The 110239-nt window shown below is 71.8% G+C and carries 111 protein-coding genes and 4 tRNA genes (2 of these 115 running past the window's edge); 63 read left to right on the top strand and 52 right to left on the bottom strand.

The genetic code is table 11. From position 1 onward, the window contains the following. Positions 1-1184, bottom strand: the 5' portion of a protein-coding gene (locus ACH4TP_RS19895) for a helicase HerA-like domain-containing protein (protein ID WP_398438655.1). The gene continues 412 nt to the left of window position 1, outside the view; the window shows 1184 of its 1596 coding nt (coding positions 1-1184); it begins with the start codon at positions 1182-1184; the stop codon falls past the left edge of the window. 97 nt (positions 1185-1281) lie between these two features. Here ACH4TP_RS19895 and ACH4TP_RS19890 point away from each other — a divergent pair, with 97 nt between their 5' ends. Together ACH4TP_RS19890 and ACH4TP_RS19885 are read left to right on the top strand one after the other, a co-directional pair. Beyond that, on the top strand, positions 1282-1578 hold the full coding sequence (locus ACH4TP_RS19890; RefSeq protein ID WP_030209440.1) for a type II toxin-antitoxin system VapB family antitoxin: 297 nt from the start codon (positions 1282-1284) through the stop codon (positions 1576-1578). Positions 1579-1691: 113 nt separating this feature from the next. After that, positions 1692-2321 (top strand): LytR C-terminal domain-containing protein, encoded by a 630-nt coding sequence (locus tag ACH4TP_RS19885; RefSeq protein WP_398191593.1) that lies wholly within the window; start codon positions 1692-1694, stop codon positions 2319-2321. A 3-nt stretch (positions 2322-2324) separates the two neighbouring features. On the opposite strand, the gene upp is transcribed toward ACH4TP_RS19885, so the two are convergent. Beyond that, complete coding sequence (gene upp / locus ACH4TP_RS19880; RefSeq protein ID WP_017240523.1) at positions 2325-2960, bottom strand: uracil phosphoribosyltransferase; 636 nt, start codon at positions 2958-2960, stop codon at positions 2325-2327. A 91-nt stretch (positions 2961-3051) separates the two neighbouring features. Here upp and ACH4TP_RS19875 point away from each other — a divergent pair, with 91 nt between their 5' ends. The 9 genes from ACH4TP_RS19875 (at position 3052) to ACH4TP_RS19835 (ending at position 8795) form a co-directional block, all read left to right on the top strand. Then, complete coding sequence (locus tag ACH4TP_RS19875) at positions 3052-3261, top strand: hypothetical protein (protein ID WP_398438654.1); 210 nt, start codon at positions 3052-3054, stop codon at positions 3259-3261. A gap of 204 nt (positions 3262-3465) precedes the next feature. Further along, positions 3466-4002, top strand: coding sequence for a hypothetical protein (locus ACH4TP_RS19870; RefSeq protein WP_389237983.1), 537 nt, complete (start codon positions 3466-3468; stop codon positions 4000-4002). Positions 4003-4229: 227 nt separating this feature from the next. After that, positions 4230-4658 carry a tRNA adenosine(34) deaminase TadA gene (tadA, locus tag ACH4TP_RS19865; protein WP_388851795.1) on the top strand — a complete coding sequence of 143 codons (429 nt, stop codon included), beginning with the start codon at positions 4230-4232 and terminating at the stop codon, positions 4656-4658. 67 nt (positions 4659-4725) lie between these two features. Continuing rightward, positions 4726-4810: transfer RNA gene (locus ACH4TP_RS19860), tRNA-Ser, on the top strand. Positions 4811-5221: 411 nt separating this feature from the next. Next, the gene (locus ACH4TP_RS19855) at positions 5222-5386 is read left to right on the top strand and encodes a hypothetical protein (protein WP_389237985.1); all 165 of its coding nucleotides are present in this window, start codon (positions 5222-5224) and stop codon (positions 5384-5386) included. Positions 5387-5395: 9 nt separating this feature from the next. Further along, the gene (locus ACH4TP_RS19850; RefSeq protein ID WP_398438653.1) at positions 5396-5689 is read left to right on the top strand and encodes a Dabb family protein; all 294 of its coding nucleotides are present in this window, start codon (positions 5396-5398) and stop codon (positions 5687-5689) included. Between the two features lie 221 nt (positions 5690-5910). After that, positions 5911-6759, top strand: a complete 849-nt coding sequence (locus ACH4TP_RS19845) for an RNA polymerase sigma factor SigF (RefSeq protein ID WP_389237987.1) — start codon at positions 5911-5913, stop codon at positions 6757-6759. 234 nt (positions 6760-6993) lie between these two features. Continuing rightward, entirely contained in the window at positions 6994-7926 is a 933-nt protein-coding gene (locus tag ACH4TP_RS19840) for an RNA polymerase sigma factor SigF (RefSeq protein ID WP_389237989.1), read from the top strand. A gap of 569 nt (positions 7927-8495) precedes the next feature. Beyond that, positions 8496-8795, top strand: a complete 300-nt coding sequence (locus tag ACH4TP_RS19835; RefSeq protein ID WP_398438652.1) for a hypothetical protein — start codon at positions 8496-8498, stop codon at positions 8793-8795. Here ACH4TP_RS19835 and ACH4TP_RS19830 read toward each other — a convergent pair. From ACH4TP_RS19830 to ACH4TP_RS19820, 3 genes are read right to left on the bottom strand one after another with little or no spacing between them, the layout of a single operon-like run. After that, a complete protein-coding gene (locus ACH4TP_RS19830) occupies positions 8776-9609 on the bottom strand; it encodes an alpha/beta fold hydrolase (protein WP_398438651.1) in 834 nt (277 codons plus the stop codon). The two genes, ACH4TP_RS19835 and ACH4TP_RS19830, sit on opposite strands and share 20 nt — an antisense overlap. Further along, complete coding sequence (locus ACH4TP_RS19825) at positions 9606-10178, bottom strand: TetR/AcrR family transcriptional regulator (protein WP_389238019.1); 573 nt, start codon at positions 10176-10178, stop codon at positions 9606-9608. The genes ACH4TP_RS19830 and ACH4TP_RS19825 overlap by 4 nt, the downstream gene beginning before the upstream one ends. Before the next feature lie 56 nt (positions 10179-10234). Next, the gene (locus tag ACH4TP_RS19820; protein WP_389237994.1) at positions 10235-11158 is read right to left on the bottom strand and encodes an oxidoreductase; all 924 of its coding nucleotides are present in this window, start codon (positions 11156-11158) and stop codon (positions 10235-10237) included. Between the two features lie 81 nt (positions 11159-11239). Between ACH4TP_RS19820 and ACH4TP_RS19815 the strand changes: the two genes are divergently transcribed. After that, positions 11240-11836 (top strand): TetR family transcriptional regulator, encoded by a 597-nt coding sequence (locus tag ACH4TP_RS19815; protein ID WP_389237996.1) that lies wholly within the window; start codon positions 11240-11242, stop codon positions 11834-11836. A gap of 59 nt (positions 11837-11895) precedes the next feature. Here the strand turns inward: ACH4TP_RS19815 and ACH4TP_RS19810 are convergent, their stop codons facing one another. Continuing rightward, positions 11896-12129, bottom strand: a complete 234-nt coding sequence (locus tag ACH4TP_RS19810; RefSeq protein WP_398191613.1) for a hypothetical protein — start codon at positions 12127-12129, stop codon at positions 11896-11898. A gap of 157 nt (positions 12130-12286) precedes the next feature. On the opposite strand from ACH4TP_RS19810, the gene ACH4TP_RS19805 reads away from it, so the two are divergent. After that, a complete protein-coding gene (locus ACH4TP_RS19805; RefSeq protein WP_389239006.1) occupies positions 12287-12736 on the top strand; it encodes a MarR family winged helix-turn-helix transcriptional regulator in 450 nt (149 codons plus the stop codon). Between the two features lie 25 nt (positions 12737-12761). Continuing rightward, positions 12762-14357 carry an MDR family MFS transporter gene (locus tag ACH4TP_RS19800; RefSeq protein ID WP_398438650.1) on the top strand — a complete coding sequence of 532 codons (1596 nt, stop codon included), beginning with the start codon at positions 12762-12764 and terminating at the stop codon, positions 14355-14357. Positions 14358-14438: 81 nt separating this feature from the next. Here ACH4TP_RS19800 and ACH4TP_RS19795 read toward each other — a convergent pair whose 3' ends face one another. From ACH4TP_RS19795 to ACH4TP_RS19755, 9 genes are all read right to left on the bottom strand, one after another. Beyond that, on the bottom strand, positions 14439-15221 hold the full coding sequence (locus ACH4TP_RS19795; RefSeq protein WP_389239002.1) for a TetR/AcrR family transcriptional regulator: 783 nt from the start codon (positions 15219-15221) through the stop codon (positions 14439-14441). A gap of 35 nt (positions 15222-15256) precedes the next feature. Further along, positions 15257-16756 (bottom strand): MFS transporter, encoded by a 1500-nt coding sequence (locus tag ACH4TP_RS19790; protein WP_398438649.1) that lies wholly within the window; start codon positions 16754-16756, stop codon positions 15257-15259. A gap of 83 nt (positions 16757-16839) precedes the next feature. Continuing rightward, positions 16840-18957: an ArnT family glycosyltransferase gene (locus ACH4TP_RS19785; RefSeq protein ID WP_398438648.1), complete on the bottom strand. Its 2118-nt coding sequence runs from the start codon at positions 18955-18957 to the stop codon at positions 16840-16842. Next, a complete protein-coding gene (locus tag ACH4TP_RS19780; RefSeq protein WP_398438647.1) occupies positions 18954-20234 on the bottom strand; it encodes a glycosyltransferase in 1281 nt (426 codons plus the stop codon). The genes ACH4TP_RS19785 and ACH4TP_RS19780 overlap by 4 nt, the downstream gene beginning before the upstream one ends. A gap of 26 nt (positions 20235-20260) precedes the next feature. Further along, positions 20261-21781, bottom strand: a complete 1521-nt coding sequence (locus ACH4TP_RS19775; protein WP_398438646.1) for an ATP-binding protein — start codon at positions 21779-21781, stop codon at positions 20261-20263. Positions 21782-21786: 5 nt separating this feature from the next. Continuing rightward, a complete protein-coding gene (locus ACH4TP_RS19770) occupies positions 21787-22530 on the bottom strand; it encodes a response regulator transcription factor (protein WP_388851484.1) in 744 nt (247 codons plus the stop codon). 112 nt (positions 22531-22642) lie between these two features. Next, on the bottom strand, positions 22643-23521 hold the full coding sequence (locus ACH4TP_RS19765) for an amidohydrolase family protein (protein ID WP_398438724.1): 879 nt from the start codon (positions 23519-23521) through the stop codon (positions 22643-22645). A 19-nt stretch (positions 23522-23540) separates the two neighbouring features. Further along, positions 23541-23876: an antibiotic biosynthesis monooxygenase family protein gene (locus tag ACH4TP_RS19760; protein WP_398191630.1), complete on the bottom strand. Its 336-nt coding sequence runs from the start codon at positions 23874-23876 to the stop codon at positions 23541-23543. An 84-nt stretch (positions 23877-23960) separates the two neighbouring features. After that, a complete protein-coding gene (locus tag ACH4TP_RS19755) occupies positions 23961-24830 on the bottom strand; it encodes a DUF2797 domain-containing protein (RefSeq protein WP_398438645.1) in 870 nt (289 codons plus the stop codon). A 26-nt stretch (positions 24831-24856) separates the two neighbouring features. On the opposite strand from ACH4TP_RS19755, the gene ACH4TP_RS19750 reads away from it, so the two are divergent. Then, on the top strand, positions 24857-25258 hold the full coding sequence (locus tag ACH4TP_RS19750; protein WP_398191636.1) for a hypothetical protein: 402 nt from the start codon (positions 24857-24859) through the stop codon (positions 25256-25258). Here ACH4TP_RS19750 and ACH4TP_RS19745 read toward each other — a convergent pair. Beyond that, on the bottom strand, positions 25243-26049 hold the full coding sequence (locus ACH4TP_RS19745; RefSeq protein WP_398438644.1) for a Bro-N domain-containing protein: 807 nt from the start codon (positions 26047-26049) through the stop codon (positions 25243-25245). The genes ACH4TP_RS19750 and ACH4TP_RS19745 overlap by 16 nt on opposite strands. A gap of 156 nt (positions 26050-26205) precedes the next feature. Between ACH4TP_RS19745 and ACH4TP_RS19740 the strand changes: the two genes are divergently transcribed. Continuing rightward, the gene (locus ACH4TP_RS19740) at positions 26206-27153 is read left to right on the top strand and encodes an RNA polymerase sigma-70 factor (protein WP_389238985.1); all 948 of its coding nucleotides are present in this window, start codon (positions 26206-26208) and stop codon (positions 27151-27153) included. Between the two features lie 118 nt (positions 27154-27271). Beyond that, positions 27272-28468 carry an NAD(P)/FAD-dependent oxidoreductase gene (locus ACH4TP_RS19735; protein WP_398191644.1) on the top strand — a complete coding sequence of 399 codons (1197 nt, stop codon included), beginning with the start codon at positions 27272-27274 and terminating at the stop codon, positions 28466-28468. A 220-nt stretch (positions 28469-28688) separates the two neighbouring features. On the opposite strand, the gene ACH4TP_RS19730 is transcribed toward ACH4TP_RS19735, so the two are convergent. Next, complete coding sequence (locus ACH4TP_RS19730; protein ID WP_398438642.1) at positions 28689-28889, bottom strand: hypothetical protein; 201 nt, start codon at positions 28887-28889, stop codon at positions 28689-28691. A gap of 563 nt (positions 28890-29452) precedes the next feature. Beyond that, positions 29453-30208, bottom strand: coding sequence for a GntR family transcriptional regulator (locus ACH4TP_RS19725; protein WP_398438641.1), 756 nt, complete (start codon positions 30206-30208; stop codon positions 29453-29455). 126 nt (positions 30209-30334) lie between these two features. Here ACH4TP_RS19725 and ACH4TP_RS19720 point away from each other — a divergent pair, with 126 nt between their 5' ends. From ACH4TP_RS19720 to ACH4TP_RS19695, 6 genes are all read left to right on the top strand, one after another. Beyond that, positions 30335-30586 (top strand): hypothetical protein, encoded by a 252-nt coding sequence (locus tag ACH4TP_RS19720; protein WP_398438640.1) that lies wholly within the window; start codon positions 30335-30337, stop codon positions 30584-30586. 13 nt (positions 30587-30599) lie between these two features. Beyond that, the gene (locus ACH4TP_RS19715; protein WP_398438639.1) at positions 30600-30887 is read left to right on the top strand and encodes a hypothetical protein; all 288 of its coding nucleotides are present in this window, start codon (positions 30600-30602) and stop codon (positions 30885-30887) included. A gap of 187 nt (positions 30888-31074) precedes the next feature. Next, positions 31075-31338: a hypothetical protein gene (locus ACH4TP_RS19710; RefSeq protein ID WP_398438638.1), complete on the top strand. Its 264-nt coding sequence runs from the start codon at positions 31075-31077 to the stop codon at positions 31336-31338. Continuing rightward, on the top strand, positions 31307-32023 hold the full coding sequence (locus ACH4TP_RS19705; protein WP_398438723.1) for a GntR family transcriptional regulator: 717 nt from the start codon (positions 31307-31309) through the stop codon (positions 32021-32023). Before ACH4TP_RS19710 ends, ACH4TP_RS19705 begins: the two co-directional genes overlap by 32 nt. After that, complete coding sequence (locus ACH4TP_RS19700; protein WP_398438637.1) at positions 32020-32367, top strand: hypothetical protein; 348 nt, start codon at positions 32020-32022, stop codon at positions 32365-32367. Before ACH4TP_RS19705 ends, ACH4TP_RS19700 begins: the two co-directional genes overlap by 4 nt. Positions 32368-32613: 246 nt before the next feature. Beyond that, positions 32614-35031 (top strand): hypothetical protein, encoded by a 2418-nt coding sequence (locus tag ACH4TP_RS19695; protein ID WP_398438636.1) that lies wholly within the window; start codon positions 32614-32616, stop codon positions 35029-35031. A 459-nt stretch (positions 35032-35490) separates the two neighbouring features. Here ACH4TP_RS19695 and ACH4TP_RS19690 read toward each other — a convergent pair whose 3' ends face one another. Then, a complete protein-coding gene (locus tag ACH4TP_RS19690; RefSeq protein ID WP_398438635.1) occupies positions 35491-35697 on the bottom strand; it encodes an e9imm peptide in 207 nt (68 codons plus the stop codon). A 20-nt stretch (positions 35698-35717) separates the two neighbouring features. Further along, positions 35718-36185, bottom strand: coding sequence for an NUDIX hydrolase (locus ACH4TP_RS19685; RefSeq protein WP_190041463.1), 468 nt, complete (start codon positions 36183-36185; stop codon positions 35718-35720). Between ACH4TP_RS19685 and ACH4TP_RS19680 the strand changes: the two genes are divergently transcribed. The 10 genes from ACH4TP_RS19680 to xerC all read left to right on the top strand — a co-directional run bounded on the left by ACH4TP_RS19680 (position 36186) and on the right by xerC (position 43239). Next, entirely contained in the window at positions 36186-36983 is a 798-nt protein-coding gene (locus tag ACH4TP_RS19680) for a GntR family transcriptional regulator (protein WP_398438634.1), read from the top strand. A gap of 138 nt (positions 36984-37121) precedes the next feature. Then, on the top strand, positions 37122-37466 hold the full coding sequence (locus ACH4TP_RS19675) for a hypothetical protein (protein WP_030688073.1): 345 nt from the start codon (positions 37122-37124) through the stop codon (positions 37464-37466). A gap of 3 nt (positions 37467-37469) precedes the next feature. Further along, complete coding sequence (locus ACH4TP_RS19670) at positions 37470-38825, top strand: FtsK/SpoIIIE domain-containing protein (protein WP_398438633.1); 1356 nt, start codon at positions 37470-37472, stop codon at positions 38823-38825. Between the two features lie 81 nt (positions 38826-38906). Beyond that, complete coding sequence (locus ACH4TP_RS19665; protein WP_398438631.1) at positions 38907-39596, top strand: DUF2637 domain-containing protein; 690 nt, start codon at positions 38907-38909, stop codon at positions 39594-39596. Positions 39597-39608: 12 nt separating this feature from the next. Next, on the top strand, positions 39609-39800 hold the full coding sequence (locus ACH4TP_RS19660) for a mobile element transfer protein (RefSeq protein WP_190041467.1): 192 nt from the start codon (positions 39609-39611) through the stop codon (positions 39798-39800). Positions 39801-39818: 18 nt separating this feature from the next. Beyond that, positions 39819-39977, top strand: coding sequence for a hypothetical protein (locus tag ACH4TP_RS19655; protein WP_398438630.1), 159 nt, complete (start codon positions 39819-39821; stop codon positions 39975-39977). Between the two features lie 11 nt (positions 39978-39988). Next, on the top strand, positions 39989-40321 hold the full coding sequence (locus tag ACH4TP_RS19650; RefSeq protein ID WP_398438629.1) for a SpdD-like protein: 333 nt from the start codon (positions 39989-39991) through the stop codon (positions 40319-40321). 88 nt (positions 40322-40409) lie between these two features. Further along, positions 40410-41807: a replication initiator protein RepSA gene (gene repSA, locus ACH4TP_RS19645; RefSeq protein WP_398438628.1), complete on the top strand. Its 1398-nt coding sequence runs from the start codon at positions 40410-40412 to the stop codon at positions 41805-41807. Continuing rightward, positions 41804-42010 carry an excisionase family DNA-binding protein gene (locus ACH4TP_RS19640; RefSeq protein ID WP_398438626.1) on the top strand — a complete coding sequence of 69 codons (207 nt, stop codon included), beginning with the start codon at positions 41804-41806 and terminating at the stop codon, positions 42008-42010. The genes repSA and ACH4TP_RS19640 overlap by 4 nt, the downstream gene beginning before the upstream one ends. Further along, positions 41998-43239: a tyrosine recombinase XerC gene (gene xerC / locus ACH4TP_RS19635; protein WP_398438625.1), complete on the top strand. Its 1242-nt coding sequence runs from the start codon at positions 41998-42000 to the stop codon at positions 43237-43239. The genes ACH4TP_RS19640 and xerC overlap by 13 nt, the downstream gene beginning before the upstream one ends. A 98-nt stretch (positions 43240-43337) precedes the next feature. Here the strand turns inward: xerC and ACH4TP_RS19630 are convergent. Next, positions 43338-43410 (bottom strand) — tRNA-Arg (locus ACH4TP_RS19630). A 468-nt stretch (positions 43411-43878) separates the two neighbouring features. Beyond that, a tRNA-Ser gene (locus ACH4TP_RS19625) sits at positions 43879-43969 on the bottom strand. Positions 43970-44192: 223 nt separating this feature from the next. On the opposite strand from ACH4TP_RS19625, the gene ACH4TP_RS19620 reads away from it, so the two are divergent. Together ACH4TP_RS19620 and ACH4TP_RS19615 are read left to right on the top strand one after the other, a co-directional pair. Next, on the top strand, positions 44193-44621 hold the full coding sequence (locus tag ACH4TP_RS19620; protein WP_389238981.1) for an SSI family serine proteinase inhibitor: 429 nt from the start codon (positions 44193-44195) through the stop codon (positions 44619-44621). A 126-nt stretch (positions 44622-44747) separates the two neighbouring features. Next, positions 44748-48605, top strand: a complete 3858-nt coding sequence (locus tag ACH4TP_RS19615; RefSeq protein WP_398438624.1) for a PAS domain-containing protein — start codon at positions 44748-44750, stop codon at positions 48603-48605. A 34-nt stretch (positions 48606-48639) separates the two neighbouring features. Here the strand turns inward: ACH4TP_RS19615 and ACH4TP_RS19610 are convergent, their stop codons facing one another. The 10 genes from ACH4TP_RS19610 to ACH4TP_RS19565 form a co-directional block, all read right to left on the bottom strand. After that, positions 48640-50292 (bottom strand): long-chain fatty acid--CoA ligase, encoded by a 1653-nt coding sequence (locus ACH4TP_RS19610; RefSeq protein ID WP_389238977.1) that lies wholly within the window; start codon positions 50290-50292, stop codon positions 48640-48642. Between the two features lie 172 nt (positions 50293-50464). Next, on the bottom strand, positions 50465-51010 hold the full coding sequence (locus ACH4TP_RS19605) for a SigE family RNA polymerase sigma factor (RefSeq protein ID WP_389238975.1): 546 nt from the start codon (positions 51008-51010) through the stop codon (positions 50465-50467). 187 nt (positions 51011-51197) lie between these two features. Continuing rightward, positions 51198-52391, bottom strand: a complete 1194-nt coding sequence (locus ACH4TP_RS19600; protein WP_398438623.1) for a DUF1906 domain-containing protein — start codon at positions 52389-52391, stop codon at positions 51198-51200. Positions 52392-52443: 52 nt separating this feature from the next. Next, positions 52444-53610 carry a lipid-transfer protein gene (locus tag ACH4TP_RS19595; protein ID WP_398438622.1) on the bottom strand — a complete coding sequence of 389 codons (1167 nt, stop codon included), beginning with the start codon at positions 53608-53610 and terminating at the stop codon, positions 52444-52446. After that, entirely contained in the window at positions 53607-53990 is a 384-nt protein-coding gene (locus ACH4TP_RS19590; RefSeq protein ID WP_389223199.1) for a MaoC/PaaZ C-terminal domain-containing protein, read from the bottom strand. Before ACH4TP_RS19590 ends, ACH4TP_RS19595 begins: the two co-directional genes overlap by 4 nt. 77 nt (positions 53991-54067) lie before the next feature. Then, the gene (locus ACH4TP_RS19585; protein WP_389222409.1) at positions 54068-55087 is read right to left on the bottom strand and encodes an acyl-CoA dehydrogenase family protein; all 1020 of its coding nucleotides are present in this window, start codon (positions 55085-55087) and stop codon (positions 54068-54070) included. A gap of 1 nt (position 55088) precedes the next feature. Continuing rightward, positions 55089-56015 carry a bifunctional MaoC family dehydratase N-terminal/OB-fold nucleic acid binding domain-containing protein gene (locus ACH4TP_RS19580; RefSeq protein WP_398438621.1) on the bottom strand — a complete coding sequence of 309 codons (927 nt, stop codon included), beginning with the start codon at positions 56013-56015 and terminating at the stop codon, positions 55089-55091. Next, positions 56012-57214 (bottom strand): acyl-CoA dehydrogenase family protein, encoded by a 1203-nt coding sequence (locus tag ACH4TP_RS19575; protein WP_398438620.1) that lies wholly within the window; start codon positions 57212-57214, stop codon positions 56012-56014. The genes ACH4TP_RS19580 and ACH4TP_RS19575 overlap by 4 nt, the downstream gene beginning before the upstream one ends. Positions 57215-57387: 173 nt before the next feature. After that, positions 57388-57693 (bottom strand): hypothetical protein, encoded by a 306-nt coding sequence (locus ACH4TP_RS19570; protein WP_398438619.1) that lies wholly within the window; start codon positions 57691-57693, stop codon positions 57388-57390. 471 nt (positions 57694-58164) lie between these two features. Continuing rightward, positions 58165-58680 (bottom strand): O-acetyl-ADP-ribose deacetylase, encoded by a 516-nt coding sequence (locus ACH4TP_RS19565; RefSeq protein WP_398181674.1) that lies wholly within the window; start codon positions 58678-58680, stop codon positions 58165-58167. 402 nt (positions 58681-59082) lie between these two features. On the opposite strand from ACH4TP_RS19565, the gene ACH4TP_RS19560 reads away from it, so the two are divergent. After that, on the top strand, positions 59083-60477 hold the full coding sequence (locus ACH4TP_RS19560; protein ID WP_398438618.1) for a hypothetical protein: 1395 nt from the start codon (positions 59083-59085) through the stop codon (positions 60475-60477). A 67-nt stretch (positions 60478-60544) separates the two neighbouring features. Here the strand turns inward: ACH4TP_RS19560 and ACH4TP_RS19555 are convergent. Then, positions 60545-60629, bottom strand: a tRNA-Ser gene (locus tag ACH4TP_RS19555). Between the two features lie 158 nt (positions 60630-60787). Here ACH4TP_RS19555 and ACH4TP_RS19550 point away from each other — a divergent pair. After that, entirely contained in the window at positions 60788-61699 is a 912-nt protein-coding gene (locus tag ACH4TP_RS19550) for an MHYT domain-containing protein (RefSeq protein WP_398438617.1), read from the top strand. Positions 61700-61767: 68 nt separating this feature from the next. On the opposite strand, the gene ACH4TP_RS19545 is transcribed toward ACH4TP_RS19550, so the two are convergent. Next, complete coding sequence (locus tag ACH4TP_RS19545) at positions 61768-63213, bottom strand: S1C family serine protease (RefSeq protein ID WP_398438616.1); 1446 nt, start codon at positions 63211-63213, stop codon at positions 61768-61770. A 210-nt stretch (positions 63214-63423) separates the two neighbouring features. On the opposite strand from ACH4TP_RS19545, the gene ACH4TP_RS19540 reads away from it, so the two are divergent. From ACH4TP_RS19540 to ACH4TP_RS19530, 3 genes are all read left to right on the top strand, one after another. Continuing rightward, entirely contained in the window at positions 63424-64245 is an 822-nt protein-coding gene (locus tag ACH4TP_RS19540) for a glycerophosphodiester phosphodiesterase (protein WP_389222423.1), read from the top strand. A 190-nt stretch (positions 64246-64435) separates the two neighbouring features. Further along, a complete protein-coding gene (locus ACH4TP_RS19535; RefSeq protein ID WP_398180911.1) occupies positions 64436-65038 on the top strand; it encodes an ATP-binding protein in 603 nt (200 codons plus the stop codon). 157 nt (positions 65039-65195) lie between these two features. Beyond that, entirely contained in the window at positions 65196-66173 is a 978-nt protein-coding gene (locus ACH4TP_RS19530; RefSeq protein ID WP_389222427.1) for a DUF5926 family protein, read from the top strand. A 220-nt stretch (positions 66174-66393) separates the two neighbouring features. On the opposite strand, the gene ACH4TP_RS19525 is transcribed toward ACH4TP_RS19530, so the two are convergent. Both ACH4TP_RS19525 and ACH4TP_RS19520 read right to left on the bottom strand, forming a co-directional pair. Next, positions 66394-66996: a hypothetical protein gene (locus tag ACH4TP_RS19525; RefSeq protein WP_398180915.1), complete on the bottom strand. Its 603-nt coding sequence runs from the start codon at positions 66994-66996 to the stop codon at positions 66394-66396. Between the two features lie 145 nt (positions 66997-67141). After that, positions 67142-67858 carry a bifunctional DNA primase/polymerase gene (locus tag ACH4TP_RS19520; RefSeq protein WP_398180918.1) on the bottom strand — a complete coding sequence of 239 codons (717 nt, stop codon included), beginning with the start codon at positions 67856-67858 and terminating at the stop codon, positions 67142-67144. A gap of 522 nt (positions 67859-68380) precedes the next feature. Here ACH4TP_RS19520 and ACH4TP_RS19515 point away from each other — a divergent pair. After that, positions 68381-69832 carry a PP2C family protein-serine/threonine phosphatase gene (locus ACH4TP_RS19515; protein WP_389222433.1) on the top strand — a complete coding sequence of 484 codons (1452 nt, stop codon included), beginning with the start codon at positions 68381-68383 and terminating at the stop codon, positions 69830-69832. A 103-nt stretch (positions 69833-69935) separates the two neighbouring features. Beyond that, positions 69936-71399, top strand: coding sequence for an aminopeptidase P family protein (locus ACH4TP_RS19510; protein WP_398180921.1), 1464 nt, complete (start codon positions 69936-69938; stop codon positions 71397-71399). A gap of 74 nt (positions 71400-71473) precedes the next feature. Here the strand turns inward: ACH4TP_RS19510 and ACH4TP_RS19505 are convergent, their stop codons facing one another. Then, entirely contained in the window at positions 71474-71920 is a 447-nt protein-coding gene (locus ACH4TP_RS19505; protein WP_389222438.1) for an ATP-binding protein, read from the bottom strand. Between the two features lie 226 nt (positions 71921-72146). Between ACH4TP_RS19505 and ACH4TP_RS19500 the strand changes: the two genes are divergently transcribed. From ACH4TP_RS19500 to ACH4TP_RS19460, 9 genes are all read left to right on the top strand, one after another. Continuing rightward, complete coding sequence (locus ACH4TP_RS19500) at positions 72147-72944, top strand: hypothetical protein (RefSeq protein ID WP_389222440.1); 798 nt, start codon at positions 72147-72149, stop codon at positions 72942-72944. Positions 72945-73098: 154 nt separating this feature from the next. Further along, positions 73099-73851, top strand: a complete 753-nt coding sequence (locus ACH4TP_RS19495) for a YcnI family protein (RefSeq protein ID WP_398180928.1) — start codon at positions 73099-73101, stop codon at positions 73849-73851. 39 nt (positions 73852-73890) lie between these two features. Then, entirely contained in the window at positions 73891-74610 is a 720-nt protein-coding gene (locus ACH4TP_RS19490) for an SCO family protein (RefSeq protein ID WP_398180931.1), read from the top strand. Then, positions 74607-75059 (top strand): copper chaperone PCu(A)C, encoded by a 453-nt coding sequence (locus ACH4TP_RS19485; protein WP_389222445.1) that lies wholly within the window; start codon positions 74607-74609, stop codon positions 75057-75059. The genes ACH4TP_RS19490 and ACH4TP_RS19485 overlap by 4 nt, the downstream gene beginning before the upstream one ends. A 24-nt stretch (positions 75060-75083) precedes the next feature. Then, positions 75084-77117, top strand: coding sequence for a copper resistance protein CopC (locus ACH4TP_RS19480; protein ID WP_398438615.1), 2034 nt, complete (start codon positions 75084-75086; stop codon positions 77115-77117). A gap of 5 nt (positions 77118-77122) precedes the next feature. Further along, positions 77123-78391, top strand: coding sequence for an iron uptake transporter deferrochelatase/peroxidase subunit (efeB, locus tag ACH4TP_RS19475; RefSeq protein ID WP_398438614.1), 1269 nt, complete (start codon positions 77123-77125; stop codon positions 78389-78391). 111 nt (positions 78392-78502) lie between these two features. Further along, the gene (gene pheA, locus ACH4TP_RS19470; RefSeq protein ID WP_389222451.1) at positions 78503-79438 is read left to right on the top strand and encodes a prephenate dehydratase; all 936 of its coding nucleotides are present in this window, start codon (positions 78503-78505) and stop codon (positions 79436-79438) included. Between the two features lie 509 nt (positions 79439-79947). Further along, positions 79948-81237 (top strand): serine--tRNA ligase, encoded by a 1290-nt coding sequence (serS, locus tag ACH4TP_RS19465; protein WP_389222453.1) that lies wholly within the window; start codon positions 79948-79950, stop codon positions 81235-81237. Continuing rightward, positions 81234-82040: an HAD family hydrolase gene (locus ACH4TP_RS19460; RefSeq protein WP_398438613.1), complete on the top strand. Its 807-nt coding sequence runs from the start codon at positions 81234-81236 to the stop codon at positions 82038-82040. The genes serS and ACH4TP_RS19460 overlap by 4 nt, the downstream gene beginning before the upstream one ends. Positions 82041-82186: 146 nt before the next feature. Here the strand turns inward: ACH4TP_RS19460 and ACH4TP_RS19455 are convergent, their stop codons facing one another. After that, the gene (locus ACH4TP_RS19455; RefSeq protein ID WP_389223205.1) at positions 82187-82804 is read right to left on the bottom strand and encodes a rhomboid-like protein; all 618 of its coding nucleotides are present in this window, start codon (positions 82802-82804) and stop codon (positions 82187-82189) included. 121 nt (positions 82805-82925) lie between these two features. After that, positions 82926-84329, bottom strand: a complete 1404-nt coding sequence (lpdA, locus tag ACH4TP_RS19450; protein WP_365225593.1) for a dihydrolipoyl dehydrogenase — start codon at positions 84327-84329, stop codon at positions 82926-82928. A 124-nt stretch (positions 84330-84453) separates the two neighbouring features. On the opposite strand from lpdA, the gene ACH4TP_RS19445 reads away from it, so the two are divergent. Then, the gene (locus ACH4TP_RS19445) at positions 84454-85137 is read left to right on the top strand and encodes a FadR/GntR family transcriptional regulator (RefSeq protein WP_389222458.1); all 684 of its coding nucleotides are present in this window, start codon (positions 84454-84456) and stop codon (positions 85135-85137) included. Next, positions 85134-86399: an MFS transporter gene (locus ACH4TP_RS19440; protein ID WP_398438612.1), complete on the top strand. Its 1266-nt coding sequence runs from the start codon at positions 85134-85136 to the stop codon at positions 86397-86399. The genes ACH4TP_RS19445 and ACH4TP_RS19440 overlap by 4 nt, the downstream gene beginning before the upstream one ends. A gap of 90 nt (positions 86400-86489) precedes the next feature. Here ACH4TP_RS19440 and ACH4TP_RS19435 read toward each other — a convergent pair whose 3' ends face one another. Genes ACH4TP_RS19435 through ACH4TP_RS19420 form a run of 4 tightly spaced genes read right to left on the bottom strand, consistent with a single transcriptional unit; the run spans position 86490 to position 90013 of the window. Next, positions 86490-87209: an ABC transporter permease gene (locus ACH4TP_RS19435; protein WP_389222462.1), complete on the bottom strand. Its 720-nt coding sequence runs from the start codon at positions 87207-87209 to the stop codon at positions 86490-86492. Positions 87210-87225: 16 nt separating this feature from the next. Then, positions 87226-88137, bottom strand: a complete 912-nt coding sequence (locus ACH4TP_RS19430; RefSeq protein WP_389222464.1) for an ABC transporter ATP-binding protein — start codon at positions 88135-88137, stop codon at positions 87226-87228. After that, positions 88134-89060 (bottom strand): ABC transporter permease, encoded by a 927-nt coding sequence (locus tag ACH4TP_RS19425; RefSeq protein ID WP_398438611.1) that lies wholly within the window; start codon positions 89058-89060, stop codon positions 88134-88136. The genes ACH4TP_RS19430 and ACH4TP_RS19425 overlap by 4 nt, the downstream gene beginning before the upstream one ends. Continuing rightward, positions 89057-90013 (bottom strand): ABC transporter ATP-binding protein, encoded by a 957-nt coding sequence (locus tag ACH4TP_RS19420; RefSeq protein ID WP_398181679.1) that lies wholly within the window; start codon positions 90011-90013, stop codon positions 89057-89059. Before ACH4TP_RS19420 ends, ACH4TP_RS19425 begins: the two co-directional genes overlap by 4 nt. Positions 90014-90297: 284 nt before the next feature. On the opposite strand from ACH4TP_RS19420, the gene ACH4TP_RS19415 reads away from it, so the two are divergent. The 5 genes from ACH4TP_RS19415 to ACH4TP_RS19395 all read left to right on the top strand — a co-directional run bounded on the left by ACH4TP_RS19415 (position 90298) and on the right by ACH4TP_RS19395 (position 95107). Then, on the top strand, positions 90298-91143 hold the full coding sequence (locus ACH4TP_RS19415) for a M24 family metallopeptidase (protein WP_398438610.1): 846 nt from the start codon (positions 90298-90300) through the stop codon (positions 91141-91143). After that, entirely contained in the window at positions 91143-92945 is a 1803-nt protein-coding gene (locus ACH4TP_RS19410) for an SDR family oxidoreductase (protein WP_398438609.1), read from the top strand. Before ACH4TP_RS19415 ends, ACH4TP_RS19410 begins: the two co-directional genes overlap by 1 nt. Before the next feature lie 80 nt (positions 92946-93025). Continuing rightward, positions 93026-93973, top strand: coding sequence for a MerR family transcriptional regulator (locus ACH4TP_RS19405; RefSeq protein ID WP_389222472.1), 948 nt, complete (start codon positions 93026-93028; stop codon positions 93971-93973). Positions 93974-94096: 123 nt separating this feature from the next. After that, entirely contained in the window at positions 94097-94639 is a 543-nt protein-coding gene (locus tag ACH4TP_RS19400; protein WP_389222474.1) for an RNA 2'-phosphotransferase, read from the top strand. Positions 94640-94654: 15 nt separating this feature from the next. Then, the gene (locus tag ACH4TP_RS19395) at positions 94655-95107 is read left to right on the top strand and encodes a hypothetical protein (protein ID WP_398438608.1); all 453 of its coding nucleotides are present in this window, start codon (positions 94655-94657) and stop codon (positions 95105-95107) included. A gap of 67 nt (positions 95108-95174) precedes the next feature. Here ACH4TP_RS19395 and ACH4TP_RS19390 read toward each other — a convergent pair whose 3' ends face one another. From ACH4TP_RS19390 to ACH4TP_RS19380, 3 genes are all read right to left on the bottom strand, one after another. Then, positions 95175-95858, bottom strand: coding sequence for a hypothetical protein (locus ACH4TP_RS19390; RefSeq protein ID WP_398438607.1), 684 nt, complete (start codon positions 95856-95858; stop codon positions 95175-95177). A 94-nt stretch (positions 95859-95952) separates the two neighbouring features. After that, positions 95953-96825: a hypothetical protein gene (locus tag ACH4TP_RS19385; RefSeq protein ID WP_398438606.1), complete on the bottom strand. Its 873-nt coding sequence runs from the start codon at positions 96823-96825 to the stop codon at positions 95953-95955. Beyond that, entirely contained in the window at positions 96822-97367 is a 546-nt protein-coding gene (locus tag ACH4TP_RS19380; RefSeq protein ID WP_389222482.1) for an RNA polymerase sigma factor, read from the bottom strand. Before ACH4TP_RS19380 ends, ACH4TP_RS19385 begins: the two co-directional genes overlap by 4 nt. An 87-nt stretch (positions 97368-97454) precedes the next feature. On the opposite strand from ACH4TP_RS19380, the gene ACH4TP_RS19375 reads away from it, so the two are divergent. Next, positions 97455-98366 (top strand): serine/threonine-protein kinase, encoded by a 912-nt coding sequence (locus ACH4TP_RS19375; RefSeq protein ID WP_389222484.1) that lies wholly within the window; start codon positions 97455-97457, stop codon positions 98364-98366. Between the two features lie 75 nt (positions 98367-98441). Beyond that, positions 98442-99335 (top strand): LLM class flavin-dependent oxidoreductase, encoded by an 894-nt coding sequence (locus ACH4TP_RS19370; RefSeq protein WP_398438604.1) that lies wholly within the window; start codon positions 98442-98444, stop codon positions 99333-99335. Positions 99336-99370: 35 nt separating this feature from the next. Here ACH4TP_RS19370 and ACH4TP_RS19365 read toward each other — a convergent pair whose 3' ends face one another. Both ACH4TP_RS19365 and ACH4TP_RS19360 read right to left on the bottom strand, forming a co-directional pair. Then, a complete protein-coding gene (locus ACH4TP_RS19365; RefSeq protein WP_398438603.1) occupies positions 99371-99958 on the bottom strand; it encodes a DUF6083 domain-containing protein in 588 nt (195 codons plus the stop codon). A gap of 102 nt (positions 99959-100060) precedes the next feature. After that, positions 100061-100576, bottom strand: coding sequence for a MarR family winged helix-turn-helix transcriptional regulator (locus tag ACH4TP_RS19360; RefSeq protein WP_389222490.1), 516 nt, complete (start codon positions 100574-100576; stop codon positions 100061-100063). A 141-nt stretch (positions 100577-100717) separates the two neighbouring features. Here ACH4TP_RS19360 and ACH4TP_RS19355 point away from each other — a divergent pair, with 141 nt between their 5' ends. From ACH4TP_RS19355 to ACH4TP_RS19345, 3 genes are all read left to right on the top strand, one after another. After that, entirely contained in the window at positions 100718-101353 is a 636-nt protein-coding gene (locus ACH4TP_RS19355) for a hypothetical protein (RefSeq protein ID WP_398438602.1), read from the top strand. A gap of 11 nt (positions 101354-101364) precedes the next feature. Continuing rightward, positions 101365-102195, top strand: coding sequence for an SGNH/GDSL hydrolase family protein (locus ACH4TP_RS19350; protein ID WP_398438601.1), 831 nt, complete (start codon positions 101365-101367; stop codon positions 102193-102195). Positions 102196-102320: 125 nt separating this feature from the next. After that, positions 102321-103184, top strand: a complete 864-nt coding sequence (locus tag ACH4TP_RS19345) for a Cof-type HAD-IIB family hydrolase (RefSeq protein ID WP_398180982.1) — start codon at positions 102321-102323, stop codon at positions 103182-103184. 3 nt (positions 103185-103187) lie between these two features. On the opposite strand, the gene ACH4TP_RS19340 is transcribed toward ACH4TP_RS19345, so the two are convergent. The 4 genes in view from ACH4TP_RS19340 to ACH4TP_RS19325 are tightly spaced (at most 54 nt apart) and all read right to left on the bottom strand, a layout consistent with a single transcriptional unit that may run on beyond the window. Further along, positions 103188-104903 carry a GAF domain-containing protein gene (locus tag ACH4TP_RS19340; protein WP_389222498.1) on the bottom strand — a complete coding sequence of 572 codons (1716 nt, stop codon included), beginning with the start codon at positions 104901-104903 and terminating at the stop codon, positions 103188-103190. A gap of 20 nt (positions 104904-104923) precedes the next feature. Continuing rightward, a complete protein-coding gene (gene cydD / locus ACH4TP_RS19335) occupies positions 104924-108511 on the bottom strand; it encodes a thiol reductant ABC exporter subunit CydD (protein ID WP_398438600.1) in 3588 nt (1195 codons plus the stop codon). Positions 108512-108565: 54 nt separating this feature from the next. After that, positions 108566-109567: a cytochrome d ubiquinol oxidase subunit II gene (cydB, locus tag ACH4TP_RS19330; protein ID WP_398438599.1), complete on the bottom strand. Its 1002-nt coding sequence runs from the start codon at positions 109565-109567 to the stop codon at positions 108566-108568. 18 nt (positions 109568-109585) lie between these two features. Then, a protein-coding gene (locus ACH4TP_RS19325; protein WP_389222504.1) for a cytochrome ubiquinol oxidase subunit I crosses the window boundary here: on the bottom strand, positions 109586-110239 show its 3' end. The gene runs 855 nt beyond the window's last position; 654 of the gene's 1509 nt are visible here — the last part of the coding sequence; the start codon falls outside the window, past its right edge — the gene reads right to left on this strand; it ends in the stop codon at positions 109586-109588.

The raw sequence follows: 110239 nt of genomic DNA, 5'->3' as shown, positions 1-110239 counted from the left end.
ACCACCGCCTCGCCCGTGCCGAGCCCGGTCAGCACCTCCTCCAGGTCGTACGGCGAGTTCGGGAAGGTCCGCACCGTCGCCTTCAGGGCCTTCGCGTCCTCCGGGGTGAAGGCGCGCAGCGCGTGCTGCACCCGGTTGCCGAGCTGCCCGAGCACGTCCGAGGGCACGTCCTTCGGGGTCTGCGTCACGAAGAAGACCCCGACGCCCTTCGAGCGGATCAGCCGCACCGTCTGCGTGATCGACTCCAGGAACGCCTTCGAGGCCCCGCTGAACAGCAGGTGCGCCTCGTCGAAGAAGAAGACCAGCTTCGGCTTGTCCAGGTCGCCGACCTCGGGCAGGTCCCCGAAGAGGTCCGCCAGCATCCACATCAGGAAGGTCGAGAACAGCTGCGGCTTGTCCTGCACGGCCGGCAGCTCCAGGACCGAGACGATCCCGCGCCCGTCCGGCGCCGTCCGCAGCAGCTCGGCCGTGTCGAACTCCGGCTCCCCGAAGAAGTCCCCCGCGCCCTGCTGCTCGAAGGCCGTGAGGGAGCGCAGGATCACCCCCGCCGTGGCGGTGGAGAGGCCGCCGATGCCCTTGAGCTCGGCCTTCCCCGTGTCCGAGACCAGGAAGGCCACCACCGCCCGCAGGTCCTTCAGGTCGATCAGCTCCAGACCCTTGGAGTCGGCGTAGTGGAAGATCAGGCCGAGCGACTGCTCCTGCGTCTGGTTGAGCTGGAGCACCTTGGAGAGCAGCACCGGACCGAAGCTGGTGACCGTCGCGCGGACCGGGATGCCGGGGCCGGTGCCGCCGAGCCCGTAGAACTCGCAGGGGAAGCCGCGCGCCCGCCACTCCTGGCCGACCTCGGCGGCCCGCTGCCTGACCTTCTCGCCGTCCGTGCCCGGGGCCGAGACCCCGGAGACGTCGCCCTTGACGTCGGCGAGGAAGACCGGCACGCCGTTCGCCGAGAGCTGCTCGGCGATCAGCTGGAGCGTCTTCGTCTTGCCGGTGCCGGTGGCCCCGGCGACCAGACCGTGGCGGTTGAGGACGGGCAGCGGGATGCGGATGCGCGCGTCCGGGTGACAGACGCCGTCCCAGAGCAGCGCCCCCAATTCGAGTGCGGGGCCGTCGAAGGCGTACCCGGCGGCGATCTCGGCGGCGGGGCCGGTCGCTCCGGCGGCCGGCGGCTGCTCGCTCACGCTCATGACAGGACCCCGATTTCGCTTTTGTCACGGTTCGCACCAGCATCCCACCGCCTTCGCGTGGCTGCGCCGGGAGCCGCTCGCCCGGTAGGCTTTCCGTGTGATCTTCAAGCGCATCGGAAACGGAAAGCCGTATCCCGACCACGGCCGGGAAAGCACCCGGCAGTGGGCGGACGTCGCCCCGCGCCCGGTCCGCCTCGACCAGCTGGTGACCACCAAGGGCCAGCTGGACCTGGAGACCCTGCTCGCCGAGGACTCCACCTTCTACGGCGACCTCTTCGCGCACGTCGTGAAGTGGCAGGGCGACCTCTACCTCGAGGACGGACTGCACCGCGCCGTCCGCGCGGCGCTCCAGCAGCGCCAGGTGCTGCACGCCCGCGTCCTGGAACTCGACTGAGGCCGCTCGGCCTCCTGCCGGGCTGACCCTTTCGGGGTCAGTTCGCCCCCATCCGGACGCGATCACATGATCATCAAGTAGGCATCGCCGACGGGCGGCATTACGCTGCGTTCATGAGCATGCTCACTCCCCCCGGCATGGGCGGAAAGTACCGCATCACGGGGGATGTCTACCCCCGCATGCGCCGCCCCCACCGCCGGCGCAGGATCGTCCTCGCGTCCGCCGCCGCCGTGGTCGTGCTCGGCGCGGCCGGCTGGGGGACGCTCCAGCTCGTCGACGTCTTCTCCGGCGACGAGGGCACCAAGACGACGGCCGGGAAGCAGGCCGACTGCAAGCCCGCCCCCAAGGCGACCACCGCGCCCGCCGCCGCCTTCCCCAAGCCCGCCCAGATCACGGTCAACGTCTACAACGCGACCCCGCGCAGCGGGCTCGCCAAGACGACCGCGGACGAGCTCAAGAAGCGCGGCTTCAAGATCGGCAAGGTGGGGAACGCGCCCGTCGCCTACGACAAGAAGGTCCCGGGCACCGGCCTGCTGCTCGGCGCGACCACGGCCGTCAAGGGCGCCCTGCCGGTCCTCGGCACCCAGCTCGCGGGCACCACGAGCAAGGCCGACACGCGGGCCACGCCGGACGTGGACCTGATCATCGGGACCGCGTTCAAGACGCTGTCCCCGAAGGCGACGGCGGACGCGGCCCTGGTCGCCCTGACCAAGCCCGCGCCCGCGGTGAAGCCCTGCCGTTAGGCCCTACTCGGCAGACCCGTACATGCGGTCGCCCGCGTCGCCCAGGCCCGGGACGATGTAGCCGTTCTCGTTGAGCCGCTCGTCGACCGAGGCCGTCACGACGGTCACCGGCGTGCCCGCGAGCTCGCGCTCCATGACCTCGACGCCCTCCGGGGCGGCGAGGAGCACGACCGCGGTCACGTCGTCGGCGCCGCGCTTGATGAGCTCCTGGATCGCCGCGACCAGCGTGCCGCCGGTCGCCAGCATCGGGTCGAGGACGTACACCTGGCGGCCCGAGAGGTCCTCCGGCATCCGCGTCGCGTAGGTCGACGCCTCCAGCGTCTCCTCGTTTCGGATCATGCCGAGGAAGCCGACCTCGGCCGTCGGGAGCAGCCGGACCATGCCGTCGAGCATGCCGAGCCCGGCGCGCAGGATCGGCACCACCAGCGGACGCGGGTGCGACAGCTTCACGCCGGTCGTGGGCGTGACGGGGGTCTCGATGTCGACCTGCTCGGTCCGGACGTCCCTGGTGGCCTCGTAGGCGAGCAGGGTGACCAGCTCGTCGGCGAGACGGCGGAAGGTCGCGGAGTCCGTGCGCTTGTCGCGCAGGGTGGTGAGCTTGTGGGCGACCAGGGGGTGGTCGACGACGTGGAGACGCATGACTCAACAGTAGCCCGCCGCGCACTGGCGTCGACCCACCGCGCTGGGGGAAAGTGGGGGCACAGGGACCCAGCGATGGGGTGGTGTGGCCATGCCCGACCTGGAAGAACCGGCCGAGGACGCCGCCGAGGGGGCGGCCCGGGAGCCGGCGTCGGAGACCGACGCGGAGCGCCGCAGGCGCCGCGCCCAGTTCCTCCGCGAGCTGGGCGAGGCCAAGGCGCTGCGCGAGCGCGTGCAGCCTCGGCGCGCCCGGGCCGCCCGGATGCGCCAGGCGATGCGCATGCGGACCTTCCGCTGGTAGGTCCCGGCCGGGACGTCCCCCGTGCGCCCCCTCCGTGCGCCGGGGTCGCACGCCCACCCGATCGCGGGGCCGTTCAGACTGATGCGCGACGCAAGAGCCGAAGACCTCTCCTGACGGCGCCGTTTCTGTCACGATGCCGATTGGGCGGGGCATCAGGCTCGCGCCGCCGGAACGTCACACCTCTGATCAGTGGGAGAGAGTCAGGTGTACTTCGCCGCACTGCTCGCGCGCACCGAAGACGGGTGGGAAGCGAGCGACACGGAGCTCGACGACGTGGAGACCCTGTCGGATCTGGCCGAGCTGGCACGTGAGGCCTCGGACGACGACACGGTGATCGTCTTCATCGAGCAGGAGGACGCGTGGTTCGGGATCGTCCGGATCGAGGGTGAGGAAGACCCTCGGATCTACGTCTCGGACGGAGCCGCCGCCGCCCGTTCCTCGTACGGGGAGATGCTCACCCGGGAGCTCCTCGGGGACGACCTGGACGACCTGGTCGACGACCTGGAGACGCTGGACCTGGACGGCACCGAGGACGGGGAGCCGCTCGACGCCGACGCGGACGAGGACGACGAGGCGGGCTCCGTCGCCGCCGAGGCCGTCCCGGCCGCCCCGGTGGGCGACCGCCTGATCCTCGCGGACCTCGGCATGTCCCCGGAGGACCTCCTGGCCCTCGACACCGACGCGCTCGCGGAGATCGCGGACGCCCTGGGCGCCGCCGACGTCCTGGAGGCCGTCCGCTAGTGGCACCCGCGGTACCTGCAACCCCCGAACCGACGGCCCGCGCCGCCGGCGATCCCGTACGGGACCCGGAGACGGGAGCCTCGACCGACCACCCCGTACGGGACCCCGAGGCGGGCCCCCTGGCCGACCCTGTACGGGACTCGGAGACGGGAGCCCTGACCGACCCCGTGCGGGACTCCGCGGCCGGAGCCCCGGCCGATCCCGTACGGGACCCCTGGCGGGAGGTCATGCGGCTCGCCATGGCCGAGGCCGACGCGGCCGCGCCCGCCGGTGACGTGCCGGTCGGCGCGGTGGTGCTCGGTCCGGACGGGGCGGTGATCTCCCGTGCGCACAACGAGCGGGAGGCCACCGGTGACCCCACCGCGCACGCCGAGGTGCTCGCCCTGCGCCGGGCGGCGGCGGTGACCGGAGAGTGGCGGCTGACGGGCTGCACGCTGGTCGTGACCCTGGAGCCGTGCGTGATGTGCGCGGGCGCGCTCGTCCAGTCGCGCGTCGAGCGGGTGGTGTTCGGGGCGCTGGACGAGAAGGCGGGCGCGACGGGTTCGCTCTGGGACCTCGTGCGGGACCGGCGGCTGAACCACCGTCCCGAGGTGATCCAGGGCGTCCTCGGCGAGGAGTGCGCCGAGCAGTTGACGGCCTTCTTCCGCACCCGCTGACCCTCCTTCTGACCTGCGACGGGATACGGATTTCATCGCAGCGGGACTTTGGGCTAAGCTCTCTCTCGGTAGCGTGTCCGAGCGGCCGAAGGAGCTCGCCTCGAAAGCGAGTGTGGGGAAACTCACCGAGGGTTCAAATCCCTCCGCTACCGCTTCGATCGAAGGGCCCGGTGCATCAGCACCGGGCCCTTCGGCGTATCTCCGGTGCCGGCGGGGGCCCGTACGGGAAAGGCCCCGGTCCGCGCGTGGCGCGGCCGGGGCCTTCCGACGTGGGACGGGGGGAACGGCATCGGGGGGACAAGCCGCTCCCCCCGACGAGAACCGGTCCGGCAAGTCCTGCGCCACGGTCAGGGGGGAAGCTCGTGGCGCGGACCCCGCAGTGCGGGCCGGTTCCTTCGAGCCCCGCCGATTCCTGCCAGATCCGCCGGGCTCGACATCCATACTGCTCGCCCGTCACCCTTCCAGGGGGCGGCGAAAGGCCCGGATCTCCGGGCCCTTGGTCCATAAGCCCTCGGTTAGAGTGGCGCGGTCGTTCGACGGGGGAACAGGGGAGGGTGGGGCAGATGGCGCAGGCGAAGAAGATCGCGCTGTATGCGGTCATGGTCTTCATCGTGTACACGATCGTCACCTCCCCGGCCCGGGCGGCCGACCTGGTGCAGGTAGGGTTCGAGGGCATTTCCAGCGCCGCCCAGGGAGTCGGCCAGTTCATGACCGAACTCATCAACTAGGAGCTCTCCGTGATCCGCCATCTGGTCCTCTTCAAGCTCAACGACGGCGTCAAGCGCGACGAGCCGCGGGTCCTCGCCGGTGTCGAGGCGTTCCGCGCGCTCGGCGGGCAGATCCCGGAGCTGAGGTTCTGGGAGTGCGACTGGAACATCACCGACCGGCCGATCGCGTACGACTTCGCCATCAACTCGGCCGTCGAGGACACGGACGCGCTCCAGCGCTACCTGGACCACCCGGCGCACCAGGCGGGCGTCGCGCAGTGGCGCGAGTTCGCGACCTGGGTGATCGCGGACTACGCCTTCTAGACCTCGCGTCACCCCCAGGCCCCCTGCCGTCGCGGCGGGGGGCCTTTTCCGTGCGTGACCTCCCCTTTTTCCGCCAACATGCCCTCAACACGTGAGTATGCGGTGCTTGCACACAGTGGACATGTCTTGTGATGCTATGACCGCTTTTGACGGATGAGTTGACCGTAGTTGACCCAGTTACCCAGTCGACCAGCAAGACCAGCCAGAGGGGTGGCGTGAACGTGCCGGCCAGTACAGCACCTCAGGTCCCGCCCCAGCACGAGGCGGGGGGAACCCCGGACGCCCCGCGGCACCGGCCGCAGAGCAGTCGTGGCGCCGACACCCGGGCACTGACGCAGGTGCTCTTCGGGCAGCTCAAGGACCTGGAGCCCGGGAGCGCGGAGCACCACCGGGTGCGGGGGGCCCTCATCGAGGCCAATCTGCCGCTCGTGCGGTACGCGGCGGCCCGGTTCCGCTCGCGCAACGAGCCGATGGAGGACGTCGTCCAGGTCGGCACCATCGGGCTGATCAACGCCATCGACCGCTTCGACCCGGACCGGGGCGTGCAGTTCCCCACCTTCGCGATGCCGACCGTCGTCGGCGAGATCAAGCGGTACTTCCGCGACAACGTCCGGACCGTGCACGTACCGCGCCGGCTGCACGAGCTCTGGGTCCAGGTGAACGGCGCCACCGAGGACCTGACGACCGCGCACGGCCGCTCCCCCACGACCGCGGAGATCGCCGAGCGGCTGCGGATCGGCGAGGACGAGGTGCTCGCCTGCATCGAGGCCGGCCGCTCGTACCACGCCACCTCCCTGGAGGCCGCCCAGGAGGGCGACGGGCTGCCCGGGCTGCTCGACCGGCTCGGCTACGAGGACCCCGCCCTGGCCGGCGTCGAGCACCGCGACCTGGTCCGCCACCTGCTCGTCCAGCTGCCCGAGCGGGAGCAGCGGATCCTGATGCTGCGCTACTACAGCAACTTGACCCAGTCTCAGATCAGCCAGGAGCTCGGCGTCTCCCAGATGCACGTGTCAAGGCTCCTCGCCCGGAGCTTCGCCCGCTTGAGATCCGCAAACAGGATCGAGGCGTAACCGGAACGGGTAGACCGGTTCGGAGCAGTCCGACGGCGCATCAAATGCCGTACACCCCTTGTTTCCTGCGGATATGTCACCTCACCGTGTCGACAAGTCACTACAGCGTGTTGCCGACATGTGACATTCTGCTGGAACCGAGTTTGCCGCAGCCCCGCCGCCGGTATTCAGGTGGTGGCTGCGTTCCTAGATGGTCGCGGCCACCGCGACCGTCCGCGACCTCAAGGGGGTGGCATGTCCACAGAACTGGGCAGCTCGAAGGTGCTCACGCTCACGCCCGTTCCCGTGCCCACGCAGACGACGGCGCCGACCGCGGCCGACGGCACGGAGACCGCGGCGACCGCGGTGGCCGACGAGACCGCGCCCCCGCCGATGGTCGTCACCTCCGGCGCCCTCGACACCCGCACCCTCTCGCGCTCCCTCTTCCTGCGGCTGCGTGCCCTCGACGCCGAGGGAGCCGCGGCGGACAGCCCGGAGCGGACCTACGTCCGCGACACCCTCATCGAGCTCAACCTCCCCCTCGTGCGGTACGCGGCGGCCCGCTTCCGCTCCCGCAACGAGCCGATGGAGGACATCGTCCAGGTCGGCACCATCGGCCTGATCAAGGCGATCGACCGCTTCGACTGCGAGCGGGGCGTGGAGTTCCCGACGTTCGCGATGCCGACCGTCGTCGGTGAGATCAAGCGCTTCTTCCGCGACACCTCCTGGTCGGTCCGCGTCCCGCGCCGCCTCCAGGAGCTGCGCCTCGCCCTCACCAAGGCCAGCGACGAGCTCGCGCAGAAGCTCGACCGCTCCCCCACCGTCCCCGAACTCGCCGCCGTTCTGGGGGTGTCGGAGGAGGACGTCGTCGACGGCCTCGCCGTGGGCAACGCGTACACCGCCTCCTCGCTCGACTCCCCCTCGCCCGAGGACGACGGCGGCGAGGGTTCGCTCGCCGACCGCCTCGGCTACGAGGACACCGCCCTCGAAGGCGTCGAGTACCGCGAGTCGCTCAAGCCGCTGCTCGCCAAACTCCCGCCCCGCGAGCGGCAGATCATCATGCTCCGCTTCTTCGCCAACATGACGCAGTCGCAGATCGGCGAGGAGGTCGGCATCTCCCAGATGCACGTCTCACGGCTCCTCACCCGCACCCTCGCCCAGCTGCGCGAGGGCCTCATCTCCGACTGACTTCCGCGAAACCCCGGCCTATTGACGGTTCGTCAGCCAGACTGGGACACATGAGGCGCAGGAAGCCGGTACTTGTGGCGGTGGCGCTCTGCCTCGGCGGGGCGCTGACCGCGTGCGGCGGCGGAGGAGACGGCGAGGGGTACGCGGCGGTAGGCGCCGTCCCCCCTCCGAAGGGTGCGGCCGGCCCTTCGGGCGTGGTCCGCCTGGTCCCCCTGGAGCCCTCCGCGAGCGGGACGACGTCCAGCACGTCGTCCCCGTCACCCGAGGCCCCGGGAAGCCCTGGGGCATCCCCCGAAGGCGCCGGCGCCCCCTCTCCGGGCCCTTCCGGGACGCCGGGGGCCGCTGGGGCCTCCGGGCCTTCTCGTACGGGATCGACTACGGGATCCAGTACGGGTTCCCCCACGGGCTCGGGTTCGGGTACGGCTCCGACGGCCGCGCCCGGTCACGCGAGCACCGGCACCGGCACCGGCACCGGCACCGGCGGCACCCCGCCCCGTACCCCCTCCGCCACGCCCGGCACCGGTACGCCCCCGTCCTCGCCCGCGCCGACCACCGCGCCCGGGCCCGCCGTGCTCGCCGTCTCCGCGCCCGGGCTCGCGGCCGGCGATCAGCGCTGGTGCCAGCGGGTCACCGTGACCTTCCGCAACACCGGTGGCTCCGCGGCGACTTCGGGCACGGTCGGCTTCGGGACGCACATCATCGGGCTGCTCGGCACCGACTGGGGGACGGTCTCGTCCAGTCAGCCGCTGCCCGCGCCGATCGCCGCCGGGACGGCGCGGACGCAGACGTACACGGTGTGCGTGGACTCCTGGCGGGTGCCGCTCGGCATGCGGGTCGACACCCGCGAGGTCACCGCGACATGGCGCTGACCAGCGCCTCCGCGAACTCCGCCGGGTGCTCCACGCAGCCCACGTGCCCGCCGGGGAACGCGACGGTCTCCGCCCCGGTCAGCTCCGCGATCCGCCGGGAAGGACCGGCGAGCGCCTCCTGATCCGCCGACTCCCGCCCGACGCCGAGGACCAGCTTCCCGGCGGCGGCGCGCAGCCCCTCCAGGTCCGGGGCGGAGGAGGAGAAGGGGCACAGGACGTGCTCCAGGAAGACCGGCATGTTGGCGGCCATGCGGGAGGCCATCGGCCGGATGGAGGCGGGGAGTTCGCCGTGCTGCCGCTCCGGCTTCCGGCCGTCCGGCGTCTCGGAGAACCGGGCCATCGCCGGTCCGAGCCCCCGCGTGCGGTACAGCTCGCGCACCTCGGCGAAGTGCTCGCGGTACGGGGCGGGGTCGGCGAGCAGCTCCACCAGGGGCGGCTCGTGGGCGACGAGCCGGCGGACCCGGTCCGGGTGGGCGGCGAGCAGGGCGAGGGCGACGATGGCGCCGGAGCTGCTGCCGAAGACGTACGCGGGCTCGTCCGGCGAGACCGCGTCCAGGACGGCGAGGGCGTCGTCGCGCCACTCGGCCACCCGCTGGTCGCCGAGGGGCCCGTCGAGCGGGCTGCGCGACAGGCCGCGCTGGTCGTAGGAGACCACCGTGTGCCCGGCGTCCGCGAGCAGGTCCGCCATCCCTTCGAAGAGCCCGGCGTCCCCCGCGCCGCCGGGGACGAGGAGGAGGACGGGGCCGCTGCCGCGCTTCTCGTGGCGGAGGGTGGCCCCCGGGACCTTCACCGTGCCGACGTCGACGACGTTCATGAGCTGTTCCCCCAGTTCTCCAGCAGGTGGTGGAGCGCGTCGAGCGAGCGCGCCCAGGACTCGGCGACGGGGCGGGAGTGCGCGAAGCCGCCGCTGAGCTCGATGTGGATGTAGCCGTGGAAGGTGCTGCGGAGCAGGCGTCCGGCGTCGGTGAGGTCGGGTTCCCGCAGGCCGTAGCCGCGCAGCATGCCCTGCGTCAGCTCGACGGCGCGCAGGAAGACGGCGGTGTCGGCGACCTCCGCCGGGTCGATCCGCTGCTGGGTGGCCGCGTACCGCCCGGGGTGGGCGAGGGCGTAGTCGCGGTAGGCGTCGGCGAAGGCGGTGAGCGCCTCCCTGCCGGAGCGGCCGGCGACGGCGGCGCCGATGGCGTCGTTCATCTCGCCCGAGGCGAGGAGCGCGAGCCGCACGCGCAGGTCCCGCAGGTTCCTGACGTGCGAGTAGAGGCTCGCGTCCTTGACGCCGAAGCGGCGTGCCAGGGCCGAGACGGTGACCTGGTCGAGGCCGCTCTCGTCGGCCATCTCGGCGGCGGCCCGGACGAGGCCGTCGACGGTGATTCCCGCGCGTCGCACCACGGGCCCTTCCTTCCTAGAGGCTCTAGGAAGGAAGCTAGCACCCCTAGGAAGATTCAGGAACCGAGAAAACTCACCCCGGTCAGACGCTCCGACTCCTCCCACAGCCGGCGGCCCGTCCCCGGGTCCCCCGCCGCGTCGGAGAGGCGCACCCGGGTCGGGGTGCCCCGCAGTTCGCCCATGCCGTCCGGGCCGATGAACTCGCCGCCCGCGACGGACGGGTCGGTCGCCGCGTACAGCTGGGGCAGCGCGCCCCGCTCCGGCCGCTGGGCGAGCAGCGGATTGCCGACGCGCCCGAAGAACAGCTTCGCCAGGCCGGAGGTGTCCTTCATCTGGAGGCTCGTCGCCGTGTAGCCGGGGTGGGCGAGCACGCTGCGGACCGGGCTCGCGGTCGCGGTCAGGCGGCGGTGCAGTTCCTTGCCGAAGACGGCGTTGGCGAACTTGGACTGGTTGTAGAAGGCCATCGGCGCGTAGCCGCGCTCGCCGTTCAGGTCGTCGAAGCGGAGGCTGCCCTGCCGGTGGTTGATCGAGCTGACGGTGACCACCCGGGGGTCGGTCCCGGCCGCGAGCAGGTCGAGCAGCAGCCCGGTGAGCGCGAAGTGCCCGAGGTGGTTGGTGGCGAACTGGAGCTCGTGGCCCTGGGGGCTGAGCGTGCGGGGCGGTGCCATCACGCCCGCGTTGTTGACGAGCACGTCGAGGTGCGGGTGCTCCGCGCGCATCCGCTCGGCGAAGGCGCGCACCGAGTCGAGGTCGGCGAGGTCGAGCGGGCGGACGTCGAGGAGCCGGGCGTCCACGCCGAGCTCCCGGACCGCGCGGCGGCCCTTCTCCTCGTCCCGCACGGCGAGGATCACGCGCCCGCCCCGGCGGGCGAGCTCACGGGTGGTGGCGAGGCCGAGACCGCTGTTGGCCCCGGTGACGACGGCGACCCGTCCGGTCTGGTCCGGGATCCGGTCGGCGGTCCAGCGCTGCTTGTCAGTCATGCGGCACACGTTGCCGCTCGTGTCACCGAGTGTCAAGTACGACTCTGGATGTCACGGAAGTCACCGCGTACCATCGGGTCCGTGACCACCCTCGCCCAGCGCAAACGCCAGCTCGTCGCGACCGAGCTCACCGAGGCGGCGCTCCAGCTGCTCGCCCTCCAGGGCTTCGACGCGGTGACCGTCGACGAGATCGCGACCGCCGCCGGGGTCTCGAAGCGGACCTTCTTCCGGTACTTCGCGTCCAAGGAGGACGTGGTCGTCCAGTTCCTGGCCGACATGGGCGCCGACATGCGCGCGGGGCTCGCGGCCCGGCCCGCCGGGGAGCGCCCGTCCGAGGCGCTGCTGCACACCGTCTCCGTACCGCTGACCACCTGCGGCGACCACGCCGAGCGGGCACTGCCGGTGGTCCGGCTGATCCTGCGGACCCCCGCGCTGCTGGCCCGCTTCCTGGAGCACCAGGCCCGGTGGCGGGAGGAGCTGACGGAGGAGCTGGCGGTCCGGCTCGGGCGCGATCCCGCCACCGACCTCTACCCCCGGCTCGCGGCGGGCATGGCGCTCGCCGCCTTCGACGCCGTACTGCACCGGTGGAGCGGGGGCGAGGGTGCCGAGGACCCGGGCGCGCTGATCGGGGAGGCGTTCACGGTGCTGGCGCCGGCCCTGGATTCCGTGGCCGCATAAAGAAGTGGGCCGGGTCCGCATGTACTGCGGACCCGGCCCACCTTCACGGAGGGAGGGGTTCAGCCCAGCGCCAGCCAGGCGACGGCCGCCAGGACGACGATCACCGCGACGACGCCGACGATCAGGCCGACCTTCGGGCCGCCGGACCGGGTCGCGGCCTGCGGCTGTCGCTGCTGCGGGGTGCCCTCGTCGACGAAGGCGCGGAACATCTGGGTGCTGCCGGCGGGGTCGTAACCCTCGGGGCCCTGCGGGGGCTGTCCCTGGCCGTACGGTGCTTGCGGGTTGTGTGCCATGGGCCAGGACCCTAGCGAAGTCGGGGTGAGGGGCCCAAGCCCCGGCACCACCCCTCCCCCTTTACCGATTCTTTAGCGCTGTTTGACCGATTTAGTTTGCCTGAAGCAACCATCAATCTCTATGGTTGCCCTAAGCAACAAGATGGGCGGAGGGCCGATGTCGACACCGAGCATGTACGAGGAGCTCGCCCGCTCGGTGAGTGCGTTCGGCGCCGTGAAGCGCGGTCTCGCGCGCGTCCTGCCCGTCGAGTGCCAGGGCGGCCCGGCGGCCGTGCTCACCCTGGTCAAGCACCACGGCGAGATGCGGATGAGCCGGCTCGCCGAACTCATGGCCGTCGACATGTCCGTGTGCAGCCGCCATGTGGCGCACACCGTGGACCACGGCTGGATCGAGCGCCTGCCCGACCCGGACGACAAGCGCTCCCGCATCCTGCACCTCACGGAACCGGGCCACGCGATGCTCGGCGAGCTCGACCGCCGGGTGACCGAGGCCTTCTCCCGCCACCTCTCGGAGTGGTCCGACGACGACGTCGAACTCCTCACCCACCTGCTGACCCGCCTCCGCGACTCCTTCGGGGACTGCCGGGCCCAGGCCCACCACGCTTGAGAAACGCCTGAGAAAAAGGAAGTTCATGGCTACGACCACGCCCGACACCGGTGCGCGGGACGGCGTCACCGGTACCGGCGGTGGCGGCGACTCCGCCCCGATGACGCACCGGCAGATCATGGAGGCGCTGTCCGGGCTGCTGCTCGGCATGTTCGTCGCCATCCTGTCCTCGACGATCGTCTCCAACGCCCTCCCCCAGATCATCACCGACCTCGGCGGCGGCCAGTCCGCCTACACCTGGGTGGTCACCGCCGCCCTCCTGTCGATGACCGCGACCACCCCGCTCTGGGGCAAGCTCGCCGACCTCTTCTCCAAGAAGCTGCTCGTCCAGATAGCCCTGGTCGTCTACGTCACGGGCTCGATCGTCGCCGGTCTCTCGCAGAGCACCGGGATGCTCATCGCCTGCCGTGTCGTCCAGGGCATCGGCGTCGGCGGTCTGACCGCCCTCTCCCAGATCATCCTGGCCGCCATGATCGCCCCGCGTGAGCGCGGCCGGTACAGCGGCTACCTCGGCGCGACCTTCGCCGTCGCCACCGTCGGCGGCCCGCTGCTCGGCGGCGTCATCACCGACACCGACTGGCTCGGCTGGCGCTGGTGCTTCTACGTCGGCGTGCCCTTCGCGATCATCGCCCTGATCGTCCTGCAGAAGACCCTGAAGCTCCCCGTCGTGAAGCGCCAGGTCAAGGTCGACTGGGCCGGTGCCTTCTTCATCAGCGCCGCCGTCTCCCTGCTCCTCATCTGGGTCACCTTCGCGGGCGACAAGTACGACTGGATGTCCTGGCAGACGGCCGCCATGGTCGGCGGCTCGGTCCTCCTCGGCGCGGTCTTCGTGTTCGTCGAGTCCAAGGCGAGCGAGCCGATCATCCCGCTCCGCCTGTTCCGCAACCGGACGATCACCCTCGCCTCGGTCGCCTCGCTCTTCGTGGGCGTCGCGATGTTCGCCGGCACGGTCTTCTTCAGCCAGTACTTCCAGCTGGCGCGGAACGAGTCGCCGACGATGTCCGGCGTCCTCACCATCCCGATGATCGGCGGCCTGTTTGTCTCCTCCACCGTCTCCGGTCTGATCATCACCAAGACCGGCCGCTGGAAGGCGTGGCTGGTCAGCGGTGGCGCCCTCGCCGCCGGCGGCCTCGGCCTGCTCGGCACGATCCGCTACGACACGCAGTACTGGCACATCGCGATCTTCATGGCGGTCCTCGGCCTCGGCCTCGGCATGATGATGCAGAACCTGGTCCTCTGCACCCAGAACCAGGTCGCCCCCGCCGACCTCGGCGCCGCCTCCTCCGTCGTCACCTTCTTCCGCTCCCTGGGCGGTGCGATCGGTGTCTCGGCGCTCGGCGCGGTCATGGCCCACCGGGTCACGGACTACGTCAAGGACGGCCTGACCGAGCTCGGCCCGAAGGCCGCGGCCGCGATGGGCCAGGGCGGCTCGGGCGGCGGCATCCCCGACATGGACAAGCTCCCCGCCCCGATCCGCACGGTCATGGAGAGCGCGTACGGCCACGGTGTCGGCGACGTCTTCCTCTACGCGGCGCCGTTCGCGCTGCTCGCCTTCCTGGTGACGCTGTTCATCAAGGAGGTCGCGCTGAAGAGCAACGCGGTGAAGGCGGACGCCGAGTAGGAAAGCTCCCGGGCGCGCTTCGAGCGGAGGCGCGGCCGGGTCCGGTACGGAGCGGCGGGCAGGGGACGGCCCGCCGCTCCGTCATTTCTCCGTTTCCCGCGATGCCTCGCGCGCGACCATGACCTCGATGCCGGCGATCAGGACGTCCAGGGCGTAGTCGAAGTCGCGGTCCCAGATGACGCTGAGGTCGTCGTGCGAGGTCCGCTCGTCGAGGATCTCCCGCAGCCCCTCGACCTGTTCCATGAACTCCGGGTTGTCCCGGAAGCTCTTCACCGCGTCCACGTAGAACTCGTCCTGCGACTTGCCGGCCTCCGCCGCGCGCCGGCCGAACTGGGACTCGACCGTCCCGTAGCCGTACACGAACTGGAAGACCGCCGACATCGCGCTCGGGCGGCGGTCGAGCGAGAGGCCGGTCTCCGCGACCGTCGCGTGGATCTTCTGGCCGACGGCGATCGCGTTCGGGCCGATGTTGAGGTACTGGCCGGAGCTCGGCGACATCCACGCGTGGCGGACCAGCATCCGCCGGTAGTCCAGGGCGAGCAGCCGGATCCGGCCCTTCCAGTCCTCGGCCGCGTCGACCGCCGCGAGGTCGATCTCGCCGTAGACGCTGTCCATCGCGTACTCGAGGATGTCGTCCTTGGTGTCCACGTACCAGTAGAGGGACATGGCGGTGACGCCCAGCTCCGTCGCCAGCTTGCGCATCGACAGCTTGGCGAGGCCCTCCTCGTCGAGCATCCGGACCGCGGCGGCGACGATCCGGTCCCGGTCGAGCCCGGCCGGGCCGCCCCCGCTGCGGGCGGCCTTCTGCTCCAGCCAGACGCTGGAACGCGCCGGGTCCTTGGCCCGATCGGCTGCCTTGACCATCGCGTTCCTCCGTCTGTCAGCGGTTCGTCACCATGCTAGGCAGCGACCGGCTGCTCGGGGGTCGTGGCCCGCTCCGCCCGCTCGGCCCGCTTGAGCAGGGCCGCCGCGAGGAGACCGCCGGCGAGGACGGCGACGGCGCCGACCAGCTGGCTGGTCTGGAGGCCGGAGGCGAAGGCGTCCGCGATCTGCGCCCGCTCGGTGTCGTTCCCGGCCGCCGCGAGGGCGGCGGGCAGCGAGGCCGCGGTGACGGCGACGAGGGCGGCGAAGCGGGCGTTGAGCACGGCTCCGAGGACGGCGACGCCCAGGCCGTTGCCGAACTCGGCCAGGGTGCCGTTGATCCCGGCGCCCACGCCCGCCTTCTCCGGCGGGATCGCGCTCATCACCGCGTTGGCCATGGCCGGGGAGGAGACGGCGATGCCGACGCCCATCAGGACCAGGCCGAGCAGCATCCCCCAGTAGCTTCCGTCCGTGCCGCCGCCGAGCAGCGCGATCGAGCCGAGGCCGGCGGCGACCAGCGTCATGCCGAGGACGACGGTGGGCGGGGTGCCGAGCTTCACGACGATCCGCGGGCCGACGCCGGTCAGGTTGAGGCCGACGATCGTCAGCGCGAGCGGCGCCATCCGCAGACCGGCTTCGAGCGGCTGGTAGCCGAGGACGAACTGCAGGTGCTGGGTGAGCAGGAAGAGCGAACCGCCCATGCCGAAGACGACCAGGATCGAGCCGCCGATGGCGCCGATGAACTTCTGGTTCCGGAAGAAGTGCATGTCGAGCATCGGGTACGGGGTGTGCAGCTCCCACCGCGCGAAGGCGCCGAGGGCGGCGGCACCGACCGCGGCCGGGACCAGGACCTGCGCGGAGAGCCAACCGTGCGCGGGGCCGCTGATGATCGCGTACACGACGGCGGTCATGCCGATGGTGGAGAGCAGGGCGCCGAGCAGGTCGGGGCGCTCGCCCTGGGGGTTCTTCGACTCCGGGACGAGCTTGAGGACGGCGACGAGGGCGAGGGCCGCGACCGGGAGGTTGATCAGGAAGATCATTCCCCACCAGAAGTGGTTCAGGATCACTCCGCCGATCAGCGGGCCGCCGGCGAAGCCGAGCGAGGCGACCGTGGACCAGAGCGCGATGGCCTTGACCCGCTCCGCGTCGTCGAAGATCTGCATCACGACGGCGAGGGTGGTCGTCATCAGGAGGGCGCCGCCGACGCCCATGCCCGCGCGGGCGGCGATCAGCTGCGCGGTGGAGCCCGCGAGGCCGGCGGCGAGCGAGCCGAGGCCGAAGAGGGCGAGGCCGACGGCGAGGAGCTTCTTGCGGCCGTAGCGGTCGGCGGCGTTTCCGGCGGTGAGCAGCAGGCCGGACTGGACGAGCGAGTACGCGTTGATCATCCACTGGATGTCGGTGGTGGAGGCGTGGAGCTCGGAGGTCAGCGAGGGGATCGCGACGCTGAGGACGGTGTTGTCGAGCAGCACGGTGAGCTGGGCGAGACAGATGACGCCGAGGATCAGCCAGCGCTGTGGATGGCGGGCGGAGGCCGTCATGGAACGCTCCTATACGGTGTACGAGGCCAGGGCTCGTACACCGTATAGGGACTCTCGTACGCTGTATAGCGATTTACTTCCTCTTACTTCCTCGCGGTCAGGTCGTAGAGGGTGGCGCCGTCGACCGCGGCCTTCTCGAAGGTCTGCTCGACCCAGGTGGAGATCGCGGAGTTGCCGCCGCCGAAGCCGCCGCCGGACGCGATGAAGTAGTGGATCCTCCCCTCCGCCACGTACTGCTCGAACTGCGCGAGCGTCGGCGACGGATCGCTGCCGTTGAAGCCGCCGATCGCCATCACCGGCTTCTCGGTGGCGAGTTGGTAGCTGGCGGCGTTCTGAGAACCGATGGCGGCGGCGACCCAGGTGTACGAGTCGGCGTCGGCGAGGAGGGCGGCCTTCGCCTTCGCGCTGACAGTGGCGCCGTTGAGGAGGCCGCCCATGCCACCCGTGCCACCGGGGCCGCCTTCACCGGTGGGGGCCTGGCCGCCGGGACCGCCCGGGGGCCGGCCCGTGCCCTGGCCGCCGGGGACCTGGCCGCCTGGGGCCTGGCCTCCGGGGGCCAGGCCGCCCGGGAGTTGGCCGCCGGGGCCGCCGGGGAGTTGGCCCTGTCCCGGGCCGTACAGGACGAACATCCGCCCGTTGCCCGGCATACCGCGTCCGCCCGGCCCGCGCAGGCCGCCCGGGCCCGCCGTCACGATCGAGCCCTGGTGGCCCTCGGCGAGCGTGCTGAGGGTGTACGCGAAGGGGCCCGCGAGCCCGGCCGCGAGGCCGAGTCCCGCCGCCGCGAGGCCCAGCCGCCGGTCGACGCGGCCCGCGAACAGCAGCCCGAGAGCGGCCGCGCAGCCGCCGACGAGCACCGCCCGGCGCAGCCACGGCTGCCAGTCGGGCGTACGGCCGAGCAGTACCCAGGCCCACACCGAGGTCACCGCGACCGCCGCCGCCAGGGCGGCGGAGGCGGGGAACCGCGACCGCTCCTCCCACAGCACCGCCACGCCCATGCCGATGAGGGCGGCGAGGTACGGGGCCATGGCCACCGTGTAGTACTCGTGGAAGATGCCGGCCATGAAGCTGAACACGCCCGTCGTGAGCAGCAGCGAGCCGCCCCACACCAGGAACGCCGAGCGGGCCGTGTCCGTGCGCGCCGCCCGCCAGGTCACCACGAGCCCGGCGACGAGGAGGATCAGCGCGGCCGGGAGCAGCCAGGAGATCTGGCCGCCGACCTGCTCGTTGAGCATCCGCCCGAGGCCGGTCTCGCCCCAGCCGCCGCCACCGCCTCCGGGGCCGCCGCCGGCCCGGGTCGGGAGTTCCATGCCGGCCGGCAGGTCCACCGCCATCCCGCCGGGGCCGCCCCGGCCCCGGCCGCCCACGCTGCCGACCTCGTCGCCGTTCAGCCGCCCGAGGCCGTTGTAGCCGAAGGTCAGCTCCAGGAAGCTGTTCTTCTGCGAGCCCCCGATGTACGGACGGGAGGACGCCGGCCACAGTTCGACCAGGGCCACCCACCAGCCCGCCGACACGAGGAGCGCGAGCCCGCCCAGGCCGAGCCGACCGAACCGCCGCGCCAGGCCGCCCGGCGCGCACACCACGTACACCAGGGCGAGCACCGGCAGGATCAGGAAGGCCTGCAGGGTCTTGGCCAGGAACGCGAACCCGAGCGCCACCCCGGCCCACACCAGCCACCGCGCCGCGCCCTCGTCCAGCTCCAGGGCGCGCAGGACGCAGTAGACGGCGACCGTCATGAGCAGCGCGAGCAGCGCGTCCGGGTTGTTGAAGCGGAACATCAGCGCGGCGACCGGGGTGAGCGCGAGCACCGTGCCCGCGATCAGTCCGGCGCCCGCGCCGAACCGCCGCCGGACCGCCGCGTACAGGACGGCGACCGTGGCGACGCCCATCAGCACCTCGGGCAGCAGGATCTGCCAGGAGCCGAGTCCGAAGAGACGGACGGACAGGGCCATGGGCCAGAGGGCGGCCGGGGGCTTGTCGACGGTGATGGCGTTGGCGGCGTCGAGCGAGCCGAAGAAGAACGCCTTCCAGCTCTGGCTGCCCGCCTGCACGGCGGCGGAGTAGAAGGAGTTGGCGTAGCCGCTGGCGCTCAGGTTCCAGAGGTAGAGGGCGGCGGTGCCGAGGAGCAGGCCGAGGAAGACGGGCCGCACCCAGGGCGCGTCCTCGGCGCGCCCGCGCCGGAGACGTCGAATGAGCGGGTTCATCGCGTGGAGGTCCTTGTACGGGTGGCGCGCTCCGGGAAGACCCAGAGGCGGAAGAGGAGGAAGCGCAGGACGGTCGCGGCGAGGTTGGCGACGATCAGGACGGCGAGCTCGGTGGAGTGCGCCGGGTCGCCGGTCGCCGCGCCGAGGGCGGCGAGCGAACCGCTGGTCAGGGCGAGGCCGATGGCGAAGACCACGAGCCCCTGCGCCTGGTGGCGGACGGCCCGGTCCCGGCCCCGGACGCCGAAGGTGAGGCGCCGGTTGGCCGCCGTGTTCGCGACGGCGGAGACGAGGAGGGCGGCGGCGTTGGCGAGCTGCGGGCCGGCGCCGAGGCGGAAGGCCGAGTACAGCGCCAGGTAGAAGAGCGTGGACAGGACCCCGACCACGCAGAAGCCGACCAGCTGGCGGGCGAGCCCGCCGGGCACGCCGTTCAGCTCGCGGTCCCGGGGGTCGTCGCCGAAGGGCCGGGCGAGCCGGTCCAGGGGCAGCGAACCGGTCGCGAGGGCCCGCCCCACCCGCCACACGCCCTTCAGGTCGTCGGTGGCGGTCCGCACGATGTGGACGGTCGAGTCGGGGTCGTCGACCCAGTCGACCGGCACCTCGTGGATGCGCAGCCCGGCGCGCTCGGCGAGGACCAGCATCTCGGTGTCGAAGAACCAGCCGGTGTCCTCCACCATCGGCAGGAGCCGCTCGGCGACCTCCCGCCGTATGGCCTTGAAGCCGCACTGCGCGTCGGAGAACCGGGCGGCCAGCGAGGAGCGCAGGATCAGGTTGTAGGCGCGCGAGACGAACTCCCGCTTCGGGCCCCGCACGACCCGCGAGGAGCGGGCGAGCCGGGAGCCGATCGCGAGGTCCGAGTGGCCGGAGATGAGCGGCGCGACCAGCGGCAGCAGCGCGTTGAGGTCGGTGGACAGGTCCACGTCCATATAGGCGAGGACGGGCGCGTCCGAGGCCGACCACACGGTCCGCAGCGCCCGGCCCCGGCCCTTCTGTTCGAGCCGTACGGAGCGCACCTCGGGCATCTCGGCGGCGAGGGCGGCGGCGACCTCGGGGGTCGTGTCGGTGGAGGCGTTGTCGGCGACGGTGATCCGGAAGCCGTACGGGAAGGTCCGGAGGAGGTGCTCCTGGAGCCGGCGGACGCACGGCTCCAGGTCCTTCTCCTCGTTGTAGACGGGGATGACCACGTCCAGGACGGGCCGCCCGGTGGCGCTCACCGGCAGGTGCTCCCGGGCGGGGAGGGCTTCCCCGATGGTGTGTTCCCCGATGGTGTGGGTTCGCATGACAGGGACCCTCCCGGGGCCCGCTGTCACGGCTGTGTGATGAGCCTGTGGCCTGCCTGTGAGTCCCGTGCAGCAGGGAGTCGGACGGTGAAGACGGTCCGCCCGGGGGCGCTCTCGACCCCGACCTCTCCCCCGTGGGCGAGGACGACCGCACGCACGATGGCGAGGCCGAGGCCGGTGGATCCGGCATGCCGGGAGCGGGAGGCGTCGCCGCGCGCGAAGCGTTCGAAGACGGCGGGGAGCAGCTCGGGCGGGATGCCGGGTCCGTCGTCCTCGATGTCGACGAGCACCGACGCGGACTCCGTGCGGACGCGGGCGGTGACCTTGGTGCCGGGCGGGGTGTGGGTGCGGGCGTTGGCGAGGAGGTTGACCAGGACCTGCTGGAGCCGGGCGCCGTCGGCCCGGACGAGCGCGGTGCCCATGGGCAGTTCGAGGCGCCAGTGGTGCTCGGGCCCGGCGGCGCGGGCGTCGCTGACGGCGTCCACGACGAGCGGGACGAGGTCGGTCGTCCCGTACGCGAGGGGCCGGCCGGCGTCGAGCCGGGCGAGCAGCAGGAGGTCCTCGACCAGGCCCGTCATCCGGGTCGCCTCGGACTCGATCCGGCCGAGGGCGTGCCGGGTGTCGGGGCCGCACTCCTCGTGGCCGCGCCGGGTGAGTTCGGCGTACCCCCGGATCGAGGCGAGCGGGGTGCGCAGTTCGTGGCTGGCGTCGGCGACGAACTGCCGTACCCGGGTCTCGCTCTGCTGGCGGGCGTCGAGGGCCGAGTGGACGTGGTCGAGCATCCGGTTGAGGGCGGCGCCGACCTGGCCGACCTCGGTGCGCGGGTCGGCCTCGGCCTCCGGGACGCGCTGATGGAGCGCCACCTCCCCGCTGTGCAGCGGGAGACGGGCGACCTGGCGGGCGGTGATGGCGACGCGGCGCAGCGGGCGGAGGGCGATCCGGACGAGCACGGTTCCGGCGAGCGAGGCCGCGACGAGCCCGGCGGCGGTGACGCTCAGCTCGACGAGGACGAGGGTGGAGAGGGCGTCCTCGACCTCGGTGAGGGGCAGGCCGATGAGGAACTCGCCGTTGGCCCCGGTGGCGTACGCGACCCGGTACGAGCCGAGCCCGCCGGGCAGGTCGACGGTGTGCGGCCGGTCGTCGCGGGGGACGGCGGCGAGCGCGGCCAGCTGGGCCGCGTCGAGCCCCTTGACCCGGAACTTCGTGCCGTACGCGCCGGTGTCCTCGGACTCCGCCTGGTATCCGGCGGAGGAGACGCCGTCGTCCGTGAGGACGGCCCCGAGCGTGCCGTTCGGCGTCCCCGGCCCGATGACGAAGCCGAGCGGGTCCCGGCCCCGCACCGGATCGGGCAGGGACAGGACGACCGGCGGCCCGGCGGCCCGGTGCGCGACGGCCCGCACCTGCTCGTCGGCCTGCTCGTACAGGTACGAGCGGAACGCGATCGTCGTCACCGTGCCGATCACGGTCGCGACGACCGCGATCAGCGCGACCGCCGAGACGACGAGCCGTGTCCGCAGCGACCACGGCCGCCCGCGTCGTCCGCGCACGGGGACTACTCCCCCGGCTTGATCAGGTAGCCCGCCCCGCGCCGGGTGTGGATCATCGGCGAGCGGCCGGCGTCGATCTTCCGGCGCAGGTAGGAGATGTAGAGCTCGACGACGTTGGCCTGGCCGCCGAAGTCGTACGACCAGACCCGGTCGAGGATCTGCGCCTTGCTGAGCACCCGGCGCGGGTTGCGCATGAGGTAGCGCAGCAGCTCGAACTCGGTCGCGGTGAGGTGGATGGAGTCACCGCCCCGGGTGACCTCGTGACTGTCCTCGTCGAGGGTCAGGTCCCCCACGGCGAGCAGGGACTCGCTGCGCGTCTGCGCGGCCCCGGACCTGCGGATGAGGCCGCGCAGCCGGGCGACGACCTCCTCCAGGCTGAAGGGCTTGGTGACGTAGTCGTCACCACCGGCGGTGAGCCCGGCGATGCGGTCCTCGACGGCGTCCTTCGCGGTCAGGAACAGCACGGGCACGTCGGGCAGTTCGCGGCGGATCGAGCCGAGCAGGCTCAGTCCGTCGGCGTCCGGCAGCATCACGTCGAGGATGACGGCGTCGGGCCGGAACTCGCGCGCGGAGCGGAGCGCGGCGGCCCCGTCCCCTGCGCTGCGGACCTGCCAGCCCTCGTAGCGCAGGGCCATGGAGAGCAACTCGGCGAGCGAGGCCTCGTCGTCGACGACGAGGACCCGGACGGCGGTTCCGTCGGCGCGGAGCATGTCGGCGCGGGTGCCGGTGCGGCGTGTGGTGACGGTCATGGCGCCCACGCTGGCGGGCGCCGCTGAGAGGCCTCTTTCCCTTTCCTGTGAATTCCCTGAGAAAGGCCTTCGCGGGACCGGCCGCTCACCGTTTCACGTGAAACGACGCAGCTCACGGTTTCACGTGAAACATCGCAGCTCCGTTCTCGTAGAGGACCCGCCGGAGCCAGTCGTCCCCGAGCCCGAGTCGTTCGAGGGCGTGGAGCTGATGGGCGTACGGATACGGGATGTTGGGGAAGTCCGAGCCGAGGAGTATCCGGTCGCCGAGGTCCAGGAGCCGCTTGCGCTCGCCCTCGGGGAAGGGTGCGAGCCGCTCGCTGAAGTCGGTGAAGGCCATGGTGGTGTCGAGGTGGACGCCCTCGTACCGCTGGGCCAGGTCGAGGAAGTCGCCGTACTCGGGCATCCCCATGTGGGCGACGATCACCCGCAGCCGGGGGTGGCGGGCGAGCAGTCGCCCCATGGGTTCGGGGCCCGTGAAGTTCCCCGGACTGGGCCCGGAGCCGCAGTGCACGACGACGGGGGTGGCGCTGTCGGCCAGGGCTCCCCAGGCGGCGTCGAGCGCGCTGTCGTTCGGGTCGAAGCCGCCGACCTGGAGGTGCACCTTGAAGACCCGGGCGCCGGCGTCGAGCGCCTGGTGGACGTACGCCTCGACGCCCGGCTCGGGGAAGAGGGTCGCGGTGTGCAGGCAGTCAGGCGTACGGGCGGCGAAGTCGGCGGCCCAGGAGTTCAGCCAGGCGGCCATGCCGGGCTTGTGCGGGTAGAGCATCGCGGTGAAGGCGACCGCGCCGAACCCGCGCAGGAGGGCGAGCCGGCGCTCCTCCTCCTCGCGGTAGGTGATGGGCCACTCCACGCCGGTCAGGGGCCCGACGGAGTCGAAGTACGCCCAGACCTTGTCGAGGACGTTCTGCGGCATGAAGTGCGTGTGCACGTCGACGAGCCCGGGGATGCCGAGCCGCGCGATCAGTGCCTCGATCTCACTCGCGGCTTCGATCCCACTCGCGGCTTCCGTCTCACTCGCGCTCAAAGTCGTAGCTCCGCTCGACCTTGCCGATGTGGACGCTGTAGCTGTCGTACCAGTGCTTCCGCCCGTGCGCCTTGGCCGCCTGGTGCTCGGTGTGGAGGCGCCAGGTGTCGAGGGACTCCAGGTCGCGGAAGTAGGCGACGGTGATGCCGATGCCGCCGGGGGTGCGGGCGGACTCGTAGCCGAGGAAGCCGGGGATCTCCTGGACGATCTCCCGCATCCGGGAGGCGGTCTCGGCGTAGCCCTCGGGGGCGTCGGGACGGACGGAGGTGAACACGGCGGTGTAGTACGGCGGTTCGAGGCCCGCCACCAGCTTCTGGGTCATGTGATCACCCTCGCCGGGATGTCGGGGGGATGTCCACGGAGGCCGGGCAAAGGGATCCAAGACTTTACGAAGAAGGATCCGGGCTCAGAAAAGCCCCTCCTGGGCACTCTCGACCACGGGCGCAGGCACCGCCGTCACCGGCACCGAGAAGCCGTCCCCCTCCCCGGCCGCCGCGAGGATCCATCCGCCCATGAGCCGGGTGTCGAGGGCGAGGCAGCGCCCGTCGGGGGCGAGGAGGTGCAGGTCGGGACCGGCGGCGGCGAGCAGCCGCCCGGTGACGACACCGCCGGGAACGAGCTCGGTGACCGTGCCGTCGAGGCGCGGAAGCCCGTCGAGGTGGAAGGCCTCCGCATGGTCGTGCGGAGCGAACTCCAGCGGCTCCAGGGTCTCCGTCCAGCCGCCGACCGCCCGCGCCCGCCGGTACAGCTCCTCGACCTCGCGGGCCCGGTCGGCCGCGGGTGGCAGGGCGTGCCGGGCGGCCCTCTTCCGCTCGTACGCCACCCGGTCGGGCACGCCGAGGGCCTGCCGCAGCACCTCCTCCGTACGCCGGGCGGCCATCAGCGGCCCCCTCCCGAGCCAGCTGAACGCGACGGCCCCCTGCTCCAGGAGCCGCGCCTCACCCCGGGCCTCGGCGGTGATCCCCACCTTGGTCATCCCGGGCCCGAACCACGCCAGGTACACGCGGTACGGCTGCGGGTCGTCCGCGATCGTGTCGGCCGCGACGGAGTGCGCCCGGTCCAGCCGCGCGCACTCCGGGCACCGCCCCCCGGTGGCCCGCCCGGACACCGCCGCCTCCAGCGGACAGGGGTTCCCCCGCGCCCCCGGACACCTCCTCACCCCCACAGCCCGGAACGCCAGCCCCTGCCCGTACGCGAGCACACTGACCCGCCCACCCCGCCACCGCAGCCCGGGCACCCCACCGCCCCAACTGATCCCCCGGCACCACCACTCCACGCGGCCGCTCCTCCTAGGCTTCCTGGATGTCCAGTCTCCGCCACATCCGCTTCCAGTCCCCGACCAGAAGCCCGCGGGGCCACCACCCCGGCGTCTTCGGCCTCGCGAACGCGCTGGCCCGCGAAGGCCGGCTCTCCGCCGACGAGTACGCGATCTGGCGCGCCTCGAACGACTGGTACGACGCGCACTTCCCGAACCCGACGGCGGTGGACCCGACGGTCTACGACCCGGCGGTGAACCCGGGGGCCGCCGCCTGGTTCCGGCCGACGGCGACCGAGGCACTGACCCGGGTCGCCCCGTACCTGCGCATCCTGCGGGACCACGGCGTGCCCTGCGTACGCCTGGAGTCGGCGGATCCGGGCCGCATCGTGTACGAGGACGCGTACCAGGTGGTGGCGGTGGAACGGGCCGCTCAGGGCAGCACGTAGATGCGGGTGCCGTCCGGGGCCGGTCTGCCCACCTCGCGCATGCAGCCGCGTTCGAGGAGGAGCCGGACGCAGTCGCGGACGCGTTCGCGGGAGAGGCCTGTGCGGCGGGTGACGTCCAGGGTCCGGTAGCGCACTCCGCCCCGTACGAGCGCGGGAGCCAGGCAGGAGGCGACCGTCCGCATGTCTCCGGTGATGGCCCAGGACTCGACGAGCTCCTGCGGGGTGAGCGCGACGGCGGCGCCGGTGCGCTGGCGGGGCACGGCGAGCCGCTCCAGGGAGTCGGCGACCCTGGAGAGGCTGTGCCGGGTCTCGCGGAGCAGCTCCGCGTACTCGGGGTGCCCGGCGTACGCGGCGGCCCGCTCGTCGAACCGCCCCTGGAGCCGTACGAGGACGTCCACGAGCTCCGGCGGCAGCAGGTACCCGGAGTGCACCGGCGAGGGTTCGAGCCCGTACCCGCCGTACCGCTGGACCGCCGCCACGACCCCCGCCGTCCACGCCCGGAACGGCCCGGCCTCCGGGTTCCGGCACGCGCCGACGAGCTGGACGAGCCCCTCCAGGCTCACCATCCGGGTCGACGCCCGGATCCCCGCGCCCCCGCCGAGGTCCCGCGCGGCCGCCACGCACTCCTCGGGCAGCGGCACGGTCCGCAGCGCCTCGCGCGTCCCCGCGTACCCGAGCCGCTTCGCCACGTCCACCACCGGGAACCAGTGGGTCCCGTCCGGCGCGGTCAGCCGCCGCAGCCGCGCTCCGGTGGCGACGTGCACCAGGTCATCGATGTCGATCGCGTCCATCGATCATCACCTCCGCCTCGCAAGCTAGGCCGAGGGCATATTCGACTGACATGCAAATCAGACGGGTTCACCCGAAAGGGGAGGGTTCGCGGGGAGGTTCCCGGGACAGGAGCATGCCCCTGCCGCCGCGCACCCCACCGCACTAAGATCCGAGCCATGCCTCTGACCATGGACGACGTGGACCGGTTCGAGGCCTCCAGGCCCCGCCTGGAGGCGATCGCCTACCGCCTCCTCGGCTCGGCGAGCGAGGCGGAGGACGCCGTACAGGACACGTTCCTGCGCTGGCAGGCCGCCGACGTCGCACGCGTCGAGGTCCCCGAGGCCTGGCTGACGAAGGTCCTCACCAACCTGTGCCTCAACCAGCTCACCTCGGCCCGCGCCCGCCGCGAGACCTACGTGGGCCAGTGGCTGCCCGAACCGCTGCTCGCCGGCGACCCGATGCTCGGCCCCGCCGACACCGCCGAGCAGCGCGAATCCGTCTCGTACGCGGTCCTCGCCGTCATGGAGCGGCTCTCCCCCAACGAGCGCGCGGTGTACGTGCTCCGGGAGGCCTTCGGCTACCAGCACCGGGAGATCGCCGAGATCCTCGACCTCACCGAGAGCGCCTGCCAGCAGATCTTCCACCGCGCGAAGAAGCACGTCGCCGCCGGCAGGGCCCGTACGGAGATCGACGAGGCCGAAGCCCGGCGGATCGTCGAGGAGTTCCTCGCGGCGGCCACCACCGGCCGCACCGAGCCGCTCGTACGGCTGCTCACGGGCGACGCCGTCGCGATCGGCGACGGCGGCGGCAAGGTCCCGGCGCGCGCCAGCGCGTTCGAGGGCGCCGTCGCGGTGGCGAAGTTCCTGCGGGGCCTGTTCAAGCCGAGCACCGCCAAGCGCACCCTCGTCGGCGGGTCGCCCGAGCTGTACGCCTCGACCGCCAACGGCGTCCCCGCCGTCGTGGCGGTCCTCGACGGCCGGGTCATCGGCGTCATGTGCCTGGAGGTCACCGCGGAGGGCATCACGGCCTGCCGCAGCCAGGTCAACCCGGACAAGCTGGAACGCGCGACGAGGCACTGGTCGACGACGGACCACGGCACTCCCCTGGTGCGCACCGCCTTCTAGACCGACATGTGACCCACGTCACACCACGCTCCTGTCAGGAATCGTCGGGCTGCCCGGTTCAAGGGTCGAAACCGCGCGAGACCGTCGCCCAGACAGTCGCCCAGACAGGAGCAGGCACATGCAGCAGCACCGGATCATCGTCCTCGGGGCCGGCTACACCGGAGCCATCGCCGCCGGGCGCCTCGCCAAGCAGCTCCACCGCGAGGACGTCGCCATCACCCTGGTCAACCCCGAGCCCGACTTCGTCGAGCGGGTCCGGCTCCACCAGCTGGCGGTCGGCCAGGAGCTCACGCCCCGGCCGTTCAGCGAGATGTTCGCGGGCACCGGCGTCGAACTGAAGCTCGCGCGGGTGACCGCCGTGGACGCCGACCGCAGGACGGTCACGGTCACCGCGAACGGCACCGGAGCGACCGAGGAACTGGAGTACGACACCCTCGTGTACGCCCTCGGCAGCGGCTGGGACCCCCAGGGCGTCCCCGGCACCGCCGAGCACGCCCACGAGCTCTCCAGCCGCCCCGGAGCGCTCCGGCTGCGCGAGCGGCTCGCCGGCCTGGAGGCCGGGCGGTCCGTGGTCGTCGTCGGCGGCGGCCTCACCGGCCTGGAGGCCGCGACGGAGATCGCCGAGGCCCGCCCCGACCTCGACGTCGCCCTCGCCGCCCGTGGCGGCCTCGGCGACTGGCTCTCGCCCAAGGGCCGCGCGCACGTGCGGAAGGTCTTCAAGGGCCTCGGCATCACCGCCCACGAGCACACCGCGGTCACGGCGGTCGGGACGGACCACGTGACCACGGGCGAGGGCGCCTCGATCCCGGCCGCGGTCACCATCTGGACCACCGGCTTCGCGGTGCACCCGATCGCCCGGGCCACCACCCTGGAGGTCACCGACACCGGCCGGATCGTGGTCGACGCGACGATGCGCTCGGTCTCGCACCCGGACGTGTACGCCATCGGCGACGCGGCCCTGGCCATGGGCGCCGGCGGCAAGCCCCTGCGCATGTCGTGCGCCTCGGGCACCCCCATGGCCTGGCAGGCGGCCGACGCCATCACGGCCCGCCTGACCGGCGGCAAGCTCCCCCGCACCACGCTCCGCTACTTCAACCAGTGCATCTCACTGGGCCGCAGGGAAGGCCTCATCCAGTACGTCACCGCCGACGACCGCTCGGTCAACGCCACCCTGACGGGCCGACTCGCCGCCCGCTACAAGGAACTCATCTGCAAGGGCGCGGCCTGGGGCGTCGCCAACCCCAAGCTCGGCATCCCCACCCGCCGCCGCCACGTCCTCCGCACCCCCGCCGCCCCCGCCAGGGCCACGGCCTGACCCCACCCCCGGGCCGGGCGCCCTCCCCGGAGAGCGCCCACCCCGCCCCTCCTCCAACTCCCGCCCCCGACAACGCAAGAGGCCCGGACTCTCGTCCGGGCCTCTTGTCTCTGTGCACTCGGCAGGATTCGAACCTGCAACCTTCTGATCCGTAGCTCTAGCGGGATCGGTCAGCGGGGGTCATACCGGCCGCAGACAGGCCTCGCGGAGGCGCTGCCGGTCAGGTGCAGTTACTGCGGTTGCGGTACGCCGCTGCTGTACCGCAACCCACAAGCGTCGCGGCGAGACTCGTCGCGCTCACGTACGCGCCAACGACCTCCGCGGCGGCCGGCCACAGCAAAAGCACGATGACGATCACCGTGACTAATCCGTGGATGCGACCGGGCTTTGCTTCCTGGGCACAGGGCGTCAGACTCGACATGGAATCTCCTAGGTTCCGGCCCGCACCCTTCCGGCCCCGTGCGTTTCCTAGGCCCACTCGGCCGGAGGGTGCGGGCAGCTGAGACTCCATCATGACCCCTTCGCAGGGCCACAATGTCGAGCGCGTCGAGAGAATCGCTGCACCATTTGCAGCTGCGACCCATCGGGCCTGAGAATCGGGAATAGTACACCCAGGGGAATCACCCAGGCCCATCTTTACAACGTGCTGTTGTAAAGATGCTGCGGGTCAGCCCTCGTCACCAGCGATGACGCATCCCCGCACTCGCGGTCTCGCCAAGCACTCAGCGGGGCGAGCCCGGTACTGATTCTCATGGGTGTGGCACCCCTCATCACGCTGACAGCCTTGCCAACACGGGTGCAGTAGCATGCGCGACGGCAAGGCGATCAAAGAGACGTGACAGACTTCACACTCGTCGCCACCGAACGATTGCCATAGCGGCCACCACCCCGGCAAGAAGCGCCGCGAAGGGTGCACCCCAGAGCAAGGCCCCAAGGACGCAGCCAAGCGACTCCACCGGCTACTCCCCCTCTCCCAGCCCCCCGTTAGCCGCTTACGGGGACCTCGTAGACGATCTCGCACAGCGCCGCCGGCACGACGATGTCTGCCGTCTCCACGGGCCGCCCCTGATCGCTGTAGTACGTCCGCCGGATGTGCGTGACGAGCGCGCCCTTCTGGATGCCCAGGAGCGACGCCTCCTCAGCAGATGCCTGCCGCGGCTCCGGCTGCTCCACAGCACGACTGACAGTGATGCCGATCTCCGCCATGCGGCGCGCGACGCCCATCCCCGCGTACGGCCCACCCTCAGGCAGAACCGCCAGCGTGCCGGACGTGATGCTGTACGGCTCCCAACTCGTGGACACAAGAACAGGCTTGCCGTCAGCCAAGTACTCGTACGACGTACGCACGCAGTAGTCCGCCTCGGGGATGTCGAGTCGCGCCGCGATGTCCACCGGGGCCGGCACCATCGCTTCGCTGCGGCTCTCCCAAGTCCCCTTCTTGCCGAGCGCAGCCATCTCCGCACGGAACAGCGAGCCATCGGTGTGCTCCTGCTGCCGTGAACGAACCATGCGCAGACGCTCCCGCGGCTCCGCGACGTAGGTTCCAGAGCCCGCACGCCCCTCCAGGACCCCCTGGGCGATGAGCGTCTCTTGGGCGCGCCGGATGACGGCCTCACCCACTCCGCACTCCTGCGCCAACTGCGCACGGGACGGCAACCGGTCTCCCGGCGTCCATTCCTGGTCGGCGATGCGCTGTCGTAGCACGTCAGCGATGTGGAGGTACGGCGGCTGCTCACGCATATGGAAAACCTAGACCACTACCTCTAATCTAGATAACTAGCTTGCTCTTAGCTATCTAGCTTGCGGAGGGGTCAGGTGCAGCCGAGGGAGGGCCTTGCGTTATCCCCCGAGAGTCGTGTCGACCGCATGACCACACGTCTCGCCGCCCTGGGCGTCGCATCCGTCGTGACGCGCGCCAAGGGCTGGATCCGTGTGAACGCGCACGTACCTCGCCCCCTCACTCCCGAGCAATGGCAAGAGCTCCTCGCAGCGCTGGCGCTGGCCGACTCATTCGGACTCGTCGACAGCAGCGCGGACGGCCGCAGCGTCTGGGCCGGAGTCAACGAAAAAACCCCCGCAGCGGTACCCGCCGCCCGGGGGCACGGCCATCAGCCCTGAGGAGCTGATCAGCATGTTGAACCGTATCCGCGGCGCTCTCAGCCGCACCAGAGCACAGCACCGGAGAACGAAGAGCCGGCGCCTCGCCCGCCCCGCAATTCCCGCCCACCCGACGGTGATTCACCTCGGCCGAGCGGTCCAACGGCTCGGCGCATGCAACTGGGACGTCCTGGCCGGGGAGGAGACGGCACTCGTCCGCCCGTACGTGGTGGCGGCCGAGGAACAGGCGAGGCGCACGATGGCAGCCACAGCCATGCTCGCGGGCATCGGCTGCTGGGCGCCGGCGGAGGTCACGCCATGACGCCCCACCGCACGCGAGTGCCGAACGACCGGGCCTCCGCCCCATACCGCTCCAACACATGCCGCATCGGCTCCCACCACAAGTGCGAACACGCGAGCCCCGCCGTGGCTCCAGTGGACATCCCGGTGATCTTCGAGACCTGCACCTGCTCGTGCCACCGCACGACTTCGCCGACGGTCGGTAACCCATGAGCACTTGGGTACCCAGCAGCGCCATGGCCGCCTCGATCGAAATCACGGCCGCCACGGTCCAGCGCGGCGACGTAATCCAGATAGGCGGCCAGCCGTGCCGCGTCGCCGACCTCTTCCACCTGCCCGGCGGGGCCAAGCGACTCCGCTTCGAGTCGGGCGAACTCCTGACCCTGCACGCCCGCAGCCGACTCATCGCCCTCCGGATGCAGAGGGTGGGTGATCAGCGCCGTGGCTTCTCGCCGTCACGTCATCGCCGATGACCTAAGAGCCCAGATCTCGACTGGCCGCATCAAAGCCGGCGACCGCCTCCCCTCGGAGGCCCAGCTCGCCGCCCGCTACACGGTCAGCACGCCCACTCTGCGAAGCGCCCTCGCGCTGCTCCAGGCGGAAGGGCTCGTGGAAAAGGTCCACGGCAAGGGGAACTTCGTCCGCCACCCCCTCCGAAGGATCACGTATATCGGCGGCGGCCTCACACCAGCGAACGCAGCTCCGCGCGTCAGCATCCGCACCACCAAGCTGAGGGCGCGAGGACACCTGGCCACGTTGCTCCGAGTACCAGCAGGCAGTCCCCTGACCGAATTCCTCTGCCTGAGTCACGACGGCAAGTCTCCACACAGCCTGGCCCGCGTCTACGTCCCTCGCGACCTGGCGCCAGCGGACGTACCCGGCGAGTCGTCTGGGTCCGACGAGGTGACAACGATGCTGGCCAAGCCCCGCCCCTCACTGGCCGAAGTCCAGGAGCGAGTCTGCGCCCGCCTCCCGACTCCCCTGGAAGCAACAACGCTCCGGATCAGCTCGACCCTCGCCGTCCTGGAAGTCACCCGGGTATCGACCGACACCACCGGCCGCATCGTCGAGGCGGCGCTCCTGGTCCTGCCCGGCGACCGCTCCGACGCGCTCTTCACCACCCACCCCGCAACCAAAGAAAGGACGGCGGAAGGATGACGCCCCACAACGAACTCCGACTCCTCCCGTGGTCGGGCCCCGACGGCAAGCCCTGCTTCCTGAGCACCGACGACAACGGCGGCACTCTGTCCCGCCTGGCTGACACCACCGAAGCCGCCCAACTCGACGTCGGGCAAGAACTCCTGGAGCACGCTATGGAGGTAGTCACCGACGCAGAGTCGGAGCCGGCAGAACTCCGCCTCCTGGTGCGGGACCTCGCCGGAGCTCTACGGGACACGCTCCGTGTGGCAGTAAGCCGCGGTCACCGCCTCCCGACGCCGGACTCCGCAGCGCGCGGAGATGGAGACGCTAACCCTCGGCTGCCAGCGGCGACGTTCGGTTAGCAGCCGCGTACCGCCAACAAGTCGAAGCCCCGGACCAAGGTCCGGGGCTTCTCTGTTACACGGCTCTGGAGGCCCCATGAGCCCACCGTAACGCTAAGTTATGTCATGACACATCATGCTTTCGTCGGTTTCCGCCACGATGCAGCAGGCAAAGTTGATGATCTTGAGTTGAGGCATCTGGCCACTAAAGGATGATTCCTCTACATTGAGAGAACGGCTCAATGCAGCACCTAAGGGAGACGCAGCGTGGGTGGGAATCCGACTTACCAAAACATCACGGCAACCGTACGCCCGCCGCGCTGCGCTGTCTTCATAAACGGAACGAGTGGGCATTGGAAATTCGCCGTTGACGGCGCCATCGCTAAGGCTTCCGAAGTTTGGGGTGGGCGTTACTTCCTCATCATCCCTACAGACGGCGCCACAATCGCCGAAAAGTTCTGGGAACTATTGGAAGCGTACAGCCCTGATCATCTCGCGATCTATGACCTAACGTTTACCGACCTCGCGGAAGCTGACCCGGACAAGTACCAAGAGGCCAAACGACACCACAAAGGTCGCTGGGAATCCAAAGGTTACTCCAGTGACGGCTTCGAGGAGTGGTTCGCTAAGAGCGCCGAGACGTCATGGGTCGATAAACTAGAAATCGACGAAAGGCTCGATGAAGAGCTTCGCCATCGACTGAGCCCTTTTCATTTCAGGAAGGCCATTGAAAAGCACATCACTAAGAGCTCAGGGTTCGGTTACCCCTTCACAAAAATTGTAGATATCGCCCCTTTGGCCACGCGTCACATCGACTCAGTGAGGCTACCTCCATCCATCGAGGATCCGACGATGAGGCTCCTCGTTCATTCTCAGACCGGAGTGCCTAGCGAGGGGCACTACACCATTCCCACGGTCGATGTGAAGCCACTTTCGGATAAGTGCGAGATTCTAGACCTCGTAAAGCACACCGGTGGTTCACGTATCCCGAACTTCAGTCGCGACGAAGACACCGAACTCGACGATGACTTTCTACCCAACACGCCATTTGGCCTGAGCATGCTCCACCTTGGACAGTACTACAGGGCAGATCGGCACAGGGACTACGAGGAGCCCCTCATTGTCGTCCTAGGTGATACGGTCGATGACTTCTGTTTGTACTACTCTCTGTCGCGCATGCATGAGGGGGTCAAATGGCTACCGCTCACATGGCTACGAGCATCCACTAAGGCGCTAAACAGAAGGCGCACCCATCGTGAAGTAGAAAAGGAGCCAACCGAGTTCAATCAAGTGGAAAAGGGCGGGCAAGTTCTCGCCAATCTCTTCTATGAACTAATTGACTACGGTCACGGCGAGAAGCGCATCCAGCTTTGCAGCATGAGCTTGAATCGGCATCAGCTGATCGCATATCGCACTCAAGTAGCACGCTGTTCATACTTCAGCACTGACGAGGTAGCGGCAAGCATTGACTGTATCCCTGCCGAGGAAGTCTCAACGTCCTGCATTCTTCGCGTCTTCGAGACAAACAATTACGTAAACCACCGAAGCATGGCTTTTGTTGATGGAGTTAGCGTCAGCCCCGTTGACACGCCTACAGTAAAGAACTTCAGCGAAATCAGGTTGCCGAATCACTACTGGCTCACATCACTCAGAATCGAGGGTTATCACCCCCCTTCTCTCCCTACCCTCGGCCCGAAGATCGTCAACCTGCACGGCTCGACGACCGAATCTCGCATAGCTAACGACGGCATCGTTTACCAGTGCCCCAATTCAATGATCTTCAGCAACGATCTTGATGCTGTACTGGTTCGGCCCAAGGTTCAGATGCCCGATGTGATGGCACTATTCGATAACTATTTCGAAGGTGTTGGCGTCAGCGTCCGGTACTCAGACAAGGGGAACTACTTCGTAGACACGCTGCGTAGGTTCGGTGGGCTTGAAGCGACTGGGAGTTTCATCAAGGCGCCGGCGAGCCGTAGTGTGCTTGATAAGTTCATGGCCAAGAGGGTTGCCGACGGCGGCAATATCATCTACTTGGAGAACGACCAGAGGGCCTATCTAAACCTCAACGCGATTACTGCAAGCCTGGGTGATGAGAAGGTCGCGGCCGATCTGGTGGATACCCTAGTAGGGAAAGAAGTCATCCAGCGAGGATACATTTTTCAGTGCCTCAGGTGTCGACTCGTCTCGTGGTACGGAATGGATGTCCTTGCGAATGACTTCACGTGCAACCGGTGCGGCTTGCGTCAGCAGTTCACACGTGAGCACTGGAGGAATCCTGTCGTGCCTCATTGGTACTACAGGCTCGCCGAGACCGTATATCAGTTCTATCGGAATAACTCACACCTCACAGCACAGGTACTCTACAAACTTCAACTGGAATCCAAGGAAGCCTTCCATTACGCCCCTGAGATTGATCTCGTCAATTTCCCTCGAAAGGGGAAAAGCAGGGAGATGGATGTAGCTTGCATCCAAGACGGATCGATAATCTTTGGCGAGTGCAAGACCCAACCCCTGCATCCCGAAGATGTAGAGAAGTTTCAAACCTTGGTTAACATGCCTTTCAAGAATCCTGCCCGGATCATCTTTGCGACGACGCAGCCTGTCACTGATCAGTTCATACAGAAACTGCGCAGCCTGCCGAACGCAGAGATCTTCACGCGTGGCGACCTGTACGACGACTAATGCGCTAGGCGTGACGAGTCTTTTCCAACCGATCACCCCAACTCCCATCCCGTCTGCCGTCGACCCACACACCGTGGAGCGGGCGCGGTGCCGGGCGTCCAGGTGGAGCGCCCAACTGGACGAACGACCTGGACGCCCGGTGCCGTGTCTGCTCGGCTCTGCCTGGGTCGACGGCGGACGGGATGGGAGCCCCCACCGGCCGGCACCCGCGTACGGGCCCCTCCATCCCGGAGCCTGAGCGCCCCCGCCGGAGGCATCGTCTGGAGCCGCACTCGCGTACCGCCTCCGCCACATCGTCGTGGGTTCGTCACCCATCAACCCGAGCTGTCAGGCGTGCGGTCGGCGGCCGGGCTGGAGCGGGGCGGAGACAGGAGCGCAGGCCCGGGCGACGGGCCGCGCGCGCCGCGCCGTGCGCGGCGGGTGCCTTGATGAAGTAGAGAAAGTCTTACCGCGCTGCCCTCAGAGGGCGAACGGCTTGTAGGCCATGGCCCTGTCGACGACCTTCTCAGGCGTCGGCTCGGGGTCCGGGTCCCAGAAGATGTAGTCGCTGATGTGCGGGCAGGACAGGCCCTGTTCAAGGGTGGCCAGGATCTGGGAGGACTCTTCCTCGGACGTCTCTGGGGCCATGAGGCGCTCGACAAGAGGGGTCGCTTCCTCGCGGGTCATCCGCCCTGACCACTGCCTGCTCACTGGTGCGTGATCAGGTGGCGGCCGTCGTGGCTGCGGACGTGGGGGCCGTTTTCGTCCAGGGCGTCCAGGAGGCGGATCGCGTAGACCTCGGCCATGCGCTCCTCGACCTCGGCCGGCGTCAGCCAGTCGACCGCGGTGGACTCGTCCGAGGTTCGTTCGGTTCCGCCGGAGGGCTTGCAGCGGAAGACCAGGGCGACGATGCCGCGGGTGGTGTTCTTGTAGACGCCCGTCAGCTCGTCTACCTCGACGTGGATGCCCGTCTCCTCCAGGACCTCGCGGGCTACGCCCGCTTCCGGTGCCTCGGTGAGTTCGAGGACTCCGCCCGGGAGTTCCCACGTGCCGTTGTCCGCTCGGCGGATCGCCAGGAGGCGGCCGTCTTCGCGCACTACCGCTCCGGCCACGGACACCGAGTGGAGTGGCGTTGACTTTGTTCCCGCGCTCCCACTACTCATGTACAGGAGCATATGAGAGTGGGTAGGACTGTGGGAACTCCAGCAGGAGCTGGCAGGGCCGTACCTCGGTACGTGCAGATCGCGGACGAGATCGTCCAGCAGATCCGGTCCGGCGTCCTCAAGGCCGGCGACATGGTTCCGAGTGAGTCCGAGCTCGTCGAGCGGTACGGGGTCGCCGGCGGGACCATCCGTAAGGCCATGGTCGAGGTGCGGGCCAGCGGGCTCGTCGAGACCCGGCATGGCAAGGGCTCGATCGTGAAGGACCGGCCTCCCGTACGCCTTCGGTCTTCGGATCGGTTCCGCGCTTCTCACCGGCGGGGCGGCAAGGCTGCCTACCTCGCCGAGTCCGAGCAGTCCGGCGCCACGGCCAAGGTGAGCGTCCTCTACATCGGGCCCATGGAAGCACCCGCGGACATCGCCGAACGGCTCGGTGTCGACGTGGGGACGCAGGTGCTCGCGCGGCGCCGGCTGTACTTCCGGAACGGGACGCCCGTCGAGACCGCCTCGTCGTACCTGCCGTGGGACGTGGTGAAGGACATCCCCGAGCTGTTCTCCGAGAATCCGGGCCCAGGCGGCATCTACGCCCGGCTCGAAGACCACGGCCACACCTTCGCCGAGTTCGTGGAGACCCTTCAGGCTCGGCCGGCCGCGAAGGCGGAGGCGTCCGAGTTGGCGCTGAGTCCTGGCGCCCCCGTGATTCAGCTGGTGCGGGATGCGGTGACCACGAAGGGTCGCGTCGTGGAGGTCTGCGACACGCTCATGGCCGCTGACCAGTTCGTCTTCCAGTACCGGATCCCCGCGTCTGACTGACGCTCGCTCAACTCCCCTCAGCCCGCTGCGGTTTCTTTCCGCGGCGGGTTGACTCATGTACAGGAGTGGTGCACTCTTCTTCATGTCACTCCTATACAGGAGTGAAGGAGCCCAACCTCTATAGAGGAGTGATCCACTGTGCGTCAGATCCCCGTCGACACCTCCGCCGCGATGGTGATGGTTGCCCAGCCCCCGGCCCCGAAGATCGCGAACCGCCAGACTGGTGAGATCGCCACCGACCGGGACACCGGTGCCCCGCTCATGACGGTCGACGTCATGTTCGTCATGGACGGCAACGCCGAGATCCTCAACCTGACCGTGCCCAAGACCGGCATCTCGGAGGAGCTGTCCATGGGCACCCCGGTCGCCCTGACCGGCGTCGTCGCCCGGCCGTGGGAGAACGAGTTCAACGGCCAGAAGCGCCACGGCATCAGCTTCCGCGCCGTCGCCGTCACCTCGCTCGCCGCCGCGAAGGTCGGCTGACCCATGACCGCCTTAACGGTCACCCTCGCCCTGGTCGCCACGGTCGCGCTGCTGCTGCGGTGGCAGCGTCCGGCCTGGTATTGGATGAGCTTCGGCGTCATCTTCGCCGTGGTGCGGATCCTCACCCGGTACGCGTCGGTCATGGACGCGTGCGGGCTGACCGTCCCGCCCTCGCGCTGGCGCCTGGCGTTGGCCCGAATGACCGGCCGGCCCATCCCGGACTCGCGGGCACCCCGAATTCTGCGGCTGCGGCCGACACGTACCGGGCTCGTACTGCGGGTGAAGCTGCGTCCCGGTCAGGACGCGTTCGACTTCTCCGCCGCCTCGGACCGGCTCCGGCACTCGTTCGTCATGCAGAACGTCACCGCCCGGGAGATCCGTTCGGGTGTCGTCGAGCTGCGAATGACCGGGTACGACGTCCTCAAGCTGGTGCAGATGCCCGCGACGGCCCGTGCTGGGGTGATGCGCGTTCCGGTCGCCATGCGGGAGGACGGGGAGGTCTACTACCGCGACTACCGTCAGACCCCGCACGCACTGAACGTCGGTGCCACACAGTCCGGAAAGTCCGTCTATCAGCGCAATCTTGTTGCCGCGCTCGCTCCGCTGGACGTCGCCTTGGTCGGGATCGACTGCAAGCAGGGCGTTGAACTTGCTCCGCTTGCACGGCGGTTCACTGCCATGGGCGATAACCCTGACGCCGCTGCCGACCTCCTCGACGCCTTGGTCGAGCACATGGAGGACGTCTACCAGCTGATTCGTCGCGAGCAGAGGTTGAGTGCAGATCTGCCGGATGCGGAGATCACCGCCGACATCTGGGACCTGCCCGATCACCTGCGTCCTACCCCGATCGTGCTCCTGGTCGATGAGGTCGCTGAACTCGCCCTCTTCGCCACGAAGGAGGAAGAGAAGCGGCGCGATCGGATCATCACCTCCCTCGTCCGGCTCTCCCAGCTCGGCCGCGCCGCTGGCATCTACCTGGAGATCTGCGGACAGCGCTTCGGCTCCGAACTCGGCAAGGGCATCACCATGCTCCGTGCCCAGCTCACCGGCCGCACCGCCCACCGCGTCAACGACGAGACCTCCGCCAACATGGCCTTCGGCGACATCGCCCCGGACGCCGTCCTCGCCACGGTCCAGATCCGTACCGACCGGCCCGGTACCGCTGTCGCCGGTGACTCCTCCGGCGGGTGGGTCCGTATCCGTACTCCCCACCTCACGCTCCGGCGGGCCGTGAACATCGCGAACTCCCACGCCCACCGCACACCCGAGATCCCCGCGCTGGACGCCTTCCGGCCCGTCCTGCCACCCCTGGGCAAAGCCGCGGCGCCCTCGACCGTCACGGCTCCCGCGATCGCCTGAATCCCCTCGCTCCACGGCGGCGTGACCGCTTCACGCCAGGTCCCTACCCCGCCATGCCCGAAACCGGAAGGAGGACCCCCGATGCGTCCCATCCGCCGACCGGACGCCGTCCTCGTACAAGCCGTGATCGCCGGCGCCCTGTCCTTCGCTCACCTCTACGACCTGGCTGCGGCTGCCGGACAGTCCGGTTGGAAGGCTTGGGCCTACCCGGTCTCCGTGGATCTCTTGCTCGTCGCCGCCTGGCATCGGCTGCGAACCTCGCGGGCCGCCGGTGAGCCTGCCCGCTCGGCCTGGACGTGGTTCATGGTCGCCCTGGCCGCGTCCCTCGGTGCGAACGTCGCCACCGCCGGTCTCCTCGACCTCGACCACGTTCCCGCCTGGCTGCGCATCCTCGTCGCGGGCTGGCCTGCCCTCGCGTTCCTCGGCGGGACCCTTCTTGTCCACTCACCTGGGCACCCGGTGGCACCGGTCGAACTCGACACGGCCACCGAGGAGCCCTCGGCCGTGGAAGCGGTCATCGAGCGGGATGACGTAGCCGAGCCGGAGATCGCCGCCGTACCGGCCCTCCCCTCCCCGGAGCCGGTCCCGGAACCCGCACCGGAGCCCGAACCCGCCCCCGTCTCCGTACCGCCGGCGCTCGTCGCTCACGCCCGCAAGGTCGCCGACGACTACCGCGCCCGAACCGGCTACCCCATCGACGCCGAGACCCTGCGCGCTCGCCTCGGCGTCCCGCCCCTGATGGCCGCTGCCATCGCCGCCCAGCTCGCCTGAAGGAAGACCCTCATGGCCCCTCGCGATCACTTCCACTCCGTGATGCGGATCGGCCCGGTACAGATCGGCACCCACCGGGACCGCCACGGCCGCACCAAGTACGCCGCCGTGTGCACGTCCGACGGCTGCGGCTGGTCCACCGAGTACTCCAGCTCCTCGGCCGCCCAGCTCGCCGCCCGCACCCACCGCTGCCCGCCCCGCTGACCCGAAGGAGCCCGTCTCGTGGACGTCCCGCTCTGGCTCGCCCTGATCGTCGTCGGCGGTCTCGGTATCAAGCTCATCCGCCCGCCCTGGTGGCTCGTCGCCGTGATCCTCCTCGGTGGCTTCCTCCTCGCCGACAGCGTCCTCGCCCCGCTCATCGACAGCACGATCAACAGGTAGGGAGAACCGTCATGTTCCAGCCGCGCATCCCGGTCAACCCGCTCCCGACCGGCATCGTCACCCCGCTCGTCCAGCCGACCGACACCGCCGACATCGCGCCCCACCAGACGGCCGCCCCGGTGGTCTGCAACCACCACCACGCCCCGGCCCCTACGCCGTCCTCCGCCGTCCGCCTCACCCCGGCCGGCCTGGCCGTGGTCGTCGCCGGCGGCGCCGGAGCCGTCCTGGTCGTCGGCACGGTCCTGGTCTCCATGCTCCTCGCCGTCGCCATCAGCGCCGCCTCGGTCGCCGTGTGCGCCGTCGTCCTGCGCTCACTCCTCAACGGCCAGCACAGGCACCGCTAGTCGGGCCTCCGGGCGGCTCAACCGCCAAGTCTCCGCCGCCCGGAAGCCCCGCCCCTACCCAGCTCGCAGAACCAGAAGGAAGCTCTCCATGATGACCGTCCCAGCCGCCTCGTCGGCGGGGTTCGACACCGCCACCCTGGGCGACATGCTCCGGGTGGCCGGGTCCCCCGGCTTCGACCGCTGGAAGGAACAGATCCACCGAACCGGCGGCTGCTCCCACCCCATCCACCTCCAGGGCTGGACCCTCACCCGGGACAAGACCACCGGCGAGACCCTCCACCGGTACTCCACCGACACCGAACCGGGCGCCCGGCTCCGGATCGCCTGCGGCAACCGCCGGGCCTCCCGCTGCCCCGCCTGCGCCTGGACCTACGCGGGCGACACGTACCACCTCATCCGCGCCGGCCTCGCCGGAGACGACCGCCGGGACATCCCCGCCACCGTCCGCGATCACCCCCGCGTCTTCCTCACCCTCACCGCCCCGTCCTTCGGGCCGGTCCACAACCGTCCCGGCACCCGGCCCTGTCGCTGCGGCCTCCACCACACCGAGGACGACGCCGCGCTCGGCTCGCCGCTCGACCCCGAGTCGTACGACTACGCCGCCGCCGTCCTCTTCAACAACCACGCCGGGCAGCTCTGGCAGAGGTTCACGACTCGACTCCGTCGGGAGATCGCCGCCACGGCCGGCCTCTCGCAGAGGGAGCTGAAGGAGGTCGCCCGGATCTCGTACGGGAAGGTCGCCGAGTTCCAGAAGCGGGGCGCTGTCCACTTCCACGCCGTCATCCGCATCGACGGGCCGGACGGTCCCGACTCGCCCCCGCCGTCGTGGGCGACCACCGAACGCCTCACCGACGCGATCCGGGCCGCCGCCACCCACGCGTACACAACCGTCACCGTCCCCGCCGCCGGCGATCAGCCGTTACGTCGCCTCCGCTGGGGCACCCAGCTCGACATCCGGCCCGTGAAGGCGTTCGGCGACGGCTCCGACATCACCGAACAGGCCGTCGCCTCCTACATCGCCAAGTACGCCACCAAAGCCGCCGAGACCACCGGCAGTCTCGACCGCCGCGTCGGCAACCGTGAGGCCCTGGTCCTCCTCGGCATCCCCGACCACACCCGCCACCTCGTCGTTGCCTGCTTCGACCTCGACCCGCTGTACCCCGACCGTCGGCTCCTCGCCTGGGCCCACATGCTCGGCTTCCGGGGCCACTTCTCCACCAAGTCCCGGCAGTACTCCACCACCCTGGGCGAACTCCGCCAGACCCGCGCCGACTACCGCGCCGCCCAGGAGCGCACCGCTCGCGGCCTCGACGACATCGAGCCGGACACCGTCCTCGTCCTCACCTCCTGGTCCTACGTCGGCCAGGGCCACTCCCCCGGCGAGGCCGCCCTCGCTGCCTCCATCGCCAGGGACATCGCGCTCAACCGCGAGACCGCTCGCGAAGCCCTACGCGACCACCTCACCCAGGAAGGAACGGAAGCATGACCACGACCGTGATTCAGCCCAAGTGGCACACGACCGCCGAGGTCGCCGCCCTGCTTGGCTTCGGGCTGTCCAAGACCAAGATGCTCGTGCTCACCGGAGAGATCCGCTCGGTGAAGGTCGGCCGCAACCGCCGCATCCTCCCTGTCTGGGTCGACGAGTACGTCGAGCGCGTCGCCACCGGCTCCGAGGAGTGGGCCGCATGAGTGGGAAGCGTGGCAACGGCGAAGGGTCCATCTACCCGTACAAGAACGGCTACGCGGCCTACGTCTGGGTCACCAAGCCGGACGGCAAGCGGGCCCGGAAGTACGCGTACGGCAAGACCCGGGAGGAGGTCCACGACAAGTGGCTCAAGCTCCACGCCGACGCGAAGAAGGGGCCCATCGCCACCCGGCACCGCACCCTCTCCGCGTTCCTCGCCTACTGGCTCGACTCGATCGTGAAGCCCAACCTGGCCCCGCTCTCCTACGTCTCGTACGAGGGGTACGTCCGGCTCTACATCGCCCCGCACCTCGGTACGAAGCGACTCGACAAGCTGACCGTGCGGGACGTCCGGGAGTGGCTGACCAAGCTCGCAACCATCTGCCAGTGCTGCGCGCAGGGGAAGGACGCCAAGCGGGAATCGGGCCGTCGGAAGTGCTGCGCCGCCGGGGAGTGCTGCGAGGCGTACCCGTCCCGCCGGGTCGTCCAGGGCGCCCGTGACGCCCTCAGGGCCGCCCTCACGCACGCCGTGACCGAGGAGGAGATCGGGAAGAACGTCGCCTCCCTCGTGAAGGTCCCCAAGCCGCGCCGGCGTCGCATCAAGCCGTGGTCCGTCGCCGAAGCGGGCCAGTTCCTCGCCGACGCCGCCGACCGGGACGATCACCTCTTCGCGGCCTGGATGCTCGTGCTGTGCCTCGGGCTCCGTCGCGGGGAGGTCTTGGGCCTTACGTGGGAATCGATCGACTTCGAGACTGGCGAGCTGTACGTGGATCACCAGATTCAGCGGGCCGGTCGTGAGCTCCTCCACCGGGAGACCAAGACCGAGGAGTCCGACGACTTCCTCCCCCTCCCCGCCGTCTGCCTCAAGGCTCTCCGGATGCGGCGTGGTCAGCAGACCGGGGACCGGAAGGCTGCCGGCGAGCTGTGGCAGGACAGCCGCGGGCTCGTCTTCACGACGAAGTACGGCACGCCCATCGAGCCGGGGAACCTGACCCGGATGTTCGCCCTGCGGGCCCGTCGCGCCGGCGTGCGCGTGATCCCGCTCCGGAACACCCGCCACACGTGCAGCTCGCTCCTGGTCGCCCTCAAGGTCCACCCGAAGGTGGCGCAGCGGATCCTGCGACACTCGCAGATCGCCATGACGATGGAGGTCTACGCCGAGGCGAGCGAAGAGGAAGTGCGGACCGCGATCGGCAAGCTGTCCGATGCCATGGGCGGGACCGCCACCGGCTGAGCCTCACCCACCAGCAGTCGCAGCGGTTGCTGTACTTCGCTGCTGTACGGCCATGCAACGCAAGAGGCCCGGACTCTCGTCCGGGCCTCTTGTCTGTGTGCACTCGGCAGGATTCGAACCTGCAACCTTCTGATCCGTAGTCAGATGCTCTATCCGTTAAGCTACGAGTGCTTGTTTTTAGTTCTTGTCTCCGTTTCCCGGCCCTTTCGGCCCGCTGTCCCGGCGACAGGAAGAACATTACATGAGTCCCGCCGTCATGTGAAATCCATTCCCCCCACCCCTTCTGACCTGCGGAAACGCCAGGGCGGGGGTCGAGCGCGGGGCGGCGGTGGAGGGGGCGCGCCAGGGGATCGGGGGGCGAAAAGGCGGGGAAAGAGACCGGGGTCACACCGGCTTGCCGTCGAGTCGTGAAAGAAGCGCGCGGAGGGAGCGCGCGGCAGGGACCGGAGGAGATCGGGAAGTCTCCGGGAGAGTCCGAGGAGAGATCCGGCAGGGGCCGAGGAGATTCGGAAGGGACCGGAGGAGGCCCGGAGGAGATCGGAGGAGATCCGGAAGAGGCCGGAGGAGCCCGGAAGAGATCCGGAAGGGGCCGGGAACGGCCGAAGCCCCGGCTTTGGGGGCCGGGGCTTCGGTGTGGGGCGGAGGCGGAGGGATTTGAACCCTCGATGGGCTTTAAGACCCAAACCGCATTAGCAGTGCGGCGCCATAGACCGGACTAGGCGACGCCTCCTTCGCACCGCGCGCATACGCGAGTGGTGCGTGCAGATGATGACACAGGCGAACCCGCTGTCACCAATCGATTCTCACCGTACCGGTCCTCCGGCGTCCAGGGCAAAGCCCCGCCACGCCCGGCGCACCCCGCTTGCGCAACGACCGGGCGCCCGGAGCGTTAGAGGGGGCGGGCGAGTCGTGCACCCGCGCCCGCCGTACTTCCCGTGCTTCTGGAGATCCGCATGCTGCGCAGTCTCGTCCTCGCGTCCCTCGCCGCCGCCGCCGTCGGGACCTCGGGCCTCGGCCCGCTTCCGCCGCTGAACCTGTTCTCGTCGCCCGAGGACACGCTGACCGTGGCCGTCGAGAAGAGCGGCCACCCGGAGGCCGACGGCGTCTTCGACCTGACCTGCGGCGACCGCGCCCGGGGCAACCACCCGGCCGCCGAGGACGCCTGCAAGCGGCTGACGCAGCTGGCCGGGGAGGGCGGCGACCCGTTCCTGCCCGTCCCCGCCGACCAGATGTGCACCCAGGTGTACGGCGGTCCCGCCCTCGCCCACATCACCGGCACCTGGCAGGGCCACCGGGTCGACGCCCGCTTCTCCCGGGCAAATGGGTGCGAGATCGACCGTTGGGAAAATCTGGAGCCACTGCTTCCCCTTGTTCGGGGATGAGGCAGGAACGACGGCCGGAGGCTCCCTTAGACTCCCCTCAGTGACAGGCTGCGGCCCGAGGGGCAAGATGGGGCCGGCCGGCCGATAGGGCGAGCACGTGCAGTGCGTCTGGGAGGAAGCGTCGTCGTGAGCAGCAGGCCATCCCGAGGCGCTGCTCGCCTCGCAGCCATACTCGACGCCCTCCCCGACGGCCTCGTGCTCGTCAACTGCAACGGCACGGTCGTCAACGCCAACACCATCGCCCTCGGCATGTTCGAGACGCCCGGCACCGCGCTCGTCGGCCGCGGTCTGCTCGATCTGCTGCCCACCTTCGACTCGCGCCTCATCCCCGGCTCCATGCGCCGCCCCGAGGGCGCCGACGAGCGGGGCCGCACCAAGCCGGCCCGGATGATCGCCCGCCGCACCGACGGCAGCGAGTTCCCCGTCGAGGTCACCAGCGCCAACCTGGAGGACGGCCGCGAGGCCTACGACTCGTACGGCGGCTACACCGGCGACGAGCTCCTCATGCTCGTCGTACGGGACCTCACCGGCACCCTCGACACCGAGGCCGAACTCGCCCGCTCGCAGCGCCAGACCGAGATGATCCTGCGCGCCGCCGCCGAGGGCGTCGTCGGCACCGACACCGAGGGCCGCGTCGTCCTCGTGAACCCCGCCGCCGCGCAGATCCTCGGCTACCGCGCCGGCGAGCTCGGCGGCCAGGAGCTCCACCGGCTGATCCTCGCCAAGCGCGCCGACGGCGAGCCCTTCCCGTACGAGGAGTCCCCCCTCGCCGACACCCTCAAGTCCGGCCGCAAGCACCGCGTCCGGGGACAGGTCCTCTGGGCGAAGAAGGGCGACCGCGTACCGGTCGACCTGACGACCGCTCCGGTGCGCGACGGCGACCAGCTCGTCGGCGCCGTCATGACCTTCACCGACCGCAGGCCGTACGAGGAGCTCGTCGAGAAGCACGCCGCCGAGCTCGCCGACCTGGCCGAGCGGCATGCGGCGGAGCGCGAGGCGCAGGCCGAGAAGTACGCCTCCCTCGCCGCCCGCCACGAGCAGCTCACCGCCGTCCTCGCCGAGTCGCTGCGCGGCCCCCTGGACGAGCTGCGCACCCAGCTCGGCACCCTCGCCGCCGACGACGCCGGGCAGCTGTGGCCCGAGGCCAACCAGGTCCTGCACCACCTGGCCGCCGGGTACACCCGGATGACCTCGCTCGTCGACAACGTCCTCGGCTACCAGCGGCTCGACTCCGGCGAGGAGAAGCTCGACAAGGCCGTCGTCCTCCTCGACGCCGTCGTCACCGGCGGCATCGACAGCGCCGTGGAGCTGATCGGCCCCGGCCGCGCCCAGTTCGCCGTGCACACCCCGCCCATCGAGGCCGAGGTCGACGCCGCCCGGCTGACGACCGCGCTCGCCCACCTCGTCGCGGACGTCGCCGGCGTCGACGCCACCGGCAAGAGCAAGGCCGAGCGCCCCGCGAGCGACTCCACGATCGTCGTCGCGGCCGCGCAGCGCGGTGACGTCGTACGGATCGAGGTCCGCGGCCCGTACGCCGGCGGCGACCCCGTCCACGGGCCCGTCGTCCGCGGCATCGTGGCGGCGCACGGGGGTGTCGTGCAGACCCACGAGGTGCCGGGGACGAGCGGCGGCGCGTACGTCGTCGAGGTCCCCGTCGGCGCGGGCCGCGGCACCGTCCCCGCGCCCCCCGCCCCGCCCAGGAACGGCCCGTCCACGGGCGGCCGCGAAGCCCTCGCCCTGCCCGCACAGGCCTCGGGACCGGGTGCCGGACCCGCGCAGGCGGGGGGACCGGGTGCCGGACCCGCCGCTCAGGCAGCGGGGCCGGGCGCCCTGCCCTCCGTGCCCGGTGCCGTTCCCGGCGGGCCTGTTGCCCTTCCCGGCGGGCCTGCCGCCGCTTCTGACGGCCTTGTCGCCGGTCCTGACGGGTCTGGTGCCGGTCCCGCTGGACCCGGTGCCGGTCCCCTCGGAGCCGGTGCCGGTCCCGCCGGGCCCGTCGCCGTTCCCGCCGGTCTTGGGCCCGCCCCCGTCTCCGGGCCCGTGCCCGCCCCCGGCACCGACTCGCCGTCCGGTGCGGTCGCGTCCCCCGAAGCGTCCCCCGACGCCTCCGCCGAGACCTCCGGCGGTGGGCGGCGGCGGGCGCGGCGGGGGTCCACCGATGCCTTCCTGGAGAGCGCGGTCGCGCCCGAGGGGGAGGTGCCGGGTGGGCGGAGGCGTGCCCGTACGGGGGAGCAGGCGGGTGCGGCCGAGCTGATCCCCGCCCAGCAGAACACGGGCGTGGAGCCCACCGGGCGCCGTCGGGGACGGCCCGCCGAGGGTGCGGTGGTGACCGCCGCCGAGGGTGCGCAGGGGCGTGCCGCGCTCGGTGCGGCCGTGCCGCCGCAGGGCGTGGCGGTCGAGCCGGCCGGGGTTCCCGCCCTGGCGCGGGCCCTGCCCGCCGTCGCCTCCGCGCCCGAGGAAGCCCAGCCGAGCGGACGCCGTCGGCGTGCGCTGGCCGCCGCGCAGGAGCGGGCCGCCGCGGCCGAGGCCGGGCCCCGTACGCCGTTCGCGCTCGGGCCCGCCGACGCCGACCGTGACGAGGAGACGGCGCCGCCCGCCGCCGTTCCCGTGGCCGGCCCGCTGCCGGTCCCGGACGAGGCGCGGCACGAGGCCGCGCGGGGCGTCCCGGGCGCCGGCCACACGCCGACGCAGCCGCATCCCCCCGTACAGCCGCAGGCCGGGGCCCCGGTGGCCGTCGAGCCGACCGGGCGGCGCCGGGCCATCGCGGTCCCGCAGCCGGAGGCCGTGTCGCAGCCTTCTCCGCAGAGCTCCGCCGGGACCGCCACCGAGACCGGCTCCGTGCCGCTGCCGCCCGAGCTGCCGATGCCGATGACCGTGTCGACGGATTCGACCCAGGGGCGGGCGTTCAGCGTCCGGACCCTCGGGCAGGGCGTGCCCTTCGTCCCGCCCGCCCCGACGGCCGCTCCGGCACCGGCCGCCAACGGCTCGGGGCGGCGGCGCAGGCTCGCCACCCCGCCCGAGGTCGACCCGCCGGTGCCGACCGCGCTCCCCGCGCCCGCCCCCGAGGCCAAGCCGCACCCGCAGTCGCACCCGCTGCCGACGGCGCCCGCCCCCTCGCCGCACGACACTCCGGCCGAGGGCCGCGCGTACGCCATAGGAGCGCCCGCCGAGGGCTCCGCCGAGGGGCCCGAGCCGCTCGACGGTCCCGGTGGCGCGGTGGAGGTCGCCAACCGGCCGGCCCCGCGTCCCGTCGACGACGAGCTGCCGCCGGAGCCCCTCGACAACCCGCGCAGGCTACTCGTCTGGCCCGCGCCCGACGTCTCCACCCAGCAGGCGCTGAGCGACCGCGGCTACCGGCCGGTGATCGTGCACTCCCGCGAGGAGGTCGACGCGCAGATCGCCGCCTTCCCGGCCGCGCTCTTCGTCGACCCGCTGACCGGCCCCATCACCCGGACCGCGCTCCAGTCGCTGCGTCAGGCGGCCGTCGCCGCCGAGGTGCCGGTGCTGCTCGCGGCCGGGCTCGGGCAGGCGACGCGGGAGGAGGCGTACGGCGCCGATCCGGCCGTGCTCCTCAAGGCGCTGGCGCCCCGCGACAGCGAGCAGCACCCGTCCCGGGTCCTGCTGATCGAGGAGAACGAGTCCATCGCGGAGGCGCTCGCGGCCACCCTGGAGCGGCGCGGGATGCAGGTCGCGCAGGCGGAGACGGACACCGAGGCGGTCATGCTGGCCACCCAGACCCGGCCGAACCTGGTGGTGATGGACCTGATGCAGGTGCGCCGCCGCCGGGCCGGGATCATCGACTGGCTGCGTGCGAACGGGCAGCTGAACCGCACGCCGCTCGTCGTCTACACCTCGGCCGACCTCACCGAGGAGGAGCTGGCGAAGCTCGACTCCGGCGAGACGGTCCTGTTCCTCGCCGAGCGGTCGAACAGCGACGAGGTGCAGGCGCGGATCGTCGACCTGCTCGCGAAGATCGGCACCAACTAGCCCCGTGGGGCCGGTTGGTGCCGATGGGGGGGCACTACAGCTGGGTGACGTCCAGCTCGCCCTCCGCGTACTGCCGGCGGATGACCTTCTTGTCGAACTTGCCGACGCTCGTCTTCGGCACCGCCGGCACGATCGCCCACCGCTCGGGCAGCTGCCACTTCGCGATGCCGCCCTCGTCGGCGAGGAAGGCCCGCAGCGTCTCGTAGTCGGCCGTCGCGCCCTCCTTGAGGACGACGGTCGCGAGCGGGCGCTCGCCCCACTTCTCGTCCGGCACGGCGACGACGGCGGCCTCGGCGACCGCCGGGTGCGCCATGAGGGCGTTCTCGAGGTCGACGCTGGAGATCCACTCGCCGCCGGACTTGATGACGTCCTTGGCGCGGTCGGTGAGGGTGAGGTAGCCGTCCGGGCTGATCACGCCGACGTCGCCGGTCTTGAGCCAGCCGTCCGCGCTGAACTTGTCCTCGGGGCGGAGGGGTTCGCCGTCGACCCCGTTGTAGTACGCGCCCGCGATCCAGGTGCCGCGCACCTCCAGCTCGCCCGCCGACTCGCCGTCCCAGGGGAGGTGCTCGCCGCCGGGGCCGACGAGCCGCGCCTCGACACCGGCGGGGAAACGTCCCTGCGTGACGCGGTACGGCCACTCCTCCTCGGCGGTGAGGCCGTGCGGCGGGTGGGCCATCGTGCCCAGCGGGGAGGTCTCGGTCATGCCCCAGGCGTGGCAGAGGCGGACGCCGAGCCGGTCGTACGCCTCCATGAGGGAGGGCGGACAGGCGGCGCCGCCGATGGTGACCTGGCGCATGGAGGAGAGGTCGCGGGGGTTCGCGGTGACCTCGGCGAGCAGGCCCTGCCAGATGGTGGGGACGGCGGCCGCGTGGGTCGGCTTCTCGCGCTCGATCATCTCAGCGAGCGGGGCCGGCTGGAGGAAACGATCCGGCATGAGCATGTTGATGCCGGTCATGAAGGTGGCGTGCGGCAGGCCCCAGGCGTTCACGTGGAACTGCGGGACGACGACCAGGGACGTGTCCTTGTCGGTGAGGCCCATCGACTCGGTCATGTTCACCTGCATGGAGTGCAGGTAGATCGACCGGTGGGAGTAGACGACGCCCTTGGGGTCGCCGGTGGTGCCGGAGGTGTAGCACATGGCGGCGGCCGTGCGCTCGTCCAGTTCGGGCCAGTCGTACGCGGTCGGGCGGCCGGCGATCAGCTCCTCGTACTCGTGGACGCGCGGGGCCGCGCCGTCCAGGAGGGAGCGGTCGCCCGGGCCCGTGACGACGACGTGCTCGACCGTCGGCAGGTGCGGGAGCAGCGGGGCGAGGAGGGGCAGCAGGGAGCCGTTGACGAGGACGACCCGGTCGGCGGCGTGGTTGACGATCCACACCAGCTGCTCGGGGGGCAGGCGGAGGTTGAGGGTGTGGAGCACCGCGCCCATGGCGGGGATCGCGAAGTACGCCTCGACGTGCTCCGCGTTGTTCCACATGAGGGTGGCGACGCGCTGGTCGCCGGTGACCCCGAGTTCGTCGCGCAGGGCGTGGGCCAGCTGGTGCGCGCGGGTCCCGGCCTCCGCGAACGTGCGGCGCTGCGGCTCGGACTCGCCCGTCCAGGTGGTGATGGTGGACTTCCCGTGGATCGTCATCCCGTGCTGGAGGATGCGGCTCACGGTCAGTTGTACGTCCTGCATGGTGCTGTACACGGGGCGTCCTCCCGGTGGGCGCTACGTGGCAGAAAAGGGTGTGGTGATTCTGCGCCCGTACCGTTCGGTATGTCACTACCCGGGAGTACGCAAATTGCCAGTGATTACTGGCGGGACCCGACGACAGGCCCGACGGCGGCCCGGCGGAGGAACCCGACGGCGGCCGCCGCGGCTACCGCACGGGCGTCAGCTCCGGGTCCTCGCGGAGCTTGCCGAGCGCCCGGGACACCGCGCTCTTGACCGTCCCGACCGACACCCCGAGCACCTCTGCCGTCTGGGCCTCGCTGAGGTCCTCGTAGTACCGCAGGACGACCATCTGGCGCTGCCGCTCCGGCAGCTTCAGGATCGCGCGCCACATCGCGTCGTGCAGCACCTGCCGCTCGGCCGGGTCCGGCTCCGGGAGGCCTGCGGGCTCGGGCAGCTCCTCGCAGACGAACTCGTCGACCTTGCGCTTGCGCCACTGCGAGGTCCGCGTGTTCAGCAGCGCGCGGCGGACGTAGCCGTCCAGGGCCCGGTGGTCCTCGATGCGCTCCCAGGCCATGAACGTCTTGGCGAGCGCGGTCTGGAGGAGGTCCTCCGCGTCCGAGGGGTTGGCGGTGAGGGAGCGCGCGGTGCGCAGGAGCACGGGTCCACGCGCCCGTACGTACGAGGTGAAGGTCGGGTACGTCGCGTACTGCGAGGCACCGGCGCAGACGGGGCCAGAGGGTGGCGGAGTCATGACTCCACGCTAGGAGCGGCCGACCCCCCGGGGGATCGGCCCCAGGTCCCGACCCGCCGTCCGCCTCAGGTTGTAGGGGTGGGGACGGCTCCACCTCCTCTGGGTGGAGAACCGGGTCCACCCGCCTCAGGGTCGGGAGGGAGGACGGCCGTGCGGCGGGCCGCGTCCCGGCCCGCCGCACGGTCCCTCAGGGGCGCCGGGAGTCCACGAACGACAGGGGTACGGGGACGCGCGCGGCGAACCGGGCGGGGGCGGCGACCCGGGCGACCGGCGCGTCGATCGCGTTGCGGTCGATCGCGAGGGTGCGCCCGCCGTACGTCTCGGTGACGTTGCCCGCGTACTGGTGGATCCGGGCGTGCGGCGTCCAGGCGTCCGGGTGCAGCACCGACTCGGTGAGCAGCGCCGGCACCCCCCGCCAGCGCGCGAACCACATCACGTCCGGCAGGTCCTTCGTGCCCGCCTTCCGCTGCGTCTCCATGTCCCGCACCCCCGTGTCGGCGCTGCTGTAGAAGCCGGGGACGTACCCGAGGCGCTTCACCTCCTTGTTCCAGGCCCGGACGAAGGCGAGGGTGGTCGCGGCGCAGGCCGTGTCGCCCCGCCGGTAGGCCTCGACGTCCAGGTAGAGCGGGCTGCTCGTGTCGATCCCGAGGGCACGCGCGGCCCGCACCGCGTCGGCCCCCTCCTGGGTGCCCTGGGTCGCCGGGGCGCTGCCGATCGCGAACTTCCGCTTGGCCAGGGAGTCCACGCACGGCGCCTGCGAACCCACGAACAGCGGCAGCAGCCGCCAGCCCATGGCGTGGGCGGAGGCGACCCACGCGGGCGTCAGCTCCTTCTGTACGGGGCAGCCCCGCCCCCGCCCGCCGAAGTAGATCCCGACGGCCCCGTACGGCGACCCCCGCCAGGCCTTCATCACCGTGAGGGACGGCGCCTCACAGGTGTCGAAGGCCTTCCCCGCGAAGGTCACGGGCGCGAGGCGGGCGGGGGCTCCGGACCCGGTGGCGGGGGAGCCCACTGAGGCGGCACCGGGCACGCCGGGCGCGCCAAGCGCTCTGGGCGAGGCGGGCGCTCCGGCCGAGCCGGGTGCTCCGGGTGCAGCCAGGGAGTCGGGTTCGGTCGGCGAGCCCCCTGCCGTCGTGGCCGTCAGGGCCGTTCTCGCCGTCGTCGGGGGCGGGGCGTTCAGGAGGGCGGCCCCGGCCAGTGCCATCAGCACGGCCGCGACCGCGGTCCGTACCCCGGGAGGCGGCGCGGAGCGCGGTCGGGACGGCGCCGACGGCGGGACCGGGGCGGACGCGAGGGCTCCGGGGGCGGTACCGGAGACGGGCGCGGGGGCGGAGACGGGCGCGGGGGCGGCTTCGGCGGCCGGCGGCGTGCGAGTGCTCATGGCGCGAGTGAAGGACCGCCCGCCCCTCCCGGCCACCGCTCAGGCCGTCGCCTCAGCCGTCCGTGCCCAGGATCAACCCGGACGTGGGAACACCCGTGCCCGCCGTGACCAAGGTCCGGGCCGCGCCGGGGACCTGATTGACCGACGAGCCGCGGATCTGCCGTACCGCCTCCGCGATGCCGTTCATGCCGTGGAGGTAGGCCTCGCCGAGCTGCCCCCCGTGGGTGTTCAGCGGGAGCGCGTCGGCCGCGACGAAGTCGGCCGCCTCCCCGGGCCCGCAGAAGCCGAACTCCTCCAGCTGCATCAGGACGAACGGGGTGAAGTGGTCGTAGATGACGCCCACGTCGATGTCGGAGGGCGCGAGCCCGGAGGTCCGCCACAGCTGCCGGGCCACGACGCCCATCTCCGGCAGCCCGGTCAGCCCGTCCCGGTAGAAGCTGGTCATGGCCTCCTGCTTGCGGCCGGCGCCCTGGGCCGCCGCCAGGATCACGGCGGGCGGGCGCGGCAGGTCGCGGGCGCGCTCGACGGAGGTGACGACGATCGCCTGGCCGCCGTCGGTCTCCTGGCAGCAGTCGAGGAGCCGGAGCGGCTCGGCGATCCAGCGCGAGGCGGCGTGGTCGGCGAGGGTGATCGGCTTCCCGTGGAAGTACGCGGCGGGGTTGGTCGCCGCGTACTTCCGGTCCGTCACCGCCACGTGCCCGAAGGCCTCCGGGGTCAGCCCGTACGCATGCAGGTACCGCTGGGCGGCCATGGCGACCCAGGAGGCCGGGGTGAGCAGCCCGAAGGGCAGCTGCCAGCCGAGCGCCGCGCCCTCGGCGGAGGGCTCGCGCTGCTGCACGCCGGAGCCGAAGCGGCGCCCCGAGCGCTCGTTGAAGGCCCGGTAGCAGACGACGACCTCGGCGATCCCGGCGGCGACGGCGAGGGCGGCCTGCTGCACGGTGGCGCAGGCGGCGCCGCCCCCGTAGTGCACGCGGGAGAAGAACGACAGCTCGCCGATGCCGGCCGCCTGGGCGACGGTGATCTCGGGGTTGGTGTCCATGGTGAAGGTGACCAGGCCGTCGACGTCGGCGGGGGCGAGCCCGGCGTCGTCGAGGGCCGCGCGGACGGCCTCGACGGCGAGGGAGAGTTCGCTGCGGCCCGAGTCCTTGGAGAACTCGGTCGCCCCGATGCCGACGACGGCCGCCCGCCCGCCGAGCGCGTCCCTGTCGCGGAGGCTCATCGGGTCACCTCCACGGTGACGGTCCCGGTGACGTGGTGCCCGAGCCCGTTGGCGCCGACGACCCGGACGGTCGCCGTGTCCCCGTCGACGTCCGTGACCGTGCCGGTGAGGACCATGGTGTCCCCGGGGTAGTTGGGGGCGCCGAGCCGGATGGCGACCTTCCGGAGGACGGCCCGGGGGCCGAAGTGGTCGGTGACGTACCGGCCGACGAGCCCGTTGGTCGTGAGGATGTTCATGAAGATGTCCGGGGAGCCCTTCTCCCGGGCCAGCTCGGCGTCGTGGTGCACGTCCTGGTAGTCGCGGGAGGCGACGGCCCCGGCGACGATCAGGGTGCGGGTGATCGGGATGCCGAGCGGCGCCAGCTCGTCCCCCGGGCGCATCGCGGTGCCGAGCGGCGCCAGCTCGTCCCCCGGGCGCATCGCGGTGCCGATCGGCTCCGGCTCGTCCCCCGGCCTCATCACGCGTCTCCCTTCGCCAGCAGGTCGCCGAGTCCGGCGAGGAGTTCGGTGCCGCAGCCCAGGTACGCGTCGAGCTGCCGGCCCCACAGGAAGTGCCGGTGGACGGGGTGGTCGAGGTCGGCGCCCATGCCGCCGTGCAGGTGCTGCCCGGCGTGCACGACCCGCTTGCCCGCCTCGGAGGCCCACCAGGCGGCGGTCAGGGCCGCCCCGGCGGCGTCGAGGCCCTCGTCGTGGCGCCAGGCGGCCTCGTAGGCCGTGACGCGGATGGCCTCGGTGTCCATGTGGGCGTCGGCGGCCCGCAGTTGCACCGCCTGGTGGGTCGAGAGCGGCCGGCCGAACTGCTCCCGTACGGAGGTGTGCTCCACGGCCCGGGCGAGGGACCCGGCGCACACCCCGGCCTGGAGCCCGGCGAACGCGATCCGCGCGGCGGCGAGCACGTCGTCGTGGGCCCCCGAGCCGCCGAGGCGCTCCCCCGGCGCCCCGTCCAGGACGAGCCGGGCGGCGGACCAGGGCGCGGTGAGCTCGACGGCCTCGACGGCGGCCGCGTCCTCGGTGCGGACCAGCCACAGCGCCCGCTCCTCGTCCGGTACGAGCACATGGGTGGCGTCCCTGAGCCAGGGCACCCAGTCGACGGCGCCGCCGAGCCGCCCCGCGCGGGAGGAGACGGCCCCGGGGAACGCGCCCGTCACCACCGTCGTCCCCTCGCGGAGGCCGGGCAGGAGCCGGGCCCGCTGCTCTTCCGTACCGTGCCGGGCGACGGCGAGGATCCCGTACACGCAGCTCGCGGCGAACGGCACCTGCGCCGTCCTGCGTCCCTGCTCCTCCAGGAGGAGGACCAGGCCGAGCAGGCCGATCTCCTCGACGGCGCCCGGGAGTCCGGCCGCGCAGAGCGCCTTCCAGAGCTCGGCGTCCGTGCCGGTACCGGCGGCCCTGAGCCGCTCGTGCCCGGAGAGGTCGGCGAAGATCCGCGCGGCCAGCTCCCGGGCGGCCTGCTGCTCCTCGGTGGGGGTGAAGTCCATGTCAGTCCTCCCCTCCCGCGTCTCCCGCACGGAAGACGGGAAGCTCCAGGTCCTCGTCGACCCGCAGGAACTCCAGGCGTACGGGCATCCCGATCCGCACCTTGTCGTACGGCACCCCCACCACGTTGCTGATCATCCGCACGCCCTCGGCGAGCTCGATCAGCCCCACCGCGTACGGAGGGTCGAAGGCCGGGAAGGACGGGTGGTGCATGACCACGTACGAGTAGACGGTCCCCTCGCCGCTCGCCTCCACGGTGTCCCACTCCCGCGAGCCGCACGCGTTGCACCCCGGCAGCCAGGGGAAGCGCGGCTCCGCGCAGTCGCCGCAGCGCTGGATGAGCAGCCGGTGCCCGGCCACGCCCTCCCAGAACCCGGCGTTGTCCCGGTTGACGACGGGCCGGGGTCTGCGGGGCGTCGTCTTCTCGACCGGCCGGGCGGCGGGGGCGTACTTGAGGATGCGGAAGCGGTGCGTGCCCGCGAGTTCGCCGCCCGCCCGGACGTCCGTCCGCGTCGTCACGAAGTGCCCGGTGCCGAGCTTGGTGGTCTTGCGCTCCGACACGGACTCGATGACGGTGTCGAAGCCGATCTCGTCGCCCGGGCGGAGCGGCCGCAGGTACTCCTGCTCGCAGTCGGTGGCGACGACCGAGGTGTATCCGGCCCCGTCGAGGAGGGCGAACAGCTCCTCGTACGCCGACGAGCGGGCGGTGTGCCCGGAGAGGCCGCCCATCGTCCACGCCTGGAGCATGGTCGGGGGCGCGACGGCGTCCGGCCCCTCGTACGCGGGGTGGGCGTCCCCCATCGCCTCGCACCAGTGCCGGATCATGGGCAGGTTGACCGGGTCCTTGCCGGTCCCGGCGCTGGCGGCGGACCGTCCCACGAAGGCCGTGAGCCGCTCGTACAGCGCGTCGGCCCCGTCCGTACCGCTCATCGCCGGCCCCTCCCCTTCATGCCGAGCCGCATCCTCGCGACGATCTCGCGCTGCACCTCGCTCACGCCTCCCCCGAAGGTGTTGATCTGCGCGGCCCGGTTCATGCGCTCCAGCTCACCGCCGCCGAACTCCCCCGGCGATCCCGCGCGCACCGTCCCCGCCCCGCCGGCGATCTCCTGGCAGATCCGGTACACCTCCACCGCCGACTCGGTGCCCGCGAACTTCACGCCGCTCGCGTCCCCCGGGGCCAGCCGCCCGGCCCCCACATCGCCGACGAGGCGCCAGTTCAGGAGGCGTGTAGCGGCCAGCCGGGCATGGGCCTCGGCGGCCCGGATCCGGACCCAGGGCTCGTCGATGCGGCGCCTGCCCGTCACCGGATCGGGGGTGCGCGCCCGGTCGAGGACGGCCGCGAAGAAGTCCTCGGCCTGCATGCCGATCGCTGCGAGCGCGACCCGCTCGTGGTTGAGCTGGCTGGTGATGAGGCCCCAGCCGCCGTGCTCGGGCCCGACGAGGTTGCCCGCGGGGACGCGTATGCCGTCGTAGTGGGTGGCGGTGGTCGTCAGCCCGCCCACGGTCTCGATCGGGGTCCACGAGAAGCCGGGGGAGTCCGTGGGGACGAGGAGGATGGAGATGCCCCGGTGCGGGGGCGCGTCGGGGTCGGTGCGGCAGGCGAGCCAGATCCAGTCGGCGTTCTGGGCGTTGGAGGTGAAGACCTTCTGCCCGTCGATCAGCCAGTCTCCCCCGTTCTCGGCTTCGCTCGAGCGGGAGGTGTCCCCCTCGTCGCGGACCGCGCGGGTCCGGAGGGAGGCGAGGTCGGTGCCGGCCTCGGGTTCGCTGTAGCCGATGGCGAAGACGGTCTCGCCGCGCAGGATCCGGGGCAGGAAGAAGGCCTTCTGCTCCTCCGTCCCGTACGCCATGAGCGTGGGCCCGACGGTGTTGAGGGTGACCATCGAGACGGGGGCGCCCGCGCGGTACGCCTCGTCGAAGAAGACGAACTGCTCGTCGGGCCCGCGGCCCTGCCCTCCGTACTCCTCGGGCCAGCCGAGACCCAGGAGCCCGTCGGCGCCGATCCGGCGGAGCAGCGCGCGCTGGGCGGCGGCGTCGGTCGCGGGCGGCGGGCCGTCGGGCATGACCTCCCGGAAGTACGCGCGGAGTTCGGCGCGCAGCCGCAGCTGCCGCTCGGTCGGGGCGAGGTGCACGGCGACGGCCTCCCGTGGGACGACTGAGATTTCTGACTGTCCGTCAGATTCCACGGCCGTGTCAAGGCGTGCGAACGCGCGACGGCCCGCGCGCCGGTGCCGAAGCACCGCCGCGCAGGCCGTCGTTCACACCACGGTCACGCCCCCCGTCGGGCCGGTTCCCGCACCGCGGGTCACCACCACGGGTGGAAGTTCACCACGTTGTTGGACTGGTCGATGTGGGTGAGGGCGGAGCCGTTCACGCTCGCGGTGTTGTTCTGGTTGGAGGCACCGGAACCGGTCGCCACCTGCTGCGTCGTGGTCGAGTTGCCGAAGTTGTCCCCGCCGACGCCGCTGCCGATGATCGTGGCGACGCTGGTGTTCGATCCGTCGTCCGCGAAACCGCCGTTGTCGGCCTGGGCCACCCCGGCGAAGAGCGCGGCGGCGAGGGGCAGGGCGGCGGCAGCGGCGAGGATGCGGGCGGTACGGATGCTTGCCATGTCTGTTCCTCCGGGAACTGAAAGCTGATGCTGGTGCACGGAACTTCGCTACGGAACTGCTGTGAAGTACGGCCATTCCCAAGGCAGTTGGCCGACCGCCCCGGTCTTTCGTGCTCGACGTCGCGAATCCAGAGTTGCCCACCGAATCCCCGGCGAACCACCCCGGAGCGCCCGATTCCCCCGCAAGCGTGAGGACAAGCCGATAAACCCCTCAGCCGCGAAGAAGCCGCAGCTCACGCGGGCGAAGGGGATCCGGAGGGCCTCCGGGGGCACCACGACCGGTGCGCCGCAAGAGAGGAAGCGTTCCGGCAGTTTTTCCGCCGATCTCTCTCCCGGAAGGGCGGCACGGCGCGTCCCCGCCCCGGGGAAATCGATCAGAAAACCATCAGGGGAAAAGAAATTCGACGACTGCGAGATCGACCGTGAGATCGGCCATGAGATCAACCACGAGGCCGACCGTGGGTTCGGTCGTCAGGAGGCGTCCCGCACCGCCGCCTCGAAAGCCGCGTACGCCGCAGCGTCGAAGAGGACGAAGCGGACCTCCTCCACCTCGGTGCGGGCCGCCCGTACCGTCTCGACGGCGATCCGGGCGCCGTCCGCCATCGGCCAGCCGTAGATCCCGGTGGAGACGGCCGGGAAAGCGACCGTGCGCGCCCCCAACTCGTCGGCGACCCGCAGCGATTCGCGGTAGCAGGAGGCCAGCAGCTCCGAGCGGTCCTCGTCCCGCGACCAGACCGGCCCGACCGTGTGGATCACGTACCGGGCCGGCAGCCGCCCCGCCGTGGTCGCCACGGCCCGCCCGGTCGGCAGCCCCTTGCCGTAGTGCGAGCGGCGCAGGTCCTCGCAGGCGGCGAGGATCTCCGGCCCGCCCTTCCGGTGGATGGCCCCGTCGACCCCGCCGCCCCCGAGGAGCGAGGAGTTCGCGGCGTTGACCACCGCGTCCACCGCCTCGGCGGTGATGTCTCCCTGGACGAGCACGACCCGCATCTCCACACCCCTGTCTCCGTGGTTCCCCGAACCGTACGGTCCCGTCCGCGGAGGAACGACCGCTTTACCATCTCGCCGGACCGGGAAACCCCCGTCCGGAGCCGTCGACGGCCCTCACGCGGGACGATGCATACGTACGGGATGGCACCGGTGGAAGCGATGTCACGCGTACGAGTGGGTGTGGGGACGGTACGGCCCCGCTCCGGAACGGCCGCCCCGGGGGACGCGCGCCTCCGGGCCCGCCGGGCGGGAAGAGCGAAGTGCCCGGCTCAGAAGGCGTTTCCGGCCCTCAATCGATCCGCGCTGTGAGCGTGTCTAACCCCAAGCCGACGCCTAAATTGTTCAGAATGTCACCTACTGCCCCAGTTGAAACTACGAAGTTTCATTGCCTAGGAGCGTGTCATGCAGATTCGCAGGTGGCTCCCAGACCAGCCCACCCTCATCGGCCGCCACGACTGGCCGGACGAGGGCGGCAAGGGAACGCATCTGCGGCTCCGGGCCGGCTCCATCGTCGTGCTCGACCGACAGGCGTGGCGCGTCCTGGAGATCACCGGATACCCCGGCAACTCATGGCCGAAATCCTACGAGAAGGCGTGGAACGAGCACGTCGAGCTGTGGTGGCACGCCAACGAACTGCGGCGGGCCGAGAACCAGTCCTTCAAACCGGCCCCCGAACGCGCCGAGTTCTACAAGCGGCCGGTGGTCCTGGCCCTGCGCGACGAGAACCTGCCCCGCTCGGCGGTGAAGCACTGGTGCGCCCCCGCCAGCCAGGACTGGCAGGTCCTCCCCGAGCACTACGCCGTCTGCCGGGCCTGCGGCGAACTGCCGCCCTGCCACCACGGGGAGTACCGCCCGGAGGGCGGCCCCCGGCGTCCGGAGCAGAGCGGCGGCATCCCCCTCATCGTCCCGGAGGGCTGCTGCATGGGCTGCGCCGAGCAGATCAAGCCCCGCATGCGGACCGTGCGCTTCCCCGGCCCCAACCTCTGGTACCCCGACCTCGGCGACGACACCGCGGTCTTCCACTCCCGCTCCTCCTGCGAGGACCAGGTGGAGTACTACCGCGCCCAGTGGCAGAGCGAGTACGCCAAGCCCGCCGCCCACCCGGCCACCCCCGCCTTCCCTGGCTTCGACCGCCTCCTCCTCCCCCGAGCCCGCCAGGCCCAGCTCCCTGCACCGCAGTACGAGCAGGCACCGCAGTACGAGCAGGCACCGCAGTACGAGCAGGCGCCGGTCAGGGAGTACGACCAGACCCCGGTCACGCCGTACGAGCAGGCTCCGGTCACGCTCACGGCCCCGCAGTACGACCAGGCCCACACCCCTGCCCCTGCCCCGCAGTACGACCAGCCCCCGACCCCGGCCTCGCAGTACGACCACGCCCCGGCCTCGGCTCCAGCCCCTGCTCCGACCCCGGCCCCTGCCCCGGCCCCGCAGCACGGCCAGGACCACTTCGCCGCCCCGCAGCACGTCCGGGAGGAGGCGCCCACCTCCCTGGCCACCGGCTCCGGCACCTTCTCGCCGTCCTTCGACGGCTACCGGCCGGAGTCCGAGCCGTACGCCCCGGCCCCTCAGAGCGCGCCCCCCGCGTCCGTCCCCGTCCTCGCACCCACGGCCCCTCTCGCGGCCGTCGAGGACGTCGGTCCCGCCGCCCGGGCCGCGGAGGAGCTGAGCCGCTCCCTCACCGACCGCCCGGTCTTCCACAACGCGGAGCAGGCGGCCCGCGTGATCGAGGAACTCACCGCCGCGGTCCGCAACATCGCCCTCTACCTGAACAACCCCCAGGCCCGCAGCCACCCCTGAACCCGCCCGGCCCCGGAGAACGCCGACGGCCCCTGACCGTTCCATCCGGTCAGGGGCCGTTCGTCTGCGGTGGGTGTGGGATTTGAACCCACGGTGACTCGCGCCACGACGGTTTTCAAGACCGTTCCCTTAGGCCGCTCGGGCAACCCACCCTCGCCCCGGTCCACCTGGGGCGGAGCGGGCTACAGCGTACCGGCTGCGGGGCGGGGGCGGCGATGAGATCACGGGGCGGGGGGTCGGGTTAAAGTCCCTTGTTCACAAGATTTCCACATATGGAACGCGTCATGCGCGTTTCCCGAAGGGCAGCAGGGTGCACGGCACGATCGACGGCTTCAGTTACGGCATGGTCACTCCCTTGGTGGGGTACGTGATGGCCTGCCTCGGAAGCGCCCTGGGGCTCCGCTGCACGGTGAGGTCCCTCCGTACCGACCACGTGAGGAAGCCCGGCTGGCTGGCGCTCGGCGCGGCCTCCATCGGCTGCGGCATCTGGACGATGCACTTCATCGCGATGCTCGGTTTCCAGGTGCGGGAGACCTCGATCTCGTACGACGCGTCCCTGACCTTCCTCAGCCTCCTCGTGGCCGTGGTCGTGGTCGGGATCGGCATCTTCATCGTGGGCTTCCTCGGCACCCGGCCGGCCCCGCTGCTCCTGGCGGGCCTGCTCACCGGGCTCGGCGTCGCCGGCATGCACTACCTGGGCATGGCGGCGATGCGGATGGGCGGCGAGGTGCTCTACGACCCCCTCGTCGTCGTCCTGTCCGTGGTCATCGCCGTGGTCGCGGCGACCGCCGCGCTGTGGGCGGCGGTCTCGATCCGCGGCTTCCTCGCCAGCCTGGGCGCCAGTGTGGTCATGGGCGTCGCCGTGACCGGCATGCACTACACCGGCATGGCCGCGGTCAGCGTGCGCGTGGACCACGCCTCGCACACGATGGGGGCTTCTTCGCTCCTCGACGTGCTGCCGATGCTGGTCGGTCCGCTCGTCTTCCTCGTCCTCGCCGCGGGCGTCGTGATGTTCGACCCGCTGCTGATCATGGGCGAGGACGAGCCGGGGCGCCGCAGCCACCGGAAGGACGGGTTCACCGCCTCCCGGATCGACATCGGGGACATCGGCATCGGGGCCGGGGCCGGGGACTCCAGGGTCGGGGCCGGGGCCTCCGGGGCTTGGGCCCCGGAGGGCGGGACCTACCCGACGACGTCCCGGGCCGACCACCGGAACGTGTGACGGACGAGGAGGGGAGCACCGGATGTCCGGTGCTCCCCTCCTCGTTCGCTCCCTGTCCGCCCCGCCGGTCAGCTGTCGCCGGTGCGCTCGCCCAGGGTGACGGTGGCCGTCGCGGTCTTGCCGTCACGCTCGTAGGTGATCTTCACCGAGTCGCCCGGCTTGTACGTCCAGATCTCGCTGATCAGGGTGCGGCCGCTGTCGATCGGGTGGTCGCCGAAGCCCGTGATCACGTCGCCGGCCTTCAGGCCCGCCTTCGCCGCCGGGCCGTCGGGCGTGACCGGGGCCGTGCCGCCGGAGCCCTGGGTGGCGATCGTCGCGCCCTGGCCCTTGTCGTTCATGTTCACGGTCGCGCCGATCACCGGGTACACCGGCTTGCCCGTCTTGATCAGCTGCTGGGCCACGTTCTTCGCCTGGTTGACCGGGATCGCGAAGCCGAGGCCGATCGAGCCCGCCTGGGACTGTCCGAAGCCGCCGCTGGTCGACTGGATGGCCGAGTTGATGCCGATCACCGCGCCGCTCGCGTCGAGCAGCGGGCCGCCGGAGTTGCCCGGGTTGATCGAGGCGTCGGTCTGCAGCGCGCTCATGTACGAGTTGCTGCCGCCGGAGCCGTCGCCCGAGGCGACCGGGCGGTTCTTGGCGCTGATGATGCCCGTCGTGACCGTGTTGGACAGGCCGAAGGGCGCGCCGATCGCGATCGTCGAGTCGCCGACCGCGACCTTGTCGGAGTCGCCGAGCGGCAGCGGCGTCAGCCCCTTCGGGGCGTCCTTCAGCTTCAGGACGGCCACGTCGTAGCCCTCGGCCCGGCCGACGACCTCCGCGTCGTACGTCTTGCCGTCCGAGAACGTCACGGACAGCGTGCCGCCGTCCGCCGCCGACGCCACCACGTGGTTGTTGGTGACGATGTGGCCTTCCTGGTCGTAGACGAAGCCCGTGCCCGTACCGCCCTCGCCGTCCTGGCCGCCGGACTTCGCCTGGATGGTGACCACGCTCGGCAGGGCCTTCGCCGCGACCGCCGCGACCGTCCCCGGGTCGCGCTTGAAGGAGGCCGGGGCCTGGCCCGAGGAGACCGTGGTCGAGCTGAAGCCGTTGTCGCCGCGCTCGGCCGCCCAGTAGCCGATGCCGCCGCCGATGCCGCCCGCGACGAGCGACGCGACGAGCACGGCCGCCACGAGGCCGCCGATCCTTCTGCGCGGCGCCTCGGGCGCGGGCGGGTGCGGGGCGCCCCAGGCGGGGACGGCCGGCGGGGGAGGCGGCGGCCAGCCACCGGCGGGGGCCGCGGCCGCGGGGGGCGCGGCCGGAACCGTGGCCTGGACCGCCGTCGGCTCGTCCGCCTGCGGAACGGGCTGGGGGGCCGTCTGCGGAGTCGGCTCCGGGGCGGCCTGCGGCACGGACTCCGGGGCGGGCTTCTCCAGGGACGGGGACGCCGCCGGTGCCGGGGGTGCGGGAGGCGTCGGAGGGGCGGACGGGGCAGCCGGGTCCGCCGGAACCGGCGTGCCCTCGTTCTCGGTGCTCACAGCTCGCTCTCCTCGTCGACTGCGCGGGGTCGGGGTCTCGGGATGCCCATGGGGCTCCAGGGTGCTGCACCAGCTTTTCCCACCGGACGTCAGGCCGCTGTAAGGCGGAGCTGTGCGTTCGCACCCCATCCTTTATATACGGACAGAACGGACGGGTCCCGAGGTGCTCGCGGGGTGCTCGCGGAGCCCCGCCAATGGCACCATGACGCCGTGACCCACGCACGGCAGCACCAGAACCGCGTCCCCCTCCAGGTCGTCGCCCACCGCGGCGCGTCCGAGGACGCACCGGAACACACCCTGGCCGCCTATGTGAAGGCCATCGAGGACGGCGCGGACGCCCTGGAGTGCGACGTCCGGCTCACCGCCGACGGCCATCTCGTCTGCGTCCACGACCGGCGCGTCGACCGCACCTCGAACGGCCGCGGCGCCGTGTCCGCGCTCGAACTCGCCGACCTCGCCGCCCTCGACTTCGGCACCTGGAAGGGCCGGGACGAGTCCGGCGAGATCCCCGACTGGGGAGACCCCGGCCTCACCTCCGTCCTCACCCTGGAACGGCTCCTGGAGCTGGTCTCCGACGCCGGGCGGCGGGTCGAGCTGGCCATCGAGACCAAGCACCCCACCCGCTGGGCGGGCCAGGTCGAGGAGAAGCTGCTCCAGCTCCTCCGGCGCTTCGGCCTGGACGCGCCCGCGTCCCCCGCCGAGTCCCCCGTACGCGTCATGAGCTTCTCGGCCCGCTCCCTGCACCGGATCGCGGCCACCGCGCCGACGCTGCCCACCGTCTCGCTCGCCCAGTTCGTCTCGCCCCGGCTGCGCGACGGGCGGCTCCCGGCGGGCGCGCGCATCGCCGGCCCCTCGGTCCGGATCCTCCGGCACCACCCCGCCGTGATCCTGCGGCTCCAGAAGGCCGGGCACCAGGTCCACGTCTGGACGGTGGACGAGGCCGAGGACGTCGAGCTCTGCCAGCGCCTGGGCGTGGACGCGATCATCACCAACCGCCCGAAGCAGGTACTGGCCCAGCTGGGCCGCGGCTGAGGCCGGAGCTCGGAGACCGGAGCCCTGAAGCCGGAATCCTGAGCCCTGAAGCCGGAATCCTGAGCCCTGAAGCCGGAATCCTGAGGCCGGAACCGGCCCTCTCCCGTCGCCGCTTTCCCGTCCGTCACAGGGGACAACAGCCCTGACGGGGTGTGCACCGGCGCGTTCCCCGCGTACGCGATCGTCACGAGTGCCTCATCACACGCGGATTGGCCGGTTTCCGGTCCAGTCCATTGGGGCATCCACACGGTGGCGTGGGGCAAAGGAGGTCTCGGGGGTGGCGTTGGTGGTGGCACAGGAGGTGCCCACGTCGTCGAGCATGGCCGTACCCCATGGCCCTGCGGGCGTGGGTGAGGCGAGGCACCGGATGCGGGACGAGCTGTACCGCAGCGGGGTCTCCGAATCGGTCGTCGACGACGCGGTACTGATCCTTTCCGAACTGCTCAGCAATGCCTGCCGCTACGGCAGACCGCTGGGCCAGGCGGAGCGTGGCGAAGGCGATGTGCGGGCGGCCTGGCGGGTCGACCCGGCGGGCGGCCTGCGGGTCGAGGTGACCGACGGGGGTGGCCCGACCAGGCCCGTCCCGTCGACGCCCTCGGTCACCGCACGCGGCGGCCGCGGGCTGAACATCATCGGCGCGCTGTCCCAGGACTGGGGCGTACGGGACAGCGCGACCGGCGAGGTCACCGTCTGGGTGCAGGTCACCGAGGGACACCGCCGCGAGGACTTCGCGACGCGCGTCGGCGGCGGCTCGGGCTTCGACTTCCTCGACGCGTACGACGATCTGGACTGAGCGGCAGTACGGGAGCGCGGGCGGGCGCGGCCTCATGGCCGCGCCCGCCCGCGCCGTCGTGCCGCCCCGCCTGAACGGCCCGGGGGCCCGGTGCGGCTAGGCTCGCGCCCGACACAGCACCGCACACAGCACAGCCGCGATCGGGAGAAAGCCCACCATGGCCAAGAAGCGCCCCCAGACGAAGGCCGGCAAGACCGGTCAGGCACAGGTCACGAGCGGGGAGATCCCGGTCGTCGGCGCGCGCGAGCCGTGCCCGTGCGGTTCGGGCCGCCGCTACAAGGCGTGTCACGGCCGGGCCGCCGCGCACGCCGTGACCGAGCTGGTCCAGCGCCCCTTCGAGGGTCTGCCCGGCGAGTGCGACTGGGTCGCGCTGCGCGAGCTCGTGCCGGCCGCCACCGTGCCGCTCACGCTGAAGGGCGGGCTGCCCGAGGGCGTGCCGTCCGTGACGCTCGCGACCGTGCTGCCGATGGCGTGGCCCGCGCTCCGCCGCGACGACGGCTCCGTCCTGCTCGCCCTGCAGAACGACTCCACCTCCGGCGACCTGGCCCGCGACCTCGCCGACACCCTCCAGCGCGCCCTGGAGGCGGAGCCGGGCACCCCGGTCCCCGCGCGCCGCGTGCCGGCCGAGGGCCCGCGCCTCCAGGAGCTGCTCGACGCGGACGCCCCGTTCGTTCCGGAGGTCCACACGGGCTTCGAGTTCTGGATCCCGCAGTCCGCGGACGGCGCCGACCCCGAGGTCGCCGCCTCCCTGGAGCGGGCCAACGCGGCCGCGATCCCGACCGTGAAGCTGACGAGCGTCGACTCCGCGTACTGGTGCGAGGTTCCGGACAAGAACCACCTGCGCTGGGTCATGCCGTACCCGGAGGAGAAGCTCCTCGACGCGCTGGCCCGCCTCCAGGCCGGCGAGGGCACCTCGCTCGGCGCGGACACCCGGCTCGTCGGCTCCTTCCGGGCCCACGGCCTGATGGTGCCGGTGTGGGACCTGCCGTCCTCCATGACCGCCGAGGACTGCGAGAAGCCGGCGGCCGAGTTCGCCGAGCGGCTCGCCGCGGCGCTCGCCTCGGACGCCCCGCTGACGGCGGAGGAGCGCCGGGCGCGCGGCGGCCTCACGAACCGTCAGGTGACTCTCAGCTGATACCCCAGGCGGTATCGGTGACTGACAGACCGACCGGTCGGTGACTTCCGCCACAGAGGGGTCTGCGCTCGGACAAATCCCTGTCCGAATAACCGAGATCGAATTTGCGAACAGCAGATCTCTTGTTACCGTTCTGGAAGCCCGGTCGCTGGTGCATCCCCCGTCGCCAGCGACCGGGCCTTTCCATGTCCGCCGCCGGAAGAACCGGGGCGTCCGACATTCAACTTCCTTGACTTCCCGCGGTGTTGCTTCCCGCGCGGAGCAGCAGGGGAGTGTTTCCGCCCTCGCCCGCTCCGGCGAATTCCGCGACCGCCGTATAGGCGGCGGCCGTGCCCCGGGCACGCTCCCTCGGTGATTCACAGGTGCCCGGCTCGTCCTGCGCCGGGACGGGGCAGTCCACTTGCACGGTCCGCCCGCCGGGGCCCATGAGGGTCAGAAACGCGTCGAGCTGTCGGCCCGTCACGTTCCGGTAGTACGTCCGCGCCCAGACGTCGGGCCCCTCGGTCAGGACACAGGTCTGTGCCTCGGCCCCCTCGGGCGAGGCGAGTTCCGGCCCGCAGCGCGTGACCCGCTCGGGCGCCGCCGGAACCGGGCCGGAAGGGGCCGCAGCAGAGGAAGGGGCGGCGGGAGCGGCGGAGTCCGGCGTACGGGGTCCCAGGCCGAGCCCCTTCAGCAGTCCCCCGGCCTTCGCGTCGCCCCCGGCACTCGCACCGGCCGGGCGCCCGGGATCCCCCGTCGGCTTCGCCGTCGCGACGAGGGGCAGCAGGACGGCGACCGTGACGGCGGTCCCGAGTCCGACCACGCGGAGGTTCACCGGGCTCATGGGACCCACCACCTGCTCCTGAGATCTTGGACGGTGGTGTGAACATAGCGGCGGGGTCCGGGCGCCCGGTCGGCCGCGCGCCCGTTTCCCGTACAAGTCGGACCGGGACACACCCGTTCGGGTGAACGGTCCTCTCGGGCGTGCCTCAGTGCGCCCGCCGGCTTCCGCCGCCCGGCGCGCTCGTGCTCGCCTCGACCAGGGCGTCGACCACCGCCTCGACGTCGGGCAGCCACGGCCGGGCCGAGCCCGCGAGGGGCGCCCGCTCCCAGCGGACCTGCCCGGTGCCCGCGACCGACGGCGGAAGGAGCAGATAGCCGCCCTCGCCGTGGAACCGCAGCGTGCCGGGCACGCTGTCCTTCGCGTACAGCAGCTCACCCAGCCGTTCGAGGCCGTACGGGGCGACGAGGATCGACCAGCGGGTCGGGCTCGCCACGACCGGGCCGAGCCGCATGCCCGCCGCGTCGAGCGCGGCGAGGGCCCGCGCCCCCGCCGCCGCGGGGAGGCTGACCGCGCAGGGCGCGCGGCCGCCCGTGGCGAGGAGCACCGGGGCGTCCGGGCGCCGGGTCCACCACCAGCGGACCATCCGCTCGTCCGTGGTGGCCGCGAGCAGTCCGGGGTCGTAGGGGTGCGCGCCGGGCACCGCGCAGTCGGGGTCGGGGCAGGAGCAGGCCACAGGGGTCGCACCTCCCTGGGCCGTACGGGTCGTCGCTCCCGGAGCCGTACGGGTCGTCGCTCTCAGGCCCGCGCCCGGCAGGACGGGCCAGTTCCACTCGACCGCGAAGGTGACCGCGGCGTCGAGCCTGGCGGTCCTCTCCTTGCGCCGGAACCGGAGCCTGCGTCGCCTTCCGAGGATCTCGCGCATGAGCGCTCGTTCCTTTCCGTTGAACGCCGAATCCACATCACACCATGTGCAGAACTCTTCACCGTGCGTATCAGCGCGTGCCGGGTAGGCGGGGTGCCGACCCGCCGGGGGGCGGGGCGGACCGGGCCGGTGCCGGGTGGATCCCGGGGGGACCGGGTGGAGCCAGGTCAGAGCCGGAGCGGGTCAGAACACGTTCCCCGCCACTCGGTGGCGGGTTGCGGCCTGCGGCGGGAAAGACGCCGGGGTTCCGCGTCACGTTCCGGGGCGGTGCCAACTGCCCCTGCCTGTCACCGATTACGTACCCAGCACGCTTGGAATGACGCGCTTTCAAACGACGCCAGTCGACCGCAAAAGGTGCACACCGGGGACGATTTTCGGCCAACTTCCCATGGACTTCAACCCCCTCGCACGGCCTCCCGGACACCACAAGTCCCGCGAGGACAATGCTGGACATCGTTCCTCTTCTGCGTGTACATGTGGATGCATCGAGCAGCTCGGAATGACATGGGGGTTTGCGATGCTATGGCGTCAAACGCACCGGTCGGAAAGCCGACTGCCATGAGCGCCCCACAGATGCCGAAAGTGGCCGGAATCGACTCCACGGTTCCGGGGCCCCCGCACACTACGTCGCCCCTCCACGGGGTTCCGGCGGCGGCCGGCCCCTCCGACGAGGCCCTTCCGCCCGGCGTCCTGATCCAGGACCGGCTGGCCTCCTGGGTCTCGGACCTCACCACGCTCCACGAACTCACCGAGCGGCTCATCAGGACCGCCTCCCTCGACGGGGCCCTCCGCGAGGTGCTCGGCGCCGGAGCCGCCCTCGTCGGCGCCCGCCGCGGCATGGCCGTCCTCGAACCGGCCGACGGCCACGGCCCCACCAGCACCATCGGCCTCGGCCTCGCCCACGCCGAGCTCGGCACCATCGAGACCGTCCCGCGCGGCGCCACCAGCTACGGCCGCCTCCTCGACGGACTCCCCGACCCCGCGCACCCGGAGCGCGTCCCCGACCCGATCGCCATCCGCGACGTCCGCACGGAGGAGGGCCTCGACCCGCGCCACCGCGAGGTCGCCGCCCGCCTCGGCTACGCCGCCAGCTACGCCCTCCCCCTCGCCACCGAGGAGGCCGGCCGGCTCGGCGCCCTCGTCTGGCTCTACGACGAGCCCGCCGAGCCCACCGACCGGCAGCGCCACCTCATCGGGCTCTACGGCCGCTTCGCCACCGAGCACCTCGCCCGGCTCGTCCAGGTCGAGCGCGCCCGCGTCCAGGTCTCCACCGTCGCCGAGGAGCTGCTCCCCAGCCGCCTCCCCCGCGTCCCCGGCGTCCAGCTCGCCGCCCGCCACCGCACCGGCCCCCTGGGCGGCGGCGACTGGTACGACGCGCTGCCGCTGCCCGAGGGCGCCCTCGGCCTGGCCGTCGGCTCCGTCTGCGGCACCGGACCCAGCGCGCTCGCCGCCATGGGCCGGCTGCGCGCCTCCCTGCGGGCGTACGCGGTGATGGAGGGCGAGGACCCCGTCGCCGTCCTCTCCGACCTGGAGCTGCTGCTCCGGCTCACCGAACCGGCCCGCTCGGCGACCGCGCTCTTCGCCTACGCCGAGCCCGCGCAGCGCCGCATCGTCCTCGCCGGCGCCGGGCACGCCCCGCCGCTGGTCGTCGGCGACCGCCGCACCGAGTTCGTCGAGACCTCGCTCTCGGCCCCGCTCGGGATGCTCTCCTGCTGGGAGGCGCCGAGCGTGGAGCTGTCCCCCGCACCTGGAGAAACGGTGCTTCTCTACACGGACGGGCTGCTGCGCCGTACCGGCGACGCCACGGACCGGGCCTTCGCCCGGCTCCACGCGGCCGCCGCGAGCGTGCCGAAGGCCGACCGGGGCGACCCGGGCGCCGTCGCCGACCACGTCCTGCGGACCCTGCTCCCCGAGGGCCTCGACCCGGCCGTGGAGGGGGAGGACGTGGTCCTGCTCGCCGCGCGCTTCGAGTGACCTCCGGGTGACTCAGCGGTAATGGGTCTTCCGGCCCTGGGCCCCCTTCCGTACGACCGTACGATGGTGGGGGTTCAGTGTCGTACCAAGAGGAGGCAGACCCGTGGCCGAGGAGCTCACGCCGGAGACCCCGGAAGAGACGACCGAAGAGCAGGCGATCAAGCAGCGGAAGAACGGCCTGTACCCGGGCGTGTCCGACGAGCTCGCCGAGAACATGAAGTCCGGCTGGGCCGACACCGAGCTCACCGGCCTCGCGCCGATCGCGCAGGCCGACAAGACCGCCGCCCGCCGTGCCGCGCTCTCCGCCCGCTTCCCGGGCGAGCGCCTGGTGATCCCCGCCGGGAACCTGAAGACCCGGTCGAACGACACCGAGTACGCCTTCCGCGCCTCCACCGAGTACGCGTACCTCACCGGCGACCAGACCCAGGACGGCGTCCTCGTCCTGGAGCCCACGGCCGACGGCCACGAGGCCACGATCTACCTGCTGCCGCGCTCCAACCGCGAGAACGGCGAGTTCTGGCTCGACGGCCAGGGCGAGCTGTGGGTCGGCCGCCGCCACTCCCTCACCGAGGCCGAGCAGCTCCTCGGCCTCCCGGCCAAGGACGTCCGCGAGCTCGCCGAGGCCCTCAAGGAGGCCACCGGCCCCGTCCGCGCCGTCCGCGGCCACGACGCCGGCATCGAGGCCGCCCTGACCGACAAGGTCACCGCCGAGCGCGACGAGGAACTGCGGATCTTCCTCTCCGAGGCCCGCCTCGTGAAGGACGACTTCGAGGTCGCCGAGCTGGAGAAGGCCTGCGCCTCCACCGCCCGCGGCTTCGAGGACGTCGTCAAGGTCCTCGACAAGGCCGAGGCCACCAGCGAGCGCTACATCGAGGGCACGTTCTTCCTGCGCGCCCGCGTCGAGGGCAACGACATCGGCTACGGCTCCATCGCCGCCGCGGGACCGCACGCCTGCACCCTGCACTGGGTCCGCAACGACGGCCCGGTCCGCTCCGGCGACCTGCTGCTGCTCGACGCCGGCGTGGAGACCACCGAGCTCTACACCGCCGACATCACCCGCACCCTGCCGATCAACGGCCGGTACAGCGACATCCAGCGCAAGATCTACGACGCCGTGTACGAGGCGCAGGAGGCCGGCATCGCCGCGGTGAAGCCCGGCGCCTCCTACCGCGACTTCCACGACGCCGCGCAGCGCGTCCTCGCCGAGAAGCTCGTCGAGTGGGGCCTCGTCGAGGGCCCGGTCGAGCGCGTCCTGGAGCTCGGCCTCCAGCGCCGCTGGACCCTGCACGGCACCGGCCACATGCTCGGCATGGACGTCCACGACTGCGCCGCCGCGCGCACCGAGAAGTACGTGGACACCACTCTCGAGCCGGGCATGTGCCTGACCGTCGAGCCCGGTCTGTACTTCCAGGCCGACGACCTGACCGTGCCGGAGGAGTACCGCGGCATCGGCGTCCGGATCGAGGACGACATCCTCGTCACCGAGGACGGCAACCGGAACCTCTCGGACGCGCTGCCGCGACGCGCCGAAGAGGTCGAGGCGTGGATGGCCGCGCTGAAGGGCTGATCCCCGCGTACGTTGGAACAGAAGGGCCCCCGCCGACCGACCGGCGGGGGCCCTTCCCCTTTCAGGCCGGCATGTCAGGCCAGCAGGAGCGACGGGCTGTCCCGCCACTTCAGGATCTTGTCGAAGCTGACCACCGCGCCGCCCCGGCCCGAGCGGTTGCCGAACTGGACGTGATCGGACAGCTCCTCGATCAGCCGCAGGCCCCGGCCGTGCTCGGCGTCGTCCGACGGGGCCGCCGGAGCCGCCCTGCCCGGGAAGCCCGGCCCCGAGTCCGCGACCTCGATGCGGCAGGTCTCGCCGTCCAGGTACGCCGTCACCCGGTACGCCCCGCCCGGCTCCCGGGGTCCGGCCCCGCCGCCGTGCTCGACGGCGTTGGCACACGCCTCGGTCAGCGCGACCGACAGCTCGTACGACACGTCGGGATCGACCCCCGCCGTCTCCATCGTGCCCAGCAGCAGCCTCCGCGCCAGCGGCACGCTCGCGGCCTCGCGCCGCAGATGGAGTGACCACCAGATGCTCATGCTCCAGCCTCCCGGCAGCGGCTCGACATACCGATACGTATTGCCGGAGCGGACGCCCCGTAAGCGCGGAAAGCCGTCAAGAGCGCTCGTTCGGCGGATGACCCGAGGGCCGCGCCGGTGTATGTCACCGCGGAGGGCCGGTGTATGTCACCGCGAAGAGGTCCAAGGGTGACCTTCCGGACCTGCCGCACGGCGGCCTTGTGCGTGGTGCGATGATGGGCCCGCCATGACTGCCCCCGCGCTCGCTCCACGGCTGCTGAGGGCCGCGGTGTTCACCGCGGTCTGCGTCGTGCTGTCCGCGCTGGGACACGCCCTCGCCGCCTGCGCGGGGATCGCCCTGTGGACCGTCGTGGCCGGTTTCCTCGGCGTCTTCGGGGTCACCGTCCTCTTCGCCGACCGCGAGCGCTCCCTCGGCTTCGTCGTCGGCGCCCTCGCCGGCGGGCAGCTCGGCCTGCACGTCCTCTTCGGGCTCGGACAGCGGCAGCTCAGCCTGAGCGGCCAGGCCGACGACGCCCTCGTACGGATGGCCGCCCGGCTGGTCTGCGGAGCGGGGCCGGCGGCCCTCGACCCCGCCGACGCCGCCCGGATCCTCACCGACGCCGGGATCGCCCCCGCGAGCGCGCACTCCGGCATGGGACACACGGCCATGGGACACGCGGCCGCCATGGCGACCGCGCCCGCCGGCGAGGTGCTGCCCGACCTGCCCATGCTCCTCGGCCACCTCCTGGCCGCCCTGGCCACGGGCTGGCTGCTGCGCCGCGGCGACCGTGCCCTCGGCCGGCTCGTGGAACTCTCCGAGCAGGGGGCGACGGAGCTCGCCGAGTGCGCCCTCGTGCGCTCCCTGCGGGCCGCGCTCCGCCTCGTACGGGCCCTGCTCGCCGGGCTGCCGGCGGCTCCGCGCACGGGACCGCGGCGACCCCTCCGTACCGCCGCCGACTCCTCGCCGCCACCTGCGGCCGAGGCACTCCAGCACACGGTGATCAGGCGCGGCCCCCCGGTCGCCGACTGCGTCCTCGCAGCCTGACGCGGACCGCTCACCGCTCGACGGGAGTGGGCCGCGCACGTCCGCACGCCCGAGCGGGACCTCCGTCCCCGGGCGCCGGATTCCCTCACCCCTTCCTTCGAGCCTTTCGAGTCTTCCGACTCTTTCGGGCCTTTCGAGCTGGAGTTCTTCTGCCATGAGCGTTTCCCGCGTCTCCGCCACCCGCACCGCCCTCGCCGGCGGCATCGCCCTCTCCGCCGTGGTGCTGCTGTCCGGCCCCGCCTTCGCGCACGTCGGCGTGCAGCCGGTGGGCCAGGCCGCCAAGGGTGGCTACGCGACCGTCAACATCAAGGTCCCGAACGAGCGCGACAACGCCTCCACCGTGAAGCTGGAGGTCAACTTCCCGCTCGACCACCCGCTGGCCTCCGTCATGCCGCAGCCCCTCCCCGGCTGGAAGATCGAGGTCACCAAGAGCAAGCTCGCCAAGCCGCTGGAGATGCACGGCAAGAAGATCAACGAGGCCGTCTCCAAGGTCACCTGGACCGCCGACGGCTCGAAGATCGGCCCCGGCCAGTTCCAGCAGTTCCCGCTCTCCCTCGGCCAGCTGCCGGAGGACGCCGACGAGCTGGTCCTCAAGGCGATCCAGACGTACGACAACAAGGAGGTCGTGCGCTGGATCGAGGAGCAGAAGCCCGGCGCCGAGGAGCCCGAGAGCCCGGCCCCCGTCCTGAAGCTCTCCGCCGCCTCCGCCGACGAGGACCACCACGGCGGCGCCGCCGACGAGGACGAGAAGGCCGGCCACGACGACAAGTCGGCCGACCACGAGGAGACCGCCGCCGCCTCCTCGGGCACCGACACCACGGCCCGTGTCCTCGGCGTCGTCGGCATCCTCGTCGGCGTGGCCGGTGTCGCCTTCGGCGTCCTCGCCGGCCGCCGCCGCTCGGCCTGACGGCCGCCCTCCCCATCCGACATCCGGAAGAAAAGCACCATGTCTGAAGAGAAGACGCCCGGGGCGGCCACCGCCCGTCCCGGGCGGCGCACGCCGCTGATCGTCGCGACCGCCGCGATCGTCGCCGCGATCGGCGTCGTCGCGGCCGTCGGCCTCGGCGGCAACGACGACAAGCCCGCGGGCACCGGCTCGGCCGTCGCCGAGGTCTCCGGCACCACCGACTCCACCAAGGCCGCCACCGTCCTCGACCGGCCGTTCACCAAGCCCGCGCTCGTCCTCACCGACACCAAGGGCCAGAAGTACGACCTGCGCGAGCGGACCAAGGGCAAGCCGACCCTCATCTACTTCGGCTACACGCACTGCCCCGACGTCTGCCCCCTGACGATGAGCAACATCGCCATCGCCAAGAAGCAGCTCCCCAAGGCCGACCAGGACAAGCTCCAGGTCGTCTTCGTCACCACCGACCCCGAGCGGGACACCTCCGCCGAGCTCGCCAAGTGGCTGCCCGCCGCCGGCGACCCCTCCTTCACCGGCCTCACCGGCGACTTCTCCGCCATCCAGGCGGGGGCCCGGCAGATCGGCATCGGCATCGACCCGCCGACGAAGGACAAGGACGGCAACGTCGTCTCCATGCACGGAGCCCAGGTGATCGCCTTCTCGCCCACCACCGACCAGGGCTACGTCCTGTACGGCGAGGACACGACCATCGACGACTACGCCAAGGACCTGCCGAAGATCATCAAGGGGGAGAACCCGTGACCCGCCGCACCACCGCCCTGTCCGCCGCCGTGGCGCTCGCCGCCGCGCTCGCGCTGACCGGGTGCTCGTCCTCCGACAGCAAGCCCGATCTGGAGGTCAGCGGCGCGTTCATGCCCCAGCCGGTGATGGACATGGCCGGCGGCTTCCTCACCATCAAGAACGACGGCGACACGGCGGACAGGCTCACCTCCGTCACCAGCCCGCTCTCGGACGACATCACCATGCACGAGACGAAGAACCAGAAGATGCAGCAGGTGAAGTCCTTCGACATCCCCGCGAACGGCGAGCTCTCCCTGGCCCGCGGCGGCAGCCACATCATGTTCATGGAGCTGAAGTCGAAGCCGAAGCAGGGCGAGAAGGTCAGCATCGAGCTGCACTTCGAGAAGTCCGACCCCATCAAGGTCGACGTTCCCGTCGAAGCGCCCAACCACAACCCGCAGCAGCACTGAGCTCGTTGACGGAGTGACTCAGAGATGACAACCACCGCCCCGCGCCTCGGCAACGCCCTGGCCCGGCTGCTGATCCTCGCGGCCGCGCTGCTCGGCACGCTGCTCGCCGGCGCCGCCCCCGCCTCCGCGCATGCGGCGCTCACCGGCAGCGACCCGAAGGACGGGGCGGTGGTCGCCGTCGCCCCCAAGGAGGTCAACCTGACCTTCTCCGAACAGGTCGCCATGGGCACCGACTCCATCCGGGTCCTCGACCCGTCCGGCCGACGGGCCGACACCGGCGAGATACGGGACCTGTGCAGCGGCTCCGTCGTCCGGTACGGAGTGGAGCTCCGCGCCGGACTGCCCGACGGCACGTACACCGTGGCCTGGCAGGCCGTCTCGGCCGACAGCCATCCCGTCGCCGGTGCCTTCACCTTCTCCATCGGCGCTCCCTCCGCCACCTCCGTCGCCGTGCCCGAGCAGACGGCCGGCGGCGGCCTGGTCGGCGTCCTCTACGGCATCGCCCGCTACCTCTCCTACGCCGGATTCGTCGTCCTCGTCGGCGGCGGCGCCTTCGTCCTGGTCTGCTGGCCGCGCGGCGCGAGCGTCCGCCCCGTCCAGCAGACGGTGGTCCGGGGCTGGCTGACCCTCACCGGCTCCACCCTGGTCCTGCTGCTCCTGCGCAGCCCCTACACCGGCTCCGGGAAACTCGCCGACGCCTTCGACCTGGCGGGCCTGAAGACCGTCCTGGAGACGAAGACCGGCGCCGCGCTCACCTCCCGGCTGCTGCTGCTCGGCGCGGCCGCGCTCTTCGTGGCCGTCCTCTTCGGCGCCTACACCAAGCGCACCGACCCGAAGGAGAAGAAGGACCTCGCCTTCGGCCTCGGCCTCGGCGGCGCCGTCGTCGCCGCCGGCATCGCCGCGACCTGGGCCCTGGCCGAGCACGCCTCGACCGGCCTCCAGCCCGGCATCGCCATGCCCGTCGACGTCCTGCACCTCCTCGCCGTCGCCGCCTGGCTCGGCGGCCTCACCGTGCTGCTCGTCGCCCTCTACCGGGCGCCGTTCGTCGAACGCTCCGCCGTCGACCGCTTCTCCAAGGTCGCCTTCGGCTCCGTCGCCGTCCTCGCGGCCACCGGGCTCTACCAGTCCTGGCGCCAGGTCGGCTCCTGGTCCGCGCTGACCGGCACCCGGTACGGACAGCTGCTCCTCGTCAAGATCGGCCTCATGGCGGTCCTCGTCGGCATCGCCTGGATCTCCCGCCGCTGGACCCGCCGCCTGGCGGACCCGGCTCCTCGGGAGGCGGACGAGACGAAGGCGCCGGACACGGAGGACGAGGGCGCCGACAAGACCGAGGCCCTGGACGAAACCCCGGCCGCCTCGGACGCCACAGTCGCCGAGACCGCGACCGACCCCGGCACCGACACCGACACCGACACCGACACCGACGGCAACGGCAACGCCCCGGGCACCGCAGTCATCGACCCCGACACCGCTCCCGACCCCGAGCGGGCCGCGCAGCTCGCCCGGCAGCGGGTGGCCGTCGCCACCGCCCGGCGCAAGCGGGAGCGGGACGCCGACCCCGAGCGGACCGGTCTGCGCCGCTCGGTGCTGACCGAGGCCGCCGTCGCCGTCGTCCTCCTCGCCGTGACCACCGTCCTCACCTCGACCGAGCCCGGCCGCACCGAGGAGGAGGCCGGCCGGGCCGGCTCCGTCTCCGGCCCGGCCGCCGTGCCCGACCGGCCCGTCGACATCCGGCTGCCCTTCGACACCGGCGGCGTCGACGGCAAGGGCGTCGTGCGTCTCAGCCTCGACCCCGGCCGCACCGGCGCCAACGCGCTCCACCTCTTCGTCGAGCGCCCCAACGGCAAGCCGCTGGACGTCCCCGAGATCAAGGTCGCCCTCACCCTGGAGGCGAAGGACCTGGGCCCGCTGCCCGTCGCCCCCGACCGGATCCAGACCGGGCACTGGAGCGCGAGCGGCGTCCAGTTCCCGATGCCGGGCGACTGGAAGATCCAGGTGACCGTCCGTACCTCCGACATCGACCAGACCACCATCGACAAGAACGTGAAGATCGGCTGAAGCACGTGACCGACAGCGACAACCTCGATCTCTCCCGACGACGCCTGCTCGGCACCGTCGGCGCGGCGGGCGCGGCCGGCCTCGTCGTCGGCGCGGCCGGCGGCACCGGGATCTCCTCGGCCCTCTCCGGGGACGACTCCTCCGGTGCCGGAGCCGGCGGCGCCCCGGCCCTGACCACCGTCGGCTCGACCGAGGTGATGTTTCACGGGAAACATCAGGCCGGCATCACCACCCCTCTCCAGTCCCGGGGGCATCTGATCGCCTTCGACCTCGCCCCGGGCGCCGGCCGCAAGGAGGCCGCCGCCCTGCTGCGCCGCTGGTCGGCGACGGCGAAGGCGCTGATGGCGGGCAAGGCCCCGGCCGAGGACACCGGTATCGCCCTGGACGCGGGCCCGTCCTCCCTCACGGTCACCTTCGGCTTCGGCCGCACCTTCTTCGACCGCACCGGGCTCGCCTCTCGCCGGCCCGCCGGGCTCGACCCGCTGCCCGCCTTCTCCGCCGACGCCTTGGACCCCCGGCGCTCGGAGGGCGATCTGTGGGTGCAGATCGGCGCCGACGACGCGCTCGTCGCCTTCCACGCGCTGCGCGCCGTCCAGAAGGACGCGGGCGACGCGGCCCGGGTGCGCTGGCAGATGAACGGCTTCAACCGCTCGGCCGGCGCCACCGCGAAGCCGATGACCGCCCGCAATCTGATGGGCCAGGTCGACGGCACGGGCAACCCCAAGCCCACCGACCCGGACTTCGACAGGCGGATCTTCGTCCCGGCCGGGGGCGGCGGCTCCCCCGAGTGGATGGCCGGCGGCTCGTACGCGGTGGTGCGCCGGATCCGGATGCTGCTCGACGACTGGGAGAAGCTGCCCCTGGACCGGCAGGAGAAGGTGATCGGGCGCCGGAAGTCCGACGGTGCCCCGCTCACCGGCAGCTCCGAGACCACCCCGCTCGACCTGAACAAGTTCGGTCCCGACGGGAAGCCGGTGATCCCGGACAACGCCCACTCCCGGATCTCCGCCCCCGAACAGAACGGCGGGGCGGCGATGCTCCGCAGGCCGTTCTCCTTCCACGACGGGATCGGTCCGGACGGGACGCCGGACGCGGGCCTCCTCTTCGTCTGCTGGCAGGCGGACCCGCTCCGGGGCTTCGTCCCGGTGCAGCGCAAGCTCGACCGGGGCGACGCGCTGTCCGCGTTCATCCGGCACGAGGCGAGCGGCCTGTTCGCGGTGCCGGGCGGCCCCGCCGAGGGCGAGTACGTGGGCCAGCGGCTCCTGGAGGCGTGACCACAGGGCCCGGAGCAGGCGGCGGCCGGGCCCGCACGGCCCTCCGTCCGAGGGGTGAGAGGCCTCGCTCGGGCGGCCGCCCGCCGCGGCGGCGACCATTAGGGTGACGGTATGTCCGCCACCCGGTACACCTATCTCGGCCCCGAAGGCACCTTCACCGAAGCGGCGCTGCGCACGCTGCCCGAGGCCGCGACGCGGGAACTCGTCCCGATGGTCTCGGTCCCCGCCGCCCTCGACGCCGTACGGAACGGGGAGGCCGCCGCCGCGCTCGTCCCGATCGAGAACTCGGTCGAGGGCGGGGTGACCGCGACCCTGGACGAACTGGCCTCCGGCGAGCCGCTGATGATCTACCGCGAGGTGCTCCTGCCGATCGCCTTCGCGCTGCTCGTCCGGCCCGGGACCGAGCTCTCGGAGATCAAGACGGTCACGGGCCACCCGGTGGCCCAGCCGCAGGTCCGGAAGTGGCTGCGGAAGCACCTGCCCGACGCGGTGTGGGAGTCGGCGGCCTCCAACGCGGACGGGGCGCGGCTCGTGCGGGAGGGCCGCTTCGACGCCGCCTTCGCGGGGGAGTTCGCGGCGGCGACGTACGGTCTCGAAGCACTGGTCACCGAGATCCACGACGCGGAGAACGCCGAGACGCGGTTCGTGCTCGTGGGCCGGCCGGCCCGGCCGGCGGCGCCGACGGGTGCGGACAAGACCTCGGTGGTGCTGTGGCTGGGTGACGATCATCCGGGTGCCCTCCTCGAACTGCTCCAGGAATTCGCGGTGCGCGGGGTGAACCTGATGCTGATCCAGTCCCGGCCCACGGGAGCGGGGATCGGGAACTACTGCTTCGCCGTGGACGCGGAGGGCCATATCTCGGACCGGCGGGTGGGCGAGGCGCTGATGGGCCTCAAGCGGATCTGCCCCCGCGTGCGGTTCCTCGGCTCGTACCCGCGGGCGGGTGTCGCGGTCGAGGACGTGCGGGCGCTGCGGCGGGGCACTTCGGACGTGGAGTTCATGGAGGCCTCCGACTGGCTGGCGAGGGCCCAGGACGGTCGGGCCTGATCCGATGGTGGACGAATGCTCCCGGCGGCGTGAGCGTTCGTCCACAGGTACGAACCACTAGTCCTACCTGCATATTTTTCAGTTACCCACAGAGGTTATCCACAGGACCTCGCTCAACCCTGGGGACAAGTCGACAGCTCCCCGCGACAAGGTCGACAAATCGGCCCACTCACCCCCCGCCAGCCCGTGCGCCATCCACAGAGCCCCACAGGCCCCGTGGTCAGCACCTCTCTGCCGACTCACTCGTCGGAGTGAGCAATTCCCACCCAAATGAGTGTGTGAATGCTGTTTGATCACGGAATTCCCAGGTGCGACGCAGGCGCGACGGGGGAAATCCGCGCGAGCCTCTCCGTAGTCCACAGATCGATCCACAGATCTTCCGCACAGCCTGTGGATAAGTGAATGCGGCGCCCGGTGCTCAGCATTTCTCCTCACCTCAATCCGGGCAAAACAACACGCGCGCCGTTATCCGGTGGGGGCACGCGAACGCGCACCGGTAGCCTGGTGGGGTGATTGACCTTCGCCTGCTCCGTGAGGACCCCGACCGTGTTCGCGCCTCCCAGCGCGCCCGTGGAGAGGACGTCGAGCTCGTCGACGCCCTGCTCTCCGCCGATGAGCGGCGCAGGTCGTCCGGCGTCCGCTTCGACGAGCTCCGATCCGAGCAGAAGGCGCTCGGCAAGCTGATCCCCAAGGCCACCCCGGAGGAGCGCGCCGAGCTCCTGCAGAAGGCGGAGCAGCTCAAGACCGACGTCAAGGCCGCCGAGGCCGAGCAGAACGAGGCCGACGAGACGGCCAAGCAGCTCCTGCTCCAGCTCGGGAACATCGTCCACGAGGACGTCCCGGTCGGCGGCGAGGAGGACTTCGTCGTCCTGGAGACGCACGGCACCATCCGCGACTTCGCGGCCGAGGGCTTCGAGCCCAAGGACCACCTGGAGCTGGGCGAGGCCCTCGGCGCCATCGACGTCGAGCGGGGCGCCAAGGTCTCCGGCTCGCGCTTCTACTACCTGACCGGCGTCGGCGCGCTCCTGGAGCTCGCCCTGGTCAACGCGGCGATCGCCCAGGCCACCGAGGCCGGCTTCATCCCCATGCTGACCCCCGCGCTGGTCCGCCCGCGCGCCATGGAGGGCACCGGTTTCCTCGGTCAGGCCGCGGAGAACGTGTACCACCTGGAGAAGGACGACTACTACCTCGTCGGCACCTCCGAGGTCCCCCTCGCCGCGTACCACATGGACGAGATCATCGAGGCCGACAAGCTGCCGCTGCGGTACGCGGGCTTCTCGCCCTGCTTCCGCCGCGAGGCCGGCACGTACGGCAAGGACACCCGGGGCATCTTCCGCGTCCACCAGTTCGACAAGGTCGAGATGTTCTCGTACGTCGCGCCCGAGGACGCGGAGAACGAGCACAAGCGGCTCCTGGAGTGGGAGAAGCAGTGGCTGACCTCGCTGGAGCTGCCGTTCCAGGTCATCGACGTCGCCACCGGTGACCTCGGCGCCTCCGCCTCCCGCAAGTTCGACTGCGAGGCGTGGATCCCGACGCAGGGCAAGTACCGCGAGCTGACCTCCGCGTCGAACTGCGACGGCTTCCAGGCCCGTCGCCTCTCCGTCCGCATGCGCGAGGAGAAGGACGGCAAGAAGACGGTGCAGCCGCTGGCCACCCTGAACGGCACGCTGTGCGCCGTACCGCGCACGATCGTGGCGATCCTGGAGAACCACCAGCTGCCCGACGGTTCGGTGCGGGTGCCGGAGGTGCTCCGCCCGTACCTCGGCGGCCGTGAGGTCCTGGAGCCGATCGCCAAGTGAGCCCCTTCCCCTTCCGCCTGGTCGCGACGGACCTCGACGGCACGCTGCTGCGGGCCGACGAGTCCGTCTCGGGCCGCACGCGGGACGCGCTCGCCGCCGTGACGGCGGCGGGTGCCGCGCACATCGTGGTCACCGGCCGGGCGGTGCCCTGGACCCGGCACATCCTCGACGACCTCGGCTACGAGGGGATAGCGGTGTGCGGGCAGGGCGCGCAGGTCTACCACGCCGGTGAACACCGGCTGCTGACCTCGCTGACCCTGGACCGGCAGCTCGCGGGGCTCGCCCTCTCCAAGATCGAGGCGGAGGTGGGCCCGCTGGCGCTGGCCGCCAGCCGTGACGGTCTGGACGGCGAGGTCCTGATGGGTCCGGGCTACAAGGCCCACGAGGGGCCCCTGCCGTACGTGCCCTACGAGGACCCGGCGGAGGTGTGGTCGGCGCCGCTGACCAAGCTGTACATCCAGCACCCGACGCTGTCCGACGACGAGCTGACCCGCGTCGCGCGGGGGACGGTCGGCGGGCTCGTGGACGTCGTCATGGCCGGGCCCGGCATCGTGGAGATCCTCCCGCTCGGCCTGAGCAAGGCGACCGGTCTGTCGCTCGCGGCGCGCCGGCTCGGCGTGAAGGCGGCGGAGACGATCGCCTTCGGCGACATGCCGAACGACATCCCGATGTTCGGCTGGGCGGCGCACGGCGTGGCCATGGGCAACGCGCACGAGGAGCTGCGGGCGGTGGCGGACGAGGTGACGGCCTCGAACGAGGAGGACGGCATCGCGGTCGTCCTGGAGCGCCTGCTCTCAATCTGACACCGCGAGAACCGGCACCGCGGGAACCGTACGAAGGCCCGCTCCCTTCGGGGAGCGGGCCTTCGCGGGTCCACGGCCCGCGCGGATCAACGATCCGCGCGCTCGAAGCGGCCGCGCCCGGGGGATCCCCCGTGTCCCCCGTCCAACTAGTGTGCGCCGTGCGACTGTTCGTGTACCACTGGTTTTCCCCGGGTCAGCGGGTAGCAGGCCAGGCCGATCGCCAGCGAGATCGCGTGGCCGAGGTCGGTGTAGGTGCGGTCGGTGACGAGCGGGACGAGGAAGAACGCGAGCACGCAGACGAGGTAGAGCCAGCGCCAGGGGTTCGGCAGGCGGTAGGTCAGGATCCCGATGGAGGCGGCGAGGCCGTAGCTGACGCCGATGTCGACGACGTGCGCCATGCTGCGCGGAACGTCGTGGAGCCGGATGGCCACGAGGACGACCTGCTGGCTGATGAGCGTGGCCGCGATGTGGGCGGTGGCGACGGTGAAGAGCCATTTCGGGGTGCCCAGCCAGCGTTCCACGGGGGCGTGGAAGACCTCGAAGAGCACCGTGTACAGGAGGAGGTCGGCGGGGTCCTCGATCCAGAACGCGCTGCCGAGCAGGGCCCGCACGGGGTGGTGCGCGAGCTGGTGGAGATTGCTGCTGTTGCGGTGGAGGAGGTAGGTCTCCAGGCCGTGGGGGACGAGCGCGATGACGAGGCTGGTGATCGCGATGACCGCCAGCCACACGTGCGTGCCGGGTGACGAACGCACCCACGACCTGATCGGTCGGGACGGTTCGCCACCCGGAGGGGTTTCGCCCGGAGGGGCTGCACCCGGAGGGGTTCCACCCGGGGAGGTTCTGCTCGGCACCTTTCAGTGCCTATCACCCGGAGCCGGGAGAACCTCAGAAATTGATCATGTGTCCCGCAATACCGTGGATCGCTTCCTTCACGGCCTCGCCCAGGGTCGGGTGCGCGTGGACGTTCCGGGCGACCTCGTGGACCGTGAGGTCCCACTGCTGGGCCAGGGTCAGCTCGGGCAGCAGCTCGGTGACGTCGGGGCCGATCAGGTGGGCGCCGATGATCTCGCCGTACTTCGCGTCGGCGACGATCTTGACGAAGCCGGTGGCGTCGCCGAGGCCGTGCGCCTTGCCGTTCGCGACGAACGGGAACTTGGCGACCTTGACGTCGTAGCCCTTCTCGCGGGCCTGCGCCTCGGTCCAGCCGAAGCTGGCGATCTGCGGCTGGCAGTAGGTCGCGCGCGGGATCATCGGGTAGTCGAGCTCCATCGTCTCGGCGTCCCCGATGGTCTCGGCCGCGATGACGCCCATGGCCTCGGCGGTGTGCGCGAGCATCAGCTTCGCGGTGACGTCGCCGATGGCGTAGATGTGCGGCACGGAGGTGCGGCAGCGGCCGTCGACGTCGATCGCGCCGCGCTCGGTGAGGGCGACGCCGGTGTTCTCCAGGCCGTAGCCGGAGACGTTCGGGGCGAAGCCGATGGCCTGGAGGACCTTGTCGGCCTCCAGGACCTTCTGGACGCCGTCCTTGCCGGTGACGGTCACGCGGACCTGCGGGCCGGACTCGTCGATGGCCTCGACGCGGGTGGAGGTCAGGACGTCGATGCCGAGCTTGCGGTACTGCTTCGCCAGCTCCTTCGACACCTCCTCGTCCTCCAGCGGGGCGACGCGGTCGAGGAACTCGACGATGGTGACCTTGGTGCCGTAGTTGTTCAGCACGTACGCGAACTCGATGCCGATGGCGCCGGCGCCGGCGATGACGATCGACTTCGGGGCGTCCTCGGCGAGGATCTGCTGCTCGTAGGAGACGACGCGGTCGCTGAGGGCCGTGCCCGGGAGCAGGCGCGGGGAGGCGCCGGTGGCGATGATGCAGTTGTCGAAGGTGATCGTCTCCGACGTGCCGTCGGCCTTGGCCACCTGGAGGGTGTTCGCGTCGAGGAAGGTGCCCCGGCCGTTGAACTCGGTGATCCCGTTCTTCTTCATCAGGAAGTGGACGCCCTTGACGCGGCCGTCCGCGACCGAGCGGCTGCGGCGGAAGGCCTCGCCGTAGTCGAAGGAGACCGTGCCGTCGACCTTGATGCCGAAGGTCTTCGCCTCGTGGTTGAAGATGTGGGCGAGTTCGGCGTTGCGCAGCAGCGCCTTGGTGGGGATGCAGCCGACGTTCAGGCAGACACCGCCCCAGTACTTCTCCTCGACTACCGCGACCCGCTTGCCCAGCTGGGCGGCGCGGATGGCGGCGACGTAACCGCCGGGGCCGGCTCCGAGTACGACGACGTCGAAGCGGTCTGACATGACTGACTCCCGAAGGTGGTGAGGGTGTTCGGTCCGCGTACGGCCCCACAGTAGTCCGCCGTCCCCCGCCCGGTCAGTTGTAGGATGACTGGGCAACCGGGCGACTGAGGGAGTACGGAACGGCATGGCGGCACTCAAGGCGGCGGGGCGGACCTCGCTCGTGGACTCCGTGGTGGAACAGCTGCGCACACAGCTCACCGAGGGGGAGTGGGCGGTCGGCGACCGCATCCCGACCGAGCACGAGCTCGCGCAGCAGCTCGGCGTCGGCCGCAACACCGTCCGCGAGGCGGTCCGGGTCCTCGTCCACGCCGGGCTCCTGGAGTCCCGCCAGGGCAACGGCACCTTCGTCAGGTCGACCGCCGACCCCACCGCCGTGCTCCGCGGCGTCCGCCACGCGGGCGCGGTGGACGTCCTCGAACTGCGGGTCGCCCTGGAGGCCGAGGCCGCCCGGCTCGCGGCCGTCCGGCGCGACACCCACGACCTGCTGCGGCTGCGGGCCGCCCTCACCACGCTGCGGGAGGAGGGCGACCGGAACGCGGACGCGGACCTCGCCTTCCACCTCGCGGTCGTCGGCGCCACCCACAACGCCGCCTTCGTCGAGGTGTACCGCTTCTTCTCCACGCAGGTCCACGAGGTCCTGGTGGAGGCCCTCGGCGACCGGGAGATGCCCTCGGTCGACATCGACGCCCACGAGGCCCTCGTGGAGGCCGTCGAGGCCGGCGACCCGGAGGCGGCGGAGCGGCAGGCCCGCGAGCTGCTGCGGGTGCCGATGGAGACGGAACGGGCGCTGCGGGAGCAGAACCGATGAGGACCGAGGAAGAAACCCGCATGCTCGTCGACGCCGAGGCCGGGGTCCGGCCCTCGGCCGCGGGGACGGCGGCCCGGCGCGCCCTGCTCGCGCACCCGGCGGTGCTCCTCGTCGGCATCGTCCTCGCCTCGCTCAACATGCGGGTCGCGCTCGCGAGCGTGGCGCCGCTGGTCGGCGAGATATCCGGCGCCTTCGGGCTCTCCGCCACGGCGAGCTCGCTCGTGACCTCGGTGCCGGTGCTGTTCCTCGGCCTGGGCGCCCTGGTGGCGCCGTCGCTGGGCCGCCGGTTCGGCACCGAGCGCGTGCTGTTCGCGGCGCTCCTGCTGCTCGGAATCGGCATCCTCGCGCGCGTGCTGCCGTCCGTGTACGCGCTGTACGCCGGCGGGGTCCTCGTCGGCACCGCGATCGCCCTGCTCAACGTGCTGATGCCGGGCCTGATCAAGCGTGACTTCCCGGACCGGGCCGCGTCGATGACCTCGGTCTACACGGGCGCGATGATCGCCGGCGCGACGGCCGCCGCGGCGGCCGCGGTCCCCCTGGAGAACGCCCTGGGCGGCGGCTGGGAGGCCTCCCTCGGCTTCTGGTCGCTGCTCGCCGCCGTCGCGGCCCTCGCCTGGCTCCCGCAGGTGCTGATCGCCCGCGGCCGCACGGGACACGAGGTACGGGCCGTCCCGGCCGGCGGCGCCCGCCCGGTGCGCGTCTGGCGCTCGGCGCTGGCCTGGCAGGTCACCCTCTTCATGGGCCTGCAGTCGCTGTGGACGTACGTGCTGATCGCCTGGATGCCGACGATCTTCACCGACCACGGGATGAGCCGCTCCACGGCCGGCATGATCTTCGCCTTCAACAACCTGACCCAGGTCGCCGGCGCCTTCGCGGTGCCGCTGCTCGCCGGCCGGATGCGCAGCCAGCGCCCGCTGATCGTGCTGGTCACGACGCTCGTCGCGGCCGGTTACGCCGGACTGGCGGTGGCCCCCGTGGAGGGCGCCTGGCTCTGGTCGGCGCTCCTCGGCATCGGCCAGGGCGGTGGCATCGGCCTCGCCCTGACCCTGATCGTGCTGCGCGCCGGCGACGCGGCGACCGCCGCCAGGCTGTCCGGGATGGCCCAGACGGTCGGCTATCTGATGGCCGCCGCCGGGCCGCTGGCGGCCGGCGCCCTCCACCAGGCCACCGGCTCCTGGACCCTGCCGATCTGCGGCGTCCTCGGCGTCTGCGCGACGGCCCTCGCCGTCGGCCTCCTCGCGGCCCGGAACCGGACGGTCTGAGGGCGGGGCGGGGGCGGTACGGCTCCGGGTGGGGCCTCCCGGGGCCGGGCGACGCCCCTCGGAGCCGTACTCCTTCCGCCTCCGCCGGTCCTACTCCTCGCCGGCGAGGGTCAGCTTGCGCAGCTTCTGGCCGGCGAACCAGGTCGCCACGACCGTGACCGCCACGAGGAGCGTCACCGCCGTCGTCAGCCCGACCTCGGAGGTGACCAGGCCGTTGCCGGTGACCTTCTGCGCCAGGGCCAGCGCCCACTGCTGGACGCTGAGGGTCTTCGCGCCGGAGATCAGGGAGCCGAAGAGGGCCTCCCACACCAGGGCGTAGACCAGGCCGATCACCACGGCGTGCCGGCTGACCGTGCCGAGCAGCAGGAACAGGGCGCTGTAGGCGATGGAGGCGACCAGCGTGGCGACCGTGTAGGCGACGGCGACCTGCTGCCCGTTCCCGTTCAGGATGAAGCCGGCGATCAGCGTCGGGACGGCCGAGAAGACCATGGTGACGGCGATGGCCACGATCAGCTTGGTGGTGATGATCGTCGTCCGGTTCACCGGCTTGGAGAGCAGGTAGACGATGGAGCCGTCGTCGATCTCCGGGCCGATCGCGCCCGTGCCGGCGATGACGCCGATCAGCGGGACCATCGTGGCCAGCGCGAAGCCGCCGAGGAGGTCGGCCGCGACCTGGTCGTCCGCGCCGTTGAGCACGCGGACGGCCGCGGCGATGAGCAGCAGCAGGGCGGGCAGCAGGAAGAGGATCGCCGCCCGGCGGCGGCCGAGGAGGGCCCGGTAGGTGAGCCGGGCGACCGTGGGGTCGTACATCGGGGTCGTGCTCCTTTCAGGCCGCGACGAGATACGAGAAGACGGATTCGAGGGACTCGTCGGAGGGCGAGACCGTCAGGAGGCGGATGCCCCGCTCCCGCGCGACCTTCGGCAGCAGTTCGGTGAACCGCCCGAAGTCGACGGCCTGGATCCGCAGTCCGCCGTCCACCGCGTCGACCTCGATGCCGGCCGTGGACGGGTCGGCGATCAGCGCGGCGGCCAGGGCCCGGTCGTCGCTGGAGCGGACGAGGTAGCGGTGCGGCCGGTCCGTCATCAGCCGGCGGATCTTGCGGAAGTCGCCGGAGGCCGCGTGCCGTCCGGCCACGATCACCTCGATGTGCGAGGCGAGCTGCTCGACCTCCTCCAGGATGTGCGAGGAGAACAGGACCGTCCGCCCGTCGGCGCCCATCCGCCGCAGCAGCTCCATCAGCTGCATCCGCTGGCGCGGGTCCATACCGTTGAACGGCTCGTCGAGCAGCAGCACGGACGGCTCGTGGACGAGGGCCGAGGCCATCTTCACGCGCTGCCGCATGCCCTTGCTGTACGTGGAGATCTTGCGGTCCTGGGCGTACTCCATCTCGACGGTGGCCAGGGCCCGCTGGGCCTCCGCCGCGCCGAGGCCCTGGAGCTCCGCGTTGGCCACGACGAACTCGCGGCCGGTGAGGAAGTCGTACATCGCCTCCCGCTCGGGGACGACGCCGACGGAGCGGTAGACCGACTCGTTGCGCCAGACCGGCTGGCCGTCGAGGGTCACGCTGCCGGTGGAGGGGTCGAGGAAGCCGCCCATCATGTTGATGAGGGTGGACTTCCCGGCGCCGTTGGGGCCGAGGAGGCCGGTGACGCCGGGGCCGATCGACATCGTGATGTCGTTGACCGCCACCACGTTTCCGAACCAGCGCGAGACGTGGTCGATGTGCAGGGTGCTCACAGTCCGACCTTTCGGTAGCGGGCCATCAGGATGCCGTAGCAGGCGGCTACGAGGCCGAGGATGACCAGCAGGTAGACCACGCCGACACCGGCGCTGACCTGCATCTCGGCGGGGAAGGAGGCGGGTGCGCCGAGGAACGCGTTCTGCAGGCCGATGACGAGGGTGAGGGGGGAGAAGAGGCCGAGCCAGACGATGGCGCCGGTGTTCTCGGTGGCGTAGGAGATGCCCTGGAGCGTGGTGACCGCGCCGTAGGAGATGACGAGGACGGCGATCACGGCGGCGACGCCGAAGCCGCGGCGCGGGGTGAGCGCGGCCATGACCAGGCCGAGGCCGGCGAAGAGCACCGACAGGACCGCGACGGAGACGAGGCCCTGGCCGAACATCTTGGCCTGCTCGGCGAAGTCCATCTTGGCCAGCATCGAGCCGATCCACATGATGAGCAGCGGGGTGGCGGTGAGGACGAAGAGCGCCGAGGCCATCGCGCCGAACTTGGCGAGCACGTAGTCCACCCGCTCGATCGGGCGCGAGAAGTACAGCGGGACCGTCCGGAACCTCAGGTCGCGGGAGACCGACTGCGGGGCCTGGGAGGCCAGGAAGACCGCGACGACGAGCTGGAGGAGGACCGCGTACTGGGTGTACTCCACGAAGAGCTTGTCGGCCTTGGTGTACACCGAGATGGCCACGATGATCAGCGCGGGCGCGCACATCACCGCGAAGAGCAGCATCGGCAGCACCTTCGACTTGGCGCTGCGGCCGAGGCCGTACGCGCCGCGCAGCGACTGCGAGAACAGCGACCTGCGCGCGTACGCCCGGCCGAGGCGCGGGCCGTCGTAGGACCGGTAGCCGATGTTGTGGATCCGGGTCGCGTCGGGGGTCCGGTTCGCGTCGGGGGTCGGGGTCGTGTCGGGGGCCTGGGAGCTCATCGAGCCGGCACCTCCTCCTGGTCCGTCGCCTTGAAGACCTCGGCGATGTGGTGGCGGCGCTGCTCCATGCGGACGAGACCGAGACCGAGGCCGGCGACGGTGTCCCGCACGAGGTCGTACGTCTCCTCGCCGGGGGCCTCCAGGAGCAGGATGTGGCCGGCGCCGGGCAGGCCGTCCTCCACGCCGGGGTGGAGGGTGACACCGGCGGCGGTGAGGGCGTCGCGCAGGGCGCCCGTGCCGTCGGGGTGACTGTCCGAGTCGGTGACCTCGACCGCGAGCGTCGTGGTGGTCCGGGTGAAGTCGCTGGTGGAGCTGGAGCGGAGCAGCTTTCCGCCGTCGATGACGACGACGTGGTCGCAGGTGCGCTCCAGCTCGCCCAGGAGGTGCGAGGTGACGAGGACGGAGATGCCGAAGTCGGTCCAGACCCGGCGGATCAGGCCGAGCATCTCGTCCCGGCCGACCGGGTCGAGGCCGTTGGTCGGCTCGTCGAGGAGGACCAGCTTCGGGTCGTGGACCAGCGCCTGGGCCAGCTTCACCCGCTGCTTCATGCCCGTCGAGTAGCCGCCGATCGGGCGGTAGCGCTCCTCGTACAGGCCGACGTGGCGCAGGGTGTCGGCGGTCCGCTCGCGGGCGGCGGCCGGGGGCAGCCCGGACATCCGCGCCATGTGGACGACGAGCTCGGTGGCCGAGACGTCCGGCGGGAGGCAGTCGTGCTCGGGCATGTACCCGACGCGCTCGCGGATCTCGGGGCCGTGCGTGCGGACGTCGAGACCCAGGACCCGGGCGCTGCCCTCCGTGGCGGGGGAGAGCCCGAGCAGGATCTTGATCATCGTGGACTTGCCGGCTCCGTTGGCACCCACAAGTCCGGTCACACCGGGCCCGATGTCCAGGGAGAGCCGGTCGAGAGCGGTCACCCGGGGGAACCGCTTGCTGAGGCTTTCGGTGGCGATCACAGTCACGCTTCGACGGTAGTGGTGTGCGCCACAGCAGTCGTCAGCCCAACGGCTCGGTCCTTCTCCGACTACAGGAGTACAAGCCCGTAGGGGCGTCGAGACGAAAGTCTTCGACGCGGGGGTCGGCCGGTCTTCCGCAGAGGACTTCGACCGGTCTTCCGACGGACTTTTCCACAGGGTCGCCGTCCGACCCCTTGACGCAGCCGCCGGGCATTGTCACATTCATCGGTGTCAAGTTACGAACGCGTAGCGCAGCCGGGCGCTCACACGGGACGGCGGGTGGCATGGCCTCAGCAGTGACAGGCGAACTCTCCGCGGAGCTGCGGGGGTTCAGGGAAGTACAGCGGCTCTCGTACGAGTGCGCGGAAGCCGTCGCGGCCCAGCTCAAGCCGGGCGTGACCGAGCGCGAGGCCGCCCGGATGCAGCGGGAGTGGCTGTACGAGCGGGGGGTGCGGGACTGGTTCCACCGGCCGTTCGCCTGGTTCGGGGACCGCACGGCCTTCGTGGACTTCAAGATCCCGCTGCAGTTCTTCCCCACGAACCGGCGCCTCGAGGCGGGGATGCCGTTCATCCTCGACATGGCGCCGGTCCACAAGGGATACACGGCCGACATCGGCTACAGCGGCTGCCTGGGCCTCAACCCCCTGCACGACAAGCTGCTCGCCGACCTGGAGGCCCACCGCGAGCTGATCCTGCGCGAGGTCCGCGAGCGCCGTACGCTGCGCGAGATATACGAGGACGTGGACCGGCTCATGGTCCGCCAGGGGTACGCGAACCGGCACCGGGCCTATCCGTTCGGCGTCATCGCCCACAAGGTCGACCGGGTGAGGGAGCGCCGCTGGGCTCCGACGCTCTTCGGCTTCGGCACCCAGTCGCTCAAGGGCCTGGCGAGCGACGCCGTGCACGGCCACCGGGACGGCTGGTCGCCGCTCTGGTCGCCGTACAAGTTCTCCGACCACCCGCCCGTGCCCGGGCTGTGGGCGGTCGAACCGCACCTCGGATTCCGGGGGACGGGCGCGAAGTTCGAGGAGATCCTGGTCGTCACCGACTCCCGGGACCCCGAGCAGAGCGCTTTCTGGCTGGACGACGATCTGCCGCACGTGCGGCGCTGGAACGAGGGAGCGGTCTGATGGCGGGAATCGCCGGACTTGACGGGGCGCGGGAGCGCTGGGTCCGGACGGGCGGGATCGAGCTGTGCGTCGCCGAACTCGGCGACACGGACCGGCCGACCGTCCTCCTCGTGCACGGGTACCCGGACTCCAAGGAGGTGTGGTCGGAGGTCGCGGTCCGGCTGTCCGAGGAGTTCCACGTGGTGCTGTACGACGTCCGGGGGCACGGCCGGTCGACGGCACCGGCGCCGCTGCGCGGCGGTTTCACCCTGGAGAAGCTGACGGACGACTTCCTCGCGGTCGCCGACGCCGTCAGCCCGGACCGGCCGGTCCACCTCGTCGGCCACGACTGGGGTTCGGTGCAGTCCTGGGAGTTCGTCACGGTGCCGCGCACCGAGGGCCGGATCGCCTCCTTCACCTCGATGTCGGGTCCCTCGCTCGACCACTTCGGGCACTGGATCAAGCAGCGGATGACCCGGCCCACCCCGCGCCGGGTCGGGCAGCTCCTCGGCCAGGGCGCCAAGTCCTGGTACGTGTACATGCTGCACACGCCCGTGCTGCCGGAGCTGGCCTGGCGCGGGCCGCTCGGCAAGCGCTGGCCGAAGGTCCTGGAGCGGATGGAGAAGGTCCCGGCCGGCGACTACCCGACGCCCTCACTGCCGAACGACGCGGCGCACGGCGCCTGGCTCTACCGGGACAACGTCCGGTCCCGGCTCGGCAGGCCGCGCCCGGACGCGTACGCGCACGCGCCCGTGCAGCTGATCACGCCGACCGGTGACGCCTTCCTCTCCGAGCGGCTCTACGACGACCTGGGCAGCTGGGTGCCGGAGCTGACCCGGCGCACCCTGCCCGCCAAGCACTGGGTGCCGCGCACCCGGCCGGACCAGCTGTCCGCCTGGATCGCCGAGTTCGTCCGGGCCAACGAGGACGCGGCGGCCAGGGCCCCGAAGCCGGTGGCGGCGACGGCCGCGAAGGGCGGTGTGAAGCCGGAGTACGCGGAGCGCTTCGGCGGCCAGCTGGTCCTGGTCACCGGGGCGGCCAGCGGCATCGGCCGGGCCACCGCCTTCGCGTTCGCGGAGGCCGGCGCCCGGGTGGTGGCCGTGGACCGGGACGCCGAGGGCGCGGCCCGCACGGCCGAGATGGCGCGCCTGATCGGCGCCCCGGAGGCCTGGGGCGAGACGGTCGACGTCTCCGACGAGCAGGCGATGGAGAAGCTGGCCGCGAAGGTGGCGGGCGAGTACGGCGTCGTCGACGTCCTGGTCAACAACGCGGGCATCGGGCTCACCGGCTCCTTCTTCGACACCTCGGCCGAGGAGTGGAAGCGGGTCCTGGACGTCAACCTGTGGGGCGTCATCCACGGCTGCCGCTTCTTCGGCGCGCAGATGACCGAGCGCGGCCAGGGCGGCCACATCGTCAACACCGCCTCGGCGGCGGCCTTCCAGCCCTCCCGGGCGCTGCCCGCGTACAGCACGTCGAAGGCGGCGGTGCTGATGCTCAGCGAGTGCCTGCGCGCCGAACTGTCCGGCCACGGCATCGGGGTGTCGGCGATATGCCCCGGCATCGTCAACACGAACATCACGGCGACCGCGCGGTTCGCCGGGGTCTCGGACGCGGCGGAGGAGAAGCGGCGGCAGCGGAAGGCCTCCCGGCTGTACGGCCTGCGGAACTACCCGCCGGAGAAGGTCGCGGACGCGATCCTGGGGGCGGTCCTGCACGACCGGGCCGTCGTCCCGGTGACCCCAGAGGCCCGGGGCGCCCACTTCCTGTCCCGGCTCAGCCCGGGATCCCTGCGGGCGCTGGCCCGCTGGCAGCCGCCGGCGTAGGGACCGGCGGTCGTACGATCCCTCTCGTCAGGAGGGGCCCCGCGGTGACGGGGTGGAGGACGCGGCCGGTGGGAGCGGGTTTGTCCGAGCAGTCAGCACAGCCGGAGTACCGGATCGAGGATCTCGCCCATCACAGCGGGGCCACGGTCCGGACGATCCGCGCCTACCAGGACCGCGGCCTGCTGCCCCGCCCGGAGCGGCGGGGCAGGTCGAACGTGTACGGGGACGCGCACCTCGCCCGGCTCCACCAGATCGCCGACCTCCTCGACCGGGGCTACACCCTGGCCTCGATCAAGGAGCTCCTGGAGGCCTGGGACACCGGCCGGGGGCTCGGCGGTGTCCTTGGCCTGGTCGCCGAGGTCCACGGGCCGTGGACGGACGAGGAGGCGGACCGGATCTCCCGCGCGGAGCTGGACGCCCGCTTCGGCGGCACGCCGGACGAGGAGGCCATCCGGGAGGCCGTCGAGCTCGGCGTACTGGAGCGGCTGCCGGGACGGGAGGGCGAGGAGTACCTCGTACCGAGCCCTCAAGAGCTGGCGGTGGCGGCCGAGTTGTACGCGGCGGGCGTGCCGCTCGCGGCGATCACCGGTCATCTGCGGGAACTTCGGGATCAGGTCGAGCACATCGCGTCCCGTTTCCTGGAGTTCACGACCGAGCACGTCTTCGCGCGCTATCTGGAGCACCGGCCTCCGACGGACGCGGACGCGACCGAGGCGGCGACGATGGTGCGTCGGCTCAGGCCGCTCGCCCAGCAGACGGTGGACGCCGAACTGGCGCGGGCCATGCGCCTGTTGGCCACCCGGCACCTCCAGATCCATCTGTCCCCGGAGCACCCCCCGGTGAAGGACGACCAGCCGCGCGCGGTGTCGCTCCCCGCCGGGACGATACGGGCCGTGCAGAGCCTGGTCGGGGCGGAGGGCGTCGAGGCCTTCATCACGGCGGCCACGGAACGAGAGGTGCATAAGAGAACATTGGATGCTCTTGCTTCAAGTCACCCGACGGGCGACCAGCCCGGCCAATTCGCCTGAAAGCGCGGTTCCGTTGTCCACAGAATCATCAACTCGCCTGTGGATAACCACGCTTGGTTGTGGATCAAACCTGTCCGCCGAAATTCGATGGTGAGGCGCGTCACCCTCCGCCATCCTGGCGGAATGCATCAGACACGCACGGTGAAGGTGTCGAAGTACCTCTCCAAGCATCTGCGCCACCAGCCCGAGCGCATCGGACTCGTCCTCGACGCGCACGGCTGGACCGAGATCGACGCCCTGCTCCGGGCCGCCGCGGAGCACGGCTTCCCGATCACCCGCGAGGAGCTCGACCACGTCGTCGCGACCAACGACAAGAAGCGCTTCGCGATCGAGGGCACCCGCATCCGCGCGAGCCAGGGCCACACCGTCACGGTCGACCTGGACCTGCCGGCCGCCGAACCGCCCGCGTACCTCTACCACGGCACGGTCGCGGACCGGCTCCCCGCGATCCGGGCGGAGGGGCTGCGGCCCATGGCCCGCCACCACGTCCACCTCTCCCCCGACCGGGAGACGGCGACCCGGGTCGGCGCGCGCCGGGGGCGGCCCGTCGTGCTGAGCGTGGACGCCGGTGCCATGCGGCGGGCCGGACACGTCTTCCACGTCAGCGCCAACGGGGTGTGGCTGACGGACGCCGTCCCGCCGGAATTCCTCCGGTTCCCCGCCTGAGGCATGATCGGCCGCATGGCACACCCGCACCTGCCCAGCACCGAAGCAGCCGTCAGCGCCATCCGCGAGATCGCCCAGGAGTTCCACCTGGAGATGACGGTGACCGACGACATCGGCGCGGACCGGACCTCCCGGCGCACCTCGTCCGGCGCGTTCGCCGTCCTGGACCCCGACGGCTCGCTCCCCCACGAGGCCTACGTCGAACTGGGCGGCTCCCCCGCCGTCACCGTCCAGGTCTTCCCCGAGGACGACGCCCTGATCACCGTGGACGGCATCGCCTTCGCGGACGTGCCCCGCGACGCCGTCCCCGCCTTCCTCCGCTCCGTCCACGGCGGCCTCGCGCACGTGAAGGGCCGGTTCTTCCCGCCCGGTTGGTGGCTGATCGTCCCGCTGCCCGGCGACGAGACGTACAAGGAGCTGGTCACGGGAGTCACGCTCACCCCCTGGATGAGCGCCCGCGTCCGCTGACCGCCGTGGGCCCGGAGCCCTGACCCGTCCGCCGGGCGCCGTGCGCCCGGCGGAGCGGGGCGGCCGTTCAGGAGGAGAGGCGGTTCAGTGCCGCGGCCGCGATGCCTTCGACGGAGGCCGGGGCGCCGGCGGGCCGGCCGGAGAGCTCGACGACGGCGACCCTGGTGCCGCTGCGCAGGACCGCGACCCCGCCGCTGACGGCGCCGTCTCCGTTGTGGGCCGGGTACCAGTGGCCGGTGCCGCCGGCGGTGGTCAGGGTGTGGGCCGCGCCGTAGTACCAGTGGCCGGCGGGCTCGTCCTGGCAGTCCTGGACGAGCGCGACGAGCTGCTTCTCCCAGGTGGCGGCCGCGGCCTTGGTGGGGGCGCTCGCGGCCGACTCGGTCAGCAGGCCGTCGGTGGTGAAGGTCCAGCTCACGGACGCGTACGCGGTGGCCTTGCCCTTGGTCAGGTCGCGCATGGTCTCCTCGCCGGAGCACGCGGACAGCGCCTGGCGTCCGGTCAGCGCGACGGTCGCGCCGACCGGGTGCAGACCCTGCCGGGAGAGGTCCTCGCTCTGGACGAGGCCGGCGGAGCCGACCCCCGGCGCGACGGCCGCGGCCGGGCGGGCGGCGGTGCGGTGGGCGACCCCGGCGGCGGTGGCCGACTGGGCGCCGACGACGGTGGTCGTGATCAGCGCGGCGGCGAAGCAGGCCGCGGCGGCGACCCGGTTGCGGCGGACGGACTTCTGCTGGACGTTCTTGTTCTCGTTCATCTGGTCCCCCTGTTGGTCGGGACGCCTGCTGCGTCCTCGTACAACCGGGGTGATGCCGCGGCAGGAGGGAAAGTTGGAGCCCTGAACCGCTGTTTCACAGCTGTGACAGAGCGGCCCTGACGACGCGGTCCATCGCGGCCGTCCCCAGGCAGGCGTCGACCTCCAGCACCCCGTAGTGGGTGCCGCTGCGCAGCACGGCGATGCCGCCGCAGGGCTCCTCGCCCTCGGGCGCTGTGCCGGTGGTGTTGAGGGATCCCCGGTAGGCGCCCATCCAGCTCGCGGTGACGTCCGGGGCGAGCCGCACCGTCGTGGTCCTTCCGTAGACCCAGTGCCCCGGCGTCTCCTCCTGGCAGGGCTCCTGCTCCAGCAGCAGGCGCTGGGCGAAGTTCTGCGCCAGGGAAGGGCTCCGGGCCTCGGCGGCGACCTCGCGGGCGACCTGGCCGGCGACGCCGTCCGCGGCCAGCGTGGGGTCGTCCGGGTTGGTACGGGTGCTGGTCATCAGTCCGCGGAAGTGGGCACCGGGTCCGCCCAGGGTCTCGGTGAGGGTCTTCTCCCCGGTGCAGTCCGCGTTGGCGTAGTTCCCGTCGCCGTACCGGTCGGTGACGTGGATCCGTCCGACGCCGATGTCCGGGCCGAAGGCCGCGGGTTCCAGAAGGTTCGCCGTCGTCAGCGGCCCGGTCGCACCGGTCGGCGAGGCGGAGCCGGAGGCCGGCGAGGCGGAGCCGGAGGCCGAGGGCCCGGGCGTCGGGACGGACGCGCCGGGCGTCGGGAGGGCGGACGTGCCCCGGGACGCACCGCCGGCCGCGGCACCCGACCGCGCGGCCGGGTGCGCGTCGGCCCCGGGGGGCGGCGGCAGGACGAATCGGCCGGTCACCAGCCCGAGCGCGGCGGCCGCCACCAGAGCGGCGACGGCGGACCGGTACCGGATGACGGCGCGACCGCCGCCCCGAGCGGGACCGCCGTTCACCGACCGGGGACCAGGCGCTCGCGCATGAAGCGGCGGGCCTGGTGGATGCGGTCCTTGACCGTGCCCAACGGGGCGTCCAGCTGCTCGGCCACCTGGACGTAGGTCAGGTCGCCCAGGTCGCGCAGCACGAAGGACTCCACCAGGGCGGGGTGCTGCCGCTCCAGCGCGGCCAGCGCCTCCATCAGGTCGAGCCGGGTCCCGGCGATGACGCTGGTGGTGCGCGGGTCGACGGACTCGGGGAGGTCGGCGTGGCTGTCCTCGGCGCGCCGGCGCATCGAGCGGTAGGTCGACCGGGCGGCGTTCGAGGCGATCACCGTCACCCAGCCCAGGAAGGAACCGTGGCCGCCGTACTCGCCCAGGTGCTTGCTGATGGACAGGAGCGCGTCCTGCGCGGCCTCCTCCGCGTCGGCGTGGTGGGGCAGGAAGCGCGAGCAGCGGCGCAGCACCACCGGCCGCAGTTTGGCCAGCAAGTACTCCATCGACCCCGGGTCCCCCGCCTGAGCGGCCGTCACGAGCCGCTCCAGCTCGCCTTCTTCGAACACTCGAATCCCCCCGGTTCGTGCCGCCTGGCATCCCGCCCGCCGAACGGGCGTTCCACACCCCCGCCGACTCCGGCAGAATGCTGCCACATGCGCAAGCTCGGCCGTTACCTCCTCCTGGAGCGGCTCGGAGCCGGCTCCTTCGCGACGGTCTGGAAGGCCTACGATCCGGAGCTCGACACCGAGGTCGCCGTCAAGGTGCTGGCCGAGAACTGGGCCGCCAACGCCGATGTGCGCGAGCGGTTCCTGGCGGAGGCGAGGCTGCTGCGCCGCATCGCCAGCCCGCGGGTGGTCCGGGTACACGACGTCGGGGTGCAGGAGGACCAGCCCTACTTCGTCATGGACCTCGTCCGCGGCGGCACCCTGGAGGACCGGGTCGGGCAGTGCGACCCGCAGGAGGCGCTGCGGCTGGCCGCGGAGGCGGGCTACGCGGTCCAGGTCCTGCACGAGGCGGGTGTGGTGCACCGCGACGTCAAGCCGTCCAACCTGCTGCTCTCCACCGGCCCCGCGCCCGCCGCGGTGCTGGTGGCGGATCTGGGCAGCGCGAAGCAGCTGGCCGACGCGTCCGGGCTGACGGTGACCACGGGCACGCCCGCGTACATGGCACCGGAACAGGCCTTCCAGACCGGCGGGTTCGACGGGAGGGCCGACGTGTACGCGCTGGCCGTCGTGGCCTACGAGCTGCTGACCGGGCGGAAGCCGTTCGGCCCGGGCGGACGCGCCACAGCTCTGATGACCGACCAGCCGTCCGCGTCGACGCTGCCGGCGCTCCCTGCCGGAGTGGAGCTCCCACCCCACGTCGACCTGCTGCTGCGGGCCGGGATGTCCGTCGAGCCGGCGGACCGGCCGCCGACCGCCCAGGCCTTCGCGGACGCGCTGCTGGCTCCGGTGCCGCGGGCCCAGCCCCTGGAAGGCCCCGGGTGGCTGACCCCGCGCGCGGTCGGTCTGGCGTCGGGCGCGGTGTTCACGGCGACGACCCTGCTGAGCTGGCTGCGGCGCTGAATCCGGCGGGAACGGGGTGGGCGGCCCCGGTGCAGCCGCGAGCCGCCCGCCGACGGCTGCCGTAGGGTCGGTGGCATGCGCCTGAGCACCGTGATCCTGCCCATCCACCGATGGAGCGAGGGACAGAAGATCTGGCGGCGTGCCGAGGACCTCGGGTTCCACGCCGCGTACACCTACGACCACCTCTCCTGGCGGAGCTTCCGCGACGGCCCGTGGTTCGGCGCGCTGCCCACGCTCACCGCGGCGGCGACGGCCACCGAGCGGCTCCGCCTCGGCACCCTCGTGACCTCTCCGAACTTCCGGCACCCGGTGACGCTCGCCAAGGAGCTGATCACGCTCGACGACGTCTCCGGCGGGCGGATCACCCTCGGCATCGGCGCGGGCGGCAACGGCTTCGACGCCACCGCGCTCGGGCAGGAGGCGTGGACGCCGAGGGAGCGGGCCGACCGGTTCGGCGAGTTCGTGGCGCTGCTCGACCGGCTGCTCACCGAGGACGCGGTGTCGGAGCGGGGCACGTTCTACTCGGCCGACGAGGCGCGGAACATCCCCGGCTGCGTCCAGCGCCCGCGGCTGCCCTTCGCGGTGGCGGCGACCGGGCCGCGCGGGCTGAAGCTGACCGCGAAGTACGGGCAGGCGTGGGTGACCACCGGCGACCCGAAGCTGTACGAGGAGGGGACCCCCGAGCAGTCGGTGGCGGCCCTGCGCGGCCAGGTCGACAAGCTCGGCAAGGCGTGCGCCGAGGCCGGGCGGGACGTCGCCGAGCTGGACAAGATCCTGCTGACCGGCTTCACCCCGGACCGGGGTCGGCCGCTGGAGTCCGTGGACGCCTTCGTCGACTTCGCCGGACGCCACCGCGAGCTCGGCTTCACCGAGATCGTGATCCACTGGCCGATCGCGGACTCCGACTTCGCCGCCGACCAGACCGTCTTCGAGAACATCGCCACCGAGGCGCTCGCCCAGCTGGGCTGAGCCTCACCCCCTGACCCGCCCCGCGCCGGGGCGGGTCAGGCCGTACGCCACGCGTGGCTCCGCCACAGCGCGAGCATGACCGGGGAGTCGGCCGGGGCCGGGCGGGCCGGGCAGACGTCGAAGTGGGTGACCCGGCAGGTGTCGGACGGCACGGCGGAGCCCAGATTGACCGCGGTCCCGTCGCCCGCGACGCGCCAGCGTCTGCCCGCCGGGACGAGCCCGGCCGTCAGCTCCCCGGGCTCCAGCAGGACCCGGCGCCCCCACACCGTACGACGCCACTCGGCACGGGCCCCGCACCGGTCACAGACCACGAGGGCCGACGCTTCGGAGGAAGCGGAAGACGCGGAGCACCCGGAGGACGCGGAGAGCGGCGACCGCTGCTGCGGTACGGACCCCACGGAGCGGGCCACGTCGCGTACGGCGCCCCCGGCGCGGGGCCTCGGGCGGGACACGAGGTCGGTCAGCCCGGCCAGGACGTCGCCGACCAGCACCGGATCCCGTACGGGGTGGGCCGCTCCGACCCGCTCGCACTCCGCGCACAGGGCCATGCGGAGGCTCGTGATCCACGTTCCGTACGGCGCACCGCAGGAGTCGCACTCCTCTCTTCGCCGGCCCGTGACCATGACCGCCCTCCCTGGAGACGCCGTCAGCTCCCAGGAATCTTCCCCGTCGCGCCCCCGAACGAACGGGTGTTTACGGCCATGTCCTGACAGACCGGTCGCGCCTCAGCTCGAACGCCTCGGCAGCTGCCGGTAGCCCGGGTGGACGCCCGGCGTGAGGCCCTGCTGCTCGGCGATCCGGCCGAGCAACTCCGTCAGCCGGGCCCGGTCCTCCTCGCCGAGCGCCGCGAACAGCTCGTCCTCGTGCAGGGCGGCGATCTCCCGGACGCGTCCGAGCGCCCGGCGGCCGTCCTCGGAGACGTACAGCTCGTGGTGGCGACGGTCCTCGGCGCTGCGCCGGCGTTCGACGAACCCCTTCTTCTCCAGGTTGTCGATGAGCGCGACGACCCGGCTCGGGACGACGCCGAGGTCGGCGGCGAGGGAGCGCTGGCTCCGTCCCGGCTCCGTGGCGATCATCCGCAGCAGACCGACGTCCGGCGGGGCGAGGCCGAGCTCGCCGACGCGCTCCCCGAAGCGTCCCGCCGCGTGCGCCCCGAGCTGGGCGAGCAGGAACGCTCCGCCGCGCGGGGGCGCGGCCGCCGCCGCTCCCGGTTCTTCCACTGGTTGCCGGTCACTGCTCACGGAGTTATCGTACGCGACAAGAATGATTCTCCTCTGTGAACTATTCTCCTCAGAGAACGGACAGGACCCGTGTCTGCAGAGACCCGCACCCGGCCCGCGGAAGCCCCCCGGAAAGAAGCCCAGGGAGGACCGCCACCCGGCGTGCTCGCCGTGGTGTTCACCGGGCTGTTCCTGGCCGGGCTCCTCCTCGGCACCGTGCTCGCCGACGGCGCCCCCTTCCCCTCCCCCTTCGGCGGGACGGACGAGATCGTGGCGTACTTCCGCGCCCACTCCGGCGCCGTCCAGGTCTCCGGCGCGCTCCAGTTCGCGGCCTCGATCCCGCTGGCCGTCTACGCCGCCACGGTCTCGGCCCGGCTGCACCGGCTCGGCGTCCGCGCGCCCGGCGCGACCATCGCCCTGGCCGGCGGCCTCCTCGCCGCCGGGTTCCTGGCCTGCTGCGGCCTGGTGAGCTGGACCCTGTCCCGTACGGAGGTCCTCGACCTCCCGCCGCTCGTCCGGGCCCTCCAGTACCTGGCCTTCGCCACCGGCGGCCCGGGCCACGTGGTGACGCTCGGCCTGCTCGTGGCCGGGATCGCCGTCCCCGGGCTCCTCGCCGGGCTGCTGCCCCGCGCGCTCGCCGTGACCGGTCTCGTCCTGGCGTCGGTCGCCGAACTCGCCGCCCTCACCCTGCTCGTCGACGGCGCCGCCCCTCTGCTGCCGCTGGCCCGCTTCACCTGCCTGGGCTGGCTGATCGCCGCCGGCTTCCTGCTGCCCCGTCGCCGCGCCCGTACAAGCTGAGGAGCACCGACATGACCGAGAACCTGACGGACAAGCTCGTCCGTTTCCAGCAGCCCGAGAAGACCCTCCGCTACCTGGGGGAACTGCCCGACACCCGCCTGGCCGACCTCTTCGGCCTCGACACGGAGGCGTACCGGAAGCTGCTGCGGGACCTCGACGACCGGACCCGGGACACCGCGGCCGAACTGCTCAAGGACCCCGGCTTCGCCGAACGGGCCGCCCGGCTGCCCTTCCGGCCGGGGCAGCGGGTCGTCGCCCTCGGCGAGAGCACCACCGCCGACCGGCTCTCCTGGTTCTCGATCCTGCGCCACCTCCTCCCGGACGGCGTCGAACTCGTCAACCTCGCTGTATCCGGCTCCACCACCACCCAGGCCCTCGCCCAACTGCCCCAGCTCGTCTTCCTGCGCCCCGACTGGATCCTGTGCATGCTCGGCGCGAACGACGCGCAGCGGCTGGGCCGAGGCCCGGGGGCGGCGGGCACCCGGCTGGTCAGCGAGGCGGAGACCGCGCGCAACCTCCTCGCCCTGCGGGAACTCGCGGGCCCCGGCGACCCCTCCGGCCCGGACCGCTGGATCTGGCTCACCCCGAGCGCCGTGGACCAGGAGCGGGCCGACGCCTACCCGCACTTCCGCCGCGCGGGGATCGGCTGGGCGAGCGAGGACGTCGACGGCGTCGCCGACTTCCTCCTCGGGCGGCCGGAACTCACCGTCGACACCCGGCGGGCCACCGCCGGCCTGCACCTCGACGACGGGATCCACCTCACGCTCGACGGCCAGCGGGCCGTCACCGTCGCCCTCGTCGACGCACTGACGGAGCCGGGCGCCAGGCACCGCAACGCCTAGAACAGGCACCCCAACGCCCAGAACAGACACCGCAACGCCTAGAACCAGACATCCCGGCCAGAAACCGCGCACTCATATGTGCAGCTCCTCGCACGCCCGTGCGTCCCGTACGGAAGAATGGTCCGGTGACCTCTCCCCGTTCCCCGCGCCCTTCCGCCCCGGTGGCCCGGCTGATCGCCACCGACCTCGACGGCACCCTGCTGCGTGACGACAAGTCCGTCTCCCAGCGCACCGTCGCCGCCCTCGCGGCGGCCGAGCAGGCCGGGATCGAGGTCTTCTTCGTCACCGGCCGCCCGGCCCGCTGGATGGACGTCGTCAGCGACCACGTCCACGGGCACGGCCTGGCGATCTGCGCCAACGGCGCCGCCGTCGTGGACCTCCACGCGGGCGGCACCTTCCTGGAGGTCCACCCGCTCGAACGGCCGGTCGCGCTCGACGTCGTCCGTGCCCTGCGCGCCGCCGCGCCGGGCACGTCCTTCGCCGTCGAGCTCACCACCGGCATCCACTACGAGCCGCTGTACCCGCCGTTCTACCTCGACCCCGGCGCCACCGTCGCCACCGCCGAGAAGCTCCTCTTCGAGGAGGCGCCCGGCTCGGCCGCCCCCGTGCTCAAGCTGCTCGCCCAGCACCCCGAGCTCGACCCCGACGCGTTCCTCGCGATCGCCAGGGAGGCGGCGGGCGACCGGGCCGACATCACCCGGTCCAGCCCGACCGCCCTCATCGAGATCAGCGCGCTCGGCGTCTCCAAGGCCTCCACCCTGGCCCTGTGCTGCGCCGAACGCGGCATCACGGCCGAGGAGGTCGTCGCCTTCGGCGACATGCCGAACGACATCGAGATGCTGAGCTGGGCCGGCCGCTCGTACGCGATGGGCAACGCCCACCCCGACGTCATCACCGCCGCCTCGGGCCGGACCGTCGGCAACAACGAGGACGGGGTCGCCGTCGTCATCGAACAGCTCGTAGCCGAAGCCCTGACCGCCCGGCAGTAGAGGTCAGAGCGGGGCCTCCCACACCACCGTCGTCCCGCCGCCGTCCTCGCCCAGGCCGGGGCCGCACCAGCTCGCGCCGCCCAGCGACTCGGCCCGGCGGGCCAGGTTGCGCAGGCCGCTGCGCCGCCCGCCCGCCGGGATGCCGATGCCGTCGTCGGCCACCGAGAGGCGCACCCCGGGGGAGCCGTCGGAGAGGGTGACGCCGGCGTCGACGACCACCTCGATGCGGCTCGCCTCCGCGTGCCGGAACGCGTTGGACAGCGCCTCGCGCAGCGCGGCGATGAGGTTCTTGCCGGTGAGTTCGCCGACCGTCGAGTCGATCGCGCCGAGGAAGCGGTGCGCGGGCTTGAAGCCGAGCGGCACGGCCGCCATGTTGATCTCCCGCAGGACGCGGGTGCGCAGCCCCGACGGGGCCTCGGCGGGGCCCTGCTGGAGCGCGAAGATCGCCGTACGGATCTCCTGGATGGTCACGTCCAGCTCGTCCACGGCCTTGCCCACGCCCTCGCGCACGGCCGGCACGATCGACTTCCGCTGGGCGCTCTCCAGCATCATCCCGGTGGCGAAGAGCCGCTGGATCACCAGATCGTGCAGGTCACGGGCGATCCGGTCGCGGTCCTCGTAGACGGCGAGGCGCTCCCGGTCGCGCTGCGCGTCGGCCATCATCAGGGCGAGTGCCGCCTGCGAGGCGAACTGGGTGGCGAGCGTCCGCTCCGCCTCCGTGAACTGCCGGGCCCCCCGCGCCCGGGGCGTGGCGAGCGCGCCGAGGACCCGTCCGCCGCTCTGTAGCGGCAGCATCATGCTCGGTCCGTACGGGGCGGTCAGCCGGCTGATCATGCGCGGGTCGGCCGCGGCGTCGGCCACGAAGACCGCCTCGCCCGCCAGCAGCTCCTTCACGACGGCGCTCTCGGGCGGGATCACCACGCCGAGCGACTTCACGGGCCGGGGCGAGGAGACGGCGACGATCTCCAGGCCGCCGTCCTCGGCGGGGAGCAGCACGATCCCCGCGTCCGCGTCGGCGAGCCGGCGGGCCTGTTCGGCGACGACCGTGAGGGCGTCGTCCGCGTCGCCGCCGGAGAGCAGCGCGGTGGTGACGGCGACCGAGCCGTCGATCCACCGCTCGCGCTGCCGGGCCGCCTCGTACAGGCGGGCGTTGCCGATCGCGATGCCCGCCTCGGTGGCGAGGACCCGGACCATGTGCACGTCGTAGTCGTTGAACCCGTCTCCGCCGCGCTTCTCCGCGAGGTAGAGGTTGCCGAAGATCTCGCCCTGGACCCGGATGGGGACGCCGAGGAAGGTCCGCATCGGCGGATGTCCGGGCGGGAAGCCGGCGGCGCGCGGATCGGCGGTGAGATCGGCGAGCCGGATGGTCTGCGGGTCGCGGATCAGCGCGCCGAGCAGCCCCGCGTGGCCGTCGGGGCGGCGGCCGATCCGGCGGACCGTGTCCTCGTCGACGCCGAAGGTGACGAAGTCGGACAGGCCCTCGCCCTCGTCGTCGACGACGCCGATCGCGGCGTAGCGGGCGTCGGCGAGTTCGGCGGCGGTCTCGCAGATCCGGTCGAGGGTGGAGTGGAGTTCCAGGCCGGTACCGACCGAACGCATGGCCTCCAGGAGCTGCGGCACGCGGGCGGTGAGCTCCGTGGACAGCCCCTGGAGGCTGCGGGTGGCCTGGGTGGCGGCTTCCAGGGGGTCCGAGGACTCGGACGGCACGGGGGCGGTCATGACCTTGAGCCTAGTAAGTCCTATTTGGCGAGAAAAGTCAGCCGTTCCGCGCCGGTGAGGAGCGCATCGGTGTCCTCCTCCCGCTCCAGCATCCGGCGCAGCGGGCCGTCCACCGCCGCGAGCTCGGCGTACGGGCCGCGCTGCACGGTCCGGCCCCCGTCGAGGACCACCACCTCGTCGACCGCGTCGAGACCGTGCAGCCGGTGGGTGATGAGGACGGTGGTGCGTCCCTCGGTGGCCCGGAGCAGATCGTCGGTGAGCGCGTCGGCGGTGGCCAGGTCCAGGTGCTCGGCGGGTTCGTCGAGGACGAGGACCGGGAAGTCGGCGAGGAGCGCCCGGGCGAGCGCGAGGCGCTGCCGCTGACCGCCGGAGAGCCGCGAACCGTGCTCGCCGACGAGCGTGTCGAGTCCGGCGGGCAGCCCGTCGACCCAGTCGAGCAGCCGGGCCCGGCGCAGCGCCTCGCGCAGCTCCTCGTCGTCCGCCCCGACCTTGGCGAGCCGCAGGTTCTCGCGGACGGAGCTGTCGAAGAGGTGGGCGTCCTGGGCGCAGAGGCCGACGAACCTCCGGACGGCGTCGCCGTCGAGCTCCCCCGCGGGCACGCCGCCGATCCGGTACGTGCCGTGCTCCACGTCCAGGAACCGCAGCAGCACCTGGGCGAGCGTGGTCTTGCCGGAGCCGGAGGCGCCGACGACCGCGACCCGCCGCCCGGCCTCCAGGGTGAGGGCGAACCCGTCGAGCGCGAGCCGCTCCTGCCCGGCGTGCCGGGCCGAGAGCCCGGCCAGCTCCAGCGGGAACGGACTCGCCGGGGGAGCGGCGGGCGTCTCCGGCTCGTGTACGGGGACGGGGGCGTCCAGCACCTCGAAGACCCGCTCGGCGCTCTGCTTGACGCGCTGCCGGTACTGGACGGCGAGCGGCAGACCGGTGACGGCCTCGAAGGCGGCGAGCGGCGTCAGGACGATCACGGCGAGGGCCACTCCGTCGAGCCGTCCGTCCCCTACGGCCCGGACGCCGACGAGCGCGGCGGCCGCGACCGTCAGTCCGCAGACCAGGGCCGAGAGTCCGGCCCCGAGCGCGGTGGCGGCGGACTGCCGGGAGGCGATGGAGGTGAGGGCGCGGTCGGCCTCCCGCGTCCGCTCGATCCGGCCCCCGAGCGCACCGGCGACGGTCAGTTCGGCGCAGCCGCGCAGCAGATCGGCGACGGCGGTCGCCAGGGCGCCGCGCGCGGGGGCGAGCCGCCGCTCGGCCCGGCGGGCGAGGGCCCCGCCGGCCGCCGGCACGACGACGCCCGCGACCAGCAGGCCGACGGCGAGGACGGCCCCGGCCTCGGGCAGCAGCCACGCGGTGAACCCGACGGAACCGACCCCCACGAGGAGCGCGGCGCCCACGGGGAGCAGCCAGCGCAGCCAGTAGTCCTGGAGCGCGTCGACGTCCTGCACGAGCCGCGCGAGGAGGTCACCGCGCCGGGTGGGGCGCAGTCCGGCCGGGGCGATCCGCTCCAGTCGCCGGTAGACGTTGACCCGCAGGTCGGCGAGCATCCGCAGGACGGCATCGTGCGAGACCAGCCGCTCGGCGTACCGGAAGACGGCCCGCCCGATCCCGAAGGCACGCGTGGCGGTGACCGCCATCATCAGATAGAGCACGGGCGGCTGCTCGGAGGCCCGCGAAATGAGCCACCCGGACACGGCCATGAGCCCCACAGCCGACCCGAGCGCCAGACTCCCGAGCAACAACGCAAGCCCGATCCGCCCCTTGAGCTCCCCGGCCATGCCTCGGACGCGCGCCAGGATCGACCCACCAGTCGTGGGCAGCTCGTCTGCACCGGGTGTGGGCATATGTTCCGCCAAGGGCGAGGGGGGTCCCCCCTGCTCGAGCGAAGCCGAAAGCTCGGGGGAGGGTGGGCACACCCCCTCGACGGACCCGTCGCCTTCTGCCGGACCCGCACCCCCGGGGCCCGCACCCGGCACCGCACCGCCCACCGTCACCACCCGGTCCGCGACAGCGAGCAGCGCCGGCCGGTGCACGACCAACAAGACGGTGCGCCCGGCGGCAAGGCGACGAACCGCCTCGACAACCCCCGCCTCCGTCGCCCCGTCCAGCGCCGCCGTCGGCTCGTCCAGCAGCAACAACGGCCGATCCGCCAGAAACGCCCGCGCCAGCGCGAGCCGCTGCCGCTGCCCGGCCGAGAGCCCCGCACCGTCCTCGCCGAGCACGGTGTCGACACCCGAGGGCAGCCCCGCGACGAACCCGTCCGCCCCCGCGTCCCGCAGGGCCTCCCGTACCGCCGCGTCAGACGCGTCCGGCCGGGCGAGCCGCACGTTCTCGGCGACCGTCCCCGCGAACAGGTACGGCCGCTGCGGCACCCAGGCGATCCGGGACCGCCAGGCCTCCAGGTCCAGCGAGCCCAGGTCGACGCCCCCGACCCGTACGGAACCGCCCTCCTCCGGCACCGCGAAGCCGAGCACGACGTCGAGCAGCGTCGACTTCCCGACCCCGCTCGGCCCGACCAGGGCCACCGTCTCGCCCGGCTCGACCGTCAGCGTCGCCGCGTCGAGCGAGGGCTCGGCGCGCCCCGCGTGGCGGACGGTCACCCGGTCCAGCTCAAGCCGTACGGAAGCGGGCGCCGCCCCCGTACCGGCACCCCGCACCGGGGCTTCCAGGACCTCGAAGATCTCCTCCGCCGCCGCGAGCCCCTCCGCCGCCGCGTGGTACTGCGCACCCACCTGCCGCAGCGGGAGGTACGCCTCGGGCGCCAGGATCAGGATGACGAGCCCGGTGTAGAGGTCGAGCTCGCCGTGGACGAGCCGCATGCCGATGGTCACGGCGACGAGCGCGACCGAGAGCGTCGCGAGCAGCTCCAGGGCGAAGGAGGAGATGAAGGCGATCCGCAGCGTGCGCATCGTCGCCTGGCGGTACTCGGAGGTGATCGCGCGGATCGACTCGGCCTGGGCCTTCGCCCGGCCGAAGATCTTGAGGGTGGGAAGGCCGGCGACCACGTCCAGGAAGTGACCGGAGAGCCGCGAGAGCAGCTTCCACTGGCGGTCCATCCGGGCCTGGGTGTACCAGCCGATGAGGATCATGAAGACCGGGATGAGCGGCAGCGTGACGACGATGATCGCCGCCGAGACCCAGTCCTCGGTGACGATCCGGGCCAGGACCGCCACCGGCACGACCACCGCGAGACCCAGCTGCGGCAGATAGCGGGCGAAGTAGTCGTCGAGGGCGTCCACTCCCCGGGTGGCGAGAGCGATCAGCGAACCGGCCTTCTGCCCGCTCAGCCACCCCGGACCGAGTGCGGCCGCGCGGCCGAGGAGCCGGCCGCGGAGTTCGGACTTGACCGCCGCGCTCGCCCGGTGGGCGGCCAGCTCCGTCAGCCAGGAGACCAGCCCCCGCGCCACCGCCACTCCGGCGAGCAGCAGCAGGGGCGTGGTCAGATCGGAAACCGACTGGGCCTTCTGGAAGGCCCCCACCACGATCTCGGCGATGAGCATCGCCTGGGCGATGACCAGCGCCGCTCCGACGAGGCCGAGCACGACCACCGCGATCAGGAAGAGACGGGTGGCCCTGGCGTACCGGAGCAGGCGCGGATCGATCGGTTTCACGTGAAACATGCCCCTCTAGTGAGGGCCGGTCCCGGTGAGCACCGGCCCTGTCAAGCGTCGGCCCTAGTGGGCTTCGGCGATGTGCTGCGTGCCGATGCGCTTGCGGAACACCCAGTAGGTCCAGCTCTGGTAGAGCAGCACCAGCGGGGTCGCGATCGCCGCGCACCAGGTCATGATCTTGAGCGTGTACGGGCTCGACGACGCGTTCGTCACGGTGAGGCTCCACGCGGGGTCGAGCGAGGACGGCATGACGTCCGGGAAGAGGGCGAGGAAGAGCATCGCCACCGCTGCCGCGATCGTGACGCCCGAGAGCGCGAACGACCAGCCCTCGCGCCCGACCCTGATGGCCGCGATGGCCCCGACGAGCGCCACCACGGCGACCAGCATCGCCGCGAGGCTCCAGCCGTCGCCCGTGTGGACCTGGGTCCAGATCAGGAAGGCGAGCGCGAGCACCGCCGTGACCAGACCCAGCTTGAGCGCGAGCGCCCGGGCCCGCGTCCGGATGTCACCGACCGTCTTGAGCGAGGCGAAGACCGCGCCGTGGAAGGTGAAGAGGGTGAGCGTGACCAGGCCGCCGAGGAGTGCGTACGGGTTGAGCAGGTCCCAGAAGTTGCCGACGTACTCCATGTCGCCGTCGATCTTCACGCCCCGGACGATGTTGCCGAAGGCCACGCCCCAGAGGAGCGCGGGGATCAGCGAGGTCCAGAAGATGGCCTGCTCCCAGTTGCGCTGCCAGTTCTCCTCGGGCCGCTTCGCCCGGTACTCGAAGGCGACGCCCCGGACGATCAGACAGACCAGGATGATCAGCAGCGGCAGGTAGAAGCCGGAGAACAGCGTCGCGTACCACTCGGGGAACGCGGCGAAGGTCGCGCCTCCGGCCGTGAGCAGCCACACCTCGTTGCCGTCCCAGACGGGTCCGATGGTGTTGATGAGGACCCGCTTCTCGGCCCGGTCGCGGGCGAGCAGCTTGGTCAGGACGCCGACCCCGAAGTCGAAGCCCTCGAGGAAGAAGTAGCCGATCCAGAGGACGGCGATGAGTACGAACCAGACGTCGTGGAGTTCCATGCCTCGATCTCCTGAGCCTCAGTACGAGAAGGCCATGGGGCGGTCGGGGTCACGAGAGTCCCCGCCGATCTTGGTGGGCGGGTTGAGGTCGTCCTCGGTGAGCTCCGGCGGGCCCGCCTTGACGTACTTGACGAGGAGCTTGACCTCGATGACGGCGAGGATCGCGTAGAGCGTGGTGAAGACGATCATCGAGGTGAGGACCTCGCCCTGGGAGACACCGGGGGAGACGGCGTCGCGGGTGCGCAGCACGCCGTAGACGACCCAGGGCTGACGGCCCATCTCGGTGAAGATCCAGCCCCAGGAGTTGGCGATCAGCGGGAACGCCATGGTCCAGAGGGCGACGATCCAGTACCACTTGCCCAGGCGGGGGCTGAGCGCCTTCCGCTTGAACAGGACCAGGTTCGGCACTTCGTCCTCACCGGTCCTCAGGCCGGGTGCCAGCATGAACTTCTTACGGGTCAGCCAGAGACCGAGCATCCCGATGCCCAGCGAGGCCATGCCGAAGCCGATCATCCAGCGGAAGCCCCAGTAGGCGACGGGGATGTTGGGCCGGTAGTCGCCGGGCCCGAACTTCTCCTGCTCGGCCTTGTTCACGTCGTTGATGCCCGGGACGTACGAGCTGAAGTCGTCGTTCGCGAGGAAGGACAGCAGGCCCGGGATCTCTATGGCGAC

The organism is Streptomyces sp. NPDC021012 (genome assembly GCF_044333355.1).
GTDB lineage: Bacteria > Actinomycetota > Actinomycetes > Streptomycetales > Streptomycetaceae > Streptomyces.
The sequence above is the reverse complement of the archived record's forward strand: the minus strand, read 5'-3'. Positions and strand labels throughout refer to the sequence as shown.

Excerpts from the sequence above, each read along its gene's own strand:
- ACH4TP_RS19885 (WP_398191593.1), top strand. The coding sequence starts at position 1,692 with ATGAGCATGCTCACTCCCCCCGGCATGGGCGGAAAGTACCGCATCACG.
- upp (WP_017240523.1), bottom strand. The coding sequence starts at position 2,960 with ATGCGTCTCCACGTCGTCGACCACCCCCTGGTCGCCCACAAGCTCACC.
- ACH4TP_RS19875 (WP_398438654.1), top strand. The coding sequence starts at position 3,052 with ATGCCCGACCTGGAAGAACCGGCCGAGGACGCCGCCGAGGGGGCGGCC.
- tadA (WP_388851795.1), top strand. The coding sequence starts at position 4,230 with ATGCGGCTCGCCATGGCCGAGGCCGACGCGGCCGCGCCCGCCGGTGAC.
- ACH4TP_RS19855 (WP_389237985.1), top strand. The coding sequence starts at position 5,222 with ATGGCGCAGGCGAAGAAGATCGCGCTGTATGCGGTCATGGTCTTCATC.
- ACH4TP_RS19840 (WP_389237989.1), top strand. The coding sequence starts at position 6,994 with ATGTCCACAGAACTGGGCAGCTCGAAGGTGCTCACGCTCACGCCCGTT.
- ACH4TP_RS19830 (WP_398438651.1), bottom strand. The coding sequence starts at position 9,609 with ATGAACGTCGTCGACGTCGGCACGGTGAAGGTCCCGGGGGCCACCCTC.
- ACH4TP_RS19820 (WP_389237994.1), bottom strand. The coding sequence starts at position 11,158 with ATGACTGACAAGCAGCGCTGGACCGCCGACCGGATCCCGGACCAGACC.
- ACH4TP_RS19810 (WP_398191613.1), bottom strand. The coding sequence starts at position 12,129 with ATGGCACACAACCCGCAAGCACCGTACGGCCAGGGACAGCCCCCGCAG.
- ACH4TP_RS19805 (WP_389239006.1), top strand. The coding sequence starts at position 12,287 with ATGTCGACACCGAGCATGTACGAGGAGCTCGCCCGCTCGGTGAGTGCG.
- ACH4TP_RS19800 (WP_398438650.1), top strand. The coding sequence starts at position 12,762 with ATGGCTACGACCACGCCCGACACCGGTGCGCGGGACGGCGTCACCGGT.
- ACH4TP_RS19795 (WP_389239002.1), bottom strand. The coding sequence starts at position 15,221 with ATGGTCAAGGCAGCCGATCGGGCCAAGGACCCGGCGCGTTCCAGCGTC.
- ACH4TP_RS19790 (WP_398438649.1), bottom strand. The coding sequence starts at position 16,756 with ATGACGGCCTCCGCCCGCCATCCACAGCGCTGGCTGATCCTCGGCGTC.
- ACH4TP_RS19785 (WP_398438648.1), bottom strand. The coding sequence starts at position 18,957 with ATGAACCCGCTCATTCGACGTCTCCGGCGCGGGCGCGCCGAGGACGCG.
- ACH4TP_RS19780 (WP_398438647.1), bottom strand. The coding sequence starts at position 20,234 with ATGCGAACCCACACCATCGGGGAACACACCATCGGGGAAGCCCTCCCC.
- ACH4TP_RS19770 (WP_388851484.1), bottom strand. The coding sequence starts at position 22,530 with ATGACCGTCACCACACGCCGCACCGGCACCCGCGCCGACATGCTCCGC.
- ACH4TP_RS19760 (WP_398191630.1), bottom strand. The coding sequence starts at position 23,876 with ATGACCCAGAAGCTGGTGGCGGGCCTCGAACCGCCGTACTACACCGCC.
- ACH4TP_RS19750 (WP_398191636.1), top strand. The coding sequence starts at position 24,857 with ATGTCCAGTCTCCGCCACATCCGCTTCCAGTCCCCGACCAGAAGCCCG.
- ACH4TP_RS19745 (WP_398438644.1), bottom strand. The coding sequence starts at position 26,049 with ATGGACGCGATCGACATCGATGACCTGGTGCACGTCGCCACCGGAGCG.
- ACH4TP_RS19740 (WP_389238985.1), top strand. The coding sequence starts at position 26,206 with ATGCCTCTGACCATGGACGACGTGGACCGGTTCGAGGCCTCCAGGCCC.
- ACH4TP_RS19735 (WP_398191644.1), top strand. The coding sequence starts at position 27,272 with ATGCAGCAGCACCGGATCATCGTCCTCGGGGCCGGCTACACCGGAGCC.
- ACH4TP_RS19730 (WP_398438642.1), bottom strand. The coding sequence starts at position 28,889 with ATGTCGAGTCTGACGCCCTGTGCCCAGGAAGCAAAGCCCGGTCGCATC.
- ACH4TP_RS19725 (WP_398438641.1), bottom strand. The coding sequence starts at position 30,208 with ATGCGTGAGCAGCCGCCGTACCTCCACATCGCTGACGTGCTACGACAG.
- ACH4TP_RS19720 (WP_398438640.1), top strand. The coding sequence starts at position 30,335 with ATGACCACACGTCTCGCCGCCCTGGGCGTCGCATCCGTCGTGACGCGC.
- ACH4TP_RS19715 (WP_398438639.1), top strand. The coding sequence starts at position 30,600 with ATGTTGAACCGTATCCGCGGCGCTCTCAGCCGCACCAGAGCACAGCAC.
- ACH4TP_RS19710 (WP_398438638.1), top strand. The coding sequence starts at position 31,075 with ATGAGCACTTGGGTACCCAGCAGCGCCATGGCCGCCTCGATCGAAATC.
- ACH4TP_RS19700 (WP_398438637.1), top strand. The coding sequence starts at position 32,020 with ATGACGCCCCACAACGAACTCCGACTCCTCCCGTGGTCGGGCCCCGAC.
- ACH4TP_RS19690 (WP_398438635.1), bottom strand. The coding sequence starts at position 35,697 with ATGACCCGCGAGGAAGCGACCCCTCTTGTCGAGCGCCTCATGGCCCCA.
- ACH4TP_RS19685 (WP_190041463.1), bottom strand. The coding sequence starts at position 36,185 with ATGCTCCTGTACATGAGTAGTGGGAGCGCGGGAACAAAGTCAACGCCA.
- ACH4TP_RS19680 (WP_398438634.1), top strand. The coding sequence starts at position 36,186 with ATGAGAGTGGGTAGGACTGTGGGAACTCCAGCAGGAGCTGGCAGGGCC.
- ACH4TP_RS19670 (WP_398438633.1), top strand. The coding sequence starts at position 37,470 with ATGACCGCCTTAACGGTCACCCTCGCCCTGGTCGCCACGGTCGCGCTG.
- ACH4TP_RS19665 (WP_398438631.1), top strand. The coding sequence starts at position 38,907 with ATGCGTCCCATCCGCCGACCGGACGCCGTCCTCGTACAAGCCGTGATC.
- ACH4TP_RS19660 (WP_190041467.1), top strand. The coding sequence starts at position 39,609 with ATGGCCCCTCGCGATCACTTCCACTCCGTGATGCGGATCGGCCCGGTA.
- ACH4TP_RS19650 (WP_398438629.1), top strand. The coding sequence starts at position 39,989 with ATGTTCCAGCCGCGCATCCCGGTCAACCCGCTCCCGACCGGCATCGTC.
- repSA (WP_398438628.1), top strand. The coding sequence starts at position 40,410 with ATGATGACCGTCCCAGCCGCCTCGTCGGCGGGGTTCGACACCGCCACC.
- ACH4TP_RS19640 (WP_398438626.1), top strand. The coding sequence starts at position 41,804 with ATGACCACGACCGTGATTCAGCCCAAGTGGCACACGACCGCCGAGGTC.
- ACH4TP_RS19620 (WP_389238981.1), top strand. The coding sequence starts at position 44,193 with ATGCTGCGCAGTCTCGTCCTCGCGTCCCTCGCCGCCGCCGCCGTCGGG.
- ACH4TP_RS19605 (WP_389238975.1), bottom strand. The coding sequence starts at position 51,010 with ATGACTCCGCCACCCTCTGGCCCCGTCTGCGCCGGTGCCTCGCAGTAC.
- ACH4TP_RS19600 (WP_398438623.1), bottom strand. The coding sequence starts at position 52,391 with ATGAGCACTCGCACGCCGCCGGCCGCCGAAGCCGCCCCCGCGCCCGTC.
- ACH4TP_RS19595 (WP_398438622.1), bottom strand. The coding sequence starts at position 53,610 with ATGAGCCTCCGCGACAGGGACGCGCTCGGCGGGCGGGCGGCCGTCGTC.
- ACH4TP_RS19590 (WP_389223199.1), bottom strand. The coding sequence starts at position 53,990 with ATGCGCCCGGGGGACGAGCTGGCGCCGCTCGGCATCCCGATCACCCGC.
- ACH4TP_RS19585 (WP_389222409.1), bottom strand. The coding sequence starts at position 55,087 with ATGGACTTCACCCCCACCGAGGAGCAGCAGGCCGCCCGGGAGCTGGCC.
- ACH4TP_RS19580 (WP_398438621.1), bottom strand. The coding sequence starts at position 56,015 with ATGAGCGGTACGGACGGGGCCGACGCGCTGTACGAGCGGCTCACGGCC.
- ACH4TP_RS19570 (WP_398438619.1), bottom strand. The coding sequence starts at position 57,693 with ATGGCAAGCATCCGTACCGCCCGCATCCTCGCCGCTGCCGCCGCCCTG.
- ACH4TP_RS19565 (WP_398181674.1), bottom strand. The coding sequence starts at position 58,680 with ATGCGGGTCGTGCTCGTCCAGGGAGACATCACCGCCGAGGCGGTGGAC.
- ACH4TP_RS19560 (WP_398438618.1), top strand. The coding sequence starts at position 59,083 with ATGCAGATTCGCAGGTGGCTCCCAGACCAGCCCACCCTCATCGGCCGC.
- ACH4TP_RS19530 (WP_389222427.1), top strand. The coding sequence starts at position 65,196 with ATGGCCAAGAAGCGCCCCCAGACGAAGGCCGGCAAGACCGGTCAGGCA.
- ACH4TP_RS19525 (WP_398180915.1), bottom strand. The coding sequence starts at position 66,996 with ATGAGCCCGGTGAACCTCCGCGTGGTCGGACTCGGGACCGCCGTCACG.
- ACH4TP_RS19520 (WP_398180918.1), bottom strand. The coding sequence starts at position 67,858 with ATGCGCGAGATCCTCGGAAGGCGACGCAGGCTCCGGTTCCGGCGCAAG.
- ACH4TP_RS19515 (WP_389222433.1), top strand. The coding sequence starts at position 68,381 with ATGGCGTCAAACGCACCGGTCGGAAAGCCGACTGCCATGAGCGCCCCA.
- ACH4TP_RS19505 (WP_389222438.1), bottom strand. The coding sequence starts at position 71,920 with ATGAGCATCTGGTGGTCACTCCATCTGCGGCGCGAGGCCGCGAGCGTG.
- ACH4TP_RS19500 (WP_389222440.1), top strand. The coding sequence starts at position 72,147 with ATGACTGCCCCCGCGCTCGCTCCACGGCTGCTGAGGGCCGCGGTGTTC.
- ACH4TP_RS19495 (WP_398180928.1), top strand. The coding sequence starts at position 73,099 with ATGAGCGTTTCCCGCGTCTCCGCCACCCGCACCGCCCTCGCCGGCGGC.
- ACH4TP_RS19490 (WP_398180931.1), top strand. The coding sequence starts at position 73,891 with ATGTCTGAAGAGAAGACGCCCGGGGCGGCCACCGCCCGTCCCGGGCGG.
- ACH4TP_RS19480 (WP_398438615.1), top strand. The coding sequence starts at position 75,084 with ATGACAACCACCGCCCCGCGCCTCGGCAACGCCCTGGCCCGGCTGCTG.
- pheA (WP_389222451.1), top strand. The coding sequence starts at position 78,503 with ATGTCCGCCACCCGGTACACCTATCTCGGCCCCGAAGGCACCTTCACC.
- lpdA (WP_365225593.1), bottom strand. The coding sequence starts at position 84,329 with ATGTCAGACCGCTTCGACGTCGTCGTACTCGGAGCCGGCCCCGGCGGT.
- ACH4TP_RS19445 (WP_389222458.1), top strand. The coding sequence starts at position 84,454 with ATGGCGGCACTCAAGGCGGCGGGGCGGACCTCGCTCGTGGACTCCGTG.
- ACH4TP_RS19440 (WP_398438612.1), top strand. The coding sequence starts at position 85,134 with ATGAGGACCGAGGAAGAAACCCGCATGCTCGTCGACGCCGAGGCCGGG.
- ACH4TP_RS19435 (WP_389222462.1), bottom strand. The coding sequence starts at position 87,209 with ATGTACGACCCCACGGTCGCCCGGCTCACCTACCGGGCCCTCCTCGGC.
- ACH4TP_RS19425 (WP_398438611.1), bottom strand. The coding sequence starts at position 89,060 with ATGAGCTCCCAGGCCCCCGACACGACCCCGACCCCCGACGCGAACCGG.
- ACH4TP_RS19415 (WP_398438610.1), top strand. The coding sequence starts at position 90,298 with ATGGCCTCAGCAGTGACAGGCGAACTCTCCGCGGAGCTGCGGGGGTTC.
- ACH4TP_RS19410 (WP_398438609.1), top strand. The coding sequence starts at position 91,143 with ATGGCGGGAATCGCCGGACTTGACGGGGCGCGGGAGCGCTGGGTCCGG.
- ACH4TP_RS19400 (WP_389222474.1), top strand. The coding sequence starts at position 94,097 with ATGCATCAGACACGCACGGTGAAGGTGTCGAAGTACCTCTCCAAGCAT.
- ACH4TP_RS19395 (WP_398438608.1), top strand. The coding sequence starts at position 94,655 with ATGGCACACCCGCACCTGCCCAGCACCGAAGCAGCCGTCAGCGCCATC.
- ACH4TP_RS19390 (WP_398438607.1), bottom strand. The coding sequence starts at position 95,858 with ATGAACGAGAACAAGAACGTCCAGCAGAAGTCCGTCCGCCGCAACCGG.
- ACH4TP_RS19375 (WP_389222484.1), top strand. The coding sequence starts at position 97,455 with ATGCGCAAGCTCGGCCGTTACCTCCTCCTGGAGCGGCTCGGAGCCGGC.
- ACH4TP_RS19370 (WP_398438604.1), top strand. The coding sequence starts at position 98,442 with ATGCGCCTGAGCACCGTGATCCTGCCCATCCACCGATGGAGCGAGGGA.
- ACH4TP_RS19365 (WP_398438603.1), bottom strand. The coding sequence starts at position 99,958 with ATGGTCACGGGCCGGCGAAGAGAGGAGTGCGACTCCTGCGGTGCGCCG.
- ACH4TP_RS19350 (WP_398438601.1), top strand. The coding sequence starts at position 101,365 with ATGACCGAGAACCTGACGGACAAGCTCGTCCGTTTCCAGCAGCCCGAG.
- ACH4TP_RS19340 (WP_389222498.1), bottom strand. The coding sequence starts at position 104,903 with ATGACCGCCCCCGTGCCGTCCGAGTCCTCGGACCCCCTGGAAGCCGCC.
- cydD (WP_398438600.1), bottom strand. The coding sequence starts at position 108,511 with ATGTTTCACGTGAAACCGATCGATCCGCGCCTGCTCCGGTACGCCAGG.
- cydB (WP_398438599.1), bottom strand. The coding sequence starts at position 109,567 with ATGGAACTCCACGACGTCTGGTTCGTACTCATCGCCGTCCTCTGGATC.